Annotated in this window: 110 protein-coding genes, 3 tRNA genes and 1 other RNA gene (1 of these 114 only partly in view); 65 read left to right on the forward strand and 49 right to left on the reverse strand. The window is 58.9% G+C overall.

From position 1 onward, the window contains the following. Window positions 1–40: 40 nt before the first annotated feature. A complete protein-coding gene (mdh, locus tag AB9K37_RS16930; protein ID WP_369840935.1) occupies window positions 41–1,003 on the reverse strand; it encodes a malate dehydrogenase in 963 nt (320 codons plus the stop codon). Between the two features lie 161 nt (window positions 1,004–1,164). On the opposite strand from mdh, the gene AB9K37_RS16935 reads away from it, so the two are divergent. The 13 genes from AB9K37_RS16935 to AB9K37_RS16995 all read left to right on the forward strand — a co-directional run bounded on the left by AB9K37_RS16935 (window position 1,165) and on the right by AB9K37_RS16995 (window position 10,151). Then, a complete protein-coding gene (locus AB9K37_RS16935) occupies window positions 1,165–1,920 on the forward strand; it encodes a sulfite exporter TauE/SafE family protein (protein WP_369840937.1) in 756 nt (251 codons plus the stop codon). Window positions 1,921–2,007: 87 nt separating this feature from the next. Then, window positions 2,008–2,865 carry a CoA ester lyase gene (locus AB9K37_RS16940; protein WP_072707857.1) on the forward strand — a complete coding sequence of 286 codons (858 nt, stop codon included), beginning with the start codon at window positions 2,008–2,010 and terminating at the stop codon, window positions 2,863–2,865. A 6-nt stretch (window positions 2,866–2,871) separates the two neighbouring features. Continuing rightward, complete coding sequence (locus AB9K37_RS16945; protein ID WP_369840939.1) at window positions 2,872–3,423, forward strand: NnrU family protein; 552 nt, start codon at window positions 2,872–2,874, stop codon at window positions 3,421–3,423. Window positions 3,424–3,428: 5 nt separating this feature from the next. Next, on the forward strand, window positions 3,429–3,635 hold the full coding sequence (locus tag AB9K37_RS16950) for a DUF1737 domain-containing protein (RefSeq protein WP_369840940.1): 207 nt from the start codon (window positions 3,429–3,431) through the stop codon (window positions 3,633–3,635). Window position 3,636: 1 nt separating this feature from the next. Then, window positions 3,637–4,668, forward strand: a complete 1,032-nt coding sequence (locus AB9K37_RS16955; RefSeq protein WP_369840941.1) for a MaoC family dehydratase — start codon at window positions 3,637–3,639, stop codon at window positions 4,666–4,668. Between the two features lie 181 nt (window positions 4,669–4,849). Beyond that, complete coding sequence (gene sdhC / locus AB9K37_RS16960; RefSeq protein ID WP_369840942.1) at window positions 4,850–5,242, forward strand: succinate dehydrogenase, cytochrome b556 subunit; 393 nt, start codon at window positions 4,850–4,852, stop codon at window positions 5,240–5,242. Window positions 5,243–5,256: 14 nt separating this feature from the next. Continuing rightward, a complete protein-coding gene (sdhD, locus tag AB9K37_RS16965) occupies window positions 5,257–5,628 on the forward strand; it encodes a succinate dehydrogenase, hydrophobic membrane anchor protein (protein ID WP_072707847.1) in 372 nt (123 codons plus the stop codon). A 15-nt stretch (window positions 5,629–5,643) separates the two neighbouring features. Further along, a complete protein-coding gene (sdhA, locus tag AB9K37_RS16970) occupies window positions 5,644–7,449 on the forward strand; it encodes a succinate dehydrogenase flavoprotein subunit (protein ID WP_369840944.1) in 1,806 nt (601 codons plus the stop codon). Continuing rightward, window positions 7,449–7,778: a hypothetical protein gene (locus tag AB9K37_RS16975; protein ID WP_369840946.1), complete on the forward strand. Its 330-nt coding sequence runs from the start codon at window positions 7,449–7,451 to the stop codon at window positions 7,776–7,778. The genes sdhA and AB9K37_RS16975 overlap by 1 nt, the downstream gene beginning before the upstream one ends. 12 nt (window positions 7,779–7,790) lie before the next feature. Beyond that, window positions 7,791–8,570, forward strand: coding sequence for a succinate dehydrogenase iron-sulfur subunit (locus AB9K37_RS16980; RefSeq protein WP_072707842.1), 780 nt, complete (start codon window positions 7,791–7,793; stop codon window positions 8,568–8,570). A 178-nt stretch (window positions 8,571–8,748) separates the two neighbouring features. Beyond that, window positions 8,749–8,901 (forward strand): hypothetical protein, encoded by a 153-nt coding sequence (locus AB9K37_RS16985; protein WP_177218579.1) that lies wholly within the window; start codon window positions 8,749–8,751, stop codon window positions 8,899–8,901. A 105-nt stretch (window positions 8,902–9,006) separates the two neighbouring features. Continuing rightward, on the forward strand, window positions 9,007–9,219 hold the full coding sequence (locus AB9K37_RS16990; protein ID WP_369840948.1) for a hypothetical protein: 213 nt from the start codon (window positions 9,007–9,009) through the stop codon (window positions 9,217–9,219). An 86-nt stretch (window positions 9,220–9,305) separates the two neighbouring features. Continuing rightward, window positions 9,306–10,151 (forward strand): urea carboxylase-associated family protein, encoded by an 846-nt coding sequence (locus tag AB9K37_RS16995; RefSeq protein ID WP_369840950.1) that lies wholly within the window; start codon window positions 9,306–9,308, stop codon window positions 10,149–10,151. A 3-nt stretch (window positions 10,152–10,154) separates the two neighbouring features. On the opposite strand, the gene deoD is transcribed toward AB9K37_RS16995, so the two are convergent. Together deoD and AB9K37_RS17005 are read right to left on the reverse strand one after the other, a co-directional pair. After that, a complete protein-coding gene (gene deoD / locus AB9K37_RS17000) occupies window positions 10,155–10,859 on the reverse strand; it encodes a purine-nucleoside phosphorylase (protein WP_369840952.1) in 705 nt (234 codons plus the stop codon). Between the two features lie 124 nt (window positions 10,860–10,983). Continuing rightward, window positions 10,984–12,951, reverse strand: coding sequence for a methylmalonyl-CoA mutase family protein (locus AB9K37_RS17005; protein WP_369840954.1), 1,968 nt, complete (start codon window positions 12,949–12,951; stop codon window positions 10,984–10,986). Window positions 12,952–13,232: 281 nt separating this feature from the next. Between AB9K37_RS17005 and ccrA the strand changes: the two genes are divergently transcribed. From ccrA to AB9K37_RS17020, 3 genes are all read left to right on the forward strand, one after another. Further along, on the forward strand, window positions 13,233–14,516 hold the full coding sequence (gene ccrA, locus AB9K37_RS17010) for a crotonyl-CoA carboxylase/reductase (RefSeq protein WP_369840956.1): 1,284 nt from the start codon (window positions 13,233–13,235) through the stop codon (window positions 14,514–14,516). Between the two features lie 211 nt (window positions 14,517–14,727). After that, complete coding sequence (locus tag AB9K37_RS17015; protein ID WP_369840958.1) at window positions 14,728–15,444, forward strand: autoinducer binding domain-containing protein; 717 nt, start codon at window positions 14,728–14,730, stop codon at window positions 15,442–15,444. 60 nt (window positions 15,445–15,504) lie between these two features. After that, entirely contained in the window at window positions 15,505–17,028 is a 1,524-nt protein-coding gene (locus AB9K37_RS17020) for an ATP-dependent RecD-like DNA helicase (protein WP_369840960.1), read from the forward strand. 67 nt (window positions 17,029–17,095) lie between these two features. Here the strand turns inward: AB9K37_RS17020 and AB9K37_RS17025 are convergent, their stop codons facing one another. The 11 genes from AB9K37_RS17025 to trpS all read right to left on the reverse strand — a co-directional run bounded on the left by AB9K37_RS17025 (window position 17,096) and on the right by trpS (window position 27,088). Further along, complete coding sequence (locus tag AB9K37_RS17025; protein ID WP_369840961.1) at window positions 17,096–17,863, reverse strand: TIGR02186 family protein; 768 nt, start codon at window positions 17,861–17,863, stop codon at window positions 17,096–17,098. Next, window positions 17,863–18,774 (reverse strand): sulfite exporter TauE/SafE family protein, encoded by a 912-nt coding sequence (locus AB9K37_RS17030; RefSeq protein WP_293712706.1) that lies wholly within the window; start codon window positions 18,772–18,774, stop codon window positions 17,863–17,865. The genes AB9K37_RS17025 and AB9K37_RS17030 overlap by 1 nt, the downstream gene beginning before the upstream one ends. 113 nt (window positions 18,775–18,887) lie before the next feature. Beyond that, complete coding sequence (locus AB9K37_RS17035) at window positions 18,888–19,853, reverse strand: ABC transporter permease (protein WP_369840963.1); 966 nt, start codon at window positions 19,851–19,853, stop codon at window positions 18,888–18,890. A 2-nt stretch (window positions 19,854–19,855) separates the two neighbouring features. Further along, the gene (locus tag AB9K37_RS17040; RefSeq protein ID WP_369840965.1) at window positions 19,856–20,947 is read right to left on the reverse strand and encodes an ABC transporter permease; all 1,092 of its coding nucleotides are present in this window, start codon (window positions 20,945–20,947) and stop codon (window positions 19,856–19,858) included. Continuing rightward, on the reverse strand, window positions 20,940–22,517 hold the full coding sequence (locus tag AB9K37_RS17045) for an ABC transporter ATP-binding protein (protein WP_369840967.1): 1,578 nt from the start codon (window positions 22,515–22,517) through the stop codon (window positions 20,940–20,942). Before AB9K37_RS17045 ends, AB9K37_RS17040 begins: the two co-directional genes overlap by 8 nt. Before the next feature lie 40 nt (window positions 22,518–22,557). Continuing rightward, entirely contained in the window at window positions 22,558–23,547 is a 990-nt protein-coding gene (locus tag AB9K37_RS17050) for a BMP family protein (RefSeq protein ID WP_369840969.1), read from the reverse strand. Between the two features lie 148 nt (window positions 23,548–23,695). Further along, the gene (locus AB9K37_RS17055; protein ID WP_369840971.1) at window positions 23,696–24,073 is read right to left on the reverse strand and encodes a GNAT family N-acetyltransferase; all 378 of its coding nucleotides are present in this window, start codon (window positions 24,071–24,073) and stop codon (window positions 23,696–23,698) included. Between the two features lie 35 nt (window positions 24,074–24,108). Beyond that, window positions 24,109–24,693 (reverse strand): tRNA (adenosine(37)-N6)-threonylcarbamoyltransferase complex dimerization subunit type 1 TsaB, encoded by a 585-nt coding sequence (gene tsaB / locus AB9K37_RS17060; protein WP_369840973.1) that lies wholly within the window; start codon window positions 24,691–24,693, stop codon window positions 24,109–24,111. 2 nt (window positions 24,694–24,695) lie between these two features. Beyond that, window positions 24,696–25,259 carry a NifU family protein gene (locus AB9K37_RS17065; protein ID WP_072707810.1) on the reverse strand — a complete coding sequence of 188 codons (564 nt, stop codon included), beginning with the start codon at window positions 25,257–25,259 and terminating at the stop codon, window positions 24,696–24,698. A gap of 85 nt (window positions 25,260–25,344) precedes the next feature. After that, the gene (locus AB9K37_RS17070) at window positions 25,345–25,800 is read right to left on the reverse strand and encodes a universal stress protein (RefSeq protein WP_369840975.1); all 456 of its coding nucleotides are present in this window, start codon (window positions 25,798–25,800) and stop codon (window positions 25,345–25,347) included. 259 nt (window positions 25,801–26,059) lie between these two features. After that, window positions 26,060–27,088, reverse strand: coding sequence for a tryptophan--tRNA ligase (gene trpS, locus AB9K37_RS17075; protein ID WP_369840977.1), 1,029 nt, complete (start codon window positions 27,086–27,088; stop codon window positions 26,060–26,062). On the opposite strand from trpS, the gene AB9K37_RS17080 reads away from it, so the two are divergent. Beyond that, complete coding sequence (locus AB9K37_RS17080; protein WP_369840978.1) at window positions 27,075–27,854, forward strand: rhomboid family intramembrane serine protease; 780 nt, start codon at window positions 27,075–27,077, stop codon at window positions 27,852–27,854. The genes trpS and AB9K37_RS17080 overlap by 14 nt on opposite strands. Here AB9K37_RS17080 and AB9K37_RS17085 read toward each other — a convergent pair. The 4 genes from AB9K37_RS17085 to AB9K37_RS17100 form a co-directional block, all read right to left on the reverse strand. After that, the gene (locus AB9K37_RS17085; RefSeq protein WP_369840980.1) at window positions 27,851–28,360 is read right to left on the reverse strand and encodes an HdeD family acid-resistance protein; all 510 of its coding nucleotides are present in this window, start codon (window positions 28,358–28,360) and stop codon (window positions 27,851–27,853) included. The two genes, AB9K37_RS17080 and AB9K37_RS17085, sit on opposite strands and share 4 nt — an antisense overlap. A gap of 74 nt (window positions 28,361–28,434) precedes the next feature. After that, window positions 28,435–29,982 (reverse strand): murein biosynthesis integral membrane protein MurJ, encoded by a 1,548-nt coding sequence (murJ, locus tag AB9K37_RS17090; protein WP_369840982.1) that lies wholly within the window; start codon window positions 29,980–29,982, stop codon window positions 28,435–28,437. Then, window positions 29,979–32,729, reverse strand: a complete 2,751-nt coding sequence (locus tag AB9K37_RS17095) for a [protein-PII] uridylyltransferase (RefSeq protein WP_369840983.1) — start codon at window positions 32,727–32,729, stop codon at window positions 29,979–29,981. The genes murJ and AB9K37_RS17095 overlap by 4 nt, the downstream gene beginning before the upstream one ends. A gap of 24 nt (window positions 32,730–32,753) precedes the next feature. Beyond that, the gene (locus AB9K37_RS17100; RefSeq protein ID WP_369841462.1) at window positions 32,754–33,932 is read right to left on the reverse strand and encodes a penicillin-binding protein activator; all 1,179 of its coding nucleotides are present in this window, start codon (window positions 33,930–33,932) and stop codon (window positions 32,754–32,756) included. Between the two features lie 75 nt (window positions 33,933–34,007). Between AB9K37_RS17100 and rsmI the strand changes: the two genes are divergently transcribed. From rsmI to gshB, 3 genes are all read left to right on the forward strand, one after another. After that, complete coding sequence (rsmI, locus tag AB9K37_RS17105) at window positions 34,008–34,883, forward strand: 16S rRNA (cytidine(1402)-2'-O)-methyltransferase (protein ID WP_369840984.1); 876 nt, start codon at window positions 34,008–34,010, stop codon at window positions 34,881–34,883. Continuing rightward, the gene (locus AB9K37_RS17110; RefSeq protein WP_369840985.1) at window positions 34,880–35,236 is read left to right on the forward strand and encodes a YraN family protein; all 357 of its coding nucleotides are present in this window, start codon (window positions 34,880–34,882) and stop codon (window positions 35,234–35,236) included. The genes rsmI and AB9K37_RS17110 overlap by 4 nt, the downstream gene beginning before the upstream one ends. Window positions 35,237–35,303: 67 nt before the next feature. After that, window positions 35,304–36,239, forward strand: a complete 936-nt coding sequence (gshB, locus tag AB9K37_RS17115) for a glutathione synthase (RefSeq protein ID WP_369841465.1) — start codon at window positions 35,304–35,306, stop codon at window positions 36,237–36,239. Between the two features lie 5 nt (window positions 36,240–36,244). Here the strand turns inward: gshB and AB9K37_RS17120 are convergent, their stop codons facing one another. The 3 genes from AB9K37_RS17120 to cobU are packed head-to-tail and all read right to left on the reverse strand — an operon-like array spanning window position 36,245 to window position 38,922. After that, a complete protein-coding gene (locus AB9K37_RS17120; RefSeq protein ID WP_369840986.1) occupies window positions 36,245–37,768 on the reverse strand; it encodes a YifB family Mg chelatase-like AAA ATPase in 1,524 nt (507 codons plus the stop codon). A gap of 60 nt (window positions 37,769–37,828) precedes the next feature. Further along, entirely contained in the window at window positions 37,829–38,401 is a 573-nt protein-coding gene (locus AB9K37_RS17125; RefSeq protein WP_369840987.1) for a histidine phosphatase family protein, read from the reverse strand. Continuing rightward, complete coding sequence (gene cobU / locus AB9K37_RS17130) at window positions 38,398–38,922, reverse strand: bifunctional adenosylcobinamide kinase/adenosylcobinamide-phosphate guanylyltransferase (RefSeq protein ID WP_369840988.1); 525 nt, start codon at window positions 38,920–38,922, stop codon at window positions 38,398–38,400. Before cobU ends, AB9K37_RS17125 begins: the two co-directional genes overlap by 4 nt. Before the next feature lie 101 nt (window positions 38,923–39,023). Here cobU and AB9K37_RS17135 point away from each other — a divergent pair, with 101 nt between their 5' ends. From AB9K37_RS17135 to coaBC, 3 genes are read left to right on the forward strand one after another with little or no spacing between them, the layout of a single operon-like run. Further along, window positions 39,024–39,902, forward strand: a complete 879-nt coding sequence (locus AB9K37_RS17135; protein WP_369840989.1) for an RNA polymerase factor sigma-32 — start codon at window positions 39,024–39,026, stop codon at window positions 39,900–39,902. After that, window positions 39,902–40,717, forward strand: a complete 816-nt coding sequence (locus AB9K37_RS17140; RefSeq protein WP_369840990.1) for a ChaN family lipoprotein — start codon at window positions 39,902–39,904, stop codon at window positions 40,715–40,717. Before AB9K37_RS17135 ends, AB9K37_RS17140 begins: the two co-directional genes overlap by 1 nt. Window positions 40,718–40,774: 57 nt before the next feature. Next, a complete protein-coding gene (coaBC, locus tag AB9K37_RS17145) occupies window positions 40,775–41,968 on the forward strand; it encodes a bifunctional phosphopantothenoylcysteine decarboxylase/phosphopantothenate--cysteine ligase CoaBC (protein WP_369840991.1) in 1,194 nt (397 codons plus the stop codon). A gap of 10 nt (window positions 41,969–41,978) precedes the next feature. On the opposite strand, the gene AB9K37_RS17150 is transcribed toward coaBC, so the two are convergent. After that, entirely contained in the window at window positions 41,979–42,437 is a 459-nt protein-coding gene (locus AB9K37_RS17150; protein ID WP_369840992.1) for a response regulator, read from the reverse strand. Between the two features lie 296 nt (window positions 42,438–42,733). Here AB9K37_RS17150 and AB9K37_RS17155 point away from each other — a divergent pair, with 296 nt between their 5' ends. Next, window positions 42,734–43,933 (forward strand): IS256 family transposase, encoded by a 1,200-nt coding sequence (locus tag AB9K37_RS17155; RefSeq protein WP_369840994.1) that lies wholly within the window; start codon window positions 42,734–42,736, stop codon window positions 43,931–43,933. Here AB9K37_RS17155 and AB9K37_RS17160 read toward each other — a convergent pair whose 3' ends face one another. The 3 genes from AB9K37_RS17160 to AB9K37_RS17170 form a co-directional block, all read right to left on the reverse strand. Beyond that, on the reverse strand, window positions 43,934–45,442 hold the full coding sequence (locus AB9K37_RS17160) for a hypothetical protein (protein ID WP_369840996.1): 1,509 nt from the start codon (window positions 45,440–45,442) through the stop codon (window positions 43,934–43,936). It abuts the gene before it with no gap. Window positions 45,443–45,770: 328 nt separating this feature from the next. Further along, window positions 45,771–45,845: transfer RNA gene (locus AB9K37_RS17165), tRNA-Asn, on the reverse strand. Between the two features lie 75 nt (window positions 45,846–45,920). Beyond that, window positions 45,921–46,823, reverse strand: a complete 903-nt coding sequence (locus AB9K37_RS17170) for an MBL fold metallo-hydrolase (RefSeq protein ID WP_369840997.1) — start codon at window positions 46,821–46,823, stop codon at window positions 45,921–45,923. Window positions 46,824–46,918: 95 nt separating this feature from the next. On the opposite strand from AB9K37_RS17170, the gene AB9K37_RS17175 reads away from it, so the two are divergent. Beyond that, a complete protein-coding gene (locus AB9K37_RS17175; protein WP_369840999.1) occupies window positions 46,919–48,211 on the forward strand; it encodes an ATP-binding protein in 1,293 nt (430 codons plus the stop codon). On the opposite strand, the gene AB9K37_RS17180 is transcribed toward AB9K37_RS17175, so the two are convergent. From AB9K37_RS17180 to fabI, 3 genes are read right to left on the reverse strand one after another with little or no spacing between them, the layout of a single operon-like run. Continuing rightward, complete coding sequence (locus AB9K37_RS17180; protein ID WP_369841001.1) at window positions 48,208–49,356, reverse strand: acetate/propionate family kinase; 1,149 nt, start codon at window positions 49,354–49,356, stop codon at window positions 48,208–48,210. The two genes, AB9K37_RS17175 and AB9K37_RS17180, sit on opposite strands and share 4 nt — an antisense overlap. Beyond that, the gene (locus tag AB9K37_RS17185) at window positions 49,353–50,732 is read right to left on the reverse strand and encodes a bifunctional enoyl-CoA hydratase/phosphate acetyltransferase (protein WP_369841003.1); all 1,380 of its coding nucleotides are present in this window, start codon (window positions 50,730–50,732) and stop codon (window positions 49,353–49,355) included. Before AB9K37_RS17185 ends, AB9K37_RS17180 begins: the two co-directional genes overlap by 4 nt. Window positions 50,733–50,756: 24 nt before the next feature. Continuing rightward, complete coding sequence (gene fabI / locus AB9K37_RS17190) at window positions 50,757–51,521, reverse strand: enoyl-ACP reductase FabI (RefSeq protein ID WP_369841005.1); 765 nt, start codon at window positions 51,519–51,521, stop codon at window positions 50,757–50,759. Between the two features lie 225 nt (window positions 51,522–51,746). On the opposite strand from fabI, the gene AB9K37_RS17195 reads away from it, so the two are divergent. Next, window positions 51,747–52,586, forward strand: a complete 840-nt coding sequence (locus AB9K37_RS17195; RefSeq protein ID WP_369841007.1) for an alpha/beta fold hydrolase — start codon at window positions 51,747–51,749, stop codon at window positions 52,584–52,586. A 5-nt stretch (window positions 52,587–52,591) separates the two neighbouring features. On the opposite strand, the gene AB9K37_RS17200 is transcribed toward AB9K37_RS17195, so the two are convergent. Continuing rightward, a tRNA-Ile gene (locus AB9K37_RS17200) sits at window positions 52,592–52,667 on the reverse strand. Between the two features lie 179 nt (window positions 52,668–52,846). On the opposite strand from AB9K37_RS17200, the gene purM reads away from it, so the two are divergent. The 3 genes from purM to rnd all read left to right on the forward strand — a co-directional run bounded on the left by purM (window position 52,847) and on the right by rnd (window position 55,697). Then, the gene (purM, locus tag AB9K37_RS17205) at window positions 52,847–53,896 is read left to right on the forward strand and encodes a phosphoribosylformylglycinamidine cyclo-ligase (protein ID WP_369841009.1); all 1,050 of its coding nucleotides are present in this window, start codon (window positions 52,847–52,849) and stop codon (window positions 53,894–53,896) included. Then, window positions 53,893–54,462, forward strand: coding sequence for a phosphoribosylglycinamide formyltransferase (purN, locus tag AB9K37_RS17210; RefSeq protein ID WP_369841011.1), 570 nt, complete (start codon window positions 53,893–53,895; stop codon window positions 54,460–54,462). Before purM ends, purN begins: the two co-directional genes overlap by 4 nt. Window positions 54,463–54,539: 77 nt before the next feature. After that, entirely contained in the window at window positions 54,540–55,697 is a 1,158-nt protein-coding gene (gene rnd / locus AB9K37_RS17215) for a ribonuclease D (RefSeq protein ID WP_369841013.1), read from the forward strand. A 65-nt stretch (window positions 55,698–55,762) separates the two neighbouring features. Here rnd and AB9K37_RS17220 read toward each other — a convergent pair whose 3' ends face one another. Next, window positions 55,763–56,233 (reverse strand): hypothetical protein, encoded by a 471-nt coding sequence (locus AB9K37_RS17220; RefSeq protein WP_369841015.1) that lies wholly within the window; start codon window positions 56,231–56,233, stop codon window positions 55,763–55,765. Window positions 56,234–56,363: 130 nt separating this feature from the next. Here AB9K37_RS17220 and AB9K37_RS17225 point away from each other — a divergent pair, with 130 nt between their 5' ends. Then, window positions 56,364–56,777, forward strand: coding sequence for a SufE family protein (locus AB9K37_RS17225; protein ID WP_369841017.1), 414 nt, complete (start codon window positions 56,364–56,366; stop codon window positions 56,775–56,777). Here the strand turns inward: AB9K37_RS17225 and AB9K37_RS17230 are convergent. The 5 genes from AB9K37_RS17230 to AB9K37_RS17250 form a co-directional block, all read right to left on the reverse strand. Beyond that, complete coding sequence (locus tag AB9K37_RS17230; protein ID WP_369841019.1) at window positions 56,774–57,418, reverse strand: DUF1638 domain-containing protein; 645 nt, start codon at window positions 57,416–57,418, stop codon at window positions 56,774–56,776. The two genes, AB9K37_RS17225 and AB9K37_RS17230, sit on opposite strands and share 4 nt — an antisense overlap. Before the next feature lie 28 nt (window positions 57,419–57,446). Next, a complete protein-coding gene (locus AB9K37_RS17235; protein ID WP_369841021.1) occupies window positions 57,447–58,562 on the reverse strand; it encodes a Hint domain-containing protein in 1,116 nt (371 codons plus the stop codon). 179 nt (window positions 58,563–58,741) lie between these two features. Next, window positions 58,742–59,440, reverse strand: coding sequence for a corrinoid protein (locus AB9K37_RS17240; RefSeq protein ID WP_369841023.1), 699 nt, complete (start codon window positions 59,438–59,440; stop codon window positions 58,742–58,744). Window positions 59,441–59,564: 124 nt separating this feature from the next. Continuing rightward, a complete protein-coding gene (gene bmt, locus AB9K37_RS17245; protein WP_369841025.1) occupies window positions 59,565–60,581 on the reverse strand; it encodes a betaine--homocysteine S-methyltransferase in 1,017 nt (338 codons plus the stop codon). 147 nt (window positions 60,582–60,728) lie between these two features. After that, entirely contained in the window at window positions 60,729–61,055 is a 327-nt protein-coding gene (locus AB9K37_RS17250; RefSeq protein WP_369841027.1) for an ATPase inhibitor subunit zeta, read from the reverse strand. Window positions 61,056–61,217: 162 nt separating this feature from the next. On the opposite strand from AB9K37_RS17250, the gene purC reads away from it, so the two are divergent. The 10 genes from purC to AB9K37_RS17300 all read left to right on the forward strand — a co-directional run bounded on the left by purC (window position 61,218) and on the right by AB9K37_RS17300 (window position 74,020). Beyond that, window positions 61,218–61,976, forward strand: a complete 759-nt coding sequence (gene purC, locus AB9K37_RS17255) for a phosphoribosylaminoimidazolesuccinocarboxamide synthase (protein ID WP_293707227.1) — start codon at window positions 61,218–61,220, stop codon at window positions 61,974–61,976. Window positions 61,977–62,067: 91 nt separating this feature from the next. Then, a complete protein-coding gene (gene purS, locus AB9K37_RS17260; protein WP_072706350.1) occupies window positions 62,068–62,298 on the forward strand; it encodes a phosphoribosylformylglycinamidine synthase subunit PurS in 231 nt (76 codons plus the stop codon). Beyond that, the gene (gene purQ / locus AB9K37_RS17265; protein ID WP_369841030.1) at window positions 62,298–62,966 is read left to right on the forward strand and encodes a phosphoribosylformylglycinamidine synthase subunit PurQ; all 669 of its coding nucleotides are present in this window, start codon (window positions 62,298–62,300) and stop codon (window positions 62,964–62,966) included. Before purS ends, purQ begins: the two co-directional genes overlap by 1 nt. 36 nt (window positions 62,967–63,002) lie before the next feature. Further along, window positions 63,003–64,766: an ATP-binding protein gene (locus AB9K37_RS17270; protein WP_369841032.1), complete on the forward strand. Its 1,764-nt coding sequence runs from the start codon at window positions 63,003–63,005 to the stop codon at window positions 64,764–64,766. Window positions 64,767–64,769: 3 nt separating this feature from the next. After that, window positions 64,770–66,104 (forward strand): sigma-54-dependent transcriptional regulator, encoded by a 1,335-nt coding sequence (locus tag AB9K37_RS17275; protein WP_369841034.1) that lies wholly within the window; start codon window positions 64,770–64,772, stop codon window positions 66,102–66,104. Between the two features lie 382 nt (window positions 66,105–66,486). Next, on the forward strand, window positions 66,487–69,474 hold the full coding sequence (locus AB9K37_RS17280; RefSeq protein WP_369841036.1) for an Rne/Rng family ribonuclease: 2,988 nt from the start codon (window positions 66,487–66,489) through the stop codon (window positions 69,472–69,474). Window positions 69,475–69,612: 138 nt separating this feature from the next. Further along, a complete protein-coding gene (locus AB9K37_RS17285; RefSeq protein WP_369841038.1) occupies window positions 69,613–70,365 on the forward strand; it encodes a cytochrome c biogenesis CcdA family protein in 753 nt (250 codons plus the stop codon). A 61-nt stretch (window positions 70,366–70,426) separates the two neighbouring features. Further along, window positions 70,427–71,647 (forward strand): hypothetical protein, encoded by a 1,221-nt coding sequence (locus AB9K37_RS17290; RefSeq protein ID WP_369841040.1) that lies wholly within the window; start codon window positions 70,427–70,429, stop codon window positions 71,645–71,647. Continuing rightward, complete coding sequence (locus AB9K37_RS17295) at window positions 71,644–72,993, forward strand: cytochrome P450 (protein WP_369841042.1); 1,350 nt, start codon at window positions 71,644–71,646, stop codon at window positions 72,991–72,993. Before AB9K37_RS17290 ends, AB9K37_RS17295 begins: the two co-directional genes overlap by 4 nt. Before the next feature lie 124 nt (window positions 72,994–73,117). Continuing rightward, window positions 73,118–74,020, forward strand: coding sequence for a fructose bisphosphate aldolase (locus AB9K37_RS17300; protein ID WP_369841044.1), 903 nt, complete (start codon window positions 73,118–73,120; stop codon window positions 74,018–74,020). Window positions 74,021–74,098: 78 nt separating this feature from the next. Here the strand turns inward: AB9K37_RS17300 and AB9K37_RS17305 are convergent, their stop codons facing one another. From AB9K37_RS17305 to AB9K37_RS17355, 11 genes are all read right to left on the reverse strand, one after another. Then, window positions 74,099–74,326 (reverse strand): ribbon-helix-helix domain-containing protein, encoded by a 228-nt coding sequence (locus AB9K37_RS17305; RefSeq protein WP_369841046.1) that lies wholly within the window; start codon window positions 74,324–74,326, stop codon window positions 74,099–74,101. Then, entirely contained in the window at window positions 74,323–74,502 is a 180-nt protein-coding gene (locus AB9K37_RS17310) for a DUF4169 family protein (protein WP_072706360.1), read from the reverse strand. Before AB9K37_RS17310 ends, AB9K37_RS17305 begins: the two co-directional genes overlap by 4 nt. Next, entirely contained in the window at window positions 74,502–75,893 is a 1,392-nt protein-coding gene (gene fumC, locus AB9K37_RS17315; protein WP_369841048.1) for a class II fumarate hydratase, read from the reverse strand. Before fumC ends, AB9K37_RS17310 begins: the two co-directional genes overlap by 1 nt. Window positions 75,894–76,031: 138 nt before the next feature. Beyond that, complete coding sequence (locus AB9K37_RS17320) at window positions 76,032–76,487, reverse strand: SspB family protein (RefSeq protein WP_369841050.1); 456 nt, start codon at window positions 76,485–76,487, stop codon at window positions 76,032–76,034. Window positions 76,488–76,552: 65 nt separating this feature from the next. Then, on the reverse strand, window positions 76,553–77,809 hold the full coding sequence (gene chrA, locus AB9K37_RS17325) for a chromate efflux transporter (protein ID WP_369841052.1): 1,257 nt from the start codon (window positions 77,807–77,809) through the stop codon (window positions 76,553–76,555). Window positions 77,810–77,895: 86 nt separating this feature from the next. Further along, window positions 77,896–78,246 carry an antibiotic biosynthesis monooxygenase gene (locus AB9K37_RS17330; protein WP_293707197.1) on the reverse strand — a complete coding sequence of 117 codons (351 nt, stop codon included), beginning with the start codon at window positions 78,244–78,246 and terminating at the stop codon, window positions 77,896–77,898. A 91-nt stretch (window positions 78,247–78,337) separates the two neighbouring features. Next, entirely contained in the window at window positions 78,338–79,000 is a 663-nt protein-coding gene (locus tag AB9K37_RS17335) for an aspartate/glutamate racemase family protein (protein WP_369841054.1), read from the reverse strand. Beyond that, window positions 79,000–79,836, reverse strand: coding sequence for an ABC transporter permease (locus AB9K37_RS17340; protein ID WP_369841056.1), 837 nt, complete (start codon window positions 79,834–79,836; stop codon window positions 79,000–79,002). The genes AB9K37_RS17335 and AB9K37_RS17340 overlap by 1 nt, the downstream gene beginning before the upstream one ends. A 3-nt stretch (window positions 79,837–79,839) precedes the next feature. After that, entirely contained in the window at window positions 79,840–80,688 is an 849-nt protein-coding gene (locus tag AB9K37_RS17345) for an ABC transporter permease (protein ID WP_369841467.1), read from the reverse strand. Window positions 80,689–80,808: 120 nt separating this feature from the next. Next, a complete protein-coding gene (locus AB9K37_RS17350) occupies window positions 80,809–82,074 on the reverse strand; it encodes a PotD/PotF family extracellular solute-binding protein (RefSeq protein WP_072706368.1) in 1,266 nt (421 codons plus the stop codon). A 34-nt stretch (window positions 82,075–82,108) separates the two neighbouring features. After that, window positions 82,109–83,083: an ABC transporter ATP-binding protein gene (locus tag AB9K37_RS17355; protein ID WP_369841059.1), complete on the reverse strand. Its 975-nt coding sequence runs from the start codon at window positions 83,081–83,083 to the stop codon at window positions 82,109–82,111. A 252-nt stretch (window positions 83,084–83,335) separates the two neighbouring features. Between AB9K37_RS17355 and AB9K37_RS17360 the strand changes: the two genes are divergently transcribed. Next, the gene (locus AB9K37_RS17360; protein WP_369841061.1) at window positions 83,336–84,025 is read left to right on the forward strand and encodes a GntR family transcriptional regulator; all 690 of its coding nucleotides are present in this window, start codon (window positions 83,336–83,338) and stop codon (window positions 84,023–84,025) included. Window positions 84,026–84,036: 11 nt separating this feature from the next. Here the strand turns inward: AB9K37_RS17360 and ssrA are convergent. Beyond that, window positions 84,037–84,386, reverse strand: a transfer-messenger RNA (tmRNA) gene (gene ssrA, locus AB9K37_RS17365). A 105-nt stretch (window positions 84,387–84,491) separates the two neighbouring features. On the opposite strand from ssrA, the gene AB9K37_RS17370 reads away from it, so the two are divergent. The 9 genes from AB9K37_RS17370 to AB9K37_RS17410 all read left to right on the forward strand — a co-directional run bounded on the left by AB9K37_RS17370 (window position 84,492) and on the right by AB9K37_RS17410 (window position 93,674). Next, a complete protein-coding gene (locus AB9K37_RS17370; RefSeq protein ID WP_369841063.1) occupies window positions 84,492–85,007 on the forward strand; it encodes a DinB family protein in 516 nt (171 codons plus the stop codon). 93 nt (window positions 85,008–85,100) lie between these two features. Continuing rightward, window positions 85,101–86,519, forward strand: coding sequence for a deoxyribodipyrimidine photo-lyase (locus tag AB9K37_RS17375; RefSeq protein ID WP_369841065.1), 1,419 nt, complete (start codon window positions 85,101–85,103; stop codon window positions 86,517–86,519). A 74-nt stretch (window positions 86,520–86,593) separates the two neighbouring features. Continuing rightward, window positions 86,594–87,802: a class I SAM-dependent methyltransferase gene (locus AB9K37_RS17380; protein WP_369841067.1), complete on the forward strand. Its 1,209-nt coding sequence runs from the start codon at window positions 86,594–86,596 to the stop codon at window positions 87,800–87,802. Between the two features lie 2 nt (window positions 87,803–87,804). Beyond that, complete coding sequence (locus tag AB9K37_RS17385; RefSeq protein ID WP_369841069.1) at window positions 87,805–88,245, forward strand: TrgA family protein; 441 nt, start codon at window positions 87,805–87,807, stop codon at window positions 88,243–88,245. A 3-nt stretch (window positions 88,246–88,248) separates the two neighbouring features. Next, complete coding sequence (locus tag AB9K37_RS17390; RefSeq protein WP_369841071.1) at window positions 88,249–89,367, forward strand: gamma-glutamylcyclotransferase; 1,119 nt, start codon at window positions 88,249–88,251, stop codon at window positions 89,365–89,367. A 54-nt stretch (window positions 89,368–89,421) separates the two neighbouring features. Continuing rightward, on the forward strand, window positions 89,422–90,456 hold the full coding sequence (locus tag AB9K37_RS17395) for a cysteine synthase A (RefSeq protein WP_369841470.1): 1,035 nt from the start codon (window positions 89,422–89,424) through the stop codon (window positions 90,454–90,456). Next, window positions 90,437–92,824 (forward strand): DUF3772 domain-containing protein, encoded by a 2,388-nt coding sequence (locus tag AB9K37_RS17400; RefSeq protein ID WP_369841073.1) that lies wholly within the window; start codon window positions 90,437–90,439, stop codon window positions 92,822–92,824. Before AB9K37_RS17395 ends, AB9K37_RS17400 begins: the two co-directional genes overlap by 20 nt. Beyond that, a complete protein-coding gene (locus AB9K37_RS17405) occupies window positions 92,821–93,537 on the forward strand; it encodes an alanyl-tRNA editing protein (protein WP_369841076.1) in 717 nt (238 codons plus the stop codon). The genes AB9K37_RS17400 and AB9K37_RS17405 overlap by 4 nt, the downstream gene beginning before the upstream one ends. Window positions 93,538–93,584: 47 nt before the next feature. Further along, window positions 93,585–93,674 (forward strand) — tRNA-Ser (locus tag AB9K37_RS17410). 175 nt (window positions 93,675–93,849) lie between these two features. On the opposite strand, the gene AB9K37_RS17415 is transcribed toward AB9K37_RS17410, so the two are convergent. Beyond that, a complete protein-coding gene (locus AB9K37_RS17415) occupies window positions 93,850–94,785 on the reverse strand; it encodes a LysR family transcriptional regulator (RefSeq protein WP_369841079.1) in 936 nt (311 codons plus the stop codon). Between the two features lie 135 nt (window positions 94,786–94,920). Between AB9K37_RS17415 and chvE the strand changes: the two genes are divergently transcribed. From chvE to AB9K37_RS17470, 11 genes are all read left to right on the forward strand, one after another. Continuing rightward, window positions 94,921–95,982, forward strand: a complete 1,062-nt coding sequence (gene chvE / locus AB9K37_RS17420; RefSeq protein ID WP_369841081.1) for a multiple monosaccharide ABC transporter substrate-binding protein — start codon at window positions 94,921–94,923, stop codon at window positions 95,980–95,982. 82 nt (window positions 95,983–96,064) lie between these two features. Then, window positions 96,065–97,582, forward strand: a complete 1,518-nt coding sequence (gene mmsA / locus AB9K37_RS17425) for a multiple monosaccharide ABC transporter ATP-binding protein (protein ID WP_369841083.1) — start codon at window positions 96,065–96,067, stop codon at window positions 97,580–97,582. Between the two features lie 12 nt (window positions 97,583–97,594). Further along, window positions 97,595–98,806, forward strand: a complete 1,212-nt coding sequence (gene mmsB / locus AB9K37_RS17430; protein ID WP_369841086.1) for a multiple monosaccharide ABC transporter permease — start codon at window positions 97,595–97,597, stop codon at window positions 98,804–98,806. A 4-nt stretch (window positions 98,807–98,810) separates the two neighbouring features. Continuing rightward, window positions 98,811–99,776, forward strand: a complete 966-nt coding sequence (gene araD1, locus AB9K37_RS17435; protein ID WP_369841088.1) for an AraD1 family protein — start codon at window positions 98,811–98,813, stop codon at window positions 99,774–99,776. An 18-nt stretch (window positions 99,777–99,794) separates the two neighbouring features. Beyond that, window positions 99,795–101,543, forward strand: coding sequence for an L-arabinonate dehydratase (gene araD, locus AB9K37_RS17440; protein WP_369841091.1), 1,749 nt, complete (start codon window positions 99,795–99,797; stop codon window positions 101,541–101,543). A 115-nt stretch (window positions 101,544–101,658) separates the two neighbouring features. Then, window positions 101,659–103,173 (forward strand): aldehyde dehydrogenase (NADP(+)), encoded by a 1,515-nt coding sequence (locus tag AB9K37_RS17445; protein WP_369841094.1) that lies wholly within the window; start codon window positions 101,659–101,661, stop codon window positions 103,171–103,173. 5 nt (window positions 103,174–103,178) lie between these two features. After that, a complete protein-coding gene (locus AB9K37_RS17450) occupies window positions 103,179–104,069 on the forward strand; it encodes a 2-dehydro-3-deoxygalactonokinase (RefSeq protein WP_369841096.1) in 891 nt (296 codons plus the stop codon). Next, entirely contained in the window at window positions 104,066–104,686 is a 621-nt protein-coding gene (locus AB9K37_RS17455) for a 2-dehydro-3-deoxy-6-phosphogalactonate aldolase (RefSeq protein ID WP_369841099.1), read from the forward strand. The genes AB9K37_RS17450 and AB9K37_RS17455 overlap by 4 nt, the downstream gene beginning before the upstream one ends. After that, window positions 104,683–105,540 carry an SMP-30/gluconolactonase/LRE family protein gene (locus AB9K37_RS17460; RefSeq protein WP_369841101.1) on the forward strand — a complete coding sequence of 286 codons (858 nt, stop codon included), beginning with the start codon at window positions 104,683–104,685 and terminating at the stop codon, window positions 105,538–105,540. The genes AB9K37_RS17455 and AB9K37_RS17460 overlap by 4 nt, the downstream gene beginning before the upstream one ends. Window positions 105,541–105,555: 15 nt before the next feature. Further along, on the forward strand, window positions 105,556–106,482 hold the full coding sequence (locus tag AB9K37_RS17465; RefSeq protein ID WP_369841104.1) for a Gfo/Idh/MocA family protein: 927 nt from the start codon (window positions 105,556–105,558) through the stop codon (window positions 106,480–106,482). Beyond that, on the forward strand, window positions 106,475–107,515 hold the full coding sequence (locus AB9K37_RS17470) for an aldose epimerase family protein (protein WP_369841107.1): 1,041 nt from the start codon (window positions 106,475–106,477) through the stop codon (window positions 107,513–107,515). Before AB9K37_RS17465 ends, AB9K37_RS17470 begins: the two co-directional genes overlap by 8 nt. A gap of 14 nt (window positions 107,516–107,529) precedes the next feature. Here AB9K37_RS17470 and AB9K37_RS17475 read toward each other — a convergent pair whose 3' ends face one another. Continuing rightward, on the reverse strand, window positions 107,530–110,001 hold the full coding sequence (locus AB9K37_RS17475; protein WP_369841110.1) for a penicillin acylase family protein: 2,472 nt from the start codon (window positions 109,999–110,001) through the stop codon (window positions 107,530–107,532). 84 nt (window positions 110,002–110,085) lie between these two features. Here AB9K37_RS17475 and AB9K37_RS17480 point away from each other — a divergent pair, with 84 nt between their 5' ends. From AB9K37_RS17480 to pgi, 4 genes are all read left to right on the forward strand, one after another. Further along, window positions 110,086–110,958: an NAD(P)-dependent oxidoreductase gene (locus AB9K37_RS17480; RefSeq protein ID WP_072706426.1), complete on the forward strand. Its 873-nt coding sequence runs from the start codon at window positions 110,086–110,088 to the stop codon at window positions 110,956–110,958. 136 nt (window positions 110,959–111,094) lie between these two features. After that, entirely contained in the window at window positions 111,095–112,549 is a 1,455-nt protein-coding gene (gene zwf, locus AB9K37_RS17485; RefSeq protein ID WP_369841113.1) for a glucose-6-phosphate dehydrogenase, read from the forward strand. After that, entirely contained in the window at window positions 112,546–113,217 is a 672-nt protein-coding gene (gene pgl / locus AB9K37_RS17490; protein ID WP_369841115.1) for a 6-phosphogluconolactonase, read from the forward strand. The genes zwf and pgl overlap by 4 nt, the downstream gene beginning before the upstream one ends. Window positions 113,218–113,223: 6 nt before the next feature. Beyond that, on the forward strand, window positions 113,224–114,343 hold the 5' portion of the coding sequence (gene pgi / locus AB9K37_RS17495; RefSeq protein ID WP_369841118.1) for a glucose-6-phosphate isomerase. It continues 479 nt past the right edge of the window; only the first 1,120 of its 1,599 coding nucleotides appear in the window; the start codon lies at window positions 113,224–113,226; its stop codon lies off the right edge, out of view.

Genomic DNA, 114,343 nt, shown 5'->3' on the forward strand with positions numbered 1-114,343 from the left:
ATGAAGGCGCGCGTTCCAAAACGTCAAACCGTTGTGGCGATTATGCCAGCGAGGGGTCGATCTCTTTGCATGCAGCAACGAGGCCTTTGACCGCGTCGACCGACTTGTCGAACATGGCCTGCTCGTCTTTGGACAGCTTGATGTCGACGACTTTTTCGATGCCGTTTTCACCGATGATGGTGGGAACGCCAACGTAGAAGCCTTCGAGGCCGAACGCACCATCAACGTAGGCCGCGCAGGGCAACAGACGTTTCTGGTCTTTCAGGTAGGCTTCGGCCATTTCGATCGCCGAGGTCGCAGGCGCGTAGAACGCCGAGCCGTTGCCTAGGTACTTCACGATTTCTGCGCCGCCATCACGGGTGCGCTGAACGATCGCTTCCAGTTTCTCTGCAGTGGTCCAGCCCATGTCTACCAGATCGGGCAGCGGGATACCGGCTACTGTCGAGTAGCGGGTCAGCGGAACCATGGTGTCGCCGTGGCCACCCAGAACGAACGCGGTCACGTCGCGCATGGAGACGTTGAACTCGAGGCTCAGGAAGTGACGGAAGCGTGCCGAGTCCAGAACGCCGGCCATGCCGCAGACTTTCTCTGCGGGCAGACCCGAGAACTGCTGCAGGGCCCAGACCATCGCGTCGAGCGGGTTGGTGATGCAGATGACGAATGCGTTGGGTGCGTGGGCCTTGATGCCTTCGCCGACCGATTTCATCACCTTCAGGTTGATTCCCAGCAGGTCGTCGCGGCTCATGCCGGGCTTGCGGGGGACACCTGCGGTTACGATGCAAACATCTGCGCCAGCAATGTCGGCGTAGTCCTGAGTGCCCTTCAGTGCGGCGTCAAAGCCAGCAACGGGGCCGGATTCTGCGAGGTCGAGCGCCTTGCCCTGGGGGGTGCCTTCCGCGATGTCGAACAGAACGACGTCGCCGAGTTCTTTCATTGCTGCCAGGTGTGCAAGGGTGCCGCCGATCTGACCTGCGCCGATAAGGGCAATCTTGGGTCGAGCCATGGATTTCATCTCCGGGTCGGTTGAAATTGGGCTTTTGGGTAGTGCTTTGTTTGCGTCCGCGCAAGTGTGCTGCGACGCGGCACAGGGAAATCAGCAGCTTATGTGAACGCTAACCCTATGCTAAAGCCCTATTTGTATGCATTTTTTTGAAAGGAATTTTCGTGATCGATTTTAGTCTTGTCTTTTTTGCGATCACGATCCCGGCCGTGATTTTTGCTGGAATAACAAAGGCGGGCTTCGGGTCGGGGGCGTCATTTGCCTCTGCTTCGATTCTGGCATTGCTGCTTGAACCCGGTATCGCGCTGGGGATCATGCTGCCGCTTTTGATGTTGATGGATGTATTTTCGCTGCGCCCGTACTGGCGGCGCTGGAACGGGCGAGATGCCGTGCGGATCATTATCGGGGCCGCGCCCGGTGTGGCGCTGGGAGCCTATCTCTATGATCTAGCGAATCCGGATGTTTTCCGTCTGCTGATCGGCGGAATCTCTATCGCATTCGTTGTATGGGCGGTTGCGCGAGCCAAGGGTTGGCTAACAGTTTCGGGCGAGCCATTGGGCGTTGGTTGGGGCGCATTTTCGGGTATGATGGCAGGGTTTACCAGCTTTGTCAGTCATGCGGGCGGCCCTCCGGTGGCTGTGTATTTGCTGCGTCAGGGCATGGACAAAACGACGTTCCAAGCGACCACGATCATCGCATTCTGGGCCATCAACCTGATGAAGTTCATTCCCTACTTCGCTTTGGGAATCTTCTCTCAGCAGACCTTTCTCGCGGATTTATTCCTTGCGCCGTTTGCTGTGCTTGGCGTCTACTTGGGTGTGAAGGCGCATCACCTCGTGCCTGAAAAGCCCTTTTTCATCTTCACCTATGTTGCGCTCACGTTGACCGGCGCCAAGCTGATCTTTGACGCATTGTCCTAAAGTATTCTGCGTTGCGGCAAGATTTGGCTTGAAATAGTCGGTCGGAAATGTATCCATCCGCGCAACTTTATTGCGAGGAGATTAGCGATGGACGCGACCACACGGCCCACCCGCTCGGTACTATACATCCCCGGCTCCAAAGAGCGCGCTCTGGAGAAGGCAAAGACTCTGCCTGTCGACGCGATCATCTTTGACCTCGAAGACGCGGTCGCGATCGACGAGAAAGTCGGCGCCCGTGACACCCTGAAGACCGCTCTGGCCGAGGGCGATTACGGCAACCGCCTGAAGATTGTTCGCATCAACGGTCTGGACACTGAATGGGGCGAAGACGATGCCCGCGCGGTGGCAGACATGAACTGCGATGCGGTGCTGCTCCCCAAGGTCGATGGCCCCGCGCAGCTGGATGCTCTGGCGGCTCTGGTCGGCGACAAGCCTTTGTGGGCGATGATGGAGACCTGCGCTGGCATGTTGAACGCCAATGCAATCGCGGCGCATCCGCAGCTCAAGGGCTTTATCATGGGCACAAACGATCTGGCCAAAGAGCTGAACATGCGGTTCCGCGCGGACCGTTTGCCACTGATCACCAGCCTGCAGCTGTGTCTGCTGGCGGCCAAGGCGAATGGCGTGATCGTTGTGGACGGTGTCTATAACGCGTTCAAAGACGACGAAGGTCTGAAGGCTGAATGCGAGCAAGGCCGTGACATGGGCTTTGACGGCAAGACACTGATCCACCCCGCACAGGTCGCGGTCTGCAACGAAGCGTTTGCCCCATCTGAGGCCGAGGTTGATCTGGCCAAACGTCAAATTGCGGCGTTTGAACAGGCAGAAGCCGAAGGGCAGGGCGTTGCCGTGGTCGATGGCAAGATCGTCGAGAACCTTCACATTGTCACTGCAAAGAAAATTCTGGCACAAGCGGAGGCAATTGAAGCTCTAGCCGCGGAGTAAGCCAGAATGCTTATCCTGATCCTCGGTCTCCTGCTCTGGGCAGGGGGCCACTATTACAAGCGAATTCTACCCGCCATCCATGAACAGATGGGGCAAAAGGCCAAGGGCCTGTCGACCCTGCTGATTGTTCTGGGCCTTGCCTTGATGATCGTCGGCTACCGCAATGCCGCGTTTGTCAATGTTTGGTACCCGCCGATGTGGACCGTCCACCTGAATAACTTGCTTATGCTGGTTGCGGTGTTCGTGTTCGGCACGGCGCACACCACGGGCCGACTGCGTGGTTGGACCCGCCACCCGATGCTGATCTCGGTCAAAATCTGGGCGGTGGCGCATTTACTTGTGAACGGGGATCTGGCCTCGATCATCCTGTTTGGCGGGATGCTGCTGTGGGCGGGCATGCAGGTCATGCTGATCAACCGTGCTGAGCCCGAGTGGGAACGCCCCGAAAAGGGCTCTGCCAAAAAGGACATCCTTTTGGTGGTCATCACCTTGGTTGCGTTCGGCGCGATCACTGGCATTCATATGGCCTTGGGCGTCTCGCCCTTCCCACAAGGATAAGACTGATGAGCAAAATCTATCGTTTTTTGACCGAGGACGACACCTCGGCCTTTTGCCACAAGGTATCTCTGGCCCTGTCCAAGGGCTGGGTGCTGGAGGGCAGCCCGACTTATGCGTTTGACCAGTCCACCGGCAAAATGCGGTGCGGTCAGGCGGTCACCAAAGAGATCGCGGGTGAATACACCCCCGACATGAAACTCGGAGAGCAATGACATGAGCAAGACCAACGCGGGACGTTTCTTTGAAGATTATGCAGTGGGCCAAGTAATTGACCACGCGGTTCCGCGGACGGTCTCGGGCGGGGAGCGGGCGCTGTACCACGCGCTCTATCCTGCCCGTCATGCGCTGTATTCGTCGGACGCCTTTGCGCAGGCCAGCGGCCTGCCCAAATCGCCGATGGATGATCTGATCGCATTTCACACCGTGTTCGGCAAAACCGTGCCCGATGTGTCGCTAAACGCGGTCGCGAACCTTGGCTATGCCGAGGGCCGTTTCCTGAAGCCGGTCTATGAGGGCGACACCCTGCGCTCGCGTAGCGAAGTGATCGGGGTCAAAGAGAACTCGAACGGCAAGACCGGCGTGGTCTATGTGCGGACCCAAGGTCTGAACCAGAACGACGAAGTGGTCATGGAATATGTCCGCTGGGTGATGGTCCGCAAACGCGACGTCACCGCGCCTGCGCCGGATGCAGTTGTGCCCGATCTGAAAAAGGTGCTGGCGGTCGAGGATCTGGTGATCCCCGAGGGGTTGGATTTCACCAACTATGACTTCACCTTGGCTGGGGAAGAGCATCGCTGGGCCGATTACGAAGTGGGCGAGAAGATCGACCACGTGGACGGCGTGACCATCGAAGAAGCCGAGCATATGCTAGCGACCCGTCTGTGGCAGAACACCGCGAAGGTTCACTTCGATGCAACCTTCCGCGAAGATGGCAAGCGTCTGATCTACGGCGGTCACGTGATCTCGATGGCGCGTGCACTGTCGTTTAACGGATTGGCCAACGCGCAGATGATCGCGGGGATCAACGGCGGTGCACACGCTAACCCGTGCTTTGCGGGGGACACTGTGAAGTGCTGGACCGAGGTCTTGGATAAGGCCGAAACCAGTGCCCTCGGCGTTGGCGCATTGCGTCTGCGTCTGGTCGCGACAAAGGGCGGCGAACCGTTCAACCTGAAGGGTGAGAACGGGAAATACCTGAGTGAAGTACTCTTGGATCTGGACTACTGGGTTCTGATTCCCTGTTAACGCTAAAACGTGATCACACTTATTAACGGTGTGATCACGTTTCAAAAAAATATGACAGATTCACGGTAAAATGCTGCCCTGCGGCACGTTGGAGCCGTGACAGATCGCGAAAATCAGCTATCACTCTGCGCGAGGCACCGCGGCTGCTTGGGAGTCTGCCGCGCAACCGAAAGGAACACATATGGCTGATGTGAATCGGGGCAACCGCCCGCTCTCACCGCACCTGACGATCTATCGCTTGCCGATTACTGCGATTACGTCGATCCTGACCCGTATCACCGGAAACGCCCTGCTGGTTGCAGCACTGATGACCGTTTGGTGGTTTCTGGCGGCCGCGTCGGGCCCTGAATACTACGACTTTGCCAACGCTGTGATCACCAGCTGGTTTGGCGATCTGGTTATGGCGCTGTCCGTTCTGGGCCTGTGGTACCACACGCTGGCAGGCGTCCGTCACCTGATCTGGGATCAGGTCATCGCTCTGGACATCAAAACCGCCGAAAGCCTGAGCTGGATTGTCATCATCGGATCCGTCGCACTGACCGTGCTGACTTGGATCATCATGCTGATCGCATAAGAGGAGAGAGTCTGATGGCATATCTTACCCCCCGCAAGCGCGCGACTGGCATGGGCTCGGCAAAGTCGGGCGTCGCACATTTCTGGAACATGAAGGTCAGCTCGATCGGTCTTCTGATCCTTGTGCCCCTGTTTGTTTTCACCTTTGGTCCGGCACTGGGCAGCAGCTACGAGGAAATGGTTGCGTATTACCAGCATCCGTTCCCCGCGATCATTGCGATCCTGACCCTTGGTGTTGGTTTCATGCACTTTAAGAACGGTTTTCAGGTTTTGATCGAAGACTATGTTCACGGTGCTGCCGGCCAGTACTCGATCATCGCTATGAACTGCCTGTGCTACGCCGCTGCGGCAACCGGCATCTTCTCGATCATCCGCATCGCACTTTAAGTCAGAGAGGCGCAGATGGCTGCATACGAATACGAAACCCACGATTATGACGTGGTGGTGGTTGGCGCTGGTGGCGCTGGCCTGCGTGCAACCCTTGGCATGGCCGAACAGGGCCTGCGCACCGCTTGTGTGACCAAGGTTTTCCCGACCCGCTCGCACACTGTTGCGGCGCAGGGCGGTATCGCTGCTTCGCTGGGGAACATGGGTCCCGACAGCTGGCAGTGGCACATGTACGACACTGTTAAGGGCTCGGACTGGCTCGGTGACACCGACGCGATGGAATACCTCGCGCGCGAAGCCCCCGCCGCTGTGTACGAACTGGAGCACTATGGTGTGCCCTTCAGCCGTACCGAAGAAGGCAAGATCTACCAGCGTCCCTTTGGTGGTCACACCACCGAGTTCGGCGAAGGCCCGCCCGTACAGCGCACCTGTGCGGCTGCTGACCGGACCGGTCACGCGATCCTGCACACCCTGTACGGCCAGTCGGTCAAGAACAACGCGGAATTCTACATCGAATACTTCGCGCTGGACCTGATCATGTCTGACGACGGCGTCTGCACCGGCGTCGTTTGCTGGAAGCTGGACGACGGCACCATGCACGTCTTCAACGCGAAGATGGTTGTTCTGGCGACCGGCGGTTACGGCCGTGCCTACTTCAGCGCGACCTCGGCCCACACCTGCACCGGCGACGGTGGCGGCATGGTGGCCCGCGCGGGTCTGCCCCTACAGGACATGGAATTCGTCCAGTTCCACCCCACCGGGATCTACGGCGCAGGCTGTCTGATCACCGAGGGTGCGCGCGGCGAAGGCGGCTACCTGACCAACAGCGAAGGCGAGCGGTTCATGGAGCGTTATGCTCCGAACTACAAAGACCTTGCGCCGCGTGACTACGTGTCCCGCTGTATGACCATGGAAATCCGCGAAGGTCGCGGTGTTGGCGCCGAAGGCGACCACATCCACCTGAACCTGTCGCACCTGCCAGCCGAAGCGCTGCACCTGCGTCTGCCCGGTATTTCGGAATCGGCCCGTATCTTTGCTGGCGTCGACGTCACCAAAGAGCCGATCCCCGTTATCCCGACCGTGCACTACAACATGGGCGGCATTCCCACCAACTACTGGGGCGAAGTGCTGAACCCGACCGCCGAAGACCCGACTGCTGTTGTTCCCGGCCTGATGGCTGTGGGCGAAGCGGGCTGTGCTTCGGTACACGGTGCGAACCGTCTCGGCTCGAACTCGCTGATCGACCTCGTGGTCTTTGGCCGCGCTGCCGCGATCCGCGCTGGTGCTGTCGTCGACAAAGAAGCGTCGATCCCCGCGACCAACGTGGCTCAGGTCGAGAAGTGCTTCGATCGCTTCGACGGCGTCCGCAACGCCCAAGGTGGCACTCCCACCGCTGACCTGCGTCTGGAAATGCAGAAGACCATGCAGCGTGACGCCGCCGTCTTCCGTACCGCCGAGACCATGAAGCAGGGTGTCGAGGACATGACCGCCATCGCGGGCAAGATGGGCGACCTGAAGGTCACCGACCGCAGCCTTGTCTGGAACACCGACCTGATGGAATCGCTGGAACTGACCAACCTGATGCCGAACGCGCTGGCCACCATCTACGGTGCCGAAGCCCGTCATGAATCCCGCGGCGCCCACGCGCACGAGGATTACTCGGAGCGCGACGACGAAAACTGGCGTGTGCACACCGTCAGCCGCGTCGATGGCAACAAGGTCGATCTGTCCTACCGTCCGATCATCACCGATCCTCTGACCACCGAGGACCAAGGCGGCATCGAGATCAAGAAAATCGCGCCCAAGGCACGTACCTTCTGATGGGTCTTGCGGGGGCATATCGGGCGGGTTTTCCTGCCGGATTGCTGCTGGGGCTGGCGGCTTGCGGATCGCAAGCACCTGTCTCGCAGGCTCCTGCACCGGCTGACCGGATGGATGCCTATCAGGCTGTCCGTCCGGTGGTTGCAAACTATATTCCTGCGGCGCAGGTTGATGTGGTCACCTCTTGTGTGATCCAGACAGCCCCCGCCGCGGATATTTCGAACTTTGCCCAGACGGGTGGGGCGATCGGCGAACAGCAGACGCTCCGCATTCTGGACCTGATCAAGGCGCATCGCGCCAACGATTGTATCGCGAAACAGCTTCTCTGAGAGGAGAGACCCATGGTTGAATTGGCTCTGCCCAAGAATAGCCGTATCACCACAGGCAAAACCTGGCCCAAGCCCGAGGGCGCGACGAACCTGCGTACCGTGCAGATCTATCGCTGGAACCCTGATGACGGCAAAAACCCCAGCGTCGATACCTACTTTGTCGATATGGACACCTGTGGTCCGATGATTCTGGACGTTCTGATCAAGATCAAGAACGAGATGGACCCCACGCTGGCCTTCCGCCGCTCGTGCCGTGAAGGCATCTGTGGTTCGTGCGCCATGAACATCGACGGCATTAACACGCTGGCCTGTATCTATGGCACCGACGAAGTCAAAGGCGACATCAAGATCTACCCGCTACCCCACATGCCCGTGGTCCGCGACCTGATCCCCGACCTGACGCACTTCTACGCGCAGCACGCCAGCATCATGCCTTGGCTCGAAACCAAGACAAACACACCCGCCAAAGAGTGGAAGCAGTCGATCGAAGACCGCGAGAAGCTAGACGGCCTCTACGAATGTGTGATGTGCGCCTGCTGTTCGACCAGCTGCCCCAGCTACTGGTGGAACGGCGATCGTTACCTCGGGCCAGCAGCGCTGCTGCATGCTTACCGCTGGCTGATTGACAGCCGCGACGAAGCGACCGGCGAGCGTCTGGACAACCTTGAAGACCCCTTCAAGCTGTACCGCTGCCACACCATCATGAACTGCGCGAAAACCTGCCCCAAGGGTCTGAACCCTGCCAAGGCAATCGCGTCGATCAAGAAAATGATGGTTGATCGGGCCTACTGATCATACCAGATCTAGCAATGTTAGCGCGCCGTTACCCAATACTGGGTAGCGGCGCGTTGCGTTTGCGACACAGTTCTAAAGGATATGCTGCACCTGCAAAGATGTAGGGGTGTTCGTCTGGAAAAAGAGGATCATATCAACAGGCAGGGAGGAGCTACCTAGTTCAAAAGGTGCTCACATGTTGGAAGTAAAACTTTCCCCTGCCGACGAAGCTCTCGAGCAAATGTTCGGTTACTACACTCCCGAAGCCGAGTTGGCTGCTCCGGCCCCGACTGCGTTCGAGGAAGAAGCCGCGAACACCGACTACGCGGAATATTTCGAGGCCGCGTAATTTGCGACCTCGCAGCCCCGTGCAGGACCCTCCTCCTTGCACGGGGTTTGCTTTTCCAGCGCAGGCTTTTAGGTCTAGGCGCATGATCCCCAGAGGAGCCCCCGTATGATTGTCGCTGTTGGATTGATCATTGCCTTTGTGCTGGTGCTGATCTTCTCGAACCGCCAAACGCGCAACTGCCGTTGGCGCGAGAACCGGCGCAACGATCGTGACGGCCAGCGCTACTACCACTGTGTCAGTTGCGGGGCAGAGACATGGGGCGATCCAAAGCACCCCCCGAAAGTCTGTCTAAAGCCCGACAAAGACAGCGAGGTCTGACCTCTCCCTAACGTGGTATGTCGCATTTGGGCTTTTTCTGGCGCGCATCCTGTGGCCTTCTTTCTGTCGCAAGACAGGAGACCCCCATGTGTAACGCCCCCTCCGACGCTGAGGCCCGCCGCGCGATCAAGCCTGTGATTTGCTATCCGACGGACACTCTGCCTGAACCCGACATGGCGGTGTATGAAGCGGCGCGCATCGGGGCAAAGATTGTAGATACAGTGATCGTCCCCTCGCGCGAGGCGGCGAGTTTCACGGCGCCTGCGGGGCACTTTTTTCGCATCACGTCGGTCGAAGGGCCTCAGGTCGGCGACCTGAACCTGTGGAATGCGAACGATCTGTCAGAGCGGTTTTTCAGTGGCAAAACCCGCGCCCTGCACGGCACCCATGTCACAACTGGCGATCGTTTGTGGTCTAACCTGCCACATATGCGGCCCATGGCGACGGTCACCCACGACACCTTGTGCTGGTACGGAATCGACCAGTACGGTGGCTCTGTCCACGACGTGATCGGCACACGCTGCGATCCTTACACCCATAACCTGTTGTCCGGCGGGCAATATCACCAATGCTGCCATTCGAACCTGACACGGGCGTTATCGGAACACTCGGGCCTGTCCTTGGCGCAGGCAGAGCCGCACATCCACGATGTCCTGAACGTGTTCATGTGCACGGGATTCACCCGCGACACCGGCCAATATTTCATGAAGGCCAGCCCAGTCCGCCCCGGCGATTACATCGAATTCTTCGCGGAGATCGACCTGCTCGGAGCGCTCAGCGCTTGTCCAGGGGGCGATTGTAGCAGTGAGCATTCCAGCGATATGGCTGCCTGCTATCCGCTGCAAATCGACATCCTGCGCCCCGCCGCAGGGGCACTGGACACATGGCAACCGCCCGCAACAAACGGATACGACCGCAGCCACGGGCAGTAGCCGTCAAGCAAACGCTGCTTCCAAAGCGATCTCCACCATCTCTCCAAAGCTGCGCTCGCGATCCTCGCTTGGCAGAGACTCGCCGGTCTGCAAATGATCCGAAATCGTCAGCACAGCCAAAGCGCGACGTCCATAGCGCGCCGCCAATGTGTACAGCTCGGCCGCTTCCATCTCGACCGCGAGAATGCCGTGACGGGTCATCTGCTCGTTCAGATCAGGGCGCTCGTCATAGAACACGTCAGAGCTATAGATCCCGCCCACATGAGGTACCGACCCCCGCGCTTCGGCCGCCACAACAGCCGCACGCAGCAGCCCAAAATCCGCAGAGGGCGCATAGTTCAACTCGCGGAAAATCCCCGAAGACGGCGTCGACAAGGTTGAACTAGTCATCGCGATCACCAGATCGCGAATTTTGACCTGCGGCTGCATGCCTCCTGCCGATCCGATTCGGATCAGAGTCTGGACTCCGTACTCTTTAATCAGTTCGTTCGCGTAGATCGACAGGGAGGGCATCCCCATTCCGCTGCCCTGAATGGTCACCCGATTCCCGCGCCACATACCGGTGTAGCCGAGCATGCCGCGCACTTCGTTCACCAGTTCCGCCCCCTCCAGAAACTGCTCTGCAGCCCATTTCGCACGATAGGGATCACCCGGCATCAGCACGGTCTCGGCGATTTGCCCTGGCTTTGCGCCAATATGCACTGTCATCTCAAAGACTCCCGTATTTACCTGCCGGTCAAAAAAGAACGGGGCCCGCCGATTGGCAAGCCCCATGCTTCTTTTTGCAATAAATACTCAGCGTCACGGACGGTCCAGCCGCCGCAGAAGCCGGTTATTCAGCGGCAACCGGTGCAGGATCAACCAGCGTCACGATATCCATCATGATCCGGTTCAATTCAAAGTCCTTGGGAGTATAGACCTTGGCCACACCGAACCCGAGTAGACGCTGCGCGTCCTCGTCTGGGATGATTCCGCCGACGACCACAGGGATGTCCCCCAACCCCGCTGACCGCATTCGGTTCATCACGTCTTCCACAAGCGGGATATGGCTGCCGGACAGAATCGACAACCCGACCACATGGACGTCATCCTCTTGAGCAGCTTTCACGATCTCTTCGGGTGTCAGGCGGATGCCTTCGTACTCGATATCCATGCCGCAGTCGCGTGCACGAAACGCAATCTGCTCTGCTCCGTTCGAGTGACCGTCAAGGCCGGGCTTGCCCACGAGGAATTTCAGGCGGCGTCCCAGCTTGTCGCTGACTGCGTCCACCGCCTCGCGGATGTCGTCCAGACCCTCGGTCTTGTTCGAGATACCGCGCGCGACGCCCGTCGGACCGCGGTATTCGCCAAAAGCGGCGCGCATCTCTGCGGCCCATTCACCGGTGGTCGCGCCAGCCTTAGCGGCTTTGATTGAGGCGGGCATGACGTTGCCGCCAGCTTTGGTGGTCTCGCGCAGCTCGGCCAGAGCAGCCTGTACGGCGGCTTCGTCCCGCTCGGCGCGCCATGCGTTCAGGCGTGCGATCTGTTCCTGCTCGACGGCGGGGTCAACAACCATGATGCCGCCGTCCTCGCCCATTAGCGGGCTGGGTTCGCCCTGCTGGAACTTGTTCACGCCAACGACGATGGTCTCGTTCTTTTCGATACGGTTTAGGCGATCCGCGTTCGATTCGACCAGTCGGCCCTTCATGTATTCGATCGAGCTAACCGCACCACCCATGCCGTCCAGCTGCGCCAATTCCTGACGTGCGCCTTCTTTCAGGGCTTCGACCTTGGCATCGACTGCGGGGTTGCCGTCGAACAGGTCTTCGTATTCCAGAAGATCGGTCTCGTAGGCCAAGATCTGCTGCATACGCATCGACCACTGCTGATCCCACGGGCGGGGCAGGCCAAGCGCTTCGTTCCATGCGGGCAGCTGCACGGCGCGGGCGCGGGCCTTTTTCGACAGGGTCACGGCGAGCATCTCGATCAGGATGCGGTACACATTGTTTTCAGGCTGCTGCTCGGTCAGGCCAAGGCTGTTGACCTGCACGCCATAGCGGAAACGACGGTACTTCGCCTCTTCAACACCATAGCGCTCTAGGCAGATTTCGTCCCATAGGTCCACGAACGCGCGCATTTTGCACATCTCGGTGACAAAGCGAATCCCTGCGTTCACGAAGAAACTGATGCGGCCAACCAGCGTCGGGAAATCCTCGGCGGGGACGCGCGGGCGCAATTCGTCCAGAACGGCGGTCGCGGTGGCCAAAGCGAAGGCGAGCTCCTGCTCTGGCGTCGCACCGGCCTCTTGCAGGTGATAGGAACACACGTTCATCGGGTTCCACTTGGGCACGTTCTGGTAGCAGTACTCGGCCACATCCGCGATCAGCTTGAGAGACGGCTTGGGCGGGCAGATATAAGTCCCGCGCGATAGGTATTCCTTGATCAGGTCGTTCTGGACAGTACCCTGCAGCTTGGAGACGTCCGCGCCCTGTTCCTCTGCCACAGCAATATAAAGAGACAGCAGCCAAGGCGCCGTCGCGTTGATGGTCATAGAGGTGTTCATCTGTTCCAGCGGGATCTGGTCGAATAGGGTGCGCATATCCCCCAGATGGCAAACGGGCACGCCAACCTTGCCAACCTCGCCTTTGGCCAGAACGTGGTCGCTGTCATAACCAGTCTGGGTGGGCAGGTCGAATGCGACCGAGAGACCGGTCTGACCCTTGGCCAGGTTACCACGATAAAGGGCGTTCGACGCGGCTGCGGTCGAGTGGCCAGCATAGGTGCGGATCAGCCAGGGGCGGTCTTTCTGAGTCTCGGTCATCGGTGCCTCGCAATGAATACAGTTCAGCAATTTTCTTGCGTTCGTGTCTTAGTACTTGGAATTATATGGCGCTGTCAATTCGCCGCGATGCGGCGCAAACCCCTATTTTTCAAGATGCTCGCGCAGCATTCGACTTTCGTCGCGACATAAAATTTCAAAATGACGCGTGAAAACTGTTGCGATGTTGCGTGGCCGATTATATCCATGCTGCAGAGGCAGCGCGATTCTGCGCCGCAGAAGAGAGTTACCCCCGAAACATTCGGGAGCATGGAGGCACAACGATGGCACTTGATACAAACACTGGGATTGCCCCCTACGATGCGCCGGAAAAGGAACTGTACGAAGTGGGCGAAATGCCGCCCCTCGGATACGTTCCCCCGAAAATGTATGCGTGGGCGATCCGCCGCGAGCGTCACGGCGAACCGGAAACTTCGTTCCAGAAAGAGGTCGTAGACACTTGGCAAATCGACAGCCACGAAGTGCTGGTCCTCGTGATGGCTGCCGGTGTTAACTATAACGGCGTCTGGGCCGGTCTCGGTCAACCGATCTCGCCCTTTGACGTTCACAAGCAAGACTACCACATCGCAGGCTCGGATGCCTCGGGGATTGTGTGGGCCGTTGGCGATAAAGTGAAAAACTGGAAGGTGGGTGATGAAGTTGTCATCCATTGTAACCAAGACGATGGCGACGACGAAGAGTGCAACGGCGGCGATCCGATGTTCTCTCCGACTCAGCGTATCTGGGGCTACGAAACCGGTGACGGTTCGTTCGCTCAGTTCACACGCGTTCAGGCCCAGCAGCTGATGCCCCGTCCCAAGCACCTGACTTGGGAAGAGAGCGCCTGTTACACCCTGACTCTGGCGACCGCATACCGGATGTTGTTCGGCCACCATCCCCACGAGCTGAAGCCCGGCCAGAACGTTCTGGTTTGGGGTGCGTCGGGCGGTCTGGGTTCGTACGCTATCCAGTTGGCGAATACCGCAGGTGCAAACGCGATCGGCGTTATCTCGGACGAGAGCAAGCGTCAGTTCGTTCTGGATCAGGGTGCCAAAGGCGTCATCAACCGCAAGGAATTTGACTGCTGGGGTCAGCTGCCCACCGTGAACTCGCCCGAGTACAATGCGTGGCTGAAAGAGGCGCGCAAGTTCGGCAAGGCGATCTGGGACATCACCGGTAAGGGCGTGAACGTGGACATGGTCTTCGAACACCCCGGCGAGGCGACGTTCCCTGTTTCGACCCTGATCGTGAAAAAGGGCGGCATCGTTGTGATCTGCGCCGGTACCTCTGGCTTCAACACCACGTTTGATGTGCGCTACATGTGGATGCACCAGAAGCGTCTGCAGGGCTCGCACTTTGCGAACCTGAAACAGGCTGCCTCGGCGAACCGTCTGATGTGCGAGCGTCGTCTGGACCCCTGCATGTCCGAAGTGTTCGAGTGGGAGCAAATCCCGCAGGCGCACACCAAAATGCTGCGCAACGAGCACAAGCCCGGCAACATGGCCGTACTGGTTCAGGCTCCGAAAACCGGTCTGCGCACCTTTGAAGAGGCGCTTGAAGCGCGTTAAGCGCGAAAAACCAGAAGCCGCTTAAATCAAGCCGCGTGTCCCGCTGGGATGCGCGGCTTTCTGATTGCGGAGCAAATAAAAGACATGTTAGCAGAAATTAAAGCCTTGAAGTTGTTTGTTCTTCACCGCAATCTGATTTCGTTTGTTTAAGTCTGTTTTGCGGCTCGGATGAAATCGCCGACCGCCTCCTTTTTTATCAGGAGCCTAATTTGTGCTAGATAATTCTCTTGCACCTTTGCTCGATCGAATTCGCGCGATCCCAGATGAAACCGCGGTGAATGCGTTCGTGAAGAGCCTTTGTGACGTTTTTGACGTAACGCAGTCTGCTTACTTCTTGATGCAGCCCGATGGCCACACGCGGGTTTATGGGACCTTTCCTCAGGAATGGATCGAAGGCTTCTTCGCGAATGGTCTGGACCGCCACGACCCTATCGTATTGGCCTGTTTTAACAGATATCTGCCGATAGATTGGCAGGATCTGGATTGGTCCAGTCGCCAAGCTCAGATGATCTACCAGTTTGCGCTGGAACACGGTCTCGGCCCCAATGGCTACACGGTTCCGATCCGCGGCCCCCGAGGACAATACGCGGCTCTTAGTCTGTGTGCTGGGGGCAGCGCTGCAGACTGGCGTGAAAAATGGGAAGGGGAGATGAGCAACTTGATGACCATCTGCCAGTTCCTGAATGCCCGGATCCTCGAGATTGATCCGACCCTCTGTTCCGAACCGCGAAAAGCCTTGTCGCCTCGCGAGGTTGACGCGATGTCGTTCCTCGCCAGAGGGATGAGCCGCGCTCAGATCGCAGTGAAACTCGATATCTCGGAGCACACCCTGCGGGCCTATATTGAGTCCGCACGCCGTAAACTGGACGCGACCAACACGACGCATGCCGTGGCCAAGGCGATCGCCCACGGTTTCATTCTGGTCTAGGCGCGGACCAAGGCGTTTTGTCAGTTCCGTTGCGCCGCGCCCCTGTGTAGTGTCCGCGCCATGAGCGTTCCCAGCATTACTTTCTCCGAAGACCAGGCCGAGGCCCACGACCGTATCACGCAGATGTTGCGGGGTGTTGGCGTGGATATGGACGAAGGCATCCTAACCCCCTTGATCGAGGAAAAGCAGTCCATTCTGGGTGTGACGGGCAAAGCGGGATCGGGGAAAACCATGCTGTTGGCATCGGTGGTGAAGGCCCTGGAGGATACTGGGGTTGAGATCGTCTCTGGCGACTACGAAGGCCGTAAGAAAAAGGAACGCCGGACGCTTGCGATCCTTGCGCCAACGAACAAAGCTGCCAGCGTTCTGCGTATGCGGGGGGTGCCTGCGACCACGATCCATCGCATTCTCTATAGCCCCGTTTATGATCCCGAATTTGAACGCGTGGCCGAATGGCTGGCGGGCAATGCCGAGCGGCCAGAGATCGAAGCGCTGACTGACGAAGCACTCGAGCGCGCCAAGGCGAGCTACGAGCTGCACAAATCTGTGCCGGGGGCCTTGGCGGCTGCTGGATTGCGGGGCTCGGACTTTATCACCGGATGGAAGCGCCGTGAGCATCCGCTGGACATCGGTCTGGTGGACGAAGCGTCGATGCTGGATGACCGGCAGTTTGACGATCTGCGCGACATCTTTCCGACGCTGATGCTGTTTGGCGATCCGGCGCAGCTCGCGCCAGTGAACCAGTCGGGCAAGATGGTGTTCGATAAGCTGCCCGAGCCTGCTGTCATGCACTTGAACCGCATTCACCGGCAGCAGAACGACAGCCCCATCTTGGACATTGCGCACGCGCTCGCCGATCCCGATCTGGGATTCGAGGATTTCGAGCGCCTGATCGAACAAAAAGCCCGCGAGGATGATCGCGTGGTCTGGGGGCAGAGGGTCGAGGTTGACCTGATGGCTCGTAGTCCGGTTCTGGTGTGGCGCAACGCGACACGTATCCGCCTGATCAATGCCTTCCGTAGTGTGTACGGCGCGCCCGAGACCGAGCTTCTGGAAGGCGAGCCGCTGATTTGCGATGGCATTGAGCTGCCTCTGAAGCACCGCAAAAAGCGCATTGATCTAGAGGCGCGTGGCCTGATCAAGGGTGCGCAGGTTGTCTATCTGGGGCCTGGCCGCAAGCCGGGTTTCTCGCGACTGCACGTTTTGGGGGCCGAGGAGCCTCAGGTCTCGGCGGCGTCGATTGTGAAAATCGAGAAGCCCGATGAAGAAGAGCCCTTTATCCCCTTTGCAGCGCGGATGGGGGCAGCGTTCTTGCACGGCGCGGCGGTGACGATCCACAAGGCTCAGGGATCGCAGTGGACAGACGTTCAGGTTTTTGCACCCGACATCTATGCCGCAGCGCGGATGGGGCGAACCGAAGCGGGGCAACCCCTGTGGAAGCGGTTGGCCTATGTGGCCGTAACACGCGCGTCAGAGCGGCTTTATTGGGTTGTGCGCCCGCGTTTGTCCAAGCCAAGTGGACCACTCAGCGTCGCGGATTTGGGCGGTACGCCCGCGCCCTTGCAGATGGACTTTACGGAGTAATAGGGGCGCTGCCCCTCTCTTGCGCGCTGCGCAATTCACACCCCGGAGTATTTTCAGCAAAAAGAAGTCAGCGGCGGATCAACTGGAAAAAGGTGGATGCACCCCAGCCCGCGGCAACCGCAAGAGCGAGGCTGAGTAGGCCGTAAAGCAGGGGCTGCTGGCGGGACAAGGTGAATAGCCAGCGTTCCAAGCCGACTTTGCGGACAAGGATTGGAGCCTCTTCGTGGGTCAGGACGGCGCCATCGCGGGTGACGAAAATACGGGTGGTGTATTCACCTTCGGTCAGGTTCGCGGGCAGTGTAATCCGCGTGTCGAACAAGGTGCTTTCCCGGAGTTCGGCAGAGTCCTCGTTGATCAGGTAAGAGCCATTGCGTTCGCGGATACGGATCAGCGCGTCGGTAAAGCTACCTGCGTCTTCTATCCCTTGCGGGGCGCCAACAGATCGGATGGCGCGGGGGATCGATATTTTGTGCCGCAGATCTTCGGTCTCGGACAGGATGTCAGGCAAAGGTCCCGTGGTGGCAACGGCGTAGAAACTTGGGGCACGGTCGATTTCAACGGAGTCGGTGTTCATCCAGATTCCGGCTACACGCTCTTTGCGCCAAACTGTTGTGGGGCCAGAGGGACCGGCAACAGTGATGATGACGTGCAGGGGCTCTTCTTCGGGATCGACAGCGCTGAGGTCGCGTTTGATCGCACCGTAGATCAGGATGTCGGAGCCATCAAACCGGGTGGTGATCCGCACCTCTTCTTGGCTCAGGCCAAGTACCAGTTCTTCGGCCTGCAAGGGGAGGGCGAGGAGGCAAAATGCGATGAGGGAAGCTAGAAGTCGCATCACGACGTCCCAATCGAATATAGGTCGGACGGAGTCAGCAACAGATCAAGCCCCAGCTTGCCGCAGACCAGCAGCACGAGCGCGGCGAGCGCGATGCGCAGCTGCTCCGCCTTGAGCTTTGCGCCGATCTGCGTGCCGAATTGCGCACCAATGACGCCGCCCACCAGCAAGAGCAGGGCGAGTACTATATCGACGGTGTAGTTGGTCGTGGCGTGTAGCAAAGTGGTAAATGCGGTCACAAAGATGATCTGGAACAGCGAGGTGCCGATCACCACCTTGGTGGGCATGCCGAGGATATAGATCATCGCGGGGACCATGATAAAGCCGCCGCCCACGCCCATGATCGCGGACAGGATGCCAACCGACAGTCCGACGAGAAAAGGCGGAATGGCCGAGATATAGAGTCCCGATGCACGAAACCGCATCTTGAGCGGCAGTGTTTGCGCGATGCCGCGGCCACGCTTTTTGCTCTTGGTCGGGCCTTGGCGTTTGGATTTGCGCAGAGCGTTCAAGCTCTCGATCATCATCAGGCCACCGACGATGCCGAGAAAAACCACGTAAAAGAGGTTCACCAACAGGTCCACTTGCCCAAGCTGTTTGAGCAAGGTGAACACGTATACCCCGAGCGCCGAGCCAACGAGGCCGCCTGCCATGAGGACCGAGCCCATCTTGAAATCAACGGTCTTGCGTTTGAGGTGCGCCATCAACGCCGAAAAGGACGAAGCGACAATCTGGTTCGCGCCCGTGGCCACGGCGACGGCGGGTGGAACGCCGATAAAGAATAGGAGTGGCGTGATCAGAAAGCCGCCACCAACACCAAACATGCCGGATAAAAGCCCCACGATTCCCCCAAGCCCAAGCAGGAGGAACGCGTTGACTGAAACTTCGGCAATCGGGAGGTAGATCTGCATGAGTCACCGTAGCGTGTGTCCTGTGCAGAGCACAAGAAAATCGCAACGCGCCCAATAGCTTCGTGTCGGACGTGTTGCACTGCAGAAACGGGGCCGCGTGGGCCCCGTTCATCTTAACGCTCTTTGACGTAGGGCGCGCCGCCTGCGCGGGGTGGGATTGCCTTGCCCACGAACCCAGCAAGGAAGATGACCGTCAGGATGTAGGGCAGGACGTCCATCACCTGAACCGGAATGACGATGCCGCCGAGGTCAAGGTTCTGGTAGCGCAGCGCCACCGCTTGGAGCAGTCCGAACAGCAGACAGGCCCAGAGCGCATTCCAAGGGCGCCACTTGGCAAAGATCAGTGCCGCCAAAGCGATAAAGCCACGGCCCGCAGTCATATCTTTGACGAAGCCTGCTTGCAGGCCTGTTGCCAGATAAGCCCCAGCCACCCCGCAAAGCACGCCGCAGATCAAAACTGCCGCGTAGCGTAGGCGGGTTACCGAAACACCCGCTGTGTCGACCGCCGCAGGGTTTTCGCCCACAGCGCGCAGGCGCAGGCCGAAGCGGGTGCGGAAGAGAACCCACCACGTGATCGGCACCAGCGCAAACGCCATGTAGACCAGCACAGAATGGCCGGAGACCAAGTCGCCGTAGATCGGCCCGAGGAAGGGCACGCCTGACAAGGTATCGGCAAAGGGCAGGGTGATCGGCTCGAACCGCGCGCCGCCCATGAGGCTAGGGGTGCGGCCCCCCTGTTGAAACCAGCTCTGCGCCACAAGGACAGTCAGACCGGCAGCAAGGAAGTTAATCGCAACACCCGAGATCAACTGATTGCCGCGAAAGGTGATTGATGCCAGCCCGTGCACCAAAGCGAGCAGCATCGACGCGCCAATGCCTGCCAGCAGCCCCAGCCAGACAGAACCGGTCACATAAGCCACAGCAGCAGAAAGGAAGGCCGCAGCCAGCATCTTGCCCTCTAGCCCGATGTCGAACACGCCCGCACGCTCGCTGTACAAACCAGCGAGACAGGCTAACAGCAGCGGGGTTGCCAGACGGATCGTGGAGTCGAGGATCTGGATAAGTGTCAGAAAATCCATTCTCAGGCTCCTTTGCGCAGGGACAGAAAGATGCGTTCCAGCGGCATTCGGACCATGTGATCCAACGCGCCTGTGAATAGGATCACCAGCGCTTGGATCACCACGATCAATTCTCGCGGTATGCTGGTCCACAGCGCCAGTTCCGCGCCGCCCTGATACAAAAAGCCGAACAGCAATGCTGCGATCAGCACTCCGAACGGGTGATTGCGGCCCATCAGTGCCACTGCGATCCCGATGAAGCCAGCGCCTTCGACGGCGTTCAGGACCAGACGTTCCGCTTCGCCCATGACGTTGTTCACGGCCATCAATCCGGCAAGGCCACCCGAGATCAGCATCGCGATCATGGTGATTTTGACAGGGTTGATGCCTGCGTAGACTGCCGCAGGCTCCGAATGTCCAAACGCGCGGATTTCATAGCCCAGACGAGTGCGCCACAGTAGCAGCCAGACCGCGAGGCAGGCCAGAAGTGCGACTACGAATGTCACGTTAGCAGGCGCGGCTTTGGAAAATTCGATGCCGATCGGGGCCAGCAAGTCGTGCAGGGTCGGCAGGTGCGTGCCTTCGAGGAATTTGTCGGTGGCGGGGTCCATAGAGCCAACCGGCCTCAGCAGGTTCACCAGCAAGTAGTTCAGCAGGCCTGCTGCGATGAAGTTGAACATGATCGTCGTGATCACGATGTGGCTGCCGCGTTTGGCCTGTAGGTAGGCTGGGATCAGAGCCCACGCCGCGCCAAAAAGTGCCGCGCCGATTGCGGCAACGGGCAGGGCGAGCAGCCAGTGGGGCAGGGGCAGATACAAACACGCCAGCGCCACGCCGAGGCCGCCAAGCATCGCCTGACCCTCGCCACCGATGTTGAACAGGCGCGCGTGGTAGGCCACCGCAACCGCCAGACCGGTAAAGATAAAGTTGGTGGTGTAGTATAGGGTGTACCCCCAGCCATAGGTCGAGCCCAAGGCGCCAGACACCATCATCTTGACTGCGGCCCAGGGGTTTTCACCGATGGCCAAAATGACCAGCGCGGATAGGCCCGCCGCCAGCAAAAGAGAAATGAGCGGGATCAGGAAAACATCCGCCCAACGGGGCATCTTATCCATGTTGGGACGCCTCTTGGCTAACGGGGTCACGGGTGTCGGTGATACCGGCCATCATCAGACCCAATTCTTTTTCATCAGTGGTTGCGGGATCGCGGAAGCCCATGATCTGTCCGTCGAACATCACCGCAATCCGGTCGGACAGGGCAAAAATCTCGTCCAGCTCGACAGAGACCAGCAGAATTGCTTTGCCTTGGTCGCGCAGAGCGATGATCTGTTCATGGATGAATTCGATCGCGCCGATGTCCACGCCGCGGGTGGGTTGGCCGATCAGCAGCAGGTCAGGATTTCGCTCGATCTCGCGGGCGACCACGATCTTTTGCTGGTTGCCACCAGAAAAGCTCTTGGCCGAGAGCCAGCAATCAGGCGGACGCACATCGAATTTGGCCATCTTTGCCTGCGTGTCCTGACGCAGGGCATCGTTGTCCATGAACAGCCCGCGCTGGTATTTTTCATCGCGGTGATAGCCGAAGGCAACGTTTTCCCATGCGTGGAAGTCCAGAATCAGACCTTCGCGGTGGCGATCCTCAGGCACGTGGGCGATGCCCAAGTGACGGCGCGCGCTGGCGTCGGCTCCTGCGCCCGACAGGGGCAGGGGCTGGCCATTCAGACGGATAGAGCCTTTGGCCTCGCGCATCCCGCCAAGGACTTCGAGAAGTTCTGACTGACCATTGCCCGCGACGCCCGCGATCCCAAGGATTTCGCCTGCACGAATGTCCAAATCGATGCCCTTCAGCCGCTGGACGCCAGAGCTATCGACCACTTGCAGGTTCTCGACCTCTAGAATCTGTGCGCCCGGCACAGCAGGAACTTTGTCGACACGCAGTAGAACTTTGCGGCCGACCATCAGTTCGGCCAGATGTTCTGGGCTGGTCTCGGTCGTTTTAACGGTGGCGGTCATCTCGCCGCGGCGCATGACGCTGACGGTGTCCGTAATCTCCATGATTTCGCGCAGCTTGTGCGTGATCAGGATGATCGTTTTGCCTTCGCGGCGCAGGTTTTCCAGAATGCGGAACAGGTGATCCGCCTCGGCGGGGGTCAGGACGCCCGTGGGCTCGTCCAAGATCAGAATTTCGGCACGGCGGTACAGCGCCTTCAGGATTTCGACGCGCTGCTGGTGGCCGACGCTCAGATCCTCGACGACCGAGTCGGGGTCCACGTTTAGCTCGTATTCTTTGGCCAAAGCGGTCAGTTCTTTGCGCGCCTTCGCCAGTGACGGACGCAGCAAAGCGCCATCTTCTGCCCCGAGGATCACATTCTCGAGGACGGTAAAATTCGGAACCAGCTTGAAGTGCTGGAACACCATGCCGATGCCCGCCGCAATAGCGGCCTGACTGTCGGTGATGTTGGTCTTGGTGCCGTTGATAAAAACTTCGCCCGAGTCCGCTTTGTAAAAGCCATAAAGGATCGACATCAGGGTCGACTTCCCCGCGCCGTTTTCCCCGATGATCCCGTGGATCGTGCCGGGCATCACACGGATCGAGATGTCCTTATTTGCTTGGACAGGGCCAAAGGATTTCGAGATACCGCGCAGCTCGATCGCCGGAGCTTTGGCAGCATCAGGGGCGGCCATGTCTGGCCGCCCCGTATGTTGGTTGGAAACCATGTGCGCCTTACTCGACCGGGCAGGTGCTGTCGGCCATGTAGTCGTGCACGACCAGCTCACCGCTTGCGATTTTTGCGGCTGCCTCGTCGACAGCGGCTTTCATTTCTGCCGTGATCAGCGCTTCGTTGTTTTCATCAATTGCATAGCCAATGCCGCCGTTCGCGATGCCCATGACCTGAATGCCGGTTTCCAGATCGGTACCCGCCGAGAATGCCTCGTAGACCGCGTTATCCACGCGCTTCAGCATCGAGGTCAGAACTTTGCCGGGGTGCATGTAGTTCTGGTTGCTGTCCACACCGATACCCAGAATGCCCTCGTCGGCTGCCGCCTGCAGAACACCAACACCGGTGCCGCCTGCTGCGTGGTACACAACGTCAGCGCCCTGCGAAATCTGGGCTTTGGTCAGCTCTGCGCCTTTCACAGGGTCACCCCACGCGGCAGGGGTGGTGCCGGTCATGTTCTGGATGACGGTCGCATCGGGGTTCGCGGCCTTGGCACCCTGAACATAGCCACAGGCGAATTTGCGGATCAGCGGGATGTCCATGCCGCCGACAAAGCCAACGGTGCCGGTCTCGGACTTCATCGCCGCCAGCATGCCGACCAGATACGAGCCCTCGTGCTCGTTAAATACGACCGAGCGCACGTTCGGCTTGTCGGTCACCATGTCGATGATTGCGAATTTGGTGTCGGGGTAGTCGTCCGCCACTTCGTCCAGCGCGCTGCCAAAGGCAAAACCAGCCATAACGATCGGGTTTGCCCCAGCCTCGGCAAAGCGGCGCAGGGCCTGCTCACGCTGGGCTTCGGACTGAAGCTCGATCTCGCGGTAGGTTTCGCCGGTTTCTTCGGCCCACTTCTGCGCGCCAGTGTGCGCAGCCTCGTTAAAGCTTTTGTCAAACTTGCCGCCAAGATCATAGATCAGCGCGGGTTCGGCTGCGGCGGCGCCTGCGGTCAGGGCCAGCGCGGCAGCGGCGCCAAAAAATTTGTGCATCATGGTCATGATAGTCTCCTGTTGGACGAGGTGCTGCCCTACAGCTTGGCGCACCTTTCGGCTGCGGACTCGTCTGGTCCGGCTCTGCCCAATTTAGTGCCGACCCATCCAGAAGGGTCAATAGAATTTTTGATTGTTTGGTCAGTTGACCCTGCGTTCACTCGGCGAGTGACCGCGACATCACCAATGCGTCGACCACGCGGCCGTCCTGTAAATGGTAATAGGCCTTGCGTTTGCCCGCCTCTTGCCAGCCCGCGCGTTGATAAAGCGCTGTCGCGGCGCTGTTCTCGACGGACACTTCGAGAAAGGCTGTCGCCGCGCCAAGCCGCTGCGCTTTTTCGTGAAATGCTGCGAGTGCGCGCATCCCTAAGCCCCGCTTTCGATGGGCGGGATCGGTCACGATGGTCAGAAGCTCGGCTTCATCAAACATCACGCGGCCCAAGGCGAAGCTCTTGGCCTCTCCAACAACGAAAACGCCTGTCTGCCCCAAGAGGTCAGCGAAATCTTTGCCGCTCCATGCCTTGGTCTCGGTCATGGCGCGTCCGTGGGTGGTGGCGAGCGCGTCCGGGGTCACGGCAGGATGACAGGCGGCGCGTCCTTGGCAGGGGCCGCATCAGCTGCGCGTAGGTAGAGCGGCGCAGGCGCCTCTGTCTCGAATGCCGCGCGGGTCAGGGCGACCCTTGCAATCCGTTCCGCCAGTTCCGCAGGGGCAGGGGGCAAGAGCGCTGGTGTCTCTACGTCATCGCCGGCGGCCCGCATCAACGGCGCCTCGGGCGCGCAGCCATACCCTTGCTCGTAGATCTGGTCGCGCGGGGCAGGGACGTGAACTCGGACAGGGCGCGGGGCATCCAAAGCTGTCGCGTCCAGCGTCGATACGCCCACTGCCGGAATGCCCAAGGCCATGGCCATTCCGCGAGCCGCTGAAACAGAAATTCGGATACCGGTGAAGTTGCCAGGCCCGATGCCCACGCCGATCACGCCGAGGTCCGACCAAGCGCACCCGCCCTCTGACAAAACCTCTTCAATCAAGGGCACCAAGTGCTCTGCCTGACCGCGCGACATCTCTATGGCACGGGCGGCGACCAACTCGTCCCCGTTCAGCAAAGCGGCCGCGCAATGCGCGGCCGATGTATCAAATGCCAGAGTCCAGACCATCGTTATACAGCGACGGGACGGACTTCGGTCACTTCGGGAATGTAGTGGCGCAGCAGGTTCTCGATCCCCATTTTCAGGGTCAGAGTGCTGCTGGGGCAGCCGGCGCAGGCGCCTTGCATGTGCAGATAGACGACGCCGCGGTCAAACCCGTGGAAAGTGATGTCGCCACCATCCTGAGCCACAGCGGGACGCACGCGGGTGTCCAACAGCTCTTTGATCTGGGTGACGATTTCGCCGTCCTCACCGGTGTGCTCCGCGTGACCGGACGATGCAGTCTCTCCTTCGTCCATCACAGGGGCGCCAGACTGGAAGTGCTCCATGATCGCACCCAGCAGGTTGGGCTTGATATGGTCCCATTCGACATCGTCAGACTTGGTTACAGTGACAAAGTCGTTGCCCAAAAATACGCCCGAAACGCCCGAAACGGCGAACAAACGGGTGGCCAGAGGCGATTTGGCTGCAGTGTCCGCGCTCGGAAAATCTGCAGTGCCAACTTCCAAAACCGCCTGCCCGGGCAGGAATTTCAACGTCGCCGGGTTCGGGGTCGATTCAGTCTGGATGAACATCAGGGGGCCTCCGGTTAACTCAGCAATGGATATGCGGGCGCACCGCCCGACTGTCAAGGTTTAGAAATATTCTAAATGGCGCAGATCAGGTGATCGCTTCAAGCCGGTCTTTGCTCATGTCACCGGGCACGATGGTGAACGGAATGGGCAATTCCCCTGCAGAACGGGTCAATTGCGTGACCAGAGGGCCTGGTCCGCCTTTGCCAGATCCTGCACCCAGCACAAGAACACCGATTTCTTCGTCCTCACGCACATGGGCCAGAATCTCGGGCACGGCCTCGCCTTCTCGGATCACAAGCTCTGGGTCGACATCCTGTTTGTCCCGCATCCATTTGGCGAAAACCTCGTAATGCGCCTGAATACGCTCGCGCGTTTCTTCGCGCATGATGTCGCCGACACCGATCCAGTGATTGAATTCATCTGGTGGGATGATCGATAGAATTGTCACGCCGCCGCCCGTATGAGCTGCGCGCATCGCGGCAAAGCGCATCGCGTTCAAGCACTCGCGAGTATCATCCAACACAACAAGGAATTTGCGCATCATAGCCCTCCCGACTAAAGGGGAACTTTGCACTGCCCTGTGTTCGCTGGCAAGCGCACAGCCTCTTTCTTGGTGTAAATACCCCGTCGCACCGGATGGCCACAGGCACGCGGCCAGCATGTGCGCTCACGAAAAAAGCCTCCGCAAATCGCGGAGGCCTTCTTCATAGGAAACGTGTCGCACGCAGAAGGAAGAGGTCATAAAAATCGCCATGATTCCTAGTTCAGGATCATGACGATTTTGTTAAAGATTTCGTCGCTCAGCGGCTGGGACGCAGCAGACCGACTATGTCGTAGGTCTGTTGCAAGATGGGTTCCGCGATCTCTTTGGCGCGGTCGGCACCTTGCAGCAGAATGCGGTCGATTTCCGCAGGGTCATCCATCAATCGCTTCATCTCGGTCGAGATTGGTGCCAGCTTTTCTACCGCCAGATCGGCCAGCGCGGGCTTGAATTTGCCCCAGCCTTCGCCACCAAATTCGCCGATCACGGCCTCGTTGGTGATGTCGGCCAACGCGGCATAGATGTTCACCAGATTGCGGGCCTCGGGGCGTTCGCTCAGGCCATCCAGCGACTCTGGCAGCGGCTCGGGGTCGGTTTTGGCCTTCTTGAACTTCTTGGCAATGGTGTCCGCGTCATCGGTCATGTTGATGCGCTCCATGTCCGACTCGCCGGACTTGGACATCTTTTTCGACCCGTCGCGCAGGTTCATCACGCGCGTAGCTGGGCCTTCGATGATCGGCTCGCACATGGGGAAGAAGTTCTCTGTCTTGAAGTCGTTGTTGAACTTCGAGGCGATGTCGCGGGTCAGTTCAACATGCTGCTTTTGGTCCTCGCCCACGGGGACGTGGGTTGCGTGGTACAGCAGAATGTCCGCCGCCATCAGCGAAGGATAGGCATAGAGGCCCAAGGACACTTTCTCCGCGTTCTTGCCGGCTTTGTCCTTGAACTGTGTCATGCGGTTCATCCAGCCCATGCGCGCAACACAGTTAAAGATCCAGCCAAGCTCCGCATGCTGCGGGACCGACGCCTGATTGAACAGGATCGATTTTGTCGGGTCGATGCCCGAGGCAATGAAACCGGCGGCGACTTCGCGCGTTGCGTTTTTGAGTTCTGCGGGATCTTGCCAGACGGTGATCGCATGCAGGTCCACGACACAGTAGATTGTCTCGTAGTCCTGTCCCTGCATGTCCACAAAGCGTTTGATCGCACCGAGGTAGTTCCCCAGTGTCAAACCGCCCGAAGGTTTGATCCCCGAAAACACACGGGGGGTATGGGTGGCTGCAGTCATCGGAATTCTCCGTCTGGATTTTAAGGCCTGCATCGCTTACCCCCTGCTCAAAGGCAACGTCAAGGATCGCACCATGAACACCCCCCCGCATAATGGTCCTATTAACCCGATGCCGCCCTACATTGTGGCGCTCTTTCTTGTCCTCGTCGGTATTGAGGCTGTGCTGTCGCTCGCAGATCGGGGGATTGTCGGTGGCGCGATGGGGGTCGGCTGGCGGCTGTCCGCGCTAGAGGAATATGGGTTTTCGCCACGGGTCTTCTGGTGGATGTTCGAGAACGGGGTGTTCCCGCCAGAGCATCTGAAGCGCTTTGTCTCCTACGCTTTTGTTCACGGCAGCTTCGTCCACGCGCTGTTTGCTGGCGTCTTCGTGTTGGCTTTGGGCAAGATGGTCGGCGAGGCGTTTGGGGCCATCGCAACCTTGGCCGTTTTCTTATTCGCCACGGTGGTCGGGGCGGTGGTCTATGCCGTCTTTGTTGGCGGTGATCGCCTGCTCTTCGGGGCCTACCCTGGGGCCTACGGGTTCATCGGCGCGTTTACCTATGTGCTTTGGCTTCGGCTCGGTCAGATGGGCGAGGCGCAGGTGCGGGCGTTTTCGCTGATCGGAATGCTGCTGGGAATTCAGCTGCTGTTTGCCGTGCTGTTCAGTGGCCCCAAAGATTGGGTCGCCGACATTGGCGGTTTCGTTGCAGGCTTCTTGCTGTCCTTTGCGGTCAGCCCCGGCGGCTGGACCAAAATTCTGGACAAGTTGCGTCAACGCTCTGACTAATCCGGTGCGGTGCTCGCGATCACCAGCGCCGCGATCCCGTGAGAGAGCAGTTCTGCCCCAAGCATCAGGCCGAGTGTGACTGTCGCACTTTGCGGCAGGGTGAGCGCGATCAAAGACCCCAACGAGACGGACACCAGGCCAGACATGAGGAGAATGTGGTTCCCGGCTGGCCTGCTCAGGTATCGGCCCAAAGCGAATTTCAACGCGCCCGACAGCATGAAGATGAGCGCGACGAGCAACGTTAATGTCTGCACCCCAGCCGCAGGTGCAGCGATCAAAACCACTCCGAGCAGTAGCGACACAACCCCGAGTCCCAAGGTGCCGCGGACCACTGGACGATGCACAGATTGCGCAGCTGCGATAATTTGGATCGTCCCGATAAAGGTAAAAAGCCATCCCGCAATCAGTTCGACCGCGATAGAGACGATCATCGGAGCGGCCAGTGCGATCACTCCGGACGAACAGAATAATAGCCCCACGATACGCAGGGCGCTTTTGTTAGGCATGCCTCATCTCCCACCACTCGGCTGCATGGTGGGAGCCTAGCCGTGTAACTCTTAAACCGAGGTGTAGAGTTCCATTACCTTTTTAAGCTGCGCTTGAATTCTGATAGGCGGAACGCTCCGATCAGTTGCCCAATCCCGAAATAACTGACCATCCCCGTCCCGACGAGCGCCAGAAGCACCGGCAGTTTCCACGCGGGATTAGCAAGCAAGGGCAGCAAGATTGCGTTCAATCCATACAGAATGGCCCCCATCGCGAGCGAGGCGAGAACGATACGGATAATCCGGTTCTGAAAGCGTGGGTCCATCTGGGCCGCTTCGCCCATTTTGCGAGACATGAACCAGAGCAGTAGGACAGTGCCCCACCCAGCTAGGGTCGTCCCCCATGCGGCTGCGATAAAGCCGATGATCGGAGACAGCCCAACCGCCATTCCGAAGTTGATCGCAAGCGAGGCAAGCGCGATGTAGAAGGGGCGCTTGGTGTCTTCGCGGGCAAAGAACAGGGGCTGTAGGACCTTTTGCAGGACGAATGCAGGCAGGCCGAGGCCATAGACGGCCACGGCGAGCGCTGTCGCACTGGTATCGCTGACCTCGAAAGCGCCGCGTTGAAACAGGACTGTCACCAGCGCGTCAGGGATTGCAACCAGCGCAACGGCGGCTGGAACGGTCAGTGCCAAAGAGACCTCGGCAGCGCGGTTCAGGGCATCGCGCCCGCCGCTCGTGTCTCCCGCACGCAGGCGGCGGGACAAATCAGGTAGTAAAACAACGCCGATCGCCACCCCGACCACGCCGAGCGGCAGTTGGTACAGTCGATCGGCATAGTTCAGCCAAGCAACTGCCCCTTCGAAGTAGCTGGCGACTTGTCGGCCGATCAGCAGGTTCACTTGCACGACACCGCCAGCCAAGGCTGCGGGACCTGCGATGATCGCCAGCCGCTTTACCTCTGGAGTGATGCGGGGCAGGCGCGGATAAAGCCGAAAACCCTCGGCCGCCGCCGCGCGCCAAACGATGCCCATCTGGATCAGGCCAGCGATTGGGACGGACCAGGACAGGGTAAGACCGGGATCCCAACCCAGAAGGTAGCCAAGACCCAAGGCTCCGAGGAAGATGATATTCAGGGCCACGGGGGCTGCTGCGGCAGCAAAGAATTTGCCCGTCGCGTTCAAGAGACCCGAAAGCAGCGCCGCCAGCGAGATCAGCAGAATGTAGGGAAAGGCGATCCGCCCATACAGCACCGCCAGATCGAACCGCTCGTCCCCCGCAAAGCCACTGGCCATGGCCAGAACAAGGGCTGGCATGAAGACCTGCGCAATGACCGTAAATACAATCAGGGTCGAGCCGAGCGCGGCAAACGCATCCTGTGCAAAGTCACGGGCTGTTACTTGGCTTTCATCGCCCTCTAACTTCTTGGAGAACATGGGCACAAAGGCCATGTTGAACGCCCCTTCGGCAAAGAAGCGGCGGAACATGTTGGGCAGGGAAAACGCGACCAGAAATGCCTCGGCCACGGGGCCCGCGCCGAGCATCGAAGCGATCGCCATATCGCGTAGGAAGCCCAAGATGCGGCTGGCAAAGGTCCAGCCGCCCACGGTCAGGAACCCTGACATCAACCGGATTGGTTTCACGCAATTGCCCTTTCAACGCCTTTGTCGATGGCTTCGCGCAGCTTCTTTTCCAGCCCTTCGCGTTTGCTGGCCGAGTGGAATTTCAGACCGAACATGTCTTTGACGTAGAACGAGTCGACGACCTGTTCGCCATAGGTCGCGATCACCGCGCTGCTGATATAAACGTTCGCGTTCGAGAGCGTCCGAGACAGATCATAGAGCAAGCCGGGGCGGTCACGGGTATCGACTTCGATGATCGTGTAGATCTCGGACCCTTCGTTGTCGAAGGTGATGTGGGTCGGCACGCGGAACGCTTTCTCACGCTTTTTGAACTTGTCTTTGTCCTTCAGTGCTTGGCCAGCCAGAACTTCGCCCTTCAGCGTTTTGCCGATCATCGAGCGCAGGCGGGGCAGGCGCGATTCCTCGTAGGGGTGACCTTCGGCATCCTGCACCCAGAACACGGCGGTCGCGTAGCCGTCCTTGGAGGTATACGTACGCGCATCCACAACGTTCGCACCCACCAGAGCCAACGCGCCGGCAAGGCGGGCAAAGATGCCCGGATGGTCCGCCATGGCAAAGCACGCGCGGGTCGCGTCGCGGTCTGCGTCCAGCTTCAGATCGATACGGATTTCGTCGTCTGGAATATCCTTGAGCAGTTCGGCAAAGATCGCGTGGGCCTGAAGCGGCAGCCCGGTCCAGTAGGGCGGATAATGACGCTTGGTCTCGCGCTTGAAGGCGGCCTCGCTCCAGTCCGGCAGGGCGGCGCGCAGGGCTTTGCGGGCCTCGTTGCCACGGGTTTCGCGGTTGATCTCTTCTAGACCGTGTTCCAGTGCGCGGGCAGTTTCCGCGTGGAGCTGGCGCAGCAACATGGCCTTCCAGTTGTTCCAAGTGTCTGGGCCCACGCCACGAATATCGCAGACGGTCAAAATGGTCAGCAGGTCCAGACGTTTGCGGTTCTTCACGACCTTGGCAAAGTCACGCACCGTGCGCGGATCGGAAATGTCCCGCTTTTGCGCCACGTCGGACATCAGCAGGTGATAGCGCACCAGCCACTCAACCGTCTCGCATTCCTCTTTCTTCAGTCCAAGGCGGGGGGCCACACGGCGGGCGATTTGCGCCCCAAGGATCGAGTGATCTTCGGGACGGCCTTTGCCGATGTCGTGCAGAAGCATCGCAACGTAGAGCACTTTGCGATTCACATCCCCTTCGAAAATCGAAGAGGCGAGGGGCAGGGGTTCTGTCAGCTCTTGGCGTTCGATCTGGGCCATCTGGCTGATGCACTGGATAGTGTGCTCGTCGACGGTGTAGCTGTGGTACATGTTGAACTGCATCATCGCGACGATAGGCGCGAATTCAGGCATGAATGCCCCAAGGACACCAAGTTCGTTCATCCGGCGCAAGGCACGCTCGGGGTTGCCGCGCTTCAGCAGCAGTCCGAGAAAGATTTTGTTCGCCTCTTTGCTATTGCGCAAAGTGTCGTCGATCCGGTCCAGATTGCCTACGACCAGACGCATGGCGTCTGGGTGGATGAGCAAACCAGTGCGCAATGCTTCGTCAAAGAGACGTAGGAAGTTTAGGGGATCAGAGAGAAACGCGTCTTCGTCCAGAATGCCGAGACGGTTGTTGATCTCCTTGTAGCCGTCGCGCAGTTTCTTGCGGCGGCGGAACAGGGTCGCGAGCGACGGGCCAGGCTTGTTATGGCTCGCCTCGAGCGAGGTCAGGAAGATGCGGGTCAAATCGCCGACCGAGGTTGCATGCCGGAAGTAATCCTGCATGAAGTGTTCGACCCCGCGGCGTCCGCCGGTGTCCACGTAGCCCATGCGGCTGGCAACCTCGACTTGCAGGTCAAAGGTCAGCTGCTCGGTGGGACGGTTCGTGACCAAATGCAGATGGCAACGCGTGGCCCAGAGGAAATCTTCGGCCCGCACCAGCATTTCGTATTCTTCGCTGGTAAAGACCCCGAGGGTGACCAGATCGGCGGCATCATCAACACCGTGCACGTATTTCGCAATCCAGAACATGGATTGCAGGTCGCGCAGGCCGCCTTTGCCCTCTTTGACATTTGGCTCAACAACGTAGCGTTGGCCGCCTTGCTTTTCGTGACGCAGATCCCGCTCTTCGAGCTTGGCTGCAATAAATTCACGTCCTGTGGATTTGAACAGGTCATCGCGCAGGCGGTCGTGCAGCTTCTCAGACAAAGGCTCGTCACCCGCTAAGTAACGCTGTTCCAGAAGCGCTGTGCGGATAGTGAAGTCCTCTTTGCCCAAGCGAAGGCAATCTGCGATCGTGCGGCTGGCATGGCCAACCTTCATGCGCAAATCCCAGAGCAGGTAGAGCATGGTTTCAATCACGCTCTCGGCCCACGGGGTGATTTTGTACGGGGTCAGGAACAGCAGGTCGACGTCCGAAAACGGCGCCATATCTCCGCGCCCGTACCCACCAACCGCCAGAACCGACAGCTTTTCGCCTTCGGTCGGGGTTGAAAGTGGATGGATGTATTCTGCCGCAATCTTAAGCACAGCAATGACGATGCTGTCAGTCAGATAGGTGTAGGCATGGGTCGTTTCGCGCGCCTTGAACGGGGCATTGGAGAGGCCCTCAGCGATGGCTGCGCGGCCAGCCTTTTGGGCCTCCATCAGCAGCTTGAACGACGATTTTCGGAAGTCGGAGGTGTTGCCATCTGCAGCATCGAAAGCCGCTGCGATGGCTTGGTCAATGGCTGCCCGGTCGAAGATGTCTTCGGCCGGACAAATCAGGTCTTTCGTCATTTCTTTCCCTTAACCGGTGCCGGATCAGAACCCGACACCGCTGAAGCTGCGCGGTGCGCCGTCGATTACGACCACCTGCTTATCGCGGATTGTAGCAACAGCAAGACCGCGATCGTTCGTTCCGTTGGGATTTAGGCGGAAAATGCCAGTGACCCCTTCGAAACCTTGTGCCTGAGTTAGGCTTTGCGCGCTCAGCGCGTTGCCGCGGTTCGATGCGACAAGTGCGCCGATCGCCGCGATTCCGTCATATGCCAGCCCCGCAATCGAATGTGCGGGCGAGCCATAGGCTGCTTGGTACCGACCGTTGAACTGGCTGCTGCGCGCCGGATCGGGGATTGCGAACCATGCATTCTGAACGCCGGGCAGTTCTAAAGTTTGCGGCGGAATATCAAGACGGGTCAGGCTGATATACTGGTGCTCCGCCGGGCTAATGCCGTTTTCAGGCATCAACTGGGTCAAGAGCGGCAGCGCCCCATCGGTGGTCGAGGTCAGGAATACGCTGTCGGCAGCGAGTGCTGCGTTCTTGATCTGGGGCATCGCATCGACGATGCCCTGCTGAGAGAAGGGATGCACGACGCTGCCCGTAATTGTCACGCCCGCACGGCTCGCGGCACCTTCGACGGCGTGGCGGGCAAGCTGTCCGGCCAAGTTGTCTGCGTAGATGCCTGCGACCGACTGCTTGCCTTGGGATTTGGCGTAGGTCATCAGGCGCGCCGCGGAGGTTTCAAATAGCGGGCCAAGGACAAAGACGTTGTTTCCGGCGATGGTGCGGTTGTTCGAAAATGCCAGAACGTTCACATTTCGCTGTGCAGCAACGACGCCCGCTGCGTTGGCGGCATCGGCGTATACGGGCCCCAAAATGATGTCAGCGCCGCTGTTGAGCGCTGCGGTGGTCGCAGTGGTCGCGCCAGCCGCGCTTCCGCCTGTGCTGTAGACGGTCAGATCAATTCGGGCGCCATTTAAATCGGCAATCGCAAGGCGCGCCGCATTTTCGAGGGCGGTTGAGATGACTTCATCGCCCGCTTGTCCGGTGCCCTTGGGCACGAGCAGAGCCACGTTGACGGGCTCTGAAGCGCTGGTACGCGGCCCTGATGCGCCCGACGATCCGGGGCCCACAGGCTCACATGCAGCCAGAGCAAGTATGGAGGCAGGTAACGCTGCCCATTTCACGGCCTTGCGGGCCTGCGCTAAAAACTTGATGATTGCCACTTCGGATTCCCCCTGACACACAATGACCACAGAGCAGGTTGCTGGGGCGGATCATAGAGAACAAAGGGGATGGGTCCAGTGGGTATTCAAAAAATCGAAAAACTCGCCGCTGGGTTGTATTTTGTGGCAACGCCGATCGGGACAGCACGAGATATCACGCTGAGGGCTTTGGATATTCTGGCTTCTGCAGATGTGCTCGCTGCTGAAGATACGCGCACATTGCGGCGCTTGATGGAGATCCACGGGGTGGCCATCGGGGACCGCCAGCTCGTTGCCTACCACGATCACAATGGGCCGCAAGCCCGTCCGCGCTTGATGAATGCGCTGGCAGAGGGGAAATCGGTTGCCTACGCCTCAGAGGCTGGAACGCCTTTGGTTGCTGACCCCGGGTTCCAGTTGTCGAAAGATGCGATCAGCGAAGGGCATCCGGTCCATGCGGCTCCCGGGGCGTCAGCAGTGCTGACAGCGCTGACCATTGCAGGGCTGCCCACAGACAGGTTCCTATTCGAAGGGTTTTTGGCCAACACGAAATCTCAGCGCAAAGCGGCGCTCATTGAACTTGGTCAGATTCCAGCAACACTGGTCTTCTATGAATCGCCCAAACGCATCACCGCGATGATCTCCGATGCAGCCGAAGTTCTAGGCGAGGATCGTGAAGTGGCTGTTTGCCGCGAACTGACGAAGAAATTTGAGGAAGTGATACGCGGGACACTCGGCGAAGTCCGAGATATCTTGGCATCGCGCCAACTAAAGGGCGAAATCGTTGTCTTGATCGGAAAGCAAGAGACAGCAAGCGTTAACCAAGAAAGCATTGAGGAGCAGCTTCGCGATGCGCTTTCGCGTATGTCTGTAAAAGACGCGAGCGACGCGATTGCCCGAGCCAACGCGCTACCACGTCGACAAGTCTACCAGTTAGCTCTGAAAATTGGGAAGGAAGACGCTTGAGTGGACAAAAATCATACCTCGCAGGGTTTGCTGCAGAAGAAAGTGTGGCGTTGAAATATCAGTCTGCTGGACATCGTATTCTCGCGAGACGCTGGCGCGGAAAATCCGGCGAGATAGATATCGTTGCAGAAGGCCCGACTGGCCTTATCTTTGTTGAAGTCAAATCGTCTAAAACACATGCACGTGCTGCCGCATCTTTGAGTGTGCGACAACAAAATCGATTGAGGCGGGCCGCCGAAGAATTTGCTGCGCAGCGCCATGGTCGCACAAATATTGACATGCGTGTGGACGTTGCACTGATGGACCAAGTTGGGCGGATCGAGATTCTGGAAAATGCCTTATTGGCGGCTTAACCCATTGCAGTAGTGGTCCTGTCGCGCCATCTATGAAGCGCATTCAAGAAGGAGAGGCGCGATGGTGCTGAAAGTTGCATTCCAGATGGACCCGATTGGTCCAGTAAACATCAACGCAGACAGCACCTTCCGGTTGGCCGAAGAGGCGCAGGCTCGTGGTCACGAGCTATATTACTACCTGCCAGATCATATGTTTTACCGCGAAGGCGTGGTGTACGCAGAAATGGCCTCGTTGAAGGTGCGTCGGGTTGAAGGCGATCATTTTGAACTGGGCTCTCCAGTCGTTACTCCGTTGACAGATATGGACGTGGTGTGGCTACGTCAGGACCCGCCGTTCGACATGCACTACATTACGACGACGCACTTGCTGGACCGGGTACGCGACGAAACACTGGTCGTGAATGATCCGTTCTGGGTTAGAAACTGCCCAGAAAAACTGATGGTTCTCGATTTTCCGGAGTTGACTCCTCCGACGGCAATCGCCCGTAATCTGGAGGCACTGAAGGCGTTCAAAGACGACCATGGCGATGTGATCGTTAAGCCGCTCTACGGAAACGGCGGCGCTGGCGTTTTCAAGCTCACAAAAGAGGACAGAAACCTTGCGTCGCTCTTTGAGACATTCACAGGGTTCTCGCGCGAGCCCCTGATTGCACAAAAGTTTTTGCCAGCTGTTTCTAAAGGTGACAAGCGCGTCATTTTGATTGATGGCGAGCCTGTCGGCGCGATCAACCGCGTTCCAGCGGCGGGTGAGACACGAAGCAACATGCATGTTGGTGGCAAGCCGGAGAAGGTCTCTCTGACGGAGCGTGATTTGGAAATTTGCGCAAAGATTGGCCCTGCGTTGAAAGAAAAAGGCTTGATCTTTGTCGGCATTGACGTGATCGGCGACTACCTGACCGAGATCAATGTGACGTCTCCAACCGGAATTCAGGAGTTGGAGCGGTTCGACGACATCAACGTGGCAGAGAAGATCTGGAAGGTGATCGAAGCAAAGCGGGGCTGAATCTCTTAACCCAAATGGCCGCTGGCGGACATGGTCAGACGGTAACTGATCGCTTCTGCGATGTGGTGGCGCGCGACCTTATCACTCTGCTCCAAATCGGCGATGGTTCGCGCCACCCGTAGTACCCTGTGGTAACCTCGGGCGGTTAATCCCATGCGGTCGGCCACGCGCGATAATAACGCGCGTCCCTCGGAATCGGGCGCGGCCACGCTTAGGATCTTAGAGCCGTCACAATCAGAATTTGTGCGAAACTCTGGGTTTTGGCTGTAGCGAGCCGACTGTATCGCGCGTGCAGCGACCACGCGTTCGGCAATCTCGGCGCTTGTTGGGCCGCTTGGGGGGAGATCCAGATCCTGAAAACTGACCGGGGGAACTTCGAGGCGCATGTCAAAGCGATCCATCAATGGACCGCTTACCTTGGCAAGGTAATCCTGACCGCATTTCGGGACGCGAGCGCAGGCGTGCGCGGGGTCGGTCAGATACCCACAGCGGCAGGGATTAGCCGCTGCGATCAGCATGAAGCGGCAAGGGTATTCGACATGGGCATTCGCCCGCGCCACCATGATGCGGCCCGTTTCAATTGGTTGTCTCAGGGTTTCTAGGACGTTTCGCGGGTATTCAGGAAGTTCGTCGAGAAAAAGCACGCCGTTATGAGCAAGGCTGATTTCTCCGGGCTTCGCGCCTTTGCCGCCGCCGGCCACAGCCGCGACAGAGGCGGTGTGATGGGGCGTTCTGAAGGGGCGGTCCCGCGTGATGCCGCCGTTTTTCAGCAGCCCTGCCACAGAGTGGACCATGCTGGTCTCCAACGCTTCACTGGCGTCAAGGGGCGGCAGAATGCCTGGCAGACGCGCCGCCAACATGGATTTCCCTGACCCCGGCGTTCCCATCAAGAACAGATGATGTCCGCCCGCTGCGGCAATTTCCAGAGCACGTTTCGCGCGCTCTTGGCCGCGTATGTCGCGCATGCAGCCTTGGTGCTCTGTGTTGTTTACCGCGCCGGGTTCCGCCACCTCCATTGGATTTTGGCCCGCGAAATGCCTCAATACCGCGCTCATGTCCTTCGCTGCGTAAACAGAGCAATCCCCAACCCATGCCGCCTCTGGGCCGGATGCTGCGGGGCACAGCAAATCCCGTTCCTCGGCGGCGGCGCACATTGCTGCGGGCAGCGCTCCGGCGACTTCGACAAGGCGGCCATCAAGCGAGAGTTCCCCAAGCGAGACCAGCCCTTCGGCCTGATCTGGTGGAATAGCCTCAATCGCAGCAAGCAACGCAATGGCGATCGGTAGGTCAAAGTGAGACCCTTCTTTGGGGAGATCGGCGGGCGACAGATTGATCGTGATCTTCTTTGAAGGCAGCGCGATCGTCAGACATTCGAGCGTGGCGCGGACGCGCTCTTTGGCCTCTGAAACGGCTTTGTCGGGTAAGCCAACGACCGAAAAGGACGGAAGGCCAGGCGTGAGCGTGCACTGGACCTCTACTTGCCGTGCGGTGACACCATCGAATGCAACTGTGTATGTCTTTGCGACCACTTTTACGGACTCCTACTGCGCTTTGGGTAGCGCGAACAGGGTTGCCAAAGGGTTAAAACGCTAGGGGAGGTGGCTAATGACCGAGACGTTGAGACCTGCTTGGCCAAATTCGATCTGCGTTAAGGATAGATGTGCAATCGGATGGCCCAAGGCCTCGTAGGCGGTGATGCCCTTGGCGCGCTGCACCATGCTGAGGATCGGCCCCATGTGGGCAACCGCAACCACGCATTGGTGCTGCGACAAAAGACCTTCCAGAACCTGCCAGACACGTGCGCTCAGGGTATTCCAGCTTTCGCCCGCTGGCGGCGCGATGTCACCGGGCTCTTCGTAGTACCGACGCAGCCAGTCGCCATATTCTGCGTCGACGTCCTGCCAAGTCCGCGCTTCCCAATCGCCCATATGAATTTCTCGCAGTCGGGTGTCGTGGGGGAGGCGCACGCGTTTGCCTTGAATGGCATCTGCCGTGGATATGGCGCGGGTCAGGTCGGAGGACACCACAACCGCATCTGCAGGCAAAGCCGCGTCAAGTCGTGCGAGGGCAGCCCCATCCGACAGATCCGCAGGAACATCAGTCCACCCGATCAGAGTTTTTACATGCGTCGGACCATGACGCACCAAATAGAGCTGGCTCATGGAAGTTTGCCTTTGAGTGCAAGCGGCAAACCCGCCATGACGGCGACAACCAAGTCTGCGCGCTCCGCAATCTCTCGATTCAGGCGACCTTGCGCCTCTCGGAACCGCCGTGCAAGTGCATTGTCGGGCACGATCCCCGCACCGACCTCGTTTGTCACGATAACCACCCGTCCCGGTGCTTCGGCCAGACCGGCAAAAAGCGCGCGCTGCGCTTGATGGATGTCTGAGTCAGTTAGAAGGTGATTGGTAAGCCACATTGTGGCGCAGTCCAGCAGAGCAATTTCGTCGCGTTCCATTGTGCGCAACGCCTCATCCGGAGCCAGCGGAGCCTCTATTGTGCGCCATCCGTCAGAGGCGCGGGCATCCTGATGGGCCTGAATTTTTGCTTTCATTTCGTCATCCCACGCCTGCGCTGTCGCAACATACAAACGTTTTTCGGACGCGCTGCGCAGGATTTTTTCGGCGTAATCGGATTTCCCCGAAGCGGCGCCGCCTAAGACGAGTGTGAGATGCGGCAACATTTTTTGCTCCTTTGAGTGAACCAAGTGCGGGGCTTGTGCGTAAGTTATGCAGAAACGGAATTGAGGAACGCGTCAAGCGTACCAAAGGCAAAGGGGTGAACATGGCCGTATTGGATAGCCAGAGTGATATTTCTCTTTCGCGTGTTGCGATGAAGGCCGAATTGCTGGATGCGGAGACCGAACTGGCTCTGGCGTACGCATGGCGAGACCATCGAGACGAAGCCGCTCTACACCGACTGATCACCGCCTACATGCGGCTTGCGATCTCAATGGCGGCGAAGTTCAAGCGCTACGGTGCGCCGATGAATGATCTGATCCAAGAAGCAGGCCTGGGTCTGATGAAGGCGGCAGATAAATTCGATCCTGACCGCGGTGTGCGTTTCTCGACCTACGCGGTTTGGTGGATCAAGGCGTCCATTCAGGACTATGTCATGCGTAACTGGTCAATGGTGCGCACCGGATCGACCAGCAGCCAGAAATCCCTGTTTTTCAACATGCGGCGCGTACAGGCGCGTCTTGAGCGCGAGGCGGCGTCTCGCGGTGAGTACCTTGATCGCGACCAGCTGCACCAAATGATTTCGACCGAGGTCGGGGTGCCTCTTGCCGATGTGGTGATGATGGAAGGCCGCCTGTCCGGCAACGATTTTTCACTCAACGCGACCCAAAGTTCCGAAGACGAGGGGCGCGAATGGATCGACACGATTGAGGACGATAGCACCTCATCTGCGGCCATGGTCGAACATGCACACGATACCGAGTGCCTGCGCTCTTGGCTGGTCGAAGCGATGTCGAACCTGAACGAGCGCGAGCGTTTCATCGTCCGCGAGCGCAAACTGCGCGAGGGCGCTCGCACTCTGGAGAGCCTCGGAAACGAGTTGGGCCTATCTAAAGAGCGCGTGCGTCAGCTAGAGGCTGCGGCCTACGTAAAAATGCGCAAGTCACTTGAAGGAGGGCGCAAAGAAGTCCAAGCCTTTCTTTAATGAAACGCCTCTTCTCAGCTCTTCCTTTCTGCGCCGCGATAGCGCCAGTTCAAGCGGATGAAATCCGTACACAAGACCTGCTGCATCTTCCCGATGCGCAGGTCTACGTGCTTGGGGAGTTTCACGACTCTGCGATCCATCACGAAAACCAAGCCAAGGCCGTAGAGGCGCTCTCGCCTACAGCGATGGTCTTCGAAATGTTGACATCAAAACAGGTAGAGGCTGTCGGTCCAGAGGAACGACAGGACCAAGCTTTTTTCGAAGCAGCGACGGATTGGTCCCAGAGTGGTTGGCCGGATTTGAGCCTTTACTGGCCTATTTTTGCTGCTGCACCGGACGCCGTTCTTTATGGCGGCGGGGTGCCGAGAGAGGCCCTGCGCGAGGCATTCTCAGAAGGGGCTGCGGATGTGTTTGGCGATGACGCCGCGCGATTTGGGTTGGATCAGCCCTTGCCGGCGGATCAGAAATCAGCGCGGGAGTCAGAGCAGTTTGACGCACATTGTGGAGCCATGCCTCTAGAGATGATGGGCGGTATGGTTGCAGCGCAAAGGGTGCGCGACGCGGCTCTGGCCAAGGCAGCGCTCGACGCTCTGGACCAACATGGCGCTCCGGTCGTGGTTATCACTGGGAACGGGCACGCGCGCACCGATTGGGGAGCGCCCGCGATGATGAGGCTGGCCAATGCAGACCTTTCGGTTTTCTCGCTCGGTCAATTGGAGGCGGCGCCGGAGGATGCGCCCCCTTATGATGCATGGCTCGTGACAGACCGAACCGAGCGCGGCGACCCCTGCGCGGCCTTTGCCACCACGGAGTGATTGCTTCTTCGAAGCAGGCAGCCTACCTCTTGGTCCCAAGCTGATTGAGAGGGTGTCATGCTGGCTGGAAAACGTGTTCTTTTGATTATTGCTGGCGGGATCGCTGCCTACAAAACGCTTGAACTCATCCGGCTGCTCAAAGGGCAGGGCGCAGCCGTGACCCCTGTGATGACCAAGGCGGCGTCAGAATTTGTGACGCCGTTGTCCGTATCGGCGCTTGCTGGGGAAAAAGTTTACACAGATCTCTTTGATCTGACCGAAGAGGCTGAGATGGGCCATATCCAGCTCAGTCGGTCTGCCGACCTTGTCGTGGTCGCACCTGCGACGGCCAACATCATGGCAAAAATGGTCGGAGGTCAGGCAGACGATATGGCGACAACGCTCCTGATGGCGACCGACACGCCTGTCATGATTGCGCCTGCAATGAACGTGCGTATGTGGGACCACCCAGCAACGCAGCGCAACGTGGAAACCCTGCTAGAGGATCGGATTCGCATTGTGGGACCGAATGTCGGGGATATGGCCTGTGGGGAACACGGGCCCGGCCGCATGGCAGAGCCTGCTGAAATCCTGAATGCTGTTCGAAATGCGCTCACGTCTGGACCTCTGACAGGCAAGCATATCCTCGTGACGTCTGGACCGACGCACGAGCCAATCGATCCAGTGCGGTACATCGCGAACCGGTCCTCTGGTGCACAAGGGGCCGCGTTGGCCAAGGCGCTGATGGACCTGGGGGCGGATGTGACCTTTGTCACGGGACCTGCAAGCGTTGCTCCGCCTGTGGGCGCGCGCATCGTGCCTGTTGAGACTGCCGCACAAATGCTCGTCGCGGTTGAAGAGCACCTTCCGGCTGATGCGGCGATCTTTGCTGCAGCTGTCGCCGATTGGCGCGTCGCGAGCGCGTCTGGCAAAAAGATCAAGAAGCAAGACGGTGCGCTGCCGACTCTGGAATTTGCAGAGAACCCGGACATACTGGCGCGGGTCTCTCAAATGGCCGCGGGACGGCCCCCTCTGGTCGTCGGTTTCGCGGCAGAAACCCATGACGTGATCGAAAATGCGACTGCAAAACGCCTTCGGAAACGGTGCGATTGGATCGTCGCAAACGATGTGCGCCCCGAGACCGGTATCATGGGCGGGACTGAAAACAAGGTCACGCTGGTCACTGACGCCGGTTCTCAGGACTGGCCCCGCATGAGCAAGACCGAGGTTTCAATGAAGCTCGCATCCGAGATCGCGAAAGCGCTAGGGTAGTGTGAAGCGCCTAGGGGAAGACAATGACGTTTCCGTAGGACGACAGCATCCGAGTCGCTTCGGTGAAGCCCTTCGCGATATCGTTTTTCTTAATGTAGCCTGAGATGCCAGAGTGATACGCGCGCTTCACGTCCCGTTCATCATCGGAAGTCGATAGGACAAATACAACCTTGTCCTGAAGCTGATCGTCTTTGCGGATCGCGTCGAGCACTTCAAACCCGTCCATGACCGGCATGTTTAGGTCCAAAAGCACCATGTAAGGCTCGTTCAGCCGCACATTTGGGTCTTCGCCGCGCATGATACGCAGGCCCTCTTCGCCGTTGTTGGCGAAAATCAGCGGATGCTTGAGATGGGCCTTTTTGAATGACCTTTTGACGATTTCTTGATCGACAACGTCATCATCAATCACCAAAAACGCGACATTCGCACTCGGGTTTTGGTCGTCAGAAACAGCCTCGATTGAACTCATTGCCCCCTCCACGAAGCCAGGTGTACGCATCTCGCTTCAGCCGGGCTTCTTCCACATCTTTGTGGTCTTACTCTTTCACCTAGTCACATGCGGCAGTGCACGTTAAGGGCGATTCAACTGATAAGATAGTATACTTTGAAATCAATTGCCCAAGCAAGTGCTCCGAACGCAATCGTAAGTGTCCGAGCACGTGGTGTAATTTCCGCACCGCCAACGGTGTAATCCCGGGTGGCCATCGAGGTGTATGGTCGAGGTGGAGTTTGACCGCTTCAACCACGAACCACACGGAGACCCCGATGACCAAAACCAACATGGACCTTTCTGAACTGCTCGCAAAGCAGGATGGCGGCGACTTCCTTCGCAGCGTCGCTGAAGCCGTTCTGCAGCTGATCATGGAAGCCGACGTCGAAGGCCTGATCGGCGCAGGAAAGCACGAACGAGCCGATCAGCGCACAACATGGCGAAACGGGTATCGAGAGCGCGCTCTCGATACCCGTTTGGGCACGCTGAACCTCAAGGTGCCGAAGCTGCGTCAGGGCAGCTACTTCCCCGGCTTCCTGGAGCCGCGCAAGACATCCGAGAAGGCGCTCGTGGCAGTGATCCAGGAAGCATGGATCGGCGGCGTCTCCACCCGCCGCGTCGACGAGCTGGCGCAGGCCATGGGGCTCAGCGGCATTTCCAAGAGCACGGTCTCGAAGCTGTGCAAAGACATTGATGAACGCGTCGGAGAATTCCTCGACCGGCCTCTCACCGGCGACTGGCCCTATGTCTGGCTGGACGCCACCTACCTGAAGGTGCGCCAGGGCGGACGGATCGTCAGCGTTGCCGCAATAATCGCCGTTGCGGCCAACACCGATGGGCGGCGGGAGATCATCGGCCTGGGGCTTGGCCCTTCGGAAGCCGAGACCTTCTGGATGGACTTCCTGCGCGGCCTCAAGGCTCGTGGGCTGGACGGAACCAAGCTGGTGATCAGCGATGCCCACAGCGGTCTCAGGGCAGCCATCGAGCGCGTGTTCGAGGCCACCTGGCAGCGCTGCCGCGTCCACTGGATGCGTAACGCTCTGGCCCATGTATCGCGCGGTCAGCACACCGTCGTCGCTGCGGCGATCCGACAGGCCTTCGACCAGCCCGACCGCACATCTGCCGGAGAAACCTGGCGCCGCGTCGCCGACCAACTCCGTTCACGCTGGCCGAAACTGGCCGAGCTGATGGATGTGAGCGAACACGATGTCCTGGCCTACATGGCCTTTCCGCGCCAGCACCGCACAAAGCTGCACAGCACCAACCCGATCGAACGCCTGAACAAGGAAGTGAAGCGCCGCGCCGACGTGGTGGGGATCTTCCCAAACGAGGCATCCATCATCCGACTTATCGGTGCAGTGCTCTTTGAGCAAAACGACGAATGGCAAACCGCCAGCCGCTACATGATGGTCGAGGCATTCGCTCAGATCGACAACGAGGAGACAGACCCAATTCTCAGCATAAAAGCCGCCTGATCATGACCTCAGGCCACCCGACAAATTACACCACCTTGACGGACGTGACCGACCGGCATCTTTTGCCTCCCCTTTGATGCCTCGGTACTGGTTCGACTGGATGATGAATGCGGGAATGCCATCGACGTCCTGGATATCCGACGCCAGCATCCCGGCGATTTCAGCGCGGCGAGCGCCAGTGTACATCAGGATCAGCGGGATCCACCACGCGCCGTCGCGTGTGACGACGGACCCAGGATTATGGCGTCTGGCAGAAGAGGCCGCGCCGGTCCACAGGGAATGTGATAGAAGGCGGTTGGTTTCCTGGGACGTGAAGCTTGCTCGTTTCTTGTGGCGGTTTCGCCCTGACGTCTTCTTTGGCTTGATGGCCTTCAGGTCCAGTTCCTTCAGGTCTGTCATTCCCTCCGATACGGCACGCCGGATTAACAGTTCAACGGATTTCACATGACGATCCAACGTGCCCGAGGCGAGCCCCTTTTGTTTGGCATCAAGCTTCCTTGCCCCCAGAAGAATGGCCTCCAACTCCTGATAGGCGTCCTTGTCCGATCGCAGGAATTTCTTTGGAAACTGCCTCAAGACATCGTTCCAATGGCCTAATTTTGCTTGAGTAATCTGCGTTACGCTGGTGATCCCGAGGATCAGCATGAAACGCCTGATGTCGGATTCGCGCTGCCCCGCAACCGCTGGCGTCATGGCTTCCGACCGCACGGCTCTCCAGAAGGTATGGGCGATGTCCGGGGACCAAATGTCGGAATCGGCGGCCAAGGCGACATCCTTACAAGCCGCGAAATGATCGGCGAGGGTTGCCATGGTCTTGCAGATGGATTTAGGGGCCGGACGTGCAATGTCGGCCGCAGGCTGCGCCCGAAAGTCGGCAACTAGCGCTGAAGCCGAAGGGCTTGTCGTTTCTGTTTCATGATGCTCGAGCGAAGCGGACCATGTTGGATCGGAGGCTTGCGGGGCCGGCGACGGTTCGACCCTTATGGGGTCGTCGATCACGACGTCTCGTTCGGTGGGAGCCGGCACGCAGCGCTGCAGTTCATCGCGACGAGAGGTGAAGCTTGTCGGCGCGGTTCCTTCGCGCAATGCAGCGAGGCGGGCGGCGATGTAGGCCTCGCGCAGCTGGCCGGTGTGCTCTGCGCTGGTGAGGTCCGGCGTTTTGATGGCCGGAAAGATCTGCTGAATCCGGCGCGTCTCCTCCGGGGACTGGATGCGACGGGCTTCCACGGAATACAGGTGCATCGCGATGCCCAGGGTTGCAGGCGACCATTCGGGGGCAACCCGCTGCAGGGGCAGGCTTTCGCGGATCCCATCCTCAAGCAGGCTCTGCAGGATCATGGGCATCAGGGAGAGGCGGGTTTCATCCTCAGCTCCGAACCTGCCGCTCATCCGGGCCATCCTCACCTGACGGCGCATGGTGAACAGACTGTCTTCGAGGCAATGGCGGAAGTACCGCGCGACGAGGTCATCGGGCAGGGGCGGGGCCATGAAAATGAAGCTATCGAACATCCGGTCGGACTCCTGGGTCAGGTGTCTTACCCAGTTATGCGCAAGATTTTCGTCTGTCGTCCCCAGAGGCAAAGAAATTGCAGGGACGGATGCAGAAAATCCGGGAAGTCGCCGGCGGAAGTGAAAGCGGGTGCCCTTGCGGTGGAGGTATCGGCAGGTCGTCATGCTGGCCTCGACGGTTGAGCCGTCGTGAAACCACGGGAAACACAGTATGTGAGCCGCTTGTGCCCCTCGTGTGTGCGGCCTGTGTGCCAGGATCGCAGGGGAGGGCGAAAGTGAACGAAGCTGTTCTCCGTTTTCTTTCAATATCAACGAGTTAGGTTGATTATGGCTCCGGCGGTAGGGATCGAACCTACGACCAATTGATTAACAGTCAACTGCTCTACCGCTGAGCTACGCCGGAACACTGTGAGCGCGTTACTAAGAAGAACTCGCAGGAACGTCCAGAGCCATTTGCGAAATTTTTCAAAAATTCTGGTTAGCGGGTAAAAGTCGTGTTCCGCGAAATAGGCCCGTTGGCTTTTGCAGTACCTCGGCCCTCTAGGGCGATCAAATGAGCAAGGACGTTCCGCGTCGCGGCTGGGATGAGCGCCGCGTCGATGTCTGCGTAGATGCGGCGCGCCAGATCTTCTGCGTTCCCTGGGGCTTCGGCCAATGCTTCCATGATCTGCACCTCTCGTGCCATCCGATGCTCATACAGGTCATCGATACGGCGCGATGGCTCAAACACGGGCGCGCCATGTCCGGGATAAAAGACCCGGTCATCAGGGCATTTCAGTTTTACCAAAGAGGTCATGAATGCCTCCAGATCTCCATCGGGAGGAGAGATCATGGAGGTCGCCCAACCCATGACATGATCGCCCGAAAAGACACGATCCTGAGTGCGAAAACACACGTGGTTGCTTAGATGGCCCGGCGTCCAGACCGCTTCTATTCGGGTCGAACCTATCTCGATTTGCGCACCATCGGCCAAGCGGATATCCGGCGCAAAATGTGCATCGATCCCTTCGCCTCCGCCTAACGCGTTATGTGTGCGCAGAGCTGACATGCGAGCCGACTCGCCCTCGAATGCGGTGCCGAAGCCATATGTCGGCGCGCCGGTGGCCTCTTTTAGGGCAGCACAAAGCGGTGTGTGATCGAGATGCGCATGCGTGCAAAGGATCGCAGAAATCCGCTGGCTGGGTTCAAGCGCGGTCAAGATTGCAGTCAGGTGCTGATCATCAGCCGGACCGGGATCTATGACGCAAATGTCTGTGGTCCCAAGAAGATAGGTGTTCGTTCCAGTATAGGTCATCGGCGACGGATTGGGCGCAAGGATGCATCGCAGGTCGGTTTCCAACTGCACGACTTGTCCCGCCTTGCGCTGTTTCGGATCAGACATCTAAGGACCTTTCGTCGATGGCAACGGTTTCATGGATTGCACCTGCCGCAGAACAGATTAGCAATAGGTCTATGTTTCTTTGGCTGAAAAAATATATGCCGCGCAGTCTGTATGGGCGCGCAGCCTTGATCCTGATCCTGCCTGTGTTGACCGTGCAATTGGTGGTTTCAGTGACGTTCATCCAACGTCATTTCGAGGATGTGACTCGTCAGTTGAGCCGGGGGCTCGCGCTCGATCTGAATTACATTTCGGAACAACTTTCTGAAGCCGGGCCTGCAGAGCTTGATGAAGAAGGGAAATCCCTGTCCCGAAAATTCGGCCTTCGTTTTTCGGTGTTGGAAGGGGTAAACACAGAGGCCATTCCCGAGCGCCGCCGGTTTTACGACTTTTCCGGTAGCGTGGTGCAGGATGTCCTTGGGCGGATGGTCCCCAATCTCCTGTCGGTCGACCTGCCAGACGACAAACTTGTTGCTGTGTACGTCGTACTACCCGCGGGGACTGCCCGAATTGCATTTGACCGGAACAAAGTTTCTGCGTCCAATCCGCATCAGTTGCTGGTCTGGACTGTGGTTGCCGGCGCCTTCATGACGCTGATTGCCTATTCATTTTTACGAAATCAGCTGAGGCCGATTAAGCGTATGGCGGTCGCGGCAGACGCCTTTGGCAAGGGCAGGCATGTCCCCTACAAACCCTCTGGCGCGACCGAGGTTCGCGCCGCCGGGAACGCCTTCCTCGAGATGCGGGCGCGGATCGAGCGGCAGATTGAGCAGCGCACTCTGATGCTGTCGGGGGTGAGTCACGATTTGCGGACACCTCTGACGCGCTTGAAACTCGGCCTGTCGATGATCGACGACGAGAGCCGCGACGAATTGGTGGGTGACGTCAACGAGATGCAGCATCTGCTGGACGAGTTCCTGAGCTTTGCCAAAGGCGAGGGCGAGGGCGAGCCGGAACTCCTGAACCCTGCCGATCTTGCGGCCGATATCGTCTCTGGTTTTGAGCGCTCTGGCCATAACGTGACGCTCTTGCCGGTCGAGGGCGAGGGGATGGCACGTCTGCGTCCGGTCGCCGTGCGCCGCGCAGTCGAGAACCTGATTGGGAATGCGGTGCGCTACGGCACCCAGGCGCGCCTATCCTGCCGGATTGGCGAGAAGTCCGTGCGATTTCGGGTCGAAGATAACGGGCCGGGCATCGCGCCAGAGATGCATGGCGAAGCGATCAAACCTTTTTCTAGGCTTGATCCCGCGCGAAACCAGAACAAGGGCAGCGGCGTGGGTCTTGGGCTGGCGATTGTGACTGATATTGCACGAGCGCATGGGGGCAGCTTGCGCCTAGACCAGAGCCCTGACTTGGGCGGGCTCATGGCCGATCTGGTGCTGCCCCGTTAGAGCGCGGCGCGCACCGCGCGGGCGATCACGATCTCTTCGTCCGTTGGGATCACGCGGACAGAGGCACGGCCCGTGGAGATCACGCTCATGTGCATGGCGTTCGCGGCTGGGTCAAGCTGAATTCCAAGCCATTCCATGCCCTTGCACACCTCAGCGCGGATGCGGGTGGAATGCTCTCCGATCCCGCCGCAGAAAACCAGCGTGTCGAGCCCACCTAGGATCGCCGCCATCGCCCCCAGTTCCCGCCGAATGCGGAAGGTGTAATAGGCGATAGCTTGTTCGGCTTCGGGGGTGCCTGCCTCTTGGAGTGTGCGCATGTCGTTGCTGAGGCCCGAGAGGCCCAGAAGCCCGCTTTCTTTGTAAAGTAGGTTGGTAATCTGAGTGGAATTCATGCCTTCGTGGTCCATCAGATAGAGCAGCACACCGGGGTCCAATTGCCCCGACCGTGTTCCCATGGGCAGACCGTCGAGCGCTGAGAACCCCATGGTCGATCCAATGGATTGCCCGTCTAGAATGGCACACATGGACGCGCCATTGCCCAGATGCGCGACTACCGTCCGGCCGTGGGCGGCATGGTGGTCAATTTCAGCCAAACGGCTGGTCACGAAATCATAGCTCAGGCCGTGAAAACCGTAACGCCGCACACCTTGGTCATAGTACTTGCGGGGCAGGGCAAAGGTGTCATTCACCCATGGGTGATGGCGGTGAAATGCTGTGTCAAAGCAGCCGATCTGCAATGCATCTGGAAAGGCATTCATCGCTGCGCGCACACCGGCCAGATTGTGGGGCTGATGCAGCGGTGCCAGCGGTTCGAACTCTGCGAGCCGTGTCATCACCTCTGGCGTCAGTTGTTGCGGAGCGTCAAAATCGGGGCCGCCATGGACGATCCGGTGTCCGACCGCGACGATCTTGCTTCGTTTCAGGTGGGTTCCGAGTTCATCAAGGATACGGTTCAAGGCGCCGGCGTGGTCCACTTGGCCCACGTCCGTACGGGTCTGCTGGTTGCCGTGGTTGAATTCGATCCGGCCTTCGTCTGATCCAATCCGCTCGATTTGGCCGTGGGCGAGGGCGGCGCCATCCCCTGTCGGGTAGACCGAGAATTTGATCGAACTGGAGCCTGCATTCAGAGTTAACAGTACGCTCATACGGGCACCTTCCACGCATAAATAGCCGCCACCGCGCATGAGGCAAGGCGTGCTTTGTCATCGTCGGATCGCGATGTCAGGATGATCGGACAGCGGGCCCCAAGAACGATCCCGCCTGCCTCGGCCCCAGCAAGGAAAGTCAACTCCTTGGCCAGCATGTTGCCCGATTCAAGGTTCGGCGCGACGAGGATTTCGGCATGCCCTGCGACCGCGGACTTGATGCCCTTGATCCGTGCGGCAGTGATGTCGACTGCGTTGTCCATGGCCAGCGGGCCGTCCACAACCCCGCCGCGGATCTGACCGCGATCCGCCATCTTCGACAGAATGGCGGCGTCTAGCGTCGACGGAATTTTGGGGTTCACGGTTTCGACGGCGGACAGGACGCCGACCTTTGGGACCTCGATCCCCAGCGCAATCGCCAGATCGATTGCGTTCTGGATGATGTCGACCTTGGTCTCCAGATCAGGGGCGATGTTGATCGCGGCGTCTGTCACGAACAGCAGATGATCCAGACTGGGGACATCCATCACGAACACATGGCTCAGTCGGCGGCCCATGCGCAAACCAGTGCCGGATTTCAGCACCGCTGACAGGAGAACATCTGTGTGCAGGTGGCCCTTCATCAAAGCGTTCGCTTGGCCCTCGTGGACCAGTTTGACAGCCATCGCAGCGGCCTCCGTGTGGGAGGGTTGGTCGATGATCTGATACCCACTTAGATCCGCGCCAATCTCTGCGGCGGCGGCCTCGATCTTGGCTTGGCTGCCGATTAAAATCGGGCGGATCAGCGTATGCTCGGCCCCCAAGATCGCCCCACCAAGGCTGTTCGCCTCTTCGGGTGCAACCACGGCGGTTGGGATCGGGGGCAGAGGTTCAGCCTGTTCCAGTAGGCGATCAAAGTGCACGTGGCTCTGGACGCGCAGACCGGGAATGTCATGCAGGTCATAGCTTCGCAGGTCGGTTGGCGCGATCACAACGGCCTCTCCCGTCAGGATCGTCGCGCCGCCCTTGATCGCCACCGAGGTGTCAAAGCGCACGCGGTTCCCGTCCATCTTTTCGATGAGCGTGACCTTGGCCACCAGAACGTCGCCCGCATGAGCACGGCCGGTCCAGTTCAGGGTCTGGCTTTCGTACATTGTGCCGGGCCCCGGCAGACGGTTGCCCAGAACCGAGGAGATCAGTGCCCCGACCCAAGCCGAGGGCGCGATCGCTTCGGGACGGCCATCACCGTCGCCGTCCTCTTTGGGCAGATGCATGGGGTTCAGATTACCCGAGCTATGGGCAAAGACATAAAAATCGTCTGCCACGCACAGGTGCTCTGCCTCTGCCTGCATGCCAACAGTTAACGCGTCAAAGGGCGTATTTTTCAGAACGGTCATAGATGGGCCTTTCGGGCGCAATGCTTAGCTGAGGATGGAGTAGCCGCCGTCAATCATATGAACACCGCCGGTCATGTTTTTAGCCCCTTCGCTGGCCAGAAACGCGGCGCAGGCGCCGACATCTTCGATCGTGGCCAAATGATGGGTGGGCGCCCGGTCAGCGGCGTCATTCAAGAGCTGGTCAAAGTGGTCGATCCCACTGGCGGCACGGGTGGCCAGTGGGCCTGGAGACAAGGCGTGCACGCGGATGCCTTTGGGGCCTAGTTCGGCGGCGGTGTAACGGGTCACCGACTCCAGTGCAGATTTCACCGGCCCCATGATATTGTAGTGGTCCACCACCTTTTCCGCTCCGTAGTAGCTGACGGTCATGCAGGTGCCACCATCGGGCATCAGGGGTTCAGCCGCTTTGATCAGGCGCAAGAAGGAATGCACCGAGACATCCATCGCCTGCAAAAAGCCTTCACGCGAACAGTCGGTGACGCGGCCATGCAAATCCTCTGCGGGGCAAAAGGCGATGGAATGCACCAAAATATCTACACCGCCGACGGTGTCGCTGATCGCAGCAAACAACGCATTCTGCTGGTCAAGATTGGTCACATCTAGTGGCATGAAGAGTTTCGCCCCCAGCGCGTCGGCCAGCGGCTCCACATAGGGGCGGGCTTTGGCGTTCAGGTAGGTCAGCACAAGCTCAGCGCCGTCTTCCTTGAGCGCTTTGGCTATTCCATAGGCAATAGAGTGTTCATTGGCGATCCCGACCACAAGGGCCGTCTTTCCGGCAAGCCTGCGCATCCTGTTCCCTCATTTTGTGTGATTTGCCTGAAGCTTAGCGGCGAATTGTAAAGGTTGGGACACAAACAGGTGTCAGGCGCGCGATTTTCCCATGCTCTGCCAACAGGATAAGCGCCAACCGAAAATCAGCGTCCATTCTGTCCCAAATTCAGAGCTTGCGTTCGTGAGAGGTCGTTTGACGCGAGACAATCAAAATGAGTAACCAAAATTTACACATTTAAGCCTTTGGAACGTCTCATTCTTCATGTCTCTGGAGTATTGTCACTTACGGCAATTAATCTTGGCTTTCTTATGGCTCGTTCTGAAAACAAAGAAGTTTCCCTGCTGGTGCTACGGAACGAGCCGCCCCTCGTGATGAGCTATGCTCCCGGGAGCAGCGATACGCTTGTGATCAGTTTGGCCGGCGTTGGAACCGATCGACATTCGCAGCCAACGATCGAATTCTTTCAAACTGCCTACCAAGAAGGCCTTAATCACGTTCTGTTCGTTTCCGATGCTTCGCGCAGTTGGCTCAACGGGCCCGGCCTTGCCGAAAGCATCGTTGAAACCATCGAGAAGGTTGTGAAAGAGGCAGGGATCAAACGAGTCTTTGCCCTTGGAAATTCGATGGGCGGGACGATGGCGCTGATCCTGCCTTACTTAACCAAGATCGACGAAGTGCTTGCGTTTGTTCCTCAATACTCGGCCATGCCAGAACGGTTGCCAGAGGAAGACCGTTGGATGTTCTTTCGCAAGAAGATCAAGGAATGGCGGTTCGAGGCGATTGACCGTTTGCCGACAGACCGCTGCGTGGTCACCATCTTGCATGGCGGCACTCCGGACGAGTTAATCCACATGAATCGCTTTCCCAAAGATCCGAAAGCGAAACACTACGTGTTACCGAAGCTGGACCACAGGTTGGCCCACACACTGCACAAGAAGAAGAAACTCGCGAGGATTGTCGCAAAAGCGATCGCTAAGAAACCTTGGCAGTGCAAGCGCGCAATCGAAGGGGCAGGCGGGGTCACGCGCGACGCTTTCGACGAAATGCAACAGTCGGAAAATCTAGTGAGACGGCGGGCATAAATCACTGGTAGGCCCGGCAGGATTTGAACCCGCAACCAAAGCGTTATGAGCGCTCTGCTCTAACCGTTGAGCTACAGGCCCCCAGTGCGCAAAGTCCTATTCATCGCGGCGAATGGCGTCAAGGGGCAGGTGGCGCTGAAACGATGTTCGACCGAACGAGTGGTTTTCGCGGGATTTCAGCGGTGTTCCGGCATCTGTGCCATTGCCCTTGGCCCGGCATTTGGGTATCGCCTCGCTAACGCGAAATAAGGGGACTCCTCATGACCGATGGCAAGAATGGGCTGAGCTACGCCGATGCTGGTGTGGATATTGACGCAGGCAACGAGCTGGTCAACCGTATCAAACCGGCAGCGGCTCGCACCAAGCGCAGCGGTGTCATGGCAGGTCTGGGTGGCTTTGGCGCTCTGTTCGACCTGAAGGCCGCAGGCTACGAGGATCCTATTCTGGTATCTGCCACTGACGGCGTTGGCACCAAGCTGCGGATCGCCATCGACACCGGCTACTTCGAGACCATCGGCGTCGATCTGGTTGCCATGTGTGTGAACGATCTGGTCTGCCAAGGCGCAGAGCCGTTGCTGTTCCTCGACTACTTTGCCACCGGCAAGCTGGAGCTGGACGACGCGGTCACCATCATCAACGGCATCGCAGCAGGCTGCGAGCAGTCCGGCTGCGCTCTGATCGGTGGCGAAACTGCTGAAATGCCTGGCATGTACAGTGATGGCGATTTCGATCTGGCTGGCTTTGCCGTCGGCGCGATGGAACGTGGCGAAGATCTGCCCGCTGGCGTTGCCGAAGGCGACGTGCTGCTGGGTCTGGCCTCGAACGGGGTGCATTCGAATGGTTACTCGCTGGTCCGCCGCGTGGTGGATGTGGCCGGTCTGAAGTGGGACGACGATGCCCCCTTTGCAGCGGGTGAAACCGTGGGCCAAGCACTGCTGGCGCCGACCCGTCTTTACGTCAAACAGTGCCTTGCAGCGGTCAAAGCGGGCGGCGTACACGCGCTGGCGCACATCACAGGCGGCGGCCTGACCGAGAACCTACCGCGCGTTCTGCCCGAAGGTATGGGCGCAGAGATCGATCTGAACGCATGGGAATTGCCCCCTGTGTTCAAATGGTTATCGGATACCGCGAGCATCTCTGAGCTGGAAATGCTCAAGACCTTTAACTGCGGCATTGGGATGATCCTGTCGGTGTCGGCAGACGAGGCCGACGCGCTGAAAGCGCTGCTAAAAGAGCAGGGCGAGACAGTCTATACCCTCGGCAATGTGGTTGCAGGAGAGGGCGTCAGCTACAAGGGCGCTCTGCTTTGATCCGGACGGCCATCCTGATTTCAGGCGGCGGATCGAATATGGTCCGCCTGGCCGAGTCCATGACTGGCGATCACCCTGCGCGTCCTGTGCTGGTGATGTCAAACCGCCCCGATGCGGGCGGCCTGTTCAAAGCGCGCGATATGGGGATAGAGACCGCGGTCGTCGACCACAAAGAATTCGAGGATCGCGCAGCCTTTGAAACCAAACTGCACGAGGCGCTGCTGGCTGCCAATCCCGACGTTATTTGTCTGGCGGGGTTCATGCGCGTGCTGACCGCAGAGTTCGTCCAGAAGTGGCAGGGCCGGATGCTGAACATCCACCCCTCGCTGCTGCCCAAATACAAGGGTCTGCACACCCACAAGCGCGCGATTGAGGCGGGCGATACCGAAGCTGGTGTGACGGTTCATATGGTGACCCCTGCGCTTGATGATGGTCCGATTTTGGGTCAGGCGCGTGTGCCGATCCACGCAGGCGACACGCCCGACGATCTGGCAGCGCGTGTTCTGACGGCAGAACATTCGCTTTATCCCGCTGTTTTCCGGCGCTTTGCCGAGCAACTGAAATAATTACGCGCACCGTCTTGGCAAGCCGCGGTCCGCGGCTTTAGCCTGCACCGCGACCCAAGAACAAGAAGATTGCGTTTATGAAAACCATCACCACCACCCAAGAGCTGGAAGCGTTTTGCAAAGCGGCGGCAAAAACGCCCTACGTGACAGTTGATACCGAGTTCCTGCGCGAGCGCACCTATTACTCGAAGCTCTGTCTGATCCAGCTGGCCTACCGCGGTGATGGTGAGAACGACGCGGTACTGGTGGACCCGCTGGTTGATGGCTTGGACCTGTCGCCGCTCTACACCCTGTTCGAGGACGCGGGCGTGGTCAAAGTCTTTCACGCGGCCCGTCAGGATCTGGAAATCTTCTACGTTGATCGTCAGATTATTCCCCATCCATTGTTCGACACGCAGGTCGCCGCCATGGTCTGCGGTTTCGGCGAGCAGGTGGGGTATGAGACGCTGGTCCGCAAAATCCCCAAGAAGTCGTTGGATAAAACCTCGCGCTTCACCGATTGGTCGCGCCGCCCCCTGACCGACGCACAAAAGACCTATGCGCTGGCAGACGTGACCCACTTGCGCGACATCTACGAATACCTGAACGAACGCCTCCAGCGCTCGGGCCGGTCGAAGTGGGTGTCCGAGGAACTCAGCACCCTGACAACGCCGGACACCTACATCACCGACCCCGATAATGCGTGGATGCGGATCAAGACCCGCACCAACTCTGGCAAGTTTCTGGCTGTCGTGCGTGAACTGGCCCGCTTTCGCGAGGCTTATGCCCAGAAAAACGACATTCCCCGCAGCCGGATCATGAAGGACGATGCCATCCTTGAGCTGGCCTCGACCAAGCCCAGCGATCACAAGGATCTGGGCCGCTCACGACTGCTGCTGCGCGAAGCGCGCAAAGGTGAAATCGCGGATGGTATTCTAACCGCCGTCAAAGCCGGCGTGAATTGCCCGCCCGAGGACATGCCCAAGGTGGCGGACAGTAACGATAAACTCAAGGTTAATCCGGCGCTTGCCGATCTCCTTCGTGTACTGCTCAAGGCCAAGACTGCCGAGTCCGACGTGGCGCAGAAGCTGATCGCCTCGGCCAATGAACTGGACGCGATTGCCGCAGGTCAACGCGATGTTGCGGCGCTGCGCGGTTGGCGCAAAGAGGTGTTCGGTAATGACGCCCTGCGTCTGTGCGAAGGCGAAATAGCCTTGGCCGCCAAGGGCGAAAAGGTTCGGATTATCGAACTCTGATCCAAATGGACCGCAATGCAAAAAGGGGCCCTCGCGGCCCCTTTTTCGTTTGCTCGTATGCCAGTTCAGCGACGGACCGACAGCGTATTGCTTGCCGAACGCACGCGCAGCAAACGGATCCCCTCGAGACCACGGTTGGTCAGCTTGGTCGCAACGGTCAACTCGCGGCTGCGCTCTGATCCGACGGCCGTTGGCACGTCAGGCGGCAGAGCGACGAAATCAAAAACCATAACGCCGGCGTCGTCCGTTGGCACCGGAACCAGTTCAGCGCTGTGATAGGCCTGACGGGGGGACACGCCAACCGCATGTAGAATAACGCCGCCGGGGATGGGTTCCGCACTCAGGGACTTCAGGCCGGCAACCAGCGGCAGGATCTCTCCGCCGGCGGGCACCTCGGCTGGCACGGTATCCTCACTATTGACGGCGTCCGCTGGACCCGAGCGGCCAAAGTCAAACCAAGTCATCGGGTTCAACCGGCTGCCACAGCCAGAAACCAGCAAAACCGCGCATAGCGCAACAGGCAAAGAACGGATCATCGACGACGGGCCCTCTGATAATTGATTGATCTTAGGGCTATCCGATCCTGCCTGCGTTGAAAAGCCTTTGCAGGCTGGACCTTGGCAGCTGCACGACTTAGATCACATATAAGAGCGGAAAGGAGCAACCATGGCCACCGAAGCATTCGAGGATATTGTCGAGGATTTCGAGTTTCTGGAGGATTGGGAAGACCGCTACCGCATGGTCATAGAGATGGGCAAGAAAATGCCTGCGATGGACGACGCTCTGAAAGTGCCTGCGACCAAGGTTGATGGCTGCGCCAGCCAAGTCTGGATCCATCCCGAAGTGACAGAGGGCCGTTTCGATTTTCAGGGAGACAGCGATGCGATGATTGTGCGCGGTTTGATCGCGCTTCTTCACACGCTGTATTCGGGGCTGAGCCCGGCAGAGGCAGCACAGGTCGACGCAAAATCAGAGCTGACCCGTCTTGGGCTCGAAGAGAACCTGTCGTCCCAACGCTCCAATGGACTGCGGGCGATGATTCAGCGTCTCAAGGAAACCAGCGCAGCCGCGGCATCCTAGGATTTCTGGACAAAATTCTGCATCTCCACAGCAAGATCGCCATAGCCTGTGAAACGCCGCTCGAGCGGAAGGCCAAGGCGATCTGCACAGACCTGCGCTTTGGCGGTCAGCTCTGGATCATCTGTCTGAGCCTGGTAGATGAGTTTGTCGTAGTTTCCGAAATACATGTCCCTGAGCGCTGGATGTTTGTCGAGACCAAGCGGTTTCCAGACAAAGGCGTCAAATTGCCGTACAAGAAAATCTGTCAGGTAGAACGCCGTGAATTCATCTCTGGCGGCAAACCCCTCATTTCCCTCAAAAAAACTGTAACAGTGCGGGCCGCGCAGCATCTCGACGCCAAGGTCATTGCAGCGCGCCTCGAGCAAGCCACCGGTCCCGCAATCGGCATAGAGGACATAAATCCGATCAAACGCGGACCGATGCTTATCGACGGCCTGCGAAACGGCATCCGGGATACGCTCTGGGCTATTGTGTAGGATCGCGGGCAGGCAGGTGACGCTCAGCTGGGTCCAACCGTTCGCGTCGATGACCGCCAAAACCTCGCGGGCCAAGGCGCCACAAGCGATCATCAGCACTTTCTGCGCGCCGGTTTGCAGCTCGGCGCCGTCAAATGTCAGGGCATCATCGTCGATCTTGGTCATACTGCACCTACGGGTGTCGGAATTCAGATCACGACGCTAGTGCAAAGTCCTGGCCCTTCCAAGATGGCGATGCGCTGAAACCTGACGATGTCATGGATGACGCTCGCCGTTCCATCACGAGCCGCGCTTCGTGCGCACGCAGCAATGGGCGTACCACTGGTCCAAAACTGGACAAACCTTGCGCCATAAGGTTCGGAAATAGCGCAAGCATTTCTCGTTTCGCATCGGGTGTCAGGAGCCTCCATGCCTTGTCACCTGGATGAAAACTCTCGCTCGGCATACCCTCGGCAAAGACAATTTCATGGTGGTCAAAAAGCAGATGGAAATAGGTAACGTTGCCGCCATGTTGCAAGGTGATCTCACGCCCGTTGACCAAGTGCTTTGCCGCTGCCAGACCTTCGTCCATTCCGCAGGTCAACGCGACCTCCCAACCAGACAGCAAGACGCGATGCTGCTGCGAAAGAGTGATGGGCCGTGTATTGCCCAAGACGCCCGTCTCGAAGCGCACAGGAGCCAAGGCGCCAGTCGCAACCACTTCGCGCGAGCCGATCCACCGAAGCGCTTGCAAACCATGGTCCGCCGTCTGGACCCGATCTCCGGGCTTCAAGCTCTCGACGGGGCACGGGCCGTCAGCGGTCTCAATCATCGTCCCAGAGGTAAAGCACATGGCATAGTTCCACGTCTCGCGCGTCGAGGCCATACCAGCCCAAGTCCCTGTGACATAGGCGTCTAGACTGATGGATCTAATCCCGGCCATTTCAAGTTGATCCTGAATAGTGTTCGGGGTCGAATAGGGCGCCCAAAAGGTATGCCCCTCGGTGTCTTGAAAGATCGCCACAGGGATCATCAAAGAGGTTCCGTCCACAAATATGACGGTTGCGTTGTATTGCGCGATCGAGTCAAAGGTCAGCAGAAATTGGCCATCGACATAGAACTGATCATTATGCAGGTTGTTGTCCTGATCATATTCTTCGTGCGGATCATTGGCTGGCGAGATCGACACGAACGAGTTCAGGAGCGGGTCGCCTTCGGCACCGACGCTTAATCCGACGAGCGCCGAACCATTTTCAGCATCCTGATTGCCTTCGGTCGGGTCAATGACGTCGTATTGTCCCAAGTAGATCGCGTTGAATGTGTTTGCCATCTTGCACGCTCGGAAAGACACTGACTCTTTGATCAGATGTCAAAACTACGCGGCAATCAGAAAATACGAGAGAAGGGAAATCTGGCGTATCCCCAACGATATGGGCCACATCCCGAAGATAGAAACGCCGCCAAGCTGAGAGCTGGCGGCGTTCCTGCGGTATAAATTGAGCGTAAAGATCAGGCGTTCATCTGATTGTGGCGGCGCGCCACAAAGTCTTTGGCCATCTCGACCGCAACGGCTGCGTCGCGGCAGTAGCCGTCAGCGCCGATCGCTTTGCCAAACTCTTCGTTCAGGGGCGCACCACCGACCAGAACGATGTAGTCGTCGCGGATCCCTTTTTCGGCCATCGTGTCGATTACAACCTTCATGTAAGGCATTGTGGTGGTCAGCAGGGCCGACATTCCCAGAATTTCGGGCTTCTCGGTTTCCAGCGCTTCGAGATAGGCCTCAACCGCGTTGTTAATGCCCATATCGACCACTTCAAAGCCAGCGCCTTCCATCATCATCGCAACAAGGTTCTTGCCGATGTCGTGGATGTCGCCCTTGACGGTGCCGATGACCATCTTGCCCATGCGCGGCGCGCCGGTTTCGGCAAGCAGAGGCTTCAGAATGGCCATGCCGCCCTTCATCGCGTTTGCAGCCAGCAGCACCTCGGGAACGAACAGGATGCCGTCGCGGAAGTCGTGGCCCACGATGGTCATGCCTGCGACCAGCGCTTTGGTCAGGATGTCGTAAGGGGCCCAACCGCGTTCGAGCAGAATGTTAACGGCCTCTTCGATCTCTTCCTTGAGACCGTCATAGAGGTCGTCCATCATCTGTTCGACCAGTTCCTCGTCATTCAGTTCCGAGAGGATGATGTCGTCTTCTTCCGACATGGCGCGTATCCTTGCAAAGAGATGGGGCCCGAAGGCGCTGCGTTTCCTTTGGTTTTACTGTCGTAAATCTGTGATCGGGCTGTGCATTTACGACATTCCCGATCACTTCACCGACTTCTGTTCATTAGCTGCGGCGGCGGCTGCGGCGCGAACGGGCAGGGGCATCGCTTTGGTCGCCGGTTCCGTCGCTGGCCGATGAGAATCCGCCCATCTTTTCGGCGATATCTTCGAGCGTCGGACGCGGGCCTTTGGGCGTGTTTTCCAGTGCAGCGCGCATGGCTGCCAAATGCTCGGGCATGGTGCCACAGCATCCGCCGATAATCCGCGCGCCCATGTCCCGTGCCAGAACGGCGTACTGGCCCATCAACTCGGGCGTGCCGTCATAGTGGATGTGGCCATCGTGGTATTTGGGAATGCCTGCGTTGCCCTTGGCGATCACAGGGATTTCGGTGCCAGTTGCGACAAAGCCCGCCACGGTCCGCAGCAGGTCCGCCGCGCCAACCCCGCAGTTTGCACCAAACGCCAGCGGCTTGTTGTCCAGCGCGTTCACCATGTCGACCATCGATTGGCTGGTGACGCCCATCATGGTGCGGCCTGCGGTGTCAAAGCTCATGGTCCCACACCACGGCATGCCCGCCAGCGCAAAGGCTTCGGCAGCAGCTTGGTATTCTTCGGGGGCAGAGATGGTTTCCAGCCACAGCACATCCGCGCCGCCTTCCTTCAGGCCCTCGGCCTGTTCGTGGAACATTTCGACGGCGGAAGCATGGGTCAGGGGGCCCATGGGCTCAAAAATCTCGCCGGTCGGGCCGACAGAGCCTGCGACGATCACGGGACGGCCAGCGGCATCTGCCACTTCACGGCCCAGTTCAGCCGCCAGACGGTTCAATTCGCGCACACGGTTTTCAGCGCTGTGCAGTTTCAGGCGCGAGGCATTGCCACCAAACGAGTTGGTCAGGAAAATGTCGCTGCCCGCGTTCACGGCCAGGCTATAGAGCTTCTTGATCTTTTCGGGCTCGTCCGCATTCCATAGCTCGGGGGCGTCGCCAGAAGACAGGCCCATGTTGAACAGGTTGGTGCCCGTCGCTCCGTCGGCCATCAGCCAGTCACGTTCAGCAAGCAATTTGGTCAGCGCATCGGTCATAGTGTCGTCCTGTCTCTACGTCGCCAGCCGAAAACCAAGCCGTGGTTTTCGGTTCATTACGATTCCCTCATAAACACCATGCGCGAACCGCTGCCAGACCGGAAAACGACATTTCCGAGAGAAAGCCGATAATCTTTTACCGTTGGGTCAGTTGCCGTTTTCGATCTTTTCGCGTGCACTCGCTTCGGAGAGCGAAATGTGCGCGGCAACGGTCGCCGAAGACACAGCGGCCTCCAGATCCACACTCAATCGATCCAGCAGGGCGTCTGGCCCCGACAAAGACGCATGTCCCGCGATCTGATCACGAACGATCTGGTTCACATAGGCCTCGGCCTCGGCCCCTGTTTTTCCAAGGATATCCGCCGCCCAAGCCGCCATCATCCGGTCTCGTAGGGACGAAACCCGAAAGGCTTTTTCTTCGTCATAGGCTGCTTTGGCTTCGAACGCACGTTCGCGGTCTTCGAAAATCGACATGAAATCCTCCTTTTCTGGTGATCCGACGCTAGCATGTTAGCGTAGGTCAGTCGCCTGACTGCAGGGATAGGTTCACCCCCGTCTTGCGACATTCCAAGGCTTGCTCTATGAGGGCGCTTTAGGGCCCTCGTTCGGGCCAAACTCAGGAGACCGACACAGCTCATGGCACGGCGCACGAAAATCTACGAAGGCAAGGCGAAAATTCTGTACGAAGGCCCCGAGCCGGGCACCATCGTTCAGTATTTCAAAGATGACGCCACCGCTTTCAATGCCGAGAAGAAGGACGTGATCGACGGTAAGGGCGTGTTGAACAACCGTCTGTCCGAGTTCTTTATGACCGGCCTGAACAACATCGGTGTCCCGACGCACTTCTTGCGTCGTCTGAACATGCGCGAGCAGCTCTGCCGTTCTTGCGAGATCATTCCTTTGGAAGTGATTGTCCGCAACTACGCGGCTGGTTCGCTGTCCAAGCGTTTGGGGATCGAAGAGGGCACGCCGCTGCCCCGTCCCATCGTGGAATACTGCTACAAAGACGACAAGCTGGGTGATCCGCTGGTCTCCGAAGAGCACATCGCGGCCTTTGGTTGGGCTAGCCAGCAGGACATGGACGACATCGTTAGCCTCGCGCTGCGCGTCAACGACTTCATGTCGGGCGTGATGATGGCCGTCGGCATCCGTCTGGTGGACTTCAAGATCGAGATTGGCCGCGTGTACGAAGGTGACTTCCAGCGTCTGGTCGTGGCGGATGAAATCAGCCCCGATAGCTGCCGCCTGTGGGACCTGAAGACCGGCCAGAAGCTGGACAAAGACGTGTTCCGCCGCGATCTGGGCAGCCTGACTGACGCTTACGCCGAAGTGGCCCGCCGTCTGGGGATCATCCCCGAGGGCAACAACGGCACCGGCCCCGTAGCCGTCAACTAATACTCGTGGCGCTGGGGTCCCCTCAGCGCCATTTGACTTTACCAAAGACTGACGGGGCCATGCCCCCAAGCGACATGCCGAGGAGACTGCCATGAAGGCGCGCGTTCATGTGATGCTGAAAGAAGGGGTTTTGGACCCGCAAGGCGAGGCCGTGCGCCACGCTCTTGGTGCATTGGGCTTTGATGGCGTTGGCGGTGTGCGTCAGGGCAAAGTGATCGAACTGGATCTGCCCGAAGGCACCACCGAAGAGACCGTGACCCAGATGTGCGAACAGCTGCTGGCAAACACCGTGATCGAAAAATACGAGATCGAGCTGGTCTGATGCGCGCAGCAGTCATCACCTTTCCCGGATCGAACTGTGACCGCGATCTTGCGGTCGCGTTCGAGAGCGCTGGCGCGGAGGTTGTTCGCGTTTGGCACAAGGATGCAGAGCTGCCCGCAAATGTCGACGTGATCGGCATTCCTGGTGGTTTCTCGTTCGGTGACTATCTGCGTTGCGGCGCGATTGCGGCGAACTCGCCCATCTGCCGCGCCGTCGTCGATCACGCGAACCGCGGCGGCTATGTGCTTGGGATTTGCAATGGTTTTCAGGTTCTGACCGAAACGCGTCTGGTTCCCGGTGCACTGATCCGCAACACCAACCTCAAGTTCGTGTGCAAGCCCGTTGGCCTGAAGGTCGAGAACGCGGAAACCGATTTCACCAGCGGCTATGCAGCTGGCGCTGAAATCACCATTCCCGTTGCGCACCACGATGGCAACTACCGTGCCGATGACGAGCTGCTTGCCCGTCTGCAGGGCGAAGGTCAGGTGGCATTCACCTACACCGACAACCCCAACGGATCGGCTGGCGACATCGCCGGTGTCTTTTCCGAGAACCGCCGCGTTCTGGGGATGATGCCGCACCCCGAGCGGGCCATTGAGCCTTTGCAAGGAAGTGCCGATGGACAGGCGCTTTTCCGCACACTGATCGACGGCTTTGTCACCGCCTGACTTGAGGCTCACGAGGGCTTGGCCTAATCTCTGGGCATGACACAAGCCGCTCGGACAAAACCACGTTCCTTGCGTCACCGCAAACGGGTCTGGGTGACCCGCTTTGCGGTGGCGCTTTTGCTTTTGGTGGCCGTAGCGATTGTCTGGGGCACCAAGGTTTGGCTGACCTCGCGCTTTATCGAAACCACGCAAAATAGGGCCGAAGTGCGTTTGGCGCTTTACTCTGGCCAATTGCTGAGTGAGCTTCGCCGGAATGCGATTGTCCCGCAGCTTCTGGCGCGCGACCCCTCGCTTATTGGGGCCCTTAATTCTCAGGATTTCTCGCGCAGTTCGCAGCGTCTGATCTCGTTCGTGGACGAGATCGGGGCAGCATCGCTCATGCTTCTGGACCGTGACGGCCGGACGGTGGCGGCAACGGCGCGCGAGCGCCTTGGTAGCACCCACAGAAACGCGAATTACTTTGTCGAGGCGCTGCGCTCGAATGGGACTGTCTTTACCAAAACGATGCGTCCCACCGGCGCGTTTGTCTTTGCCTATTCGCGCCGGCTCGAAGAAGGCGGCGTGCCCATCGGTGTGATTGTGGTCGAGGCGGATCTTGGCAAATTCGAAAGTGCTTGGGCTGGCATCACCGACGCGGTCATTGTCACTGATAGCGAAGGCCAGATCATTCTGGCGACCGAACCCCGATGGCGCGGATTGAGCGAAGATGCCGCACTAGAGCGCCAGCCCGCGACCACCGCGATCGAGCGCGCCCTTCAGGCTACGGCTGAATGGACCGGCGATGTCAACGATGTCTACCTGCGCGGCGAGGCGGTGATGCGTCTTACAGGGCGGATCCCGTTTCGGGGCTGGAACATCGTCACCTACACCAATTATTCGAGCGTTCGCGAGAAAGTGAATGGGGTGTTGGCGCTCGAAATCATGGGGTTCGCGATCATTCTGGCGCTCGCTTTCTATTTCCTGAGCCGCAAAAATGCGACACGGGTCATGTTGATCCAACGCGAAAGCGCTGAGCTTCGGGCGCTGAACCTGCGCTTGCAAAGGGAGATCGCAGAACGCGAACGTGTGCAGGAAACACTGGCAGTGACCGAACAGTCCCTGGCGCAGTCGTCGAAGCTGGCAGCCTTGGGGGAGATGTCCGCGGCCGTCAGCCACGAGCTGAACCAGCCCTTGGCCGCGATGAAAACCTACCTCGCAGGCGCTCGATTGCTCCTCAGCAGGAACCGCGCAGAAGAGGCACTGGCCTCGATCCAGCGGATTGACGACCTGATTGAGCGCATGGGCGCGATCACCAAACAGTTGAAATCCTATGCACGCAAGGGCTCTGACCAGCTACAACCTGTTGATATGAAACAGGCTTTGTCCTCTGCCCTGTCCATGATGGAGCCGCAGCTGCGTCAGGGACGCGTCCGCTTGGAAAAAGCAGTCCCCGAAAACCCCGTGGTCGTTATGGGCGATCGGGTGCGGGTCGAGCAAGTGATGATCAATCTCATCCGAAATGCCCTGGATGCGGTCGGCGGTCAGTCCGACCCCCGGGTCGATGTCCTGCTCAGTGCCGGAGAGACCGCGACCCTGACCGTTCGGGACAACGGTCACGGGATCGAAGACCTCGATGAACTGTTCGAACCTTTTTATACCACCAAACAGCCCGGCGAAGGCGTTGGCCTAGGGCTTGCGATCTCTTCGGGGATTGTCTCTGACCTTGGCGGGCGCCTGACAGCGCGCAATGCCGAAGGCGGGGGGGCTGTATTTGAAATGCAACTACCTATCTACCTCGAAGATATTGAAGCCGCGGAGTAAACCATGTCGCAAGTGATGAAGATTGCCATTGTGGATGATGAGCAGGATATGCGTCAGTCCATCAGTCAGTGGCTTGCTCTGTCTGGCTTCGACACAGAGACGTACCCCTCGGCCGAAGATGCCTTGACAAAAATCAGCTCGGATTATCCGGGCATTGTCATCAGCGATATCAAAATGCCTGGTATGGGCGGCATGGGACTGTTGAAAAAGCTGATGGGCAGCGACAGTAGCCTGCCGGTGGTGATGATCACCGGGCACGGGGATGTTCCGATTGCTGTCGAGGCGATGCGCCTCGGCGCTTTTGACTTCCTAGAGAAGCCTTTCAACCCCGACAAGATGACAGAGATCGCTCGCAAAGCGTTGAACCAGAGGCGGCTCGTGCTGGACAATCGTGCGCTGCGTCGCGAGCTGTCCGATGGGGCAGGGCTGATGAACAAGATCATCGGCACAGGCCCTGACATGACCCGCTTGAAAGAGGACATTCTGGATTTGGGCCAAGCGGACGGGCACGTCATGATCGATGGCGAGACAGGGTCGGGCAAAACCCTGACGGCTCACGCGCTACATGCGGTTGGCAGCCGGGCAGGGCGGAAATTCGTTCTGCTGTCTTGTTCCGCGTTTGACGAAGAGGCGCTGAGCAAACGGCTCTTTGGCCCGATGCAGCCCGAGGACAGCCAATTGCCCGCCGTCGAAGAGGCCCGTGGCGGCACTTTGGTACTCGAAGATATCGAAACCCTAAGCGATGCAGTTCAGGCGCGTTTGTTGTCCTTTATCAACGAACAAGGCACTCCCTCAGAGACGCGCATCATCGGTATTTGCAATATGCAAGAGCAGGGCAAAACCGTCGAGGATGCATTGCGCAATGATCTGTTCTACCGCCTCGCGGCGCTTCGCATCACGCTGCCGCCGCTACGTAATCGGGGCGAGGATATCTTGACGCTCTTTAACCGGCAGGCGGAACAGTTCGCGGACGAGTACGGATGCGATGCCCCTGAACCCAGCGCCCAAGAGGCTGCGCAGCTCTTGCAAGCGCCGTGGCCCGGTAACGTCCGCCAACTTATCAACGTCGCAGAACGGGCTGTGCTTCAGTCCCGTCGCGGCTCTGGCACTATCGCCAGCTTGCTAATGGCGGACGATGATGACTTGCGTCCGGTGGTCACCACCGAGGGCAAACCGCTCAAGGAATATGTGGAAGCATTCGAGCGCATGCTGATCGATAACACCATGCGTCGCCACAAAGGCTCGATCGCCAGCGTGATGGATGAACTCTGCCTTCCGCGTCGGACTCTTAACGAAAAGATGGCCAAATACGGCCTTCAGCGCGCCGATTATCTGTAAGCGGACTGTATAAAGCCATTTTATTCATTGTCTTTTCGGGAATTTCGCCTTTATGGTGGGAGAACAGGCGTTTCAAACGCGTCCTGAACAGATTTCTCGTTATTGAGGCTGCGCGCCAAAAGAGCCGCCCTTTTTAACGGACGAACTTCGGACTTCACCAGTCCAGAGAAATAGCCCGACACGCGACAAGCGGCGGGCCATAAACATGGCGCCAACGGCGTCGGAGAAGAACCGCGATGAAACGCGCAAACGTTAGTTTAGTTAAGTGTAAGGCGCAGATTGCGCCTGCTCTTTGCGCGTCTCCCCTCGCCCTGACAAAACACGTGACCAACGCGCGAGTCCGGCATGTCCCGGACCCCGTTGGGCTGTGCAAAGAGAACCCATGGCAAAGAAAATGCTCATTGATGCCACCCACGCGGAGGAAACCCGCGTCGTGGTGGTCGACGGAAACAAGGTAGAAGAATTCGACTTTGAGTCCGAAAACAAACGTCAGCTTGCTGGCAACATCTATTTGGCCAAAGTCACGCGGGTAGAACCCTCGTTGCAGGCGGCTTTTGTGGACTATGGCGGAAACCGTCACGGTTTCCTCGCGTTTTCGGAAATTCACCCCGATTACTACCAGATCCCCGTCGCGGATCGCGAAGCCCTTTTGGCAGAAGAGCGTGCTTTGGCCGCTGAACAGCAGTCCGACGACGACGAAGAGAACGAGCGCCCCAAGCGTTCGCGGTCTCGTTCGCGTCGCAAGAAAACGTCGGACAAGAGCGACGCTCCCAAAGCCGAGACACCGTCAGAAGAGGTGAATGCCGAAGCAGCGGCGGACACTCCGGTTGCCGAAGGAGCGAATGAAGCGCCCGCGGCCGAGGAACCCGCTGTTGAAGCTGCCCCTGCGGCCGAAGTCGAAGCCCCAGCCTCCGAAGCACCTGCAGAAGAACAGCCCGCCGAAGCGGGCGAGGTATCTTCTGAAGAGACCACAGAGGTCGCTGAAGAGCAGCCCGTCTTCGTTTCTGCAGAAATGCCTGTTCAAGATGAGGCAGCTGTCGAAGAGAGTGCGCCTCAAGCCGAAGATGTCGCCGACGCCCCTATGGCTGAAGAGTCCGTCGAGGAGCCCGAGGACGGCGATGATCGTCCCCGTCCGGCTCAGGCTGCGCGCAACGATGACAGTGATGACGCGGTAGAAACCCGCGAGATCACAGGCATGGAAACCATCGACCTTGATGACGAGGAAGAGGGCGCGTCCGAAGAGACCAGAGCAGACGACGCTCAGACATCTGACGACGCTCCGCAAGCGGAGGAGGCGGCCAAAGACGAAGGCGAAGCCAAGCAGCCGTCGAAGCCTAAGCGTAGCCCGCGCAAATCGACCAAGAAAGCAGCCGTCGAAGAGACCGAAGAGGAGTCCGACGCAGACCCCAAATCGGAGATTGAATCGGTCGCCGAAGAGGACGAGTCCGAGGACATTCGTCCTGCGCGCAAGCCCCGCGCCCGTCGTTACAAGATCCAAGAAGTGATCAAGGTGCGCCAGATCATGCTGGTGCAGGTCGTGAAAGAAGAACGCGGTAACAAAGGCGCGGCTCTGACCACTTACCTCAGCCTTGCTGGTCGGTATTGCGTCTTGATGCCCAACACGGCGCGTGGCGGTGGCATCAGCCGTAAGATCACCAATGCGGCTGACCGCAAGAAGCTGAAAGAGATCGCCGGTGAATTGGCCGTGCCGCTTGGCGCTGGCCTGATCATCCGCACCGCAGGCGCGCAGCGGACCAAATCCGAGATCAAGCGCGACTACGAATACCTGCAGCGCATGTGGGAACAGATCCGCGAGAATACACTGCAATCCGTCGCGCCCTGCAAGATCTACGAAGAAGGCGATCTGATCAAACGCTCGATCCGCGACCTGTACAACCGCGAGATTGACGAAGTGCTGGTCGAAGGCGATCGCGGCTACCGCAACGCCAAGGACTTCATGAAAATGATCATGCCGTCCCACGCCAAGAACGTGAAGCATTACAACGAGCGGATGCCTCTGTTCGCCCGCTATCAGGTGGAAAGCTACCTGAGCAGCATGTTCAACCCGACCGTCCAGCTGAAATCCGGCGGCTACATCGTAATCGGTGTGACCGAGGCGCTGGTGGCGATCGACGTGAACTCGGGCAAGGCGACCAAAGAAGGCTCGATCGAAGAGACCGCGCTGAAGACCAACCTTGAGGCCGCCGAAGAGGTGGCGCGCCAGCTGCGTCTGCGCGACTTGGCCGGTCTGATCGTGATCGACTTCATCGATATGGACGAGCGCAAGAACAACACCGCCGTCGAAAAGCGGATGAAGGACAAGCTCAAGACCGACCGCGCCCGCATTCAGGTTGGCCGCATCTCGGGCTTTGGTCTGATGGAAATGAGCCGTCAGCGCCTGCGTCCGGGGATGATCGAGGCGACCACCCAGCCGTGCCCCCATTGTCACGGCACAGGTCTGCTGCGCTCGGATGACAACGTTGCGCTGGCCATCCTGCGCCAGCTCGAGGAAGAGGGCGTGCGCGGCCGCAGCAAAGAAGCCTTGGTCAAGGTGCCGCTGCAGATCGCGAACTACCTGTTCAATCACAAGCGTGAACACATGGCGATGATCGAGAACCGCTACGGCATGGCCGTCCGGATCGAGGTTGACGGCAACCTGATCAGCCCTGATTTCTCGATCGAGAAGTTCAAGACGGCGGTCCGTGTGATCGGTGGCTTTGTCCCCGAGGCGGAAACGCTGGATACGTCGATCATGGATGCGCTGGATGCGGATAGCGATCAGTCCTCGGATGAGGACGACACCGCAGAAGAAGCCGCCGAAGCGAAAGCGCCCGAGCAGAAGCCCGAAGGGGATGACAACGGCAAGCCCAAGAAGCGCCGTCGCCGTCGTCGCCGTGGTGGCAAGAACAAAGAGGGCGATGAGGCCAAATCGCAAGACGCCGAGGGCAAATCAGAAAATACCTCTGATGATAATGCTCAGGCCGCAGACAAACCCGCAGAAGCGCCCGCCGCAGACAGCACAAGCGAGCCCGCGCCTGCCACCGAAGAGCCGGCCAAGGAAGAGGCGCAACCCGCGAGCGACGCGCCCGCATCCGAAGAGCCTGCGCCTGAAGCCCCTGCGAAACCTGCAGAGCCCGTTGTCGAAGAGCAGCCTGCTGCCCCCGAAGCGCCTGTCGATTCACCCATTGTTGAGACCACAATGCCCGTCGAAGTGCCCGAGCCCGTCAGCGAACAGCCAGCGCCGGTGAGCGAAGTGCCCGCGCCTGTTCAAGAGGATACGGCACCCTCTGCGCCAGAGCCCGAGATTGCGCCTGAAGAGCCGTCGAACGAACCGCCGAAGCCCAAACGCACCGGCTGGTGGAGCGTATAACGATCCCAAGGGCGTCCCAAGCGGGCGCCCTTTTTCAATCGGACGCAGCGTAGATCGTTTGGCTGCATTGACCCGCCCAACAAACTTGTGAGAGGTCGCGACGTGACGCACGCGCGCCACATGCGGTAAGGAGAGATCATGTTCGGAATCGACCTCTTTGATGCAGGGCTCTTGCCCGCCATGATCGTTGCGCTGACCGCCGGGGTGATCAGTTTCCTTAGCCCGTGCGTGTTGCCGATTGTACCGCCGTATCTGGCCTACATGAGTGGCGTCAGCCTGAATGACATGGCCAAGGACGGCAGTGCTCGGGGGCGGACCTTGCTGGCCGCGTTTTTTTTCGTCTTGGGTCTGTCGACGGTCTTTCTGCTGCTCGGCTTTGCTGCCTCGGCGGTGGGGCGGGCGTTTTTGTCGTACCAAGGGTATTTTAACACCGGCGCAGGCATCCTCGTGATGGTGTTCGGCATGCACTTCCTTGGGGTGATCCGAATTGGCTTTCTAAGCCGCGAAGCGCGGATTGATGTCGGCGATCAGGGGGGGTCGGCGTTCGGGGCCTATATCCTTGGCCTCGCGTTTGCCTTCGGTTGGACGCCCTGCATTGGCCCGCAGCTTGGCGCAATCCTGTCGCTGGCCGCGAGCGAGGCGAGCGTTGCGCGGGGCACGACGCTGTTGGCGGTGTATGCTCTGGGTCTTGGCCTGCCGTTCCTGGTTGTGGCGGCGTTCCTGCCGCAAATGGGCGGGATCATGGGTTGGATGAAATGCCATATGGAGCAGATCGAGCGTGTCATGGGCTTGCTGCTGTGGACCATTGGTCTGCTGATGCAGACAGGTGGCTTCTCGCGGTTCTCTTATTGGCTGCTGGAAACTTTTCCGGCTCTTGCGACACTGGGCTGACGTTTAGCCCTATCCCTTGGCCCATCTGCCATGTTTAATGCCCTTATATTAAGGGGTTGGCATGGACGAACGCTTTGACAGACCAGTGCGCCGTCGCCGGGTGTTTTACATTCCGGGGTTCGACCCCTATCCGCCCCGGCGCTACCGCGAATTCTATCGCAAAGAGGGTGCTGACCAAGCGCGCTACTCGGGATATCGCATCGCTCTGCGCGGGGCCGGCCCCGCAGCGTGGGAGGTGGATGCGACAATCGAGGACCAAGATGTGTCGGCCCGCGTCGACGTTTTGGTTTGGTCAGACATCGTAAATGCCTCGATGGATCAGGGGATCTTTGCGACTTACCTGCAGATGGTCCGTACGGCGTGGATTTATATCGGCTCGGGTGCACTGTTTCGTTTAATGCGGTTGCGGCGCGGGCCGGTGATTGCGGCGCTCTATCCGGTTGCGTTTCTGATGCTGCAACTGATCCTTGCGGCGACGGTTGCGGGATTGCTGGGATATATCGGGTACGAGTTGCTCCCTCTTGGCCTCTGCTGGATCGGCTTTGTTGGCGGCTTGGTCGCGGCGGTGATGCTGCTGCGCGCAGGGCGGCGGATGGATAATCGTATTCTCGCCTATTACCTGATGCATGACTACGCGTTTTCTGCAGGCCTGCGCGGGGCCTATCCCCCCGCGCTCGAGTCGCGCTTGAACGCGTTTCAGGATCAGATTGCGGCCGCTATGGCTGACCCAGACACGGACGAAGTGCTGGTGGTTGGTCATTCCTCAGGGGCTTATCTCGGTGTGTCTGTGCTGGCCGATCTCCTCCGCGATGGGAGACTGGGGCAGAGCCATGCGGCCGTTGGATTTCTAAGTCTGGGGCAGGTGGTTCCGATGGTGTCCTTTCTGCCCGATGCCGACAGATTGCGGCGCGACCTCCATGATCTGAGCCAGACAAACGATTTGGCGTGGGTCGATATCACCGCCCTTGGCGATGGCTGTGCCTTTGCGCTGTGTGATCCAGTTGCGGTGAGCGGCGTGGCCCCAGAGGATGGCAAGCGTTGGCCGCTTGTGATTTCTGCTGCCTTCTCTCGTACGCTTGGGGCAGAGCAGTGGAAGCGTTTGCGCCGTGCGTGGTTTCGTCTGCATTTTCAATATCTTTACGCGCTGCCACAGGCCGAGGATTACGACTATTTCCGCGTGACGGCGGGGCCACAGACCTTGGCGGCCCGCTATGCGGAACGCGCTCCATCGCCATCAAAGATCCGCAAACCGATCTCTGGCTACCGGAGTATGTCCTCGTGATCCCGCCAAAGCCTGCAGCCCGACAGGACAAGGTGTCCCTCTGGCGCTACCTCAAACTCTTTCGCCAAGACATCCTGTCCGCGCAGCCCCAACGCCTTTATCGGGCGTGGATGGCCGAATTCAAAACGCCGTTCTTTCGGTCCTATTTGGTGAACCAGCCTGAACTGGTTGATTTGGTGCTCAAGGGGCGGCCGATGGACTTTCCCAAGTCCGACCGCGTGAGCGAAGGGTTGCGGCCGCTTCTGGGGCGGTCCGTGTTTGTGACCAACGGGGCAGAGTGGGAACGGCAGCGCCGGATTATCGATCCTGCCTTCGAAGGCGGGCGTTTGCGCGACACCTATCCGGCCATGTGGGCCGCTGCGCAGGCGGCGGTTCAACGCATGGATGGCCATGTGGGGCAGGTGATTGATATCGAGCCAGAGACAAGCCACGTCGCAGCTGATGTTATATTTCGCACATTGTTCACAATTCCGATCGAACACGAGATCGCCAGTCAGGTGTTTCACGAATTCCGCGCATATCAGCGCAGCCAGCCGATCCTGAATTTGGCGGCCTTTATCCCTCTGCCTAAATGGATGCCGCGCTTTTTCCGAAAGGACACCAAGGACAGCGCGCGCCTGATCCGATCACTGATCACACAACTGACGGCCGAACGTATGGACGCCATTCGCGCGGGGACTGCGCCCGACGATCTCGCGACCAAGATCATGACCACTGCGGACCCCGAAACCGGAGAGACCTTTACCACCGAAGAGATGGTGGATCAGGTGGCGATCTTCTTCTTGGCGGGGCATGAAACCAGCGCGTCGGCGCTCGGGTGGACGCTCTATCTGATGGCGCTCTATCCCGAATGGCAGGACAAAGTCGCCGCGGAGGCCGAGGCATTGAAAACAGGCGATTTTTCCGAGGTTTCTTCGTTGAAGATCAGCCGAGATGTGTTCCGCGAGGCTTTGCGACTTTACCCGCCCGTGCCCATGATGGTCCGCGAAACGACACAGCCCGAGTGCTTTCGCGATCGCAATGTTCCCAAGGGGTCGCAGATCGTCCTCAGCCCATGGCATCAGCAGCGGCACGAGCGGCTGTGGGACAACCCCGACGGCTTTGATCCCGACCGGACCAAGACCGAAGAGGGCCGCGCCGCATCGCGCTGCGCCTACATGCCGTTTTCAGCGGGGCCGCGCGTCTGTACAGGGGCGGGCTTTGCGATGGTCGAGGGGCCGTTGATCCTGTCGATGCTGCTCAAGCATTTCCGATTCACCCTCACCGATTCTGCTCCGCCAATACCGGTCGCACATCTCACTTTGCGGTCTGCAAATGGCATATATCTGGAGATCACACGCCGTTAGCGTTAAATGTTAGCGTTAAACATAACGCTGTTTGCGCTAAATATCACTTAAAACTCTATGCTGATCCCGCGAGGTAGGTTAAAAACCCCACAAGGTTTTAACGCATCGAAGGGATTTTCTGATCATGGCCAAGGACACTGTACTCGAGCAGAGCCAAGCCGATCGCATTGCAGCGGGCGCGGGTTTTATTGCCGCTTTGGACCAGAGCGGTGGCTCGACTCCCAAGGCTCTGAAGCAGTACGGCGTTGAAGAGGACGCATACTCGACCGAAGAAGAGATGTTCGGCCTGATCCATGACATGCGCTGCCGCATCATGACCGCGCCGGAGTTTACCTCGGAAAAGGTTCTGGGTGCGATCCTGTTCGAGCGCACCATGCGCGGTGAAGTCGCTGGCATGCCCGTGCCCACCTACCTGTGGGAAGAGCGCGGAGTTGTTCCCTTCCTGAAGATCGACAAGGGCATGGAAGACGTCAAAGACGGCGCTCAGATCCTGAAGCCGATCCCCGGTCTGGCCGAATTGCTTGCAACTGCGCGCGAATTTGGCATCTTTGGCACCAAAGAGCGCTCGGTGATCCACGAAGCGAACGAAACCGGCATTGCAGCGGTTGTGGCGCAGCAGTTTGAACTGGGCAAAGAGGTCATCGCAGCCGGTCTGGTTCCGATCGTTGAGCCCGAAGTTCTGATCGACAGCCCGACCAAAGCCGAAGCAGAAACCATTCTGAAGGCCGAGATCGAAAAGCAGCTGGACCTGCTGGACGACACCCAGAACGTCGTTCTGAAGCTGACCATTCCCACCGAAGCTGGCCTCTATGACAGCCTCGCAGACCATCCCCGCGTTCTGCGCGTTGTGGCTCTGTCGGGTGGTTACTCGACCGCAGATGCTTGCGAGAAACTGTCCAAGAACGAAAAGATGATCGCGTCGTTCAGCCGTGCACTGGCCGAGGGCCTGAACGCACAGCAGTCGGATGACGAATTCAATGCCGCGCTGGCAGAGAACATCAGCAAGATCTACAACGCCTCGGTCTAATCCGAGCGTTTACAGACAGATAGAGCGGGGTCTTCATCTAGAAGGCCCCCATTTTATTTGTTGGAACGGGTGGAAGATTCAGTCCAGTTTCGCCTGATACCAGTGCAGCACAAAGACCCGAATGGCCGAAGCGAGCCCCTCGGTTTCGGGATCACGGCGCACGTCTATTTCAGCCGCAAGCTGGTTGATCGGTTTTTCCTGAGCCTCGGCAATCGTGCGAAACGCCTGCCAGAAGGGCTCTTCCAAAGACACGGATGTCCGGTGCCCGCGCAGGGTCAGCGACCGTTTGAAGGGGCCGCCGCTCATTCGTCTTCACGCTTGTGCTGGTTCAGGTGACGCTCGGCTTTGTCAGCCTCAATGGCGTCGCGCTGCTTTTCGGCTTTGGTACGTCCGAATTTGGCAGCGTTCTGATCAGCACGGGCCTTTTTCTCGGCCCGTGCTTTGTCTTTGCGAAACCGGTTCAGATTGACCGGCGCGGCCATTACTTGGGGCCGATCATCTGTTCGGGGCGCACAACGCGGTCAAAGGTTTCTTCGTCCACGAAACCAAGAGCGATCGCCTCTTCTTTCAGAGTGGTGCCGTTCTTGTGCGCGGTCTTTGCAACCTTGGTGGCGTTGTCGTAGCCGATGGTCGGGGCCAGCGCGGTGACCAGCATCAGCGACTCTTTCATCAGCTTGTCGATACGCGCGGTGTTTGCCTGCGTGCCAACAACCATGTTGTCGGTGAACGCAGACGCTGCATCACCCAGCAGCTGGATCGACTGCAGAACGTTGTACGACATCATCGGGTTGTACACGTTCAGTTCGAAGTGACCTTGCGAGCCCGCGAAACCAACGGCTGCGTCGTTGCCCATGACGTGGGCGCACACCATGGTCAGCGCTTCGGCCTGAGTGGGGTTCACTTTGCCGGGCATGATCGACGAGCCGGGCTCGTTTTCGGGCAGGATCAATTCGCCAAGACCCGAACGGGGGCCAGAGCCAAGCAGACGCATGTCGTTCGCGATTTTGAACAGGGAACCTGCAACGGTCTTCAGCGCGCCCGAGAACATGACCATTGCGTCATGCGCGGCCAGTGCTTCGAACTTGTTGGGGGCGGTGACGAAGGGCAGGTCGGTGATGCCAGCGATCTCTGCGGCGACCTTCTCGGCAAAGCCTTTGCGGGTGTTCAGACCAGTGCCAACGGCGGTGCCGCCTTGTGCCAATTCATAGATGTCGGGCAGGCAGGCTTCGACGCGTTTGATGCCCTGAGCCACCTGATGGGCGTAGCCACCGAATTCTTGCCCCAGAGTCAGCGGGGTCGCGTCTTGGGTGTGGGTCCGGCCAATCTTGATGATGTCCTTGAACTCTTCGGACTTGGCGACCAGCGCGCCGTGCAGCTTGCGCAGGCCGGGCAGCAGGACGTCGCGGGTGTGCATCCCGATGGCGACGTGCATCGCGGTCGGGAAGGTGTCGTTCGACGACTGACCCATGTTGCAGTGGTCGTTGGGGTGCACAGGCTTTTTGCTGGCCAGCTGACCACCCAGCATTTCAATCGCGCGGTTCGAAATGACCTCGTTCGCGTTCATGTTCGACTGAGTGCCGGAACCGGTCTGCCAAACCACCAGCGGGAAGTTGTCGTCGAACTTGCCTTCGATCACTTCGGTGGCTGCTGCCTGAATGGCTTTGGACAGTTCGGCGTCCAGATCACCGAAAACCTCGTTCACGATGGCGCAGGCTTTTTTGACCACACCCAAGGCGCGGACGACGGGCACGGGCTGCTTTTCCCAACCAATGGGGAAGTTCATGATCGAGCGCTGGGTCTGCGCGCCCCAATACTTGTCTGCGGGAACTTCGAGAGGACCAAAGCTGTCGGTTTCGGTACGGGTATCGGCCATGAGGCAACCTCCTGTATAACGGTTGCCGTGGGTTTACAGGCAGAAAAGCCCTGTCGCAATCGCGTCAGGGCCTTGGATAGCGGTAACGGGGTCGAAAAATCGCCTATGTGATCACAAATTTAAAAGCTGTGATCGCAGTTACTTGCGGAATTTGTCCAAGCTGACGATTTCGGCGTCGGTGGTGGGCTCTTCCTCGACCTCGGCCAGCTCAATGTCGAGCTCATCCTCTTCCTCGTCCTCTTCGCCAACGCTTTCGAAGCGGAGGCCAAATTCGACCGAGGGGTCCACGAATGTGCGGATCGCATCATAGGGGATGTACAGGCGTTCGGGGCTGTCGCCAAAATTCAGTGTGACGCCAAACCCTTCTTCGTCCACGTCAAGCCCATCGAACCAATGCTGGATCACAACGGTCATTTCTGTGGGATAACGCTGCACCAGCCAGTCCGCCAATTGCACATCGTCGGCCTGGGTTGAGAAGGTGATAAAGAAATGGTGCTCACCCGGCAAACCATCCTGTGCCACGCCTTCAAGCACCTGACGGATCAGGCGCCGCATTGCAGCGTGCATTAGGTTGCCGTAGTCGATATCGCCCATTTCAAGTGCCTCCGATTTTCGTTCAGCATAGTACATCGCAAAACAAACTAAAGAGGAGAATGCAATCACATTGCATAGAGCCCTGACGCCAAGCCAAAAATTGCGGTCACGAACAGGGTTTTTTCGATCCCGATCTTCAAGGCAAGCAACATCACCGCTGCCAGTCCTGCAAGTGCAACCGAGACTAGGTCAACCGTGCCCCAATCCGGCGCGATGACCTGCACAGGGCCAAGGGTCGCTTCGCCCACAGAGCCAAAGAAAACATGGGCTGCGAACCAGATCGACAGGTTCAGAATGACCCCGACCACCGCCGCTGTGATGGCGGCCAGCGCCCCTCTGAGGCGGGGCATCGAGGACAGCAAATCGAGGTAGGGCGCGCCGACAGAGATCCACAGAAAGCATGGCACAAAGGTTACCCAGAGCGACAGGGCGCCCGCGGCCAGCGCCACCGTAGGACCGCCCTCGGCAAAGCCGGCGAGCAGCGCGACGAACTCTGTTACCAGAATCAGCGGGCCCGGTGTCGTTTCGGCAAGGCCGAGCGCGTCGATCATTGCTTCGGGGGAAATCCAGCCATAAGCGGACACGACCTCTTGGGCCATATAAGCGAGGACCGCGTAGGCCCCGCCAAAGGTCACAATCGCCAGCTTGCTGAAGAAGAGTGCGATGTCGGTGAAAAATGGTGCCTCCAGTGCAATGCAAAGCGCGATGGGAGCGGCCCACAAGGCAGACCAGAAGATCAGCGTTTGGAGTGTTTTGGGCCTGACGACAGGGTCTGATGGCGTCGCGCTGTCGTTCTGACTGCGGACCGCACCAATGATCCCTGCAACCGCGATAACGATAGGAAATGGGATATGCAGCGCAAAGAGGCTGAGAAAGCCCGCACCTGCGATCATCCAGTCGGTCGCGTGGTGCAGCGCCCGCTTCGCCACCTTGTAGAGCGCCTGAAGGACGATGATCGTCACAGTCGCCTTGATCCCGACGAAGGCGGCTTGGACCCAAGGGATGTTCCCGAAATAGGCGTACCCCAGCGCAAGCGCCGCAACGACCAGCGCGCCAGGGATCACAAACAGCAGGCCCGCAATCAGACCACCCAAGGTGCCGCGCAGCCGCCAGCCGGCATAGGTTGCCAACTGCATCGCCTCTGGCCCTGGCAAGAGCATGCAGAACGAGAGTGCACGCAAAAACTGCTCTTCGTTCAGCCAGTCCCGATCTTCAACCAACTCTTTGTGCATCAACGCAATCTGCGCGGCCGGTCCGCCAAAGGACAGAACGCCGATGCGGCCAAAGACTTGGAAGAGCGTGCGAATGTCAGGAGCCATCAAGAAAGCCCTCGTATGTGTCGTATGCCGGTAGGCCTATGGGCTTGGCAGGGAAACGCAAGCGAAATCAGCGCTCTGTAATGAAACCTTCACATGGCGCCGTGATGCGTGCGGCTGTCCAAAGGCGCTTCGTCGCGCGCCTCCATCCCGTAGTCGCGCATCACATGGGACACGCGCAGTCGGTAATCCTCGAAAAAGCGCTGACGCCCCATCTCTTGGGCGCCGCGATGGGCGGTGAGCTTGCGCCAGCGTTGGACGGCCTCTTCGTCCTCCCAAAATGACAGAGACAAAAGCTTGCCCGGTGTGGTCAGGCTTTCAAATCGCTCGACGCTGATGAATCCGTCGAACCCCTCAAGGTGCTCTTTCATGCGGGCGGCCATATCTAGATAGGGGCCCATCATGCCCTCTTTGGGGGTCACTTCGAAAATCACTGCAATCATATCTCTCCTCCCGCGATGCCGAGGTAGAGTGTCCGAGCCGTGCTGATTGTCAAAGGATTTTGTTGCGGGCGCCGTTCGGCAGCCCGCGGGGTTAGCGCGCGGAGCTTAGGTAAGAAACGGCAGCCTGCGCGAGTGTGGCCGAAGCAGCGACACCGTCGATCAAGACGACGCCTGTGCGCGTGGTCAGATCCTGTCGCAACGGGGCCATTCCCGCGCAGCCCAAGATAACCGCGCCAGCCTTGATGTCTCGTGCCGCCTGATTGATGCAGGCCGCAAGATGAGCGCGGGTTTCTTCGGACCCCTCGTCGATGGTCAGGACGGGCAGGTCGCTGGCCAGAACGCCCGCACAGTTGGGGGCGTAGCCGCCGCTATTGATATTGCCCTCGATCACAGGAATCGAAATCGGCAAAGAGGTCATGACTGCGAACCTTCGCCCCAGAACCGCGGCCATCACATAAGAGGACTGACCGATCCCAAGGACGGGCAGGGATGTCATGCCCTGCGCCTCGGCCAAGCCTGTGTCGTCAAAGCAGCCGATCACGACAGCATCCGCCCCGTCTGCCTCGGCCTGCGCAATCCGCGCCAGCACGCCTGGCAAGGCCGCTTCGCCATCCGCCGCCCCTTGGATCGCAGGCGGCCCGTCGTGGTTGGTCAATCCGATGATCTGAGCGCTCGGTAGAACCTGCGCTGCGACCGCAACCATGGCGTCTGTCATCGCCACAGTCGCGTTGGGGTTCACGTAAGCGATTTTCATCAGACCGCTTTCCCAGCGTCATTGCCCATCTTGGCGCGGCGTTTCGCCATGATCCGGACCGAAATTAGGAAGACCCCGATAATGCCAAAAGAGAAGAGCGTAGTCAGCGTGCCGAGCGCATAGATCACCGGTGTGGTCACGTTGGTGGTCATGCCAAACACCTCAAGCGGTAGGGTGTTGTAGCTCCCCGATGTCAGCAGGGTCCGCGCAAATTCGTCGTAGGACAAGGTGAACCCGAACAACGCCACACCAATCAGAGAGGGTGCAATGATGGGCAGAACCACGTGGCGGATGGTTTGCCACTGGGTTGCGCCTTGGTCCCGCGCGGCTTCCTCGTAGGATTTGTCAAAGCGGTTGAAGACGGCAAACATGATCAGCAGACCAAAAGGCAGGGTCCATGTCAGCTGGGAGCCAAACCCAGAGGTCGCCCAATGGATCTTCAGCCCCAGCTGGTTGAAGATCAGGCCGACGCCCAAGGAAATCAGGATCGACGGGATCACCAAAGAGGTGATCGCCATGTAGAACAGAACGCCAGAGCCCTTGAACCGTTTGCGGAAGGCCAGACCGGACATCACCGACACGACAACAGTTGTGACCATGACCATCAGCCCCAAGGCAAAGGACCGGCGGAACGCGCCCCAGATATCCCCGACGGCCTGCTGTTCAAAGAGTTCGCGGAACCAGTGCAAGGACACGCCGCGCATCGGAAAGGTCAGGCCGCCTGTGGGCCCTTGGAACGACAGGATGCCAATGGTCATCGTGGGACCATACAGAAACAGAACAAACAGGCCAAAGAACGCTGCCAGTACGTAGAAGGAAAGAGACCGCTTTTCCATGACTTACAGCTCCTTGCGGATGTTGACAAAGCGCAGCAGGATCCCGATCACAATTAGAACGGTGATCAGTAGCACCACAGAGGTCGCCGCCGCCGATGGATACTGAAGCAACGAAATGTCGTTCGAGATCAGGCGGCCCACATTGGCCTTTTGTGAGCCGGACATGAAGCGTACGGTGATAAAGTCGCCCATCACCAGCGTCACCACAAAGATCGTGCCGATCATGATGCCAGGCTTGGTGAGCGGCAGGATCACGTGACGCAGGGTTTGCATCGCGGTGGCGCCGTTATCGACCGCCGCTTCGATCAGGGACCGGTCGATCCGCATCATGGTGTTAAAGATCGGGACCACCATAAACAGCGTATAGAGGTGAACAAACGCCAGAATGACCGAGAAATCCGAATAAAGCAGCCATTCCAGCGGCTCATCAATCACGCCCCACGAAATCAGCGTCGAATTTGCAATCCCGTTGCGCCCCAGAAACGGAATCCAAGAGATCATCCGGATGATGTTCGAGGTCCAGAACGGAATGGTGCACAGCAAAAACAGTGCGATTTGCATTGACTGCGTGCGCACATGAAAGGCCAGAAAATACGCCACCGTAAACCCGATGGCCAAGGTAAACGCCCACGTAATGAAGGCGTATTTGAACGTCGCAAAGAACACCTTCCACACGACAGCCGATCCGAACAAATAACTGTAGTTGTCAAACTGGAAGGCGGGATAGATCGAAAACTCGGTCGCGCCCCAAAAGCTTACCACGACGATCATGATAATAGGTGCAATCAGGAAACACCCTAGAACCACGGTCAGAGGCACAGCCTGGAGCCACCCTGTGACATGCCGGCTCATCGCCATAAATCCATCCCCGGGGCGACTGCCCCTTTCATCTTTGCGCTAAATACTCTGGGGTGAATGGGCGGGCCCGAAGGCCCGTCCAGAGGGGCAGCGCCCCTGCAAATCATCCGCCGCTTATGCCGCGATGAATTCGTTCCACTTGCGAACCATGTACTGGTTCTCGTCCATGACGGCGTTCCAGCACGCCACAGACCCCATGCGCTCTTCGAACGAACCACCGTCGCGGGTTTCGCCCGCTTGGGCCAGCACGTCGCCGAAGGGCGAGGTGATTTCGCCGGTCGCTTCTTTGCCCTCGAACCAGTAGCCCCACTCGTTTTCGGACATGTAGTTCTTGGAGGTTTCGGGAACCGCCGAGTAGTAGCCCTGACGCATCAGGAAGCCGCCGACCCAGCCGTCGAGGTACCAGTTGATGTATTCGTAGGCTGCATCCAGCTCCATGCCGCTCAGCGACTTGGACAGGCCCAGACCGCCGCCCCACGAACGGTAGCCTTCCTTCAGAGGCTGGTAGACGCAGGGGATGCCGCGCGATTTCACAGCAGTGATCGCAGGCGACCACATGGACTGGATCACAACCTCGCCCGACGCCATCAGGTTGACCGACTCGTCAAAGGTTTTCCAGAACGCGCGGAACTGGCCAGCACGCTTGGCTTCGGTAAAGATCGCAAAGGTCGCGTCGATCTCTTCCTTGGTCATGTTGCCTTTGTCGCCGTACTGGATTTCGCCCATGGCTTCGCAGACCATTGCCATGTCCATGATACCGATCGACGAAATGTCGAGGATAGACGCTTTGCCTTTGAACTCGGGGTTCAGCAGCTCGGCCCAAGTGTTGATGGGGCGGTTGATCAGGTCAGGGCGGATGCCCAGAGTGTCCGCATTGTAGATGGTGGGGATCAAGGTCATCCAGTTGGTTTCCTGATCCGCAAAGGTGGTCGCGCCGGGCTCTTCGACAAAGCCAACGGTGTGGGGTGCAGTGCCCTGCGCGATGGTGCTCTCGGGTGTCAGTTTACCCGAACGGAAGATGCCAACGATCTTGTCGTAGTTCTTGATCTTGCTGGTGTCCATCGCCTGCAGGTTGCCGGTCGGCCAAACCTTTTTACAGATCCAGTATTCGATGTCCGCAATATCAAAGCTGTCGGGCTGAGTCGCCGCGCGCTGGGTCACGCTGTCGGAATCCAGAGCGGTCATTTCCAGAGTGAAGCCAAGGTCTTCTTTCACCTTCTGGCCAACTTCGTTTAGGTTCGACACGCCGGTCCCGAACTGGCGCAGAGTGATGTCTTTGATCTCCTGAGCCCAGACCATGGGCGCGGGCAGGGTCGATGCCGCAACGGCTGCTGCGCCGCTTTTCAGGATGGATCGACGGGAATAACGCATTTTCGACATAGTACTAAATCCCTGTTGTGGATTGAGGAGTTGCTTATGCTTGGAGGCGGCGAACCCGCCCTTCGTCCCAGACGAAGCTGACCGCTTCGCCGGTTTCTTTTGGTGCAGCAAAGAAGGCTGCTTCGGGCACAAGAGCCACGATCTCTTCTCCGGCGGGGGTGATTGCTGTCAGCGACACGTGGGCACCTTGGTATTCCACGGCGGTCACGGTGGCGGGCAGGCCGGTGTCGGCCATGCGGACTTCATCGGCGCGCAATGCAATCTTGTGCCCTTCGAAGGAGATGACGTTATGGCCGCCCATAAAGCGGGCCACGAATTCGGTGCGGGGGGCCATCCAGACGTCGCGCGCCGGGCCCGCCTGTTCGATGACGGCGTTGTTCATCACTACGATTTCGTCCGCCAGCGCCAGCGCTTCGTCCTGACCGTGGGTCACGTGAATAAAGGTGATGCCAAGTTCGCGCTGCAGCCGTTTCAGTTCAGCCCGCATGCGAATGCGCAGAAAGGGGTCGAGCGCGGACAGCGGTTCATCCAGCAACAGGACGCGCGGTTTGGTGACCAGAGCCCGGGCCAGCGCCACACGTTGCTGCTGGCCGCCGGACAGCTGGTCGGGCAAGCGGTCGGCAAGGTGGGTCATGTCCACCAGTTCCAGCATCTCGTCAGCCGCCTTGTGTCGGGTCGGCTTGTCCACGCCCTTCATGTGCAAGGAAAAAGCGACGTTGTCGCGCACGCTCAGGTGCGGAAACAGGGCGTAGTTCTGGAACATCATCGCCGTGCCGCGCTGCGCTGGCGACAAATTCGAAATATCCTGACCATCCAATACGATCGAGCCGTCCGACACGCTCTCGTGACCCGCAATCATGCGCAGAGTCGAGGATTTGCCGCATCCCGAGGGCCCCAGAAGGCACACATAAGAGCCGTTCAGAAACACATGATTGATGTTGTCCACCGCAGTGGTGTCCCCGTAGCGTTTGCTCAGGTGTACCAGTTCCAGATCCCGACCCGATCGCATATGCTATGCCCCTATGAGTTGTGTCTTGGGTTCACGTTGGTCGGTAAAATTCCTGACCGTGAAGACAAAAACCTCGTCTCTCGGCGCAGAAACCTGCACTGGTGCAAAATTAGGCAGCTCGCGCAAAGCTGTGCACAAACAGTAATCCAATGTTGTATACAATTTAGTGCGCGAACATTTGCAGCCCCTGATCCCTTGCGATTCTTTGGCAAAGTGGTGATCAGTGGACTCAGGAAATAAGGGGTCGGGCGTATGGCACCCAAAGAAAATGCTAGGGACACAGCAAGCACCAAGGTCGCAGAGGCCCTCGCTGAAGCGATCCACGAACATCGTATCGCACCTGGAACAAAGCTGAATGAAGACGAGGTTGGCGAAATCTATGGCGTCAGCCGGACGGTGATCCGTGCAGCTCTGCAACAATTGGCGCATCAGCGATTGGTTGAACTGAAGCGGAATCGAGGTGCGTTCGTTGCACGGCCTACTGTAAAAGAGGCGCGAGAAGTCTTTGAGGCCCGCGCATTGCTAGAGCCGACAATGACGCGCCATGCCGCGGCTCGGATGACCGACGCGGATGTGGCGGTTCTGCAATCCCATATCGATGCTGAACATGCCGCTCTGGCTGCGGGGCAAACGGGCAAAGCGCTGCAACTCTCTGGGCAGTTCCATATCGAAGTGGCGCGGATTGCAGATCAAAGCACCATTGAAGAAATCATCGCGCAGCTTGTGGCGCGCTCGTCTCTGATCATCGCGCTGTACTGGCAGCGGCGGGCGGCCCTGTGCGAAAGCAACGCGCACCATGCGTTGATCAAAGCGCTGGCCAACAAGGACGGCGCTCTGGCTGAAGAGTTGATGAAAAATCACCTGCTCGACCTGCTGACTTCGCTGGACTTGCGCGAACAGACGTCGGCACCGCAATCGCTGTCCGAAGCGTTAAAGGTCTGATGATGGTTGAAGGTGGAGGTTTCTGTTGCCAGGTACCTCCGAACCCCGCCTTACGCTGCTAGGCACAAGGACTTAGATTTCGGAAACTCCGACTGCTTACGCAGCCATTGCTACCGGAGCACGATTGTCGTTTGCAATTGTACTTGTTGAACCGATAACGGCGGTATCACACCGGGACAAAGCTAACCCCTTTAGACGTTCGTCGATCCTGTTTCGGCCCCATGATCCCAAACGATAGGATTTTTGGTGGAGCCGCCGGGTACCGCCCCCGGGTCCGATCCGCTTATTACGAGCGCGTTTATGTCCATAGTCGGTTGCCCGACACGCCCAATCTACGAACTTATTTCCGGAATTCAAGGGGCTGCCACATGTATCGCGCTAGGAATTCTTGTCTGCAGGAACAAGCCTTGCTTTGATGGCCAAGGACACTTCTTGCAAACAGCATCTATAAAGACGGACGATTTCTATGCTGACCCGAGAATATTGCATCACCATGGCACGGTATAACGCGTGGCAGAATAGGGGCCTTCGCAAGCTGCTACAGGACATGTCGCCCGCCGATTTGCACAAAGACAGGGGCGCGTTCTTTGGATCGATCCTCGGGACGGTCAATCACCTCCTGTGGGCTGATACAGTTTGGATGGCCCGTTTCGAAGGGAAAGCTGCGCCGAAAGCGGCCATGGAAGACAGCACCACGTTCCAGCCAACGGCCGCCGCATGGAGCGGGGAGCGGTTTCGAATGGACGGTCATATTTTGCTTTGGGCCGAGAAAGCGAGTTCCTTGGATCTGATGTCGACCCTGACATGGCATTCCGGCGTCTTGGATGCGGAGGTCTCGAAAAACAAGGGCGCCTGCGTGATGCACTTCTTCAATCATCAGACCCATCATCGCGGTCAGGTCCATGGGATGCTCACTCAAATGGGCCTGACACCCGAGGCAACGGACCTGTTTCTTATGCCCGATCAGGGGCCTTGGCTCTGAGATTTATGAATTTTTCCGACGATTGTGAACCAAAAGGTGATCTGACACGTTTTGCCCTTCGTATAACTCGGTAAAAGACGAAAGAGGCATCTTGTGGCAGAAAGCACCCCGATCATTGTTTGGCTCCGCCGCGACTTGCGCCTGTCGGATCATCCTGCGCTTTGGGCCGCAATGTCATCTGGGCGGCCGGTGGTGCCCGTTTTCATCTGCGACTCCCTTGTCCAAGACCTTGGAGCCGCGCCGAAGTGGCGCTTGGGATTGGGTGTGGAGCATCTGCAAAACGCGCTTGCAGAGATCGGGAGCCGACTCATCTTGCGCTCGGGCGACGCTCTCGAAGTCCTGCAAACGCTCATATCTGAGACCGGTGCTGACACGGTCTATTGGTCACGCGCGTATGATCCAGATAGCGTGGCCCGCGACAAAAGTATCAAATCGAAATTAAAAGACTTAGGGGTTGATGCGCAGAGCCATCTGGGGCACCTGATGTTCGAGCCTTGGACCGTCGAGACCGGTGCAGGCAGTTTCTACAAAGTCTTTACGCCCTTCTGGAAATCGGTGCGCGGCCGCGACGTACCATCGCCTTTGGGGCGCGTCTCCAAACTGATCGCTCCGAGTTCTTGGCCCGAGAGTGAGGACATCGAGTCATGGGGGCTAGGCGACGACATGCGGCGTGGCGCCGACGTTGTGCGTCCCTTTGTGCGTCTTGGCGAAGATGCTGCGCAAGAACGTTTGGCACATTTCATCGACGAGATTGTCGATGACTACGACGCGCTGCGCGACCTGCCATCCGAGGATGGCACGAGCTGCTTGTCTGAAAACCTAGCGGTCGGTGAAATCAGCCCAAGACAGTGCTGGCATGCTGCCATGCGAAAACAGCAGGATGGCAGCAAAGGGGCCGAGACCTTTATGAAGGAATTGGCTTGGCGCGAATTCGCCTATCACTTGCTCTGGCATACCCCGCACATCGCAACCGACAACTGGCGCGAAGAGTGGGGCGCATTTCCTTGGAATGAAAAAGACAACGCCGAGGTTGTTGCGTGGAAAATAGGGCGCACCGGAATTCAATTTGTCGACGCTGCCATGCGCGAGCTTTACGTGACCGGGCGAATGCACAACCGCGCGCGGATGATCGTCGCAAGTTACCTGACCAAGCACCTTCTGACCCATTGGAAAATCGGTCTGGACTGGTTCGAGGACTGTTTGATTGATTGGGACCCCGCATCGAACGCAATGGGGTGGCAGTGGTCTGCGGGCTCCGGCCCAGATGCGACCCCCTATTTCCGCGTTTTTAACCCGGTCACCCAACTCGATAAGTTCGACAAGCAAAGAAACTATGTCAGCCGTTGGATCGCCGAAGGGCGCGCAAACCCGCATGACGACGCGCTAAAGTATTTTGAAGCGATCCCGCGCAGCTGGGATCTTTCGCCGGATGCAGACTATCCGGATGCGATTGTCAGCGCCGATGCGGGGCGGAAACGCGCACTCGACGCCTATGAAAACCGCGACTTCTGAACAGACCCCAAGAAAAATTTGCTAGCGCCGACAGGTTTGGCCTAGCCTGAAAAGACTTAAAACGGAGTGCATCCATGATCCTGACAGAAACCAAAGGGCAAGCTGACTTGCCGCGTTATTTGACCTCGGTCCTGTCGATGATGGAAGGGATGCGGGCAGGGCGCTTGGATATCCGGCTCGAAGATGGTCGGGTCTTTCGGTGCGAAGGCCAGCTTCCCGGTCCGGTCGCAGAGATCGTGATACATCATCCGGACGTGTTCAGCCGCCTGATCCGCGAGGGTGATCTGGGTTTTTGTGATTCTTATTTGGATGGTTGGTGGAGCAGTCCGGACCTTCAGGCCTTCATGGATTTGATTCACGACCAACAAGAATCTGTATATGACGGGTTCCCGGGGCAATCTCTTGTTCGGGCATTGGAAAAATTCCGTTTCTGGCTGCAGTCGAATACGAAACGTCAGGCTAAGAAAAACATTTCCTATCATTATGATCTTGGGAACGACTTCTACGGCCTGTGGCTGGACGAAACGATGACCTACTCCTCGGCGATTTTCGAGAATGGGCAAGAGGATCTTGCCGCTGCGCAAACTCAAAAGTACGCGTCCATGGTCGATCGCATGGGCGTCCAGCCCGGCGATCATGTGCTGGAGATCGGCTGCGGCTGGGGTGGCTTTGCCGAATATGCTGCCAAAGAACGTGGACTAAAAGTTACAGGATTGACCATCAGCAAAGAGCAGCTCGCTTACGCTGAAAAGCGGATCGCAGAGGCCGGTCTCTCGGATCGGGTGACACTCAAACTACAGGACTACAGGGATGAGAAAGGGACCTATGATGGCGTCGCGAGCATCGAGATGTTTGAAGCGGTCGGGGAGAAATACTGGCCTGACTACTTCAAGACTGTGCGGAATTGCCTGAAGCCCGGCGCAGCCGCGACGCTGCAAATTATTCTCATCGAAGACAAACGCTGGGACACCTATAAAAAAGGCGTAGATTTCATTCAAAAATACATATTCCCGGGGGGAATGCTGCCGTCCCCGCGCGTCCTGCGCGAGGAAGTCGAAGGCGCTGGTTTGCACGTCAAAGAAACATTTGAGTTCGGAGAAAGCTACAGTCAAACCCTGCGCCGCTGGCACGAAGACTTCAATGCACGCTGGGATCAGGTCTCCGAGTTGGGCTTTGATGACCGCTTCCGCCGTATGTGGAACTTTTATTTGACCGCTTGCGCTGGCGCGTTCCGAGGGGGTATCTGCGATGTAACGCAGATGACAATTGAAAGACCTTCTTAAGAATGCCCACAGCCGCCCGTCTCATTGCTGCAATCTTCATGGCGGGAACCGGGATCATATTGGCACTCGAATTGCGCGGGCTCCGAGAGAGCCTGAAGCACTTTGCATTTTTCATCGAGTATAATGCACTACTCGGCGCAATTGTCGGTTGGAAGCTTGTCGGAAACCGCGTTGGGCATGGCTGGGCACGGGCAGCAGCGGCGGGGATCAGCGGTGGATTTGTAACCCTAATGCTCGTCGTCTTCTCTTTGGCATTTAGGGAAATGCTAAATCGGGCATTTAGAAAATTTTACGATCATGCTTTAGAAGCACTCCTAGCTGCTTTAAAAATTGGAATAACCGACTTTTTGGCGATTTCCGCAACTGTAGCGATCCTGCCCGTCTTCATGGGGGCGGTATTGTCCGGTTTGGGGGCCGAAGCTGCGGAGCGCCGATGGAGATGATGAATGTGCGACCTTTTCGTTTATGGGACGTTACGCCATAAACCGCTTTTGGAATTGATCACCGGGGGACCGGTAGAAGCATACCCCGCCAAAATCCCCGAATTCGCGGTCCACTGGGCCGCGGGTGAAAGCTTCCCCATGATCAGTGCCCAAGAGGGCGGGCTGACGCACGGGCTATTGCTCAGAAATTTAACGGAACGACAGCGCGACCGCCTCGACTTCTACGAGCAAGCCTTCGGGTACAACCGCGCCGATGTGCTGGTCCATACCTGCGACACCAAGCTGATGGCGAGCTGTTATATCGCCTCGCGCCAACTTTATCAGGCAGGCGCTCTTTGGGAGCTGCAGGACTGGATCGACAAGTGGGCCGTCATTTCGATGCGCGCCGCAGAAGAGGTCATGCTCTCTTATGGCAACGAAGACCCCAAAGACGTCGGTGCGCGCTTCGGGACGATCCGGATGCGTGCTGCGGCCTATGCCGACGCACAGGCGCACCCCAGCGCAATGACACCCTCGGGCCTCAATGCCGCTAATGTGACCAGCCACAAACGCATGATCCCTTATGCGAACTATTTCGCGGTCGATGAGCACGATTTGTCCTTCACCCGCCACGATGGCACCCCGAGCCAAGTGGTCAACCGTGCCACATTTATGGCCGCCGATGCGGTGATTGTTCTGCCTTATGACCCGGTACGGGACCGTGTTCTCTTGGTCGAACAGTTTCGCGCTGGCCCGTATTTCCGCGGCGACCCGCATTGTTGGGCGCTCGAACCTGTCGCAGGACGCATTGATCCGGGCGAAACCGCGATCGAGGCCGCCGAACGTGAAACCCGTGAAGAGGCGCGGCTGGAGATTTCTAAATTGCTTCCCGTCAATCGCGGCTATCCGTCGCCGGGCTGTTCCAGCGAATATTACCACTTGTTCGTTGGGATCGCTGATTTGCCCGATGACATCGTCGGTGTCGGCGGCGAAGAGGCCGAAGCAGAAGATATCCGCACCCATCTTTGCAGCTATGCAGAGCTGATGGAGATGGTCGACAACGATGGGATCAGCACCCAGCCCACATGCCTTTTGGCCCTGTGGTTGGCACGAGCACGTGATCGATTGCGCCAGACGGGTTGAGTTCGCCCACAGACACCCATATTCATGTCGCTGTAACACGAGAAAGGGCGCATGATGCGAATTGCACAGGATCTGGCCGGAGCCATCGGGAACACCCCTCTGATCAAGCTGAAGAAGGCCAGCGAAGAGACCGGGTGCACGATTCTGGGCAAATGTGAGTTCATGAACCCCGGCCAGTCGGTCAAGGACCGCGCCGCGCTCTACATCATCAAGGACGCGCTGGAAAAAGGCCTGCTGGAGCCCGGCGGCACCATTGTCGAGGGCACCGCTGGCAACACCGGCATCGGTCTGGCGCTGGTGGGCGCCTCCATGGGCTTCCGCACTGTGATTGTCATCCCCGAGACCCAGTCTCAGGAAAAAAAGGACATGATCCGCTTGGCGGGCGCAGAACTGGTGCAGGTGCCCGCAGCGCCTTATCGCAACCCGAACAACTACGTCCGCTACTCGGGCCGTCTGGCCGAGGAACTGGCCAAGTCCGAAAAGCACGGCGCGATCTGGGCCAACCAGTTCGACAACGTCGCCAACAAGCGCGCCCACGTGGAAACCACCGGCCCCGAAATCTGGGAGCAGACTGGCGGCAAGGTCGATGGTTTCGTCTGCGCTGTTGGCTCTGGTGGAACTCTGGCGGGCGTGGCAGAGGCCCTGCAGCCCAAGGGCGTCAAGATCGGCTTGGCTGATCCCATGGGCGCGGCGCTTTATAGCTTCTACACCAGCGGCGAGTTGAAGTCCGAAGGTGGCTCGATCACCGAAGGCATCGGGCAGGGGCGCATTACCGCGAATCTCGAAGGCTTTGCCCCCGACATGGCCTATCAGATCCCCGACGAAGAGGCGCTGCCCATCGTCTTTGACACCTTGTCCGAAGAGGGCCTGTGCCTTGGCGGCAGCTCCGGCATCAACATCGCTGGCGCGATCCGCATGGCCAAGGAGATGGGACCGGGCCACACCATCGTGACCATCCTGTGTGACTATGGCACCCGCTACCAGTCCAAGCTTTTCAACCCCAGCTTCCTCAAGGAAAAGGGTCTGCCCCTGCCGGATTGGATGAGCGTCGGTCCCAAGAGCATCCCGGGTGTCTTTGTTGACAACTAAGGCCTTTACGATGTTGCGGCGGCTCCTCTGGGCCGCCGTTTTCATAACATTGGTTCCCTTTGCGGCGCTCGCGCAGGCCGACGGGGTGAATTACGATGCGTGGAACAGTCTAACTCAAGATGTCGAGGCCGCCATTGAGGCCGCCCCGAACGATGTCGACGCTCTCGAAAGCCTACGCAGCCAGATTTCCGATTTCCGAAATCAGTTCCAAGCTGCGCAAGACTCAAACAGCGAGCGCATTGACACGCTCAAGGCGCAGATCAGCGCTTTGGGAGAACGCCCCGCCGAAGGCGAAACAGAACCCCAAGCCATCGCAGAGCGCCGCGAGGACTTGAACAATCAGCTGCAAGAGGCTGAAGTTCCTCGTGTAAAGGCCGATGAAGCCTACCGGCAAGCAGATGGTCTGATCGCAGAAATCGACCAAATCATTCGCCGTGAACAAGCAGAGCGGCTGTTTTCATTGGGACCGACGCCGCTCAATCCAGTGATGTGGAGCGAGACTGGCAAAGCGCTGATCAGTTATGGCAGCGCGCTGGTCCAAGAGGCCCGAGACGTCTTTACGGATAGCAACCGCCTGAACGACGCCCGCGAAGATGTGCTTCCTGCGATCTTGTTCATTCTTGTCGGGGTTTTGTTTCTTACCCGCGCGCCCGACTGGATCGAGGCGCTGGTCACAACAATCTGGCATCGGATTAGACGTGGGCCGGGTGTTTGGAGCCTGCTCATCTCGCTTGGCAAGGTGATTGTGCCCGTGCTTGGGGTGGCGATGATCGTCTCTGGGCTACAGGTGCTGCAACTGACAGGCGCGCGGGGGACTGCGCTGCTGTCGGACATGCTGCTTTATGTGGGCGTGATCATGTTTGCGGGCTGGCTGTCGGGGCAGCTGTTCCCCAGCGGGGATTTCCGTGCCATTACCTCGATTCCGCTGGAAAAGCGCAAAAAGGTGCGGCGCAGCAGCATTGCGCTTGGGGTATGCCTTGCGGCAGATTTCTTGGTGAATGACGTCGCCAACCGAGAGCAATTCTCGGTCGGGGTGACGGCCGTTCTGATTTTCCCGATCCTGCTGGTGACGGCGCTAACCCTGCTGCATTTGGTTAATACCCTACGCCACAGCATAAAAAGCGAGTCCGAAGAGAGCGATGGGACGGCATCAAACGTCGCGCAGATATCGCTTCGGATCATGGGCTTAGCGGCCATTCTTGCACCTATTATTGCAGCGGTGGGCTACCGAAATGCGGCCGAAGGTCTGCTGTACCCGATGGTCGGCTCAATTGCGCTGTATGGCATCTACGTGGTTCTGCAACAGTTCATCCGCGATCTTTATGCGATGCTCTCGACGCAACCCGAAAACGCCGACGACGCGCTGTTGCCCGTGCTCTTGGGGTACCTGCTGGCGCTTGGCCTGCTGCCGGTTCTGGCACTCATCTGGGGTGCTCGGATCTCAGATCTGACCGAGCTGTGGGCGCGGTTTCGAGCGGGCTACACGGTAGGCGATACCAATATATCGCCCACGGATTTCATCAGCTTTGCCGTGGTTTTCGTCATCGGCTACGGCCTGACACGGTTGCTGCAACGCGCACTGAAAACCTCAATCCTACCGAAAACCCGCCTAGACCTTGGGGGTCGGAACGCGATGGTATCCGGCATGGGCTATGTCGGCGTCTTTTGCGCGGCGATGGCGGCGGTCGGTGCTGCTGGCATAGACCTGTCCAATCTGGCCATCGTCGCCGGTGCCTTGTCGGTCGGGATCGGTTTCGGCCTGCAGACCATCGTTTCAAACTTTGTGTCCGGTATCATCCTGCTGATCGAACGCCCGATTTCCGAAGGCGATTGGATCGAGGTGGGCGGCGAGATGGGCTACGTGCGCTCTATTTCGGTCCGCTCAACACGGATCGAGACCTTTGACCGCACGGATGTGATCGTCCCGAACTCGGATCTGGTGAGCGGCAAGGTCACGAACTGGACGCGTGGGAATACGATTGGGCGCGTGATTGTTCCGGTTGGCGTGGCCTATGGCAGCGACACACACAAAGTCGAAGAAATCTTGATGGATATTGCCAAAGAACATCCAATGGTTCTGCTACAACCACCGCCCTTTATCTATTTCAAGGGATTCGGGGACAGCTCGATGGACTTTGAAATCCGTGCGATCATTCGTGATGTGAACTGGGTGCTCAACGTGAGTTCAGACTTCAACCACGCCATTGCCAAGCGCTTTGCCGAAGAGCAGATTGAGATTCCGTTCCCGCAGCGTGACCTCTGGATGCGCGGGGCCCCCAGCGCGCAGCCCGTGCCGGCGGACGACACACCGACCCACCAACCGGCAGCGGGCCTGCCGGACGTTTCTGACAATGGAGCTGATGAATGACAGATCCTCTGTTCCGCGACGACGCGTACTTGCGCTCGGCTGATGCGAATGTGACCCGCTTGACGGACGAGGGCGGCATCGTACTGGACCAAACTGTGTTCTATCCAACTGGCGGCGGCCAACCCGGTGACAGCGGAATTCTGACGTGGGATGGCGGCCAGATCGAGATCGCGACCACGATCAAAGGCGAGGGGCAAGAGATTATCCTCGTGCCCGGCGAACCCTCTAAGCTGCCCGCTATCGGGACGGTTGTTCACCAAAAATTGGACTGGGAGCGTCGCCATCACCACATGCGCGTGCATACAGCATTGCACTTGTTGTCCGTTGTTGTGCCTTTGCCTGTGACGGGTGGCTCGATTGGCGAACAAAAGGGCCGGCTCGATTTTGACATGGAAGACGCCCCAGGAAACAAGCAAGACATCGAGGACACCTTGAACGGCCTGATCGCGCGAGATTTGATCGTGTCGACCCAATGGATCAGTGACGAGGATCTGGATGCGAACCCCGGCTTGGTGAAGACGATGTCTGTCAAACCGCCGCGTGGAACGGGCAGGGTGCGTCTGGTTCGGATCGGTGACACGAGCGAACAAGTTGATCTACAGCCCTGCGGCGGCACCCACGTGCGCTCGACCTCAGAGATCGGATCTGTCCGGATTGGCAAGGTCGAGAAAAAAGGTCGCCAGAACCGTCGGATAAACCTTCATCTCGATTGAAATTCGGTGTTGCAGCCGCCGAATGTGTGGATATAAGGGTGCGCACTGGACAGTTGGCCGAGTGGTCGAAGGCGCACGCCTGGAAAGTGTGTAGGCGGGGAACCGTCTCGAGGGTTCGAATCCCTCACTGTCCGCCACATCTCCCTGAGATTTGCCCCGAAATGCTAGTTCTTGCCCAGTGAAGCTGTCTTTTGCTGTCAGAATGTCCTCATGATCGATAATAGCCGCGCAGCGGATCGGGCGTGCAGCACGTCGATAGCGTTGCCACAAAAGCCTCGCTGAAATGTTGGTCAATGCTGCTAGGCGTCGGTCTCAGTGTGACGGCAACCCCAGAATTCTGTGGCGCACCAGATTGAGGAGCGTCATCGCCGCCGCTGGCAGGACGCGGTGGCGTTTGGTGACGATCTGATAGGGCACGACAGTGACGGGGCGGGTCAGGGCAAGCTTTTGGAAATTCGCGGACACGGGGGGTTCCAGCATCATGTCCAGAACCTCTTGGGACATGGGGGCAACAGCGTCGGACTGGCTGACCAACGCAACGATCACCAGAAGCGACGAGGTCGTGATCACATCTTTTGGGGAATGCAGCCCCTCTTCGGCAAAGGCTGTTTCGATAGCGGCGCGGATCGGGGTGCCGCGGTCCTGCAAAATCCACGGCAAGTTTTCCAGCGCGGCCATGTCTACGGGGGCCTGACACAGCAGCGGATGACCATCGCGGACCAGCAGTCGCACCACTTCGTCTTGGGCAATCTCTACCGCGAAATCCCGCCAGTCGGCCGAGGCTGGGACCCGCCCCAGAACGAAATCCAGATCACCGCGATCTAGCGCTTGGATCAACTGCACAGATGGCGCCACCTCCACCGAAATTTCGACCCCCGGCGCGTCGGACTTCAATTTCTGGATCGCGGGAACCAGCTGGCCAAGGGCAGGGCCGGTCACTGCTCCGACCCGCACAGTCCCACCTAAGCCGTCCTTCAGGTCATTGAATTCCTGCGACATTTTCCAGAGGTCGTTCGTGATGCGTTCGGCATGGCGGACCATCACCCAACCTGCGGGTGTCGGCTCCATCCCCTTGGGCGTGCGGTCAAAGAGTTTGGTGGACAGGTTCTTTTCGATCTCGGCCAACATGCGCGAGGCCGCAGGCTGGGTCATCTGGCAAACGCCGGCGGCGACCTGCAATTGTCCGTGCGACGCCACTGCCGCAATCAGCCGCGCCTGTGCGGGCCGCAAATTCATCAGGTAGTCCATCAGTTACTTACCAATATTGGAATGCAGAATACTTGTATTGGTATTTGAATGGTATGTCACGCCTCTCTACGGTTTTGGGCACGGCCAAAAGGTCGACAGGGGTGCAGGAGGACGCACCCACAGGGAGGATACAAAATGAAATTCATGAAATTCGCGGGTGCGCTCGCGATCTCTGCCGTTGCATTTGCAGCTGCCGCTGACGCCGCAGACAAAGGCACCGTTGGCATCTCCATGCCCACCAAGTCGTCGTCGCGCTGGATCTCGGACGGCAACTCGATGGTCGAACAGTTTCAGGCCGCGGGCTACGAAACCGACCTGCAGTACGCAGAGGATGACATCCCCAACCAGTTGGCGCAGATCGAGAACATGATCACCAAAGGTGTGGACGTTCTGGTCATCGCAGCCATCGACGGCACCACTCTGTCGAACGCGCTGGCGAACGCAGCCGCGTCGGACATCGACGTGATCGCCTATGACCGCCTGATCCGTGATTCCGGTGACGTCAGCTACTATGCGACCTTTGACAACTTCAAAGTCGGCGTGCAGCAGGCGACCAGCGTTGTTGACGGCCTGAAAGAGCGCTTTGGCGATGGCCCTTATAACGTCGAACTGTTCGGCGGCTCGCCTGACGACAACAACGCCTACTTCTTCTACGACGGCGCGATGAGCGTTCTGCAGCCGATGATCGACAGCGGCGAGATCGTGATCCAGTCCGGCCAGATGGGCATGGACAAAGTGGGCACCCTGCGTTGGGATGGTGCGGTTGCTCAGGCGCGCATGGATAACATCCTGTCCGCCAACTACACTGACAAAGAAGTCCACGGCGTTCTGTCGCCCTATGACGGTCTGTCGATCGGCATTCTGTCCTCGCTCAAGGGCGTTGGCTATGGCTCGGGCGATCTGAAGATGCCGATCGTCTCCGGTCAGGACGCCGAAATCCCCTCGGTCAAGTCGATCCTCGCGGGCGAGCAGTACGCGACCGTCTTCAAAGACACCCGCGAACTGGCCCGTGTGACTGTTGGCATGGTCGAAGCGGTGCTGAACGATGCAGAGCCCGAAATCAACGACACCAGCACCTATGACAACGGCGTCAAAGTTGTGCCTTCCTACCTGCTGGAGCCGGTTCCGGTCGATGCCAGCAACTGGGAAGAGGTGCTGATCGGCTCGGGTTACTACACCGAAGACCAGATCAAGTAATACCTCCCAAGGGTCTGGCCGCCTGCGTCCTCGGGTGTGGGCGGCCTTTTTTATACAATTCCCACAGACGAGAATCAGCCTCATGTCGATCCTTCTCGAAATGCGAGAGATCACCAAGGAATTTCCCGGTGTCAAAGCGCTGGACCGCGTGAACCTGCAGGTGGCCGAAGGGGAAATCCACGCCATCTGCGGCGAGAATGGCGCAGGCAAGTCCACCCTGATGAAGGTGCTGTCGGGCGTGTATCCCGCAGGCAGCTATGACGGCGAAATCCATTATGACGGCCAGTTGGCCGAGTTCCGCACCCTGCGCGACAGCGAGGACCGCGGCATCGTGATTATCCACCAAGAGCTTGCTCTGGTGCCCGAACTGTCGATCGCAGAGAACCTGTTCATCGGCAACGAGCGCGCCCAAAAGGGCGTCATGAACTGGCACGAAACCTTTCAGGAGACCGAGCAGCTCTTGAAAAAGGTCGGGCTAAAGGATTCACCTGGCACACAGGTCGACAAGATCGGCGTGGGCAAACAGCAGCTGGTCGAGATCGCGAAAGCCTTGGCCAAAGACGTGCGCTTGCTGATCCTAGACGAGCCGACAGCGGCCTTGCAAGAGAATGACAGCCGCAAGCTGCTTGATCTGATGCTGGAGCTGAAGGCGCAGGGTGTCACCTGCATCATCATCAGCCACAAGTTGAATGAAGTCCGCTATGTCGCTGATAGTGTGACAGTTATTCGCGATGGCATGACCGTCTCGACCTTGGACGCCAAGGCCGGATTGTCCGAAGATGACATTGTCCGTGACATGGTGGGCCGCGATATGTCCAACCGCTATCCGGACCGCGAACGCCGCGCTGGCGATCTGCTGCTCGAGGTCGAAGGCTGGAACGTCTGGCACCCCGAACACTCGGAACGTCAGGTGATCAAGGACATCAGCTTTAACGTCCGCGCGGGCGAAGTCGTCGGGATTGCGGGGGTCATGGGCTCGGGTCGCACCGAATTGGCCATGTCAATCTTTGGCCAGAGTTGGGGGCGCAACATCAGCGGCACCGCGAAACTTCGGGGCAGCGCGATGGATGTCTCCACCGTGGACCGCGCCATCAACGGCGGCTTGGCTTACGTGACCGAGGATCGCAAATCGCTGGGGCTCGTGCTGGACGAAACGATCCAGTTCAACACCACGCTGGCCAACCTTGAAGAGGTCTCGGCCAAGGGTGTGTTGAACCCGAACGAGGAAACCAAGGCCGCCGAGTACTATCGCAAAGCCCTGCGCACCCGCACCCCCAGCGTTTTCCAGAAAGTCGGAAACCTGTCGGGCGGCAACCAGCAGAAGGTCGTCCTTGGCAAGTGGCTGTTCACTGAACCAGAGGTTTTGATCCTCGACGAGCCTACGCGGGGCATCGACGTGGGCGCCAAATACGAAATCTACGCGATCATCAACGAGCTGTCCGCCCAAGGCAAAGGTGTCGTGATGATCAGCTCTGAAATGCCCGAGCTACTGGGCATGTGCGATCGCATCTACGTCATGAACGAAGGGGCCTTCGTCGGCGAAATGCCAGCTGCCGAGGCCACCCAAGAGCGCATCATGTCGCTCATCGTCACGGAATAAGGGAACACCGGAATGACGAGCCAAAACAACGGTTTAAAATCCTATCTTTCAGCACATATGAAAGACTACGGCCTCTTGTTCGCGCTGATCGCGATCATGGCGTTTTTCCAGATTATGACGGACGGCACGCTGATGCGGCCCGTCAACATCACCAACCTGTTCTTGCAAAACAGCTACATCATCGTGATGGCGTTGGGGATGCTGATCGTCATTGTGGCGGGGCATATCGACCTGTCCGTGGGGTCCGTCATGGGCTTTATCGGGGCCTTGGCGGCGGTGATGATCGTGAATTGGGACATGCCCGTGTGGGTGACCATCCCGGTCTGCGTCACCTTGGGCGGCGTCATCGGCGCGGCGCAGGGCTACTGGGTGGCCTATTGGAAAATTCCCAGCTTTATTGCGACGTTGGCGGGCATGCTTGTGTTCCGTGGGGCGTCCCTGTGGCTGCTCGAAGGGCAATCCGTGGGTCCGTTCCCCCAAAGCTTCCAAGTCCTGTCGACCGGCTTCATCGGCGACTTCTTCAGCCGTGAAACCACCGCGCCGATTGCTGAACTCGTCGGGTCACGCAACTTCAATGTCCTGAGCCTGTCGGTCGGTGTCATCGCTGCCATGGTCATCGTGTGGCTCGGTCTGCGCCAACGCGCACGGGGCAAAGCCTATGGGATCGACGGCGAACCCAGCGCATTTTTCTGGGGCCGGAATATCATCGTCCTTGGCGCGCTGATCTTCCTATCATTCAAGCTGGCGACCTTCCGCGGCCTGCCGAACGTGCTGCTGACCATGGGCATCCTCATCGTCTTCTACGCCTTTGTGACCGAAAAAACCGTGATTGGCCGCCGCATCTATGCCCTTGGCGGCAACGAGAAGGCTGCAAAGCTCTCGGGGATCAAAACCGAACGCCTGACCTTCTTTGCCTTTGTGAACATGGGCGTTCTGGCGGCGATTGCGGGCCTGATCTTTGCGGCGCGTCTGAACACCGCGACCCCCAAGGCCGGCTTCGGCATGGAGCTGGACGTGATCGCAGCGGTCTTTATCGGCGGTGCGTCGATGTCCGGCGGCTCGGGCAAGATCGTGGGCGCTGTGGTCGGGGCCTTTATCATGGGCGTTCTGAACAACGGCATGTCCATCCTTGGCATCGGGATCGATTACCAGCAGATGATCAAAGGCCTCGTGCTCTTGGCTGCTGTTGTCTTCGACGTCTACAACAAACAGAAGCAGGCCTAAGATCATGCATTTGTCCGAACTCAAAGCCGGTGGTGTGATCGTCCGCAATGGCGACGACGCCCGCCTGATCCCCGCGATCAAAACCGTTTACGGCTTGGCCGAACTGGCCGTAAACAAGGGCTGCAAGATCGCCGATGTGATCCCCGAAGGCGGGGAGCATGTCGACGTGGCGGCTTTGGCATCCGAGGGCAAGCTCGATGTCCCCGTCCGCCATCCCGAACCTGCGCGGATGTACCTGTGCGGCACGGGATTGACCCACCTTGGGTCCGCCTCGACCCGCAACGCGATGCACGCAGCGGCCACCGAAGATGTGTCCGACTCCATGAAAATGTTCCAAATGGGTGTCGAGGGCGGCAAGCCCGCGGATGGTGCGGTCGGCGCGCAGCCCGAATGGTTCTACAAAGGGCCGGGCACCGAGGCTGTCGCCCCCGGCGATCCGCTGCTGAGCCCCGGTTTTGCGCTAGACGGCGGGGAGGAACCCGAGATCGCGGGCTTCTACCTGATCGGAGCGGACGGCACGCCCAACCGCATTGGCTTTACCCTGTCGAACGAATTCTCGGATCACGTGACCGAACGGATCAACTATCTGTTCCTCGCTCATTCGAAACTGCGTCCGGCATCCTTTGGTCCCGAGCTTCTGGTTGGCGATCTGCCCCGCCACATTGAGGGCCGCAGCCGCATCCTGCGCGCGGGCGAGGTGATCTTTGATCAGCCCTTCGTGTCGGGCGAGGACAACATGTCCCACACCATCGCGAACCTTGAACACCACCATTTCAAATATGCGCCGTTCCGGCGGGCAGGGGATCTGCACGTCCACATGTTCGGCACCGCCACTTTGTCCTTCGGGGCTGGTGTGAAAACCGAAGATGGCGATGTGTTTGAAATCAGCGCGCCCGCGTTTGGCGCGCCCCTGTGCAACGCACTGCAGACGCAGGCCGATTGCGGCCTCATCACCACCCGCACTCTCTAACGCTCCGGAGCTGACCCCATGTCGACAAAGTTTACGCCCGCCCCTTGGCCCCGTCGTCTGCGCTCGCAGGAATGGTACGCGGGCAATTCGCGGGACACGATCTATCACCGCGGCTGGATGAAGAACCAAGGATACCCGCACGATCTGTTCGACGGACGCCCGATTATCGGCATCCTGAATACATGGTCGGACCTGACCCCCTGTAACGGCCACCTGCGCGAGCTGTCGGAAAAGGTGAAAGCCGGCATCTGGGAGGCTGGGGGCTTTCCGGTTGAAGTACCCGTGTTTAGCGCGTCGGAAAACACCTTCCGCCCCACGGCGATGATGTTCCGCAACCTTGCCGCCCTGTCGATCGAGGAAACCATTCGCGGGCAGCCCATTGATGGCGCGGTTCTTCTGGTCGGCTGTGACAAGACGACCCCAAGCCTGATGATGGCGGCTGCCTCCTGTGATATCCCGTCCATCGTTGTGACCGGCGGGCCGATGTTGAACGGCTATTTCCGTGGGGAACGCGTTGGCAGCGGAACGCATCTCTGGAAATTCTCCGAGGCGGTGAAAGCCGGAGAGATGACCCAAGAAGACTTCCTAGAGGCGGAGCAGAGCATGTCGCGCTCCTCTGGCACCTGCAACACCATGGGGACGGCGAGCACGATGGCCTCGATGGCCGAAGCTCTGGGTATGGCCCTGTCCGGCAACGCGGCCATTCCAGCGGTGGACAGCCGCCGCCGCGTGATGGCGCAGCTTTCGGGCCGCCGCATTGTGCAGATGGTCAAGGACGATTTGAAGCCTTCGGATATTATGACCAAAGAGGCCTTTGAGAACGCAATCCGCTGCAACGGTGCAATTGGCGGCTCGACAAATGCCGTGATCCACTTGCTGGCGGTCGCAGGCCGTGTTGGCGTTGATCTGACGCTGGACGACTGGGACCGCTGCGGTCGAGATGTGGCGACGATTGTGAACCTTATGCCGTCAGGTGAATACCTGATGGAAGAGTTCTTTTACGCGGGCGGTCTGCCTGTGGTCCTGAAACGCTTGGGCGAGGGCGACCAGCTTCACAAAGAGGCTCTGACCGTCTCTGGTGAAACAATCTGGGACGAGGTCAAGGACGTCGTCAATCACAACGAAGATGTGATCGTGCCACTGGACAAGGCCCTGACCGATCAAGGCGGCATCGCTGTTCTGAAAGGCAACCTCGCGCCAAATGGCGCGGTACTGAAGCCATCGGCGGCGAGCCCGAACCTCTTGCAGCACCGCGGGCGCGCTGTCGTGTTCGAGGATATCGATGACTACAAAGCCAAGATCAACGATCCGGATCTGGATATCGACGAGACCTGCGTGATGGTGCTGAAAAATTGCGGTCCCAAGGGTTATCCTGGCATGGCAGAGGTCGGAAACATGGGTCTGCCGCCAAAGGTTCTGAAGAAAGGCATCACCGATATGGTGCGCATTTCGGACGCGCGTATGTCGGGTACGGCCTATGGGACCGTGGTCCTGCACACCTCGCCCGAGGCGGCGGCAGGGGGGCCTCTGGCGGTGATCCGCGACGGGGACATGATCGAGATGGACGTGCCAAACCGTCGTTTGCACGTCGATATTTCCGAGGAAGAGATGGCCGCCCGTCTGGCCGCGTGGCACCCTGCGCATGAGCAGGCCGGCAGCGGGTATGCATGGCTGCATCAGACACATGTGCAAGGTGCTGACACTGGTGCTGACCTCGATTTCCTGAAAGGGTGCCGTGGGAATGCTGTTGGAAAAGACAGCCACTGAGTGTGCTTTTGGCTGGGGGCGTGTGCCTCCGGCGGGAGTATTTTTGCAAAGATGAAAGATGGAGCGTTTTGCGGGTTGGTTGTTGAGCTGGCTTGGAGCGCAGAGGAGATGAGAGATGGGATTTGAACCGCACGGCAAGCATTTGGTGGCCGGTGAGTGGGTTGCGGGCGACGCGACATTCAAGAACGAGCCGGTGAGCGGCGCTGCGTTCGAGTTCAGCGTTGGTACGCCCGCGTTGGTGGACCAAGCTTGTCAGGCCGCCGAAGAGGCGTTCTGGGAGTACGGCTATTCCAGCCGCGAGACACGGGCGCAGTTTTTGGAAGCGATCGCCGACGAGATTGATGCGCGCGGCGAGGCGATCACCGAGATTGGGTGTGCTGAGACTGGCCTGCCTGAGGCGCGTCTGGTGGGCGAGCGGGGCCGGACCGTTGGGCAGATCCGGTTGTTTGCCAGCCACATTCGTGCAGGGGACTATCTGGACCGGCGGCATGATGAGGCTCTGCCGGATCGGGCGCCTTTGCCCCGTCCGGACCTGCGCATGATGCAGCGGCCCATCGGGCCTGTGGCGGTATTTGGCGCGTCGAACTTTCCTTTGGCGTTCAGCACGGCGGGCGGCGATACGGCAGCGGCTTTGGCGGCGGGCTGTCCTGTTGTGGTCAAGGGCCATGGCGCCCACCCCGGCACCGGCGAGATTGTGGCCGAGGCCATTGCTGCGGCCGTGGAAAAGTGCGGCATGCCCAAGGGTGTGTTCAGCCTGATCCAGGGCGGCAAGCGCGACGTGGGGCAGGCTTTGGTCCAGCATCCGCTGATCAAGGCGGTTGGCTTTACCGGATCGCTGGGTGGGGGCCGCGCGCTGTTTGACCTGTGTGCGCAGCGGGACGAACCCATTCCGTTCTTTGGCGAGCTTGGGTCTGTGAACCCGATGTTCATGCTGCCCTCGGCTGTGGCCAGCCGTGGGGCGGCCTTGGGCGAGGCGTGGGCCGGATCGCTGACCATGGGCGCGGGGCAGTTCTGCACCAACCCCGGGATCGCTGTGGTGCTTGAGGGCTCCGAAGGCGAGGCCTTTGCCGAGGCGGCGCGCGCGTCCCTGTCCGAGAGCGGCGCGCAGGTCATGCTGACCGACGGGATTGCGGCGGCCTACCGCGATGGCGCGGCCAAGATGCAGGGCGCGGCTGGGGTTCAGGACATGCTGACGTCAATGTGCGACACCCGCGAGGCCAAGCCATTCCTGTTCCGTGTGTCCGCGGACGACTGGATCGGCAACCACGCCCTGAGCGAAGAGGTCTTTGGCCCCCTCGGTCTGGTCGTGGTCGCCAAAGACGAAGCCCAGATGATCGAGGTCGCCAAGTCCTTTGTCGGCCAGCTGACCGCGACCCTGCACATGGACGATAGCGATGCCACTCTGGCGCGCCGTTTGCTGCCGGTGCTGGAGCGCAAGGCAGGCCGCGTTCTGGCCAACGGCTTCCCCACGGGTGTCGAGGTTTGCGACAGCATGGTTCACGGCGGACCGTACCCAGCGTCCACGAACTTTGGCGCGACATCGGTCGGCACCCTGTCCATCCGCCGCTTCCTGCGCCCCGTGTGCTACCAGAACATCCCCGCGTCGATCCTGCCGGACGATTTGGCGTAAAACGGATGACCGCAGGGAGCGATCAGACGTGGATCGCGGTCGACTGGGGAACCAGTCGGCTGCGGACTTGGGCAATGGCCGGCGATCATGTCCTGCGCCACGCCACTTCTGATGACGGAATGGCCAGTCTGGAGCCTTCGGGCTTCGAGCCCGCGTTGCTGCGGCTCATCCATGATTGGCTCCCCGATGGCCAAACGCCGGTGCTTGCGTGTGGAATGGTTGGAGCCAGGCAAGGGTGGAAGGAAGCGCCCTATCGCGGTGTGCCTTGTGCGCCCGTTTCGGCAGAGACGCTTGTACACGTCACCACTACTGATCCCCGCATAGATGTGAGGATCGTCGGCGGCCTGTCACAACTTTGCCCGCCGGATGTAATGCGAGGCGAGGAAGTGCAAATCGCTGGCTTCCTGCGTCATCGGCCAGACTTCAACGGCCTGATCATATTGCCGGGGACACATTCGAAACACGTCTGGATCAAGGATCACCAGGTTCAAAACTTCACCACCCACATGACCGGAGAGCTGTTTGCGATACTCGGGCAGCACTCGATCCTTCGTCATTCGGTCGGTGGTGACTCTGTGGATCAGGCCGCCTTTGCAGAGGGGGTGAGGGCAGGTGCCTCTGGTCAAGAATTGGCGCAGCTCTTTTCGATCCGCGCCAAGGGTTTGGTGTCCGAGGATACACCCGATGCTGCAGGGTCGCGCCTATCTGGGCTGCTGATCGGTGCGGAATTGGCGCAGGTGCCCCAAGGCACAGCAATTGTTTTGATCGGGGCGGGCAAACTAACCGACCTATATGTACAGGCCACCGAGATACTGGGCCAGCCTGCCGAGTCCTTGGACGGCGCAGACCTCGTGCTGGCTGGACTGACACACCTCCATTTCATGAGGCAAAAATGACCCGCCGGAATATCATCGCCATTCTCCGCGGCATCACGCCGCCCGAAGCCGTTGCGGCAGCAGAAGCCCTGCTGGAGGCTGGTATTTCAACCATCGAAGTGCCCTTGAATTCGCCCGACCCCTTGCGATCGATCGCCGCGATGGCGGAGGCTCTGTCAGATCGTGCTCTGATCGGTGCCGGAACGGTTCTGACCCCCGAAGATGTGACCCGAGTTGCCGAAGCAGGCGGGAAATTGGTGGTGTCCCCTGACTGCAACCCCGATGTGATCAAAGCGACCTGCGCCCAAGGGCTGGAAAGTTGGCCCGGGGTTTTCACCCCGACCGAAGCCTTCGCCGCTTTGCGCGCCGGTGCCACAGGACTCAAACTCTTTCCCGGGGCGATGAGCGGTCCCAAGGGACTTCATGCCATGCGCGCGGTGCTGCCCAAAGGCACGCAGGTCTATGCTGTAGGGGGCGCAGGCCCGGATAATTTTGCCCAATGGCTCGCGGCAGGCGCAGACGGGTTCGGAATTGGAACCGCGCTTTACACCCCTGGCATGTCACGGGACGACATTGCCGAGCGTGCCGAGAAAGTGGTCGCGGCCTATGACGCAGCGCGAACAGGAGAGCCACAATGACTGCCTTTGACACGACAATCTGTGAGCTTGGCGAAGGACCGCTGTGGCACCCCGAGCGACAAGAACTGTTCTGGTTTGATATTACCGGCCAGCGTCTGTTCGCAAAGGGCAGTGGCGATCTTAGGCAATGGCAACTGCCCGAAATGCACTCCGCCGCGGCGTGGATCGACACCGCGCGGCTGCTCATTGCGTCGGAGAGTGGTTTGTGGCTGTTTGACATCGAAACCGGCAACCGCGACGGGTTGATCGCGCTCGAGGCCGACAATCCGATCACCCGTTCAAATGACGGACGATGTGATCCTTGGGGCGGGTTCTGGATCGGCACTATGGGCAAATCAGCACAACCCAAGGCTGGTGCGATCTATCGCTACGCCCAAGGAGAGTTGCGGGCGCTGTTTGACGACATCACGATCCCAAACGCAATCTGCTTTGATCGCACCCGTGGCTGCGCTTACTTCACAGACACCCCAGAGGGCATCCTGTGGCGGGTGGCCGTCGACGAAGCCGGTTGGCCATCGGCCCCCAAAGAGATGTTGGCTGATGTCCGTACGATGGGGCTCAATCTGGATGGCGCCGTCGTGCTGGCGGATGGTCGGATTGCCGTGGCATGCTGGGGCGATAGCGCCGTACACGTGATTACACCGGAGGGGGCATTCCAAGGGCGTTTCCCGTTGCCCGCGCCCCACGTGACATGTCCGGCAATGGGTGGTCCAAATTTTGACCGGCTCTATTGCACTTCGGCGACCGAAGGGCTTGGTCCCGACGATCTATTGGCCGCGCCCCTGTCCGGTGCAATCTTCGAAATAGAGGGCGCGCCGCAGGGCCTGCCTGAACCTGCCTTTCCTTTAATCTGAACCGGAGTCTTACCGATGACACACCCGATTTCCTTGGGTCTCGTGGGTCTGGGGACCATTGCGCGCAACCAACACCTGCCTTCTCTTGCGGATACTCCGGCCCTATGCCTAGAGGCCATCGCGAGCCGAAACGCGACGCTTGAAGGGGTGGCGTGCTATTCGGACATCCAGCACATGCTGGCAGGCTCTGATGTCGCTGCAATTTCGCTGTGCACCCCGCCGCAGGGACGATTTGAACAGGCCGCTGCTGCGATCGCAGTAGGCCGGCACGTCATGCTGGAAAAGCCACCGGGAGCGAGTGTGTCAGAGGTGCAGGCTCTGGCCCGGCTGGCCGACGCGCGGGGCGTGACCCTCTTTTCCACATGGCATTCGCGCGAGGCCGCGGCCGTCGAAAAAGCACGTGACCTTCTGGCCACCGCAGAGATCAAAGCCGTCAGAATTTCGTGGCGCGAAGACGTGCGCCATTGGCACCCTGGTCAAGAATGGATCTGGCAGCCCGGTGGACTGGGAGTCTTTGATCCCGGCATCAACGCACTGTCTATTTTGACGCGGATCATGCCAGAGCCGATCCACCTGAGCCGCGCCATGCTTGAAGTCCCCGCGAACAAACAAGCGCCGATTGGGGCAGAGTTGCAGATGCTCTCGGCCTCTGGCACTCCGATTGATGCCGTATTTGACTGGCGTCAAACCGGTCCTCAGACTTGGGATATCGAGATCGACACAGACAACGGCAGCATCGTTCTGCGTGACGGCGGGGCCACCCTTCATCAGGATGGCACCTGCTTGGTCGCCGCCAAGGACGAGGAATACCGCCGACTTTACAAGCGCTTTGCCGAGTTGATTGCGGCAGGTCAAAGCGAAGTGGATTTGGCACCGATGCAGCTTGTGGCGGATGCGTTCCTGCTGGCGGACTACCGCCAGACCGATGCGTTCCATGACTGAGCGTGCATTCTTTGGACGGATGCCGGATGGCACTCCGGTCGAGGCTGTGACGCTGCGGGCAGGTCAGGCCGAAGCGCGCATCATCACGTTTGGCGCCGGTCTTCAGAGCCTGTTCATCCCCGACCGCGATGGACGTACGGACGACATCGTACTGGGGCATGACACGCTGGACGGCTACCTGGCGCACCGCAAGAATTTTGGCGCCACCGTCGGGCGCGTGGCCAACCGGATCGCGAACGGCATGTTCACGCTGGAGGGGAAAACCTACCGACTGCCACAGAACAACGGAACGAACACATTACACGGCGGGCCTGAAGGCTTTGATCGCAAGAACTGGATCATCACGGAGGTGGACGCCGCCTCTGTCACACTTTCGCTGGACAGCCCCAGTGGGGACCAAGGCTTCCCCGGCGCGCTTTCGGTTCAAACGCGTTATGTGCTTGAGACGTCCGAGCAGGGGCACACCCTGCATATCTCTTACGAGGGCCATACGGATGCTCCGACGCCGCTCGCGATGACCCATCACAGTTACTTTGCCTTGGCTGGTCACAGCGCCTTGGCAGATCGGCCTGCCTCGGCTTTGGAGTACGAAGTGACGGTGCCAGCTGGACACTATCTGCCCACAGATGCGCAGCAGATTCCAATCGGCGCAGAGCCTGTAGGGGCCACCCCGTTTGACTTCCGATCCGGACGCCGCTGCGCCACTGCCATCCGCGCAGGCGCACTGGATGGATACGACCATTGCCTGTGTCTGGACCAAGGCAAAGCTGTCTTAACGGATCAGCACACCGGTCGCCGTATGACATTGAAAACGAACCAACTGGGACTTCAGGTCTACACCAGCAATGCGTTCGACGGCGCGATTGAAGGAAAGGCAGGACGCCTCTACCAGAAATTCGACGCCATTTGCCTTGAACCTCAGGCCTGGCCGAATGCGGTGAATATGCCTTCCGATCTCTGCCCTTGTGACGTGATCTTGCGGCCAGATCAGATCTATCGGGCGGACATTGCCCTGACCTTTGACTGCGTCTAGGTCAGGGCCGCAGTTCACTGCGCCTCTGGCACAATCTTTGTAATCCCGAGGTTCGCCGCCCGTGCCAAGTCGGGATCAAGAGCCATGGGCACGTACTCTCCCAGACGCCAGCGCACACCAAGGTCGTCGTAATGCCGCGAGAGGAAATGCCCCGACTGACCTGTTGACGTGACAAACACAGAGCTCTCTGGATCAGCAAAATCATAAACGCCACGATAGCCTGCACCATGCACGTTCAAGAACGGGTTCGGCCCCGTCCCCTTGGTCAGACCGCGCAGGAGCGTATCGTCGCCGCCGCTGGTGGACTGGCGGATGTTGACGAAATAGCGAAGCACAGGCAATTCCCCCAGCACCTGATGATCGTGGGTAGCTTGGTGGGCATCGCCCCAGCGCAGGCTTTCCAGTTTGGTGCCGTAGGTCTCTGAAATCCAGACCAAGGCGTCATCCAGAGCCAAACGCGCCATGTCGGCACAGCTTTCTGGGGCAGCGGACTGGCGAACGTCACACCATGCTGCGGCGCCGTCGACATCGCGGTAGACCCGCTCAATGAATAGTGGTTCGATATGACGGAACTTGGTGGCAAGCGGACCAAGTTCATCACGGATCAGCCGGTCCTGCAATTCGCGCAGCCATGCCGCGTAAATCAGCGGTTCGGGCATGTGCTCGTTCATTTCACCATTCCAACCAGCCAGCATCTCGAGGGCCAGATCCCGAGTGCGCTCTCGGGTGCCTTCGGCTGAAGCTTCGCCCGTGAACCACAAATCTGCGCCAATCAGTGGCAGTAGGGTCCGCGCCGTCACAGACACGGTGTCCAATTGTGCCTCGATAAAGCTCTCGCGTGTGTGGACCTTGCGGGCCTGCATCAAGCGTTGAAAGCGTTGCACGCGCTCGGTATCGCCCCATTCAAAGGAAACATGCTCGGGGAAGGGACGATCAACGATCTTGTTATTGGTATTGCCCAGAATGCCGCCTTCGGGGTTCAGGAATTCAGGGTTTACACTCTGATAATCGAGCCGCCCGCGCCAGCGGTTTCGGTTCAGCCAACCGGGGCTCGGCAGTCGCCCTTCGCTCTGGTGGCTGGACAAACGACGGGGCATCGCGCCGATCAGTTTGAGGCCAATATTTCCCTGCGCATCCGCCAGAGACAGGTTCTGAGAGGGCGCAATATAGTCTTTGCCCGCATCAATCGCGGCAGGCACGGACTTTGCGGTCATGATCTTGTAAGCGGCGCTGAAGGAGGTATCGCGCGGCGTCAGCATAGTCCATGACAGGGCCGCTACGTGGCCGCGCGGGGTCACGCTGCCGATATTGTAGTGGTCCGCAGGGATAACTGGCCCATTTCGGGTCCAACGCAGGGTAAAGGTCTGCGGGGCCTGATCCTTGATCCGAATGATGGTCCGGCGGGTTTCGAAAGCAGAGAACCCCGTATTCGTCCGGTATTCATCGGGATTGTCGGGGTTCACTTCTTCGATAAACAAATCCTGATCATCAAGATAGGATGAGGTCAGCCCCCAACCCAGCTTCTCGCTCCTGCCAGAGAGGATCAGAGGAATGCCTGGGATGCTCCCACCAATCACGCCGCCGGACTGCAACTCCAACCGCGCCAGATACCAGATGGTCGGGGCACTGAAGCCGAGATGCGGGTCGTTGGCTAATAATGCGCCACCCGCCGCAGACCGCAGGTCGCTGGCGACAAAGGCATTGGACGCGCCAGCAAAATCCAGTTCGGGAAAGGGCGAAAGCGGGTCTTTGGCCTGATCGGCGCGGGCCAATGCGGGCAGGGGCGCTTCAAAGAGAGAGGCATACTCGGGCAGCGCCGCGATCCCTTCTCCGGGGACATCGGGCAGGATGTCCTTGACCCGTTCGGGCGTCAGCATCATCGAAGCTTGGGCGCGCAGGACCTCGGCCTCTAGATGACCGGACAGTTGCACGGACATGAGTTTCAGGACGGCCAGAGAGTCAGCGGGCGTCCAAGGGGCGATCTGCGCGGGGAACAGGAACATCTCGGGCGCGCCGCGGCCCAACGCCTTTTCGTTGATTTCGCGCAGGCGGGCATTCACGCCTGCCGCGTAACCGTCCAGTGCGATCCGTGCTTCGGGCGTCTGGACTTCGACCGAACGGGCGGCAAGGTTATACAAATCAAGCTGCCGCATCAGCCGGTCGATGGGCAACGTGCGTTCGCCAAAGAGTTCGGACAGGCGTCCTTGGGCCGTGCGGCGCATCATGACAATCTGCCAGAGGCGGTCTTGCGCTTGCGCATAACCCAGGCCGAAAAACACGTCGAAATCGTCGTCTGCAAAAATGTGCGGGACGGCCGCCGTATCGCGAACGATTTCGATTTCGCCCTTGGCACCAGAGAGTTGTATGTCGCGGCTATAGTCGGGCAGGGACCGTGCGGCCAGATAATAGATCGCCAGAACAGCCAGTGTCGCCGCCACAACGGACGCGACGGTCAAGCGCAAAAGCCACTTAAATACTCTCTTCATCGATACCTCTTTGGTTGACCGGCGCGCTATCCGGCTTAGGAAGGTGTGTGACGCCAATGGAAAAGACGCAAGGGGGTATTCATCATGGCAAAAGTCGCGTTTCTGGGTCTCGGGGTCATGGGGTATCCAATGGCTGGCCACCTTGCCAAGGCCGGTCATAGCGTAACTGTCTATAACCGTACCACCGCCAAAGCAGAAAAATGGGCCGAGGAATTCGGTGGGTCGTTTGCGGCGACACCTGCCGAAGCAGCCAAGGGTGCCGAATTTGTGATGACCTGCGTGGGCAACGACGACGATTTGCGTCAGGTCTGTGCAGGCGAAAACGGCGCGTTCGCGGGAATGGACGCGGGCGCGATCCTTGTGGACCACACCACCGTTTCCGCTGCCGTCACATCCGAACTCTATGCAATCGCCAAAGAGAAGGGCCTGAGCTTTGTCGACGCCCCGATTAGTGGCGGACAGGCGGGCGCTGAAAATGGCGTCCTGTCGGTGATGTGTGGCGGCGACGAAGACGCCTATGCCAAGGCTGAGCCTGTCATCGACGCCTATTCGAAAATCTGCCGCCGCTTGGGCGACAGTGGTGCGGGCCAGATGACCAAGATGGTCAACCAAATCTGTATCGCGGGCCTTGTCCAAGGTCTGGCCGAAGGGCTGAACTTTGCGGGCAAAGCAGGTCTGGACATCGAAGCGGTGGTCGAGGTGATCAGCCAAGGCGCTGCGGGCAGCTGGCAGATGGCGAACCGCCACCAAACCATGGCCAAGGACGAATATGACTTTGGCTTTGCAGTGGACTGGATGCGCAAGGACCTCGATATCTGCCTGCGCACCGGCGAAGAGCTGGGTGCCAGCCTGCCGGGCACTGCGCTGATCGACCAGTACTACAAAGATGTCCAAGCCATGGGCGGAGGGCGTTGGGATACTTCGTCTTTGATGGCCCGTTTGCGCAAGCTGGGTTGAAAGAAAACAACATTTTAGTGTTACCTTATGGGGGCGATGATCTACGTAGCGGTAGACTTCCGCCCCCATGTCGTTTAAACGGGCGGCAAAGTTAGCGCTAACAAGCCCAAGGCTCGTCAGACCCGAGGAGGGAAACATGGTTTCACGCGTTATTCCGGTCGATTCTTTCGATCTCGTCATTTTTGGCGGTACCGGCGATCTGGCCCGCCGCAAAATCCTGCCCGGCCTCTTCCGCCGCTATGCCAGCGGCCAGATGCCTGACGAAGGCCGGATCATCGGCGCAGCCCGTTCTGACATGACCTGCGACGAGTTCCGCACCATGGTCAAAGAGGCCGTAGAAGAGTTCGATCCCAAGTCGGCCAAAGATACCGAAAACCTTGAGAAATTCTTGGAACGCGTGTTCTACGTGGCTGTCGATGCCAAGGGCGACGGCGGCTGGAAAGAACTGGGGGATCTGCTACGCCCCGACATGATCCGCGCCTTCTACTTCTCGGTCGCACCCAGCCTGTTCGGCACCATCGCAGAGCGTCTGAAGACGTTCGAACTGGCCGATGACGACGCCCGTATCGTCGTCGAGAAACCCTTCGGCAAGGATCTGGAAACCGCTCGCGCACTGAACAAGTCGCTGGCAGAGCACTTCCACGAAGGTCAGATCTACCGTATCGACCACTACTTGGGCAAAGAAACCGTCCAGAACCTGATGGCTGTGCGCTTTGGCAACATGCTGTTCGAACCCCTGTGGAACAGCCAGTATGTCGACCACATCCAGATCACCGTGGCCGAGACGGTGGGCGTTGGTGGGCGCGGCAGCTACTACGACACCTCGGGCGCGATGCGGGACATGGTGCAGAACCACCTGATGCAGCTCTTGTGCCTGATCGCGATGGAGCCGCCCGCCAAGTTTGATCCCGACGCCGTTCGCGACGAGAAGCTCAAAGTCATTCGCGCGCTGGATCCGGTCGAACCGCATCATATTGTGCGCGGCCAGTACAGTGCCTCGGAAAAATGCGCGAGCTACCGCGAAGACGTAGAAAACCCCCGCTCGTTCACCGAGAGCTTTGTCGCCATGCGCTGCGAAATCTCGAACTGGCGTTGGGCCGGGACCCCGTTCTACATGCGCACCGGCAAACGCCTGAAGGCACGCACCAGCGAAATCGCTGTGGTCTTCAAGGATGCGCCGCACTCGATCTTTGGCGCTGAAGCAGGCGTGCACCGCAATGTGCTGACCATTCGCCTGCAACCGAACGAGGGCATGACCCTTGGCGTGACGATCAAGGAACCGGGGCCGGGCGGTATGCGTTTGGTGGACGTGCCTCTGGACATGACCTTTGCCGAGGCTTTGGGGCCGGACGCAGAGGAGGTGCCCGACGCATACGAACGCCTGATCATGGACGTGATCCGCGGCAACCAGACCCTGTTTATGCGCGGCGACGAAGTCGAGGCTGCGTGGGCTTGGACCGACCCGATCATCAACGGGTGGACCAACCGCAATGACGTTCCCAAACCCTACGATACTGGCAGCGCCGGACCGGATGATGCGTTGATGCTGATGCACCGCGACGGCCGCCGCTGGAGAGAGATCAAGGAATGAACTTTAACGAATATCCCGACCGCGAGATGATGATGATCGATCTCGCGAACATCATCGCCGGTGAATTGGGCGAGTCCCTGCGTACCGGTGATCGTGCCTCGCTTTGTGTGCCCGGTGGCACCACGCCCGGCCCGATCTTTGACGCGCTGAACGAGGTCGCTCTGGATTGGGACCGCGTCGACGTTTTGCTAAACGACGAACGCTGGGTCCCCGAGGATCACGAACGTTCGAACACGCGCCTGTTGCGCCAGCGCTTGCTGATCAACAAAGCTGCGGCTGCGAAGTACGTGCCCCTATATGCACCGACCGAAACGCCCGAGGAGTCGATGGAAGCGCTGGCCGCTGGCATCGAACCGTCGCTGCCGCTGTCGGTGTGTTTACTTGGGATGGGCGCTGACATGCACACGGCCTCGCTGTTCCCCGGCGCGGATCGTTTGGAAGAGGCGCTGTCGCCCGACGCCCCGATCCTGCTGCCCATGCGCGCGCCCGGCGCGCCAGAGCCGCGTATCACGCTCTCGGCCCGCGTGCTGCAGGATTCAACAAACCTTCACATCGTGATCACTGGCGCGGAAAAGCGCGAGGCACTAGAAAAAGCCCGTTCGCTCGAGCCGATGGAAGCGCCCGTCGCATCTGTCCTTGATCGGGCCCAAATTCATTGGACGGAGTAATTTTATATGTGGACTGACCTCAAGGCGCATTACGCCCGCACCGAGGGCCGCAACATCCTTAACCTGTTTGCCGACGGCGATCGTTTTGGCGATTTCTCGGCGGCGCTCGGGGACATGCTGTTTGACTACTCGAAGACCAACATCGACGCCGACACCCGCGCATCCCTGATCGCGCTGGCGGAAACCGCAGGCGTTGCCGCTCGCCGCGACGCCATGTTTGCAGGCGAGAAGATCAATGAAACAGAGGGCCGCTCGGTCCTGCACACCGCTCTGCGCAACCTGGACGGTCGCAAGGTCGAGGTCGACGGCCAAGATGTGATGCCTGAAGTGCTGGACACCCTGAGCCGAATGGAAGCCTTTGCCACCGCAGTCCGCGACGGCAGCTACAGCGCACAGGGCGGCAAGATCACCGACGTGATCAACATCGGCATCGGTGGTTCCGATCTTGGCCCGGCGATGGCCTACCGCGCGCTGTCCCCCTACGCCGATGGACCTGCCTGCCACTATGTCTCGAACGTAGACGGCGCCGACATCCACGATGTGCTCAAGAAATGCGACCCGACCACCACGCTGGTGATCGTCGCTTCCAAAACCTTCACCACCATCGAAACGATGACCAACGCCGAGACCGCCCGCAAGTGGATGGCAGAGCAAGTTTCGGACACCGGCGCACAATTCGCGGCGCTCAGCTCGGCTGATGACAAAGCGGCTGAATGGGGCATCGCGGCAGAGCGCGTCTTTGGCTTCGAAGACTGGGTTGGCGGCCGCTACTCCATGTGGGGCCCGATTGGCCTGTCGGTCATGATCGCGATCGGAGCCGACGACTTCCGCGCCTTCCTGCAGGGCGGCGATGCGATGGACACCCACTTCCTGACCGCCGACTTCTCGGAAAACCTGCCTGTCCTGCTGGCTCTGGTCGGCATTTGGCATCACCAGCTCAGCGGCCATGGCACCCGCGCCGTTCTGCCCTATGACAACCGCCTGGGTCGACTGCCCGCGTATTTCCAACAGCTGGAAATGGAGTCGAACGGCAAATCGGTGTCTATGGACGGCTCTGACCTGACAAACCAAGCCGGTCCGATCGTTTGGGGCGAGCCTGGTACCAACGGTCAGCACGCCTTCTACC

The sequence above is a fragment of the Donghicola sp. XS_ASV15 genome (assembly GCF_041224595.1).
Classification (GTDB): domain Bacteria; phylum Pseudomonadota; class Alphaproteobacteria; order Rhodobacterales; family Rhodobacteraceae; genus Donghicola.

Coding starts and splice junctions, on each gene's coding strand:
- coaBC (WP_369840991.1), top strand. CDS start 40,775: ATGCTGGCTGGAAAACGTGTTCTTTTGATTATTGCTGGCGGGATCGCT.
- chvE (WP_369841081.1), top strand. CDS start 94,921: ATGAAATTCATGAAATTCGCGGGTGCGCTCGCGATCTCTGCCGTTGCA.
- AB9K37_RS17035 (WP_369840963.1), bottom strand. CDS start 19,853: ATGGATTTTCTGACACTTATCCAGATCCTCGACTCCACGATCCGTCTG.
- mdh (WP_369840935.1), bottom strand. CDS start 1,003: ATGGCTCGACCCAAGATTGCCCTTATCGGCGCAGGTCAGATCGGCGGC.
- AB9K37_RS16940 (WP_072707857.1), top strand. CDS start 2,008: ATGGACGCGACCACACGGCCCACCCGCTCGGTACTATACATCCCCGGC.
- araD1 (WP_369841088.1), top strand. CDS start 98,811: ATGCATTTGTCCGAACTCAAAGCCGGTGGTGTGATCGTCCGCAATGGC.
- cobU (WP_369840988.1), bottom strand. CDS start 38,922: ATGTTGCCGCATCTCACACTCGTCTTAGGCGGCGCCGCTTCGGGGAAA.
- AB9K37_RS16950 (WP_369840940.1), top strand. CDS start 3,429: ATGAGCAAAATCTATCGTTTTTTGACCGAGGACGACACCTCGGCCTTT.
- AB9K37_RS17160 (WP_369840996.1), bottom strand. CDS start 45,442: ATGTTCGATAGCTTCATTTTCATGGCCCCGCCCCTGCCCGATGACCTC.
- AB9K37_RS17445 (WP_369841094.1), top strand. CDS start 101,659: ATGGGATTTGAACCGCACGGCAAGCATTTGGTGGCCGGTGAGTGGGTT.
- AB9K37_RS17225 (WP_369841017.1), top strand. CDS start 56,364: ATGGCCACCGAAGCATTCGAGGATATTGTCGAGGATTTCGAGTTTCTG.
- AB9K37_RS17475 (WP_369841110.1), bottom strand. CDS start 110,001: ATGAAGAGAGTATTTAAGTGGCTTTTGCGCTTGACCGTCGCGTCCGTT.
- AB9K37_RS17275 (WP_369841034.1), top strand. CDS start 64,770: ATGTCGCAAGTGATGAAGATTGCCATTGTGGATGATGAGCAGGATATG.
- AB9K37_RS17055 (WP_369840971.1), bottom strand. CDS start 24,073: ATGACCGAGACCAAGGCATGGAGCGGCAAAGATTTCGCTGACCTCTTG.
- AB9K37_RS17305 (WP_369841046.1), bottom strand. CDS start 74,326: ATGAGCGGCGGCCCCTTCAAACGGTCGCTGACCCTGCGCGGGCACCGG.
- AB9K37_RS17135 (WP_369840989.1), top strand. CDS start 39,024: ATGGCCGTATTGGATAGCCAGAGTGATATTTCTCTTTCGCGTGTTGCG.
- zwf (WP_369841113.1), top strand. CDS start 111,095: ATGGTTTCACGCGTTATTCCGGTCGATTCTTTCGATCTCGTCATTTTT.
- AB9K37_RS17415 (WP_369841079.1), bottom strand. CDS start 94,785: ATGGACTACCTGATGAATTTGCGGCCCGCACAGGCGCGGCTGATTGCG.
- AB9K37_RS17350 (WP_072706368.1), bottom strand. CDS start 82,074: ATGTCGAAAATGCGTTATTCCCGTCGATCCATCCTGAAAAGCGGCGCA.
- purC (WP_293707227.1), top strand. CDS start 61,218: ATGGCACGGCGCACGAAAATCTACGAAGGCAAGGCGAAAATTCTGTAC.
- AB9K37_RS17465 (WP_369841104.1), top strand. CDS start 105,556: ATGACACACCCGATTTCCTTGGGTCTCGTGGGTCTGGGGACCATTGCG.
- AB9K37_RS17170 (WP_369840997.1), bottom strand. CDS start 46,823: ATGTCTGATCCGAAACAGCGCAAGGCGGGACAAGTCGTGCAGTTGGAA.
- AB9K37_RS17460 (WP_369841101.1), top strand. CDS start 104,683: ATGACTGCCTTTGACACGACAATCTGTGAGCTTGGCGAAGGACCGCTG.
- AB9K37_RS17065 (WP_072707810.1), bottom strand. CDS start 25,259: ATGTTCATCCAGACTGAATCGACCCCGAACCCGGCGACGTTGAAATTC.
- AB9K37_RS16955 (WP_369840941.1), top strand. CDS start 3,637: ATGAGCAAGACCAACGCGGGACGTTTCTTTGAAGATTATGCAGTGGGC.
- AB9K37_RS17235 (WP_369841021.1), bottom strand. CDS start 58,562: ATGGCAAACACATTCAACGCGATCTACTTGGGACAATACGACGTCATT.
- AB9K37_RS17320 (WP_369841050.1), bottom strand. CDS start 76,487: ATGGGCGATATCGACTACGGCAACCTAATGCACGCTGCAATGCGGCGC.
- AB9K37_RS17030 (WP_293712706.1), bottom strand. CDS start 18,774: ATGCAGATCTACCTCCCGATTGCCGAAGTTTCAGTCAACGCGTTCCTC.
- AB9K37_RS17230 (WP_369841019.1), bottom strand. CDS start 57,418: ATGACCAAGATCGACGATGATGCCCTGACATTTGACGGCGCCGAGCTG.
- mmsA (WP_369841083.1), top strand. CDS start 96,065: ATGTCGATCCTTCTCGAAATGCGAGAGATCACCAAGGAATTTCCCGGT.
- AB9K37_RS17020 (WP_369840960.1), top strand. CDS start 15,505: ATGAGCGTTCCCAGCATTACTTTCTCCGAAGACCAGGCCGAGGCCCAC.
- AB9K37_RS17450 (WP_369841096.1), top strand. CDS start 103,179: ATGACCGCAGGGAGCGATCAGACGTGGATCGCGGTCGACTGGGGAACC.
- AB9K37_RS17175 (WP_369840999.1), top strand. CDS start 46,919: ATGCCGCGCAGTCTGTATGGGCGCGCAGCCTTGATCCTGATCCTGCCT.
- AB9K37_RS17335 (WP_369841054.1), bottom strand. CDS start 79,000: ATGAAAATCGCTTACGTGAACCCCAACGCGACTGTGGCGATGACAGAC.
- AB9K37_RS17050 (WP_369840969.1), bottom strand. CDS start 23,547: ATGACCATGATGCACAAATTTTTTGGCGCCGCTGCCGCGCTGGCCCTG.
- AB9K37_RS17005 (WP_369840954.1), bottom strand. CDS start 12,951: ATGACCGAGACTCAGAAAGACCGCCCCTGGCTGATCCGCACCTATGCT.
- AB9K37_RS17300 (WP_369841044.1), top strand. CDS start 73,118: ATGGCCAAGGACACTGTACTCGAGCAGAGCCAAGCCGATCGCATTGCA.
- araD (WP_369841091.1), top strand. CDS start 99,795: ATGTCGACAAAGTTTACGCCCGCCCCTTGGCCCCGTCGTCTGCGCTCG.
- bmt (WP_369841025.1), bottom strand. CDS start 60,581: ATGACCGATGCGCTGACCAAATTGCTTGCTGAACGTGACTGGCTGATG.
- AB9K37_RS16945 (WP_369840939.1), top strand. CDS start 2,872: ATGCTTATCCTGATCCTCGGTCTCCTGCTCTGGGCAGGGGGCCACTAT.
- AB9K37_RS17070 (WP_369840975.1), bottom strand. CDS start 25,800: ATGCGCAAATTCCTTGTTGTGTTGGATGATACTCGCGAGTGCTTGAAC.
- purS (WP_072706350.1), top strand. CDS start 62,068: ATGAAGGCGCGCGTTCATGTGATGCTGAAAGAAGGGGTTTTGGACCCG.
- AB9K37_RS16990 (WP_369840948.1), top strand. CDS start 9,007: ATGATTGTCGCTGTTGGATTGATCATTGCCTTTGTGCTGGTGCTGATC.
- rsmI (WP_369840984.1), top strand. CDS start 34,008: ATGGGTCCAGTGGGTATTCAAAAAATCGAAAAACTCGCCGCTGGGTTG.
- sdhD (WP_072707847.1), top strand. CDS start 5,257: ATGGCATATCTTACCCCCCGCAAGCGCGCGACTGGCATGGGCTCGGCA.
- ccrA (WP_369840956.1), top strand. CDS start 13,233: ATGGCACTTGATACAAACACTGGGATTGCCCCCTACGATGCGCCGGAA.
- AB9K37_RS17085 (WP_369840980.1), bottom strand. CDS start 28,360: ATGCCTAACAAAAGCGCCCTGCGTATCGTGGGGCTATTATTCTGTTCG.
- AB9K37_RS17470 (WP_369841107.1), top strand. CDS start 106,475: ATGACTGAGCGTGCATTCTTTGGACGGATGCCGGATGGCACTCCGGTC.
- pgl (WP_369841115.1), top strand. CDS start 112,546: ATGAACTTTAACGAATATCCCGACCGCGAGATGATGATGATCGATCTC.
- AB9K37_RS17095 (WP_369840983.1), bottom strand. CDS start 32,729: ATGACGAAAGACCTGATTTGTCCGGCCGAAGACATCTTCGACCGGGCA.
- mmsB (WP_369841086.1), top strand. CDS start 97,595: ATGACGAGCCAAAACAACGGTTTAAAATCCTATCTTTCAGCACATATG.
- fumC (WP_369841048.1), bottom strand. CDS start 75,893: ATGGCCGATACCCGTACCGAAACCGACAGCTTTGGTCCTCTCGAAGTT.
- AB9K37_RS16980 (WP_072707842.1), top strand. CDS start 7,791: ATGGTTGAATTGGCTCTGCCCAAGAATAGCCGTATCACCACAGGCAAA.
- AB9K37_RS17220 (WP_369841015.1), bottom strand. CDS start 56,233: ATGATCCGTTCTTTGCCTGTTGCGCTATGCGCGGTTTTGCTGGTTTCT.
- sdhA (WP_369840944.1), top strand. CDS start 5,644: ATGGCTGCATACGAATACGAAACCCACGATTATGACGTGGTGGTGGTT.
- AB9K37_RS17455 (WP_369841099.1), top strand. CDS start 104,066: ATGACCCGCCGGAATATCATCGCCATTCTCCGCGGCATCACGCCGCCC.
- AB9K37_RS17290 (WP_369841040.1), top strand. CDS start 70,427: ATGGACGAACGCTTTGACAGACCAGTGCGCCGTCGCCGGGTGTTTTAC.
- rnd (WP_369841013.1), top strand. CDS start 54,540: ATGAAAACCATCACCACCACCCAAGAGCTGGAAGCGTTTTGCAAAGCG.
- AB9K37_RS17390 (WP_369841071.1), top strand. CDS start 88,249: ATGTGCGACCTTTTCGTTTATGGGACGTTACGCCATAAACCGCTTTTG.
- AB9K37_RS17310 (WP_072706360.1), bottom strand. CDS start 74,502: ATGGCCGCGCCGGTCAATCTGAACCGGTTTCGCAAAGACAAAGCACGG.
- AB9K37_RS17240 (WP_369841023.1), bottom strand. CDS start 59,440: ATGTCGGAAGAAGACGACATCATCCTCTCGGAACTGAATGACGAGGAA.
- AB9K37_RS17355 (WP_369841059.1), bottom strand. CDS start 83,083: ATGCGATCGGGTCGGGATCTGGAACTGGTACACCTGAGCAAACGCTAC.
- AB9K37_RS17270 (WP_369841032.1), top strand. CDS start 63,003: ATGACACAAGCCGCTCGGACAAAACCACGTTCCTTGCGTCACCGCAAA.
- AB9K37_RS17250 (WP_369841027.1), bottom strand. CDS start 61,055: ATGTCGATTTTCGAAGACCGCGAACGTGCGTTCGAAGCCAAAGCAGCC.
- purQ (WP_369841030.1), top strand. CDS start 62,298: ATGCGCGCAGCAGTCATCACCTTTCCCGGATCGAACTGTGACCGCGAT.
- AB9K37_RS17150 (WP_369840992.1), bottom strand. CDS start 42,437: ATGAGTTCAATCGAGGCTGTTTCTGACGACCAAAACCCGAGTGCGAAT.
- AB9K37_RS17480 (WP_072706426.1), top strand. CDS start 110,086: ATGGCAAAAGTCGCGTTTCTGGGTCTCGGGGTCATGGGGTATCCAATG.
- AB9K37_RS17180 (WP_369841001.1), bottom strand. CDS start 49,356: ATGAGCGTACTGTTAACTCTGAATGCAGGCTCCAGTTCGATCAAATTC.
- AB9K37_RS17370 (WP_369841063.1), top strand. CDS start 84,492: ATGCTGACCCGAGAATATTGCATCACCATGGCACGGTATAACGCGTGG.
- AB9K37_RS17380 (WP_369841067.1), top strand. CDS start 86,594: ATGATCCTGACAGAAACCAAAGGGCAAGCTGACTTGCCGCGTTATTTG.
- AB9K37_RS16975 (WP_369840946.1), top strand. CDS start 7,449: ATGGGTCTTGCGGGGGCATATCGGGCGGGTTTTCCTGCCGGATTGCTG.
- fabI (WP_369841005.1), bottom strand. CDS start 51,521: ATGCGCAGGCTTGCCGGAAAGACGGCCCTTGTGGTCGGGATCGCCAAT.
- AB9K37_RS16985 (WP_177218579.1), top strand. CDS start 8,749: ATGTTGGAAGTAAAACTTTCCCCTGCCGACGAAGCTCTCGAGCAAATG.
- AB9K37_RS16995 (WP_369840950.1), top strand. CDS start 9,306: ATGTGTAACGCCCCCTCCGACGCTGAGGCCCGCCGCGCGATCAAGCCT.
- deoD (WP_369840952.1), bottom strand. CDS start 10,859: ATGACAGTGCATATTGGCGCAAAGCCAGGGCAAATCGCCGAGACCGTG.
- AB9K37_RS17340 (WP_369841056.1), bottom strand. CDS start 79,836: ATGGAAAAGCGGTCTCTTTCCTTCTACGTACTGGCAGCGTTCTTTGGC.
- purM (WP_369841009.1), top strand. CDS start 52,847: ATGACCGATGGCAAGAATGGGCTGAGCTACGCCGATGCTGGTGTGGAT.
- AB9K37_RS17405 (WP_369841076.1), top strand. CDS start 92,821: ATGACAGATCCTCTGTTCCGCGACGACGCGTACTTGCGCTCGGCTGAT.
- AB9K37_RS17125 (WP_369840987.1), bottom strand. CDS start 38,401: ATGAGCCAGCTCTATTTGGTGCGTCATGGTCCGACGCATGTAAAAACT.
- AB9K37_RS17040 (WP_369840965.1), bottom strand. CDS start 20,947: ATGGATAAGATGCCCCGTTGGGCGGATGTTTTCCTGATCCCGCTCATT.
- AB9K37_RS17330 (WP_293707197.1), bottom strand. CDS start 78,246: ATGATTGCAGTGATTTTCGAAGTGACCCCCAAAGAGGGCATGATGGGC.
- trpS (WP_369840977.1), bottom strand. CDS start 27,088: ATGACTGCAGCCACCCATACCCCCCGTGTGTTTTCGGGGATCAAACCT.
- AB9K37_RS17385 (WP_369841069.1), top strand. CDS start 87,805: ATGCCCACAGCCGCCCGTCTCATTGCTGCAATCTTCATGGCGGGAACC.
- AB9K37_RS17345 (WP_369841467.1), bottom strand. CDS start 80,688: ATGAGCCGGCATGTCACAGGGTGGCTCCAGGCTGTGCCTCTGACCGTG.
- AB9K37_RS17360 (WP_369841061.1), top strand. CDS start 83,336: ATGGCACCCAAAGAAAATGCTAGGGACACAGCAAGCACCAAGGTCGCA.
- sdhC (WP_369840942.1), top strand. CDS start 4,850: ATGGCTGATGTGAATCGGGGCAACCGCCCGCTCTCACCGCACCTGACG.
- AB9K37_RS17395 (WP_369841470.1), top strand. CDS start 89,422: ATGCGAATTGCACAGGATCTGGCCGGAGCCATCGGGAACACCCCTCTG.
- AB9K37_RS17155 (WP_369840994.1), top strand. CDS start 42,734: ATGACCAAAACCAACATGGACCTTTCTGAACTGCTCGCAAAGCAGGAT.
- AB9K37_RS17045 (WP_369840967.1), bottom strand. CDS start 22,517: ATGGCCGCCCCTGATGCTGCCAAAGCTCCGGCGATCGAGCTGCGCGGT.
- AB9K37_RS17185 (WP_369841003.1), bottom strand. CDS start 50,732: ATGACCGTTCTGAAAAATACGCCCTTTGACGCGTTAACTGTTGGCATG.
- AB9K37_RS17025 (WP_369840961.1), bottom strand. CDS start 17,863: ATGCGACTTCTAGCTTCCCTCATCGCATTTTGCCTCCTCGCCCTCCCC.
- AB9K37_RS17285 (WP_369841038.1), top strand. CDS start 69,613: ATGTTCGGAATCGACCTCTTTGATGCAGGGCTCTTGCCCGCCATGATC.
- AB9K37_RS17280 (WP_369841036.1), top strand. CDS start 66,487: ATGGCAAAGAAAATGCTCATTGATGCCACCCACGCGGAGGAAACCCGC.
- AB9K37_RS17140 (WP_369840990.1), top strand. CDS start 39,902: ATGAAACGCCTCTTCTCAGCTCTTCCTTTCTGCGCCGCGATAGCGCCA.
- tsaB (WP_369840973.1), bottom strand. CDS start 24,693: ATGGTCTGGACTCTGGCATTTGATACATCGGCCGCGCATTGCGCGGCC.